This window comes from Rhodococcus sp. PAE-6 (assembly GCF_025290685.1).
Classification (GTDB): Bacteria; Actinomycetota; Actinomycetes; order Mycobacteriales; family Mycobacteriaceae; genus Rhodococcus; species Rhodococcus pyridinivorans.
In genome coordinates this window covers 1-115,343 of sequence record NZ_JAOCLZ010000009.1, presented here as the reverse complement: position 1 = coordinate 115,343, position 115,343 = coordinate 1, and the positions used below count along the sequence as shown (strand labels likewise).

Below are 115,343 nucleotides of genomic sequence, written 5' to 3'. Positions count from 1 at the left end.
TCGCACCGCATCGAACCCTGGTCCATGCGGACGTCGGAGACGTCGAGTGCCTCGAGCAGGTCGCGCAGGGCGGTGACGTAGGCGCGGGCGACCTCGGGGGCGCGCTCGCCGGCACCGACGATCGGCTTGGTGACGATCTCGACGAGCGGCACACCGGCGCGGTTGTAGTCGAGCAGCGAGTGGCTCGCACCGTGGATGCGACCGGTGGCGCCACCGACGTGCAGCGACTTGCCGGTGTCCTCCTCCATGTGCGCGCGCTCGATGTCGACCCGCCAGGTGGTGCCGTCATCGAGTACGACATCGAGATATCCGTCGGTGGCGATCGGCTCGTCGTACTGCGAAATCTGGTAGTTCTTCGGCTGATCCGGGTAGAAGTAGTTCTTACGCGCGAAGCGACCCCACGGGGTGATCGAGCAGTTCAGCGCGAGGCCGATGCGGATCGCGGACTCGACCGCGGCCTGGTTGACGACGGGCAGCGCCCCCGGCAGACCGAGGCAGACCGGACACACCTGCGTGTTGGGCTCGGCGCCGAAGGCGGTCGGGCAGCCGCAGAACATCTTGGTGGCGGTGTGCAGCTCGACGTGCACCTCCATGCCCATCACGGGCTCGAACTTCGCGAGCACGTCGTCGTAGGCGAGCAGGTCAGCGGACACGGAGGCAGTCATGGTGTCGATTTTAGACGGCGCCGACAGTGCCGACGCGCCGCCTCACCCGAACAGGATCCGCATCTCCTGATAGCGCTCGTCGGGCACGTACTTCGGTTCGGCGAGCTCGTCGAAATCGACCCGAGCGATGTCGGTGCCGTGCAGCGCGACCATGCGCCCCCAATCCTCCTCGGCGACGAGATCGGTCACCGCCATGCCGAGTCGCGTGGCGAGCACCCGGTCGAATGCCGTGGGGACACCGCCCCGTTGGATGTGACCGAGCACCGTCGCGCGGGCCTCGACGCCGGTGTGCTTCTCGATGAGCGGCGCGAGCACCTCCGCGATACCGCCGAGACGCGGCCGGTCGAATCCGTCGAGCCCCTTGGTGGAGTACGCCTCCTCCATCTCGGGCAGTGTGAAGCCCTCAGCGACGACAACCATCGGCGAACGCCCGCGGTCGCGGACGCTGGTCACCCACTCGCAGATCTGTTCGAGGCTCTCGGGGTGTTCGGGGATGAGGATGGCGTGTGCACCACCGGCAGTACCCGCGTGCAGTGCGATCCATCCGGCGTGCCGGCCCATGACCTCGAGCACCATGCACCGCTTGTGGGAGTTGCCGGTGGTGCGGAGACGGTCGATCGCCACCGTCGCGATCTCGACGGCCGTGTCGAAACCGAAGGTGTAGTCGGTGTGGCTGAGGTCGTTGTCGATCGTCTTCGGCACACCGACGATGCGGATCCCTTCACCGAACAGTCGCTTCGAGGCGGCAGCGGTGCCCTCTCCGCCGATGGCGATCACCGCGTCGATCCCGAGGCGGCCGAGGGTCTTCTGGATGTTCTGTGCCCCACCGTCGGGTCCCTGGTACGGACCGAACCGGCTCGTGCCGAGGATCGTGCCACCCTGCTGGGCGAGACCGCGAACACGGCTGCGGTCCAACGGGATCACATCGCCCTCGACGAGACCGCGCCAGCCGTCGAGGAATCCGACGAACTCCTGTCCGTGGACCTCGGTGCCCTTGAGCACCGCACCGCGGATGACCGCGTTGAGCCCGGGGCAGTCCCCGCCACTGGTGAGAATTCCGATCCTCGTCACGCACTACCTCCCGTCGCATGGTTCCGTACCGCACGGACCGATACCGCCCGGACCGCTGCTGCATTGCCATCCTGCCCGTTCACCGGCGCGACGGCAGCCCGATTCAGCCGGGTGTGACGAGACCGGACTCGTAGGCGAGCACCACGGCCTGTGCCCGGTCGCGCAGGTTCAGTTTCGCGAGAACCTTGCCGACGTGGGTCTTCACGGTCTGCTCGGCGACGAACAATCGTTCTGCGATCTCGGTGTTCGACAGGCCGTGTGCGATCAGTTCCAGCACCTCGAGTTCGCGCGGGGTCAGCGGATCGAGGACGCGGTCGCGCCCTCTCGCCGGCCGGCGCCGGCTGGTGACGTCGGCGATGAGGCGACGGGTGACGGTCGGCGCGAGCAGTGCCTGACCATCGGCGACCACCCTCACGGCCCGCACGAGTTCGTCGGCGGGGGCGTCCTTGAGCAGAAACCCGCTTGCTCCCATCCCGAGCGACTCGTAGACGTAGTCGTCGAGGTCGAAGGTGGTGAGCATGAGCACCTTCGACCGCGGCTCACGGGTGTCGGCAAGGATGTGCCGCGCCGCGTCGAGACCGTTCATCTCGGGCATGCGCACGTCCATGAGGACGACGTCGGGCCGCAGTCGCGCGACCTCCGAGACAGCCGCTCGACCGTCGGGGGCATCGCCGACGACGCTGATGTCGGGCTGGGCTCCGAGCAGTGCTCCGAAGCCCTGCCGGACCATTGCCTGGTCGTCGGCGATGAACACGGTGATGGGAGGGTGCGGTTCGGTCATCGGCACCCACCTTAGGCCCCGGTCAGCACCGGGAGAACCGCTCGGACCTCGAAACCGCCGCCGGGACGGGGATGGGCGACGAGTTGCCCGCCCACGACGGACGCACGTTCGACCATGCCGAGGATTCCGTTGCCGCCGCTGCGGTCCGACTGCCGAACGGTGGTGTCGACCTGACCGGGCGAGGCCGGCCCGTTGGCCACCTCCACCGTGACGGTCGCCGGCTCCCACTGCAGTCGTGCGGACACGCGGGCGCCGGGTGCGTGCCGGGCCGCGTTCGCCAGAGACTCTTGCAGGATCCGGTAGACGGTGAGTCCGACACCGTCGGAGACGGGTGCGGGGACGCCGACCGTCTCCGTCTCGAGCGCCATCCCGGCTCGGCGGGAGGACTCGAACAGCTCACCGATGCGGTCGATGTCGGGCTGCGGTTCGTGTTCGGGGAGCTGCCCGTCGCTGCGGAGTACTCCGAGCAGGGTGCGGACCTCGTTCAGCGCCTCCCGTGCGGTCGCACCGAGGGCGTCGAATTCGGCGCGTACGTCGTCGTTCACGTCCGGGAGCCGGTAGGGCGCGCTCTGCGCCTGCACGACGATCATCGACATGTGATGGGCAACGATGTCGTGGAGGTCGCGTGCGATGTGGGCCTTCTCCTCGAGGATGGCGCGCCGTGCACGTTCGAGCTCGCTGGCTTCCTCCTGCTGGGCGAGTTGCCGTCGGGAGATCACCAGCCAGCGCACCAACAGCCCGAACACCACCAGCGCGCTGATCCCGATCCCCCAGCCCCAGCCGTCGCTGCCGGGGACGAAGGCCGCGAAGAGCAGAACCGTCGAGACCCAGACGACGAGGACGATCCGGATCTCCTCGCGGATCGCCACGGCGAACACCAGCGCGAGCATCACCATGATGTGCACGACCTGCCACGGATAGTCGTAGCCGGGGACCAGGTCGAACGTTATCGGGATGACGAGTCCCGCCGCCGCGGCCACCGCCCACCCGAGCGCCGGCCGGACGAGCACAAGGAGGAACGGGAACACCGCCATCCCCGAGATCAGCGGCAACAGGGGTGGGGAGACGTCGTGGGTCAGGGGCAGCGTCGGCCACGCGATCGCATAGAGGATCAACGTCACGGTGACCACGGTGATGACGCTCCACCGTCCCCGGCCCAGGCGTCCCGCGGTTCTCACGCCGGACTTCGCAAGCTCTTTCACCTCACCCACGCTAGGAGCCGGGGTCTCGACTGTCCTCATACCTGGGGGTGAGATCCGCATAGCTCTGCGGGTGGTGTCGGCCTCCTCGAGATCGCTCCGGCGCGGGGTCCGGTGCAGGGCTGCGCGTTCCTAGCGTCACCGGCATGACAGTGAGATCCGCAGCGGTCCGAGTCGCGTCGGTCGCCTTCCTCGCCACCGCAGCATATGCCGCCGCGCCGGGGGCGCTCGCCCACTCCGCCGCGCCCCCGACGGAGGACGCCGCGGCCGCAGCGACGGTGACGGCGCTCGTCGCCGACGACGCGGACGGAGCACTGTCGTCCCTGCCGGCCGATTTCACCGCCGTGATGGGGTATGCGCCGATCGTCGAACAGTGGGCGGACGGGACGACGGTGCTCGCCGACCCCGAAGGTGACTGCTCCGCCCCGGTGCCGCTGCCGGCGGCGTTCGAATCGGCATGCCGGGTGCACGATCTCGGGTACGACCTCCTGCGGTACGCCCACACCACCGGTGGCGAGCTGGGCACCGGTGCCCGCCGCGACCTCGACGGTCTGTTCGCACGGCATCTCGACACCGTCTGCCGTTCCGAACCCGGCATCCCCTCCTGCACGCCGATCGCAGGGATTTCTTCTGCAGCAGTGGAATTCAACTCGTGGCGACAGGGTCACCGGACACCTGTCGCGGAATCGCCGTGGGCCCTGGCCGTCGCTGCGGGCTCGGTCGCTCTGGGCTTCACGGCACGAAAGGTACGGCGATGACGATCCTCACGGTGGTTCTCGCGACGGTGATCTCCCTCGCCCCTCCCCTGCTGCCGCGACAGTCGGTCGTGCAGGGCGTCGTCACAGGGGTGTTCGTCCTGGTCGCGCTGGCCGTTCTCCGTCTCGTCGTGACCGCGAGGCGGCGGACCGGTCGGGCTCCGCGGCCGGCGAGACCGGAACTGCGTGTGCCCGTCGCGCTCGTCGGCGGATCCGTCGTGCTGGTCACGGCCGCCGGTGCGCATCGGTGGCAGAACGGTCTGCGGGAGGCGATGGCGGTCCCGGCGCTGGATGTGCGCTGGTGGCTGGAGGCACTGGCAGTCGCGATCGTGGTCGTCGCGGCGCTGCTCGCCCTTCCGCGCCTCGTGCACCTCCTGTCGCGACGCGGGGTGGCGGTGGCCGTCGCCGCGACGCTGGGAATCGGCGCCACGGTTGGGATCGGCACCACGGCGGCCTTCTCACCCGGAGGGGCGGTCGACACGGTCGCCTCCCCCACCGCGCTCTCGGCGGGATTGTCGGGTGGCGTGGGATCGGCGGTGTTGTGGAACCGGTTGGGTCGAGAGGGGCAGAAGTTCGTGTCCCTGCCCTCCGAGGGGTCACCGCTCCGGATCTACATACCGTTGTCGGCCGCGCCGGATCCGTCTGCGCGCGCCGAGTTCGCGGTGGACGAACTCCGCCGGGCGAGAGCCTTCGACCGACCGCATCTCGTGGTGGCCGTGCCGACCGGCTCGGGCTGGGTCGATGCCGCTGCGGTTCGCGGCTTCGAGGACCGGTGGGGCGACGATGTCGCCATCGTCGCCCAGCAGTACTCGGACATGCCGAGCTGGGCGACCTTCGTCCTCGATCGCGGTGCTGCGGAGGAGGAGGCCCGCGCGCTCGTCACCGCCTTGCGGGCGCACCTGTCCACGCTGCCCGACGAGCGACGCCCCGCCCTGCACGTCTACGGGCAGTCTCTGGGAGCGTCCGGCGCGAGCGCCGTCTTCGACGACGAACCGGAGCCGTGTGCACTGTTCCTCGCGGGGCCACCCGCGGGGGTCCGCACCGCCGGTGCGAGTGTCCGGGCGAACACCTCCGACCCGGTGGTGTGGTGGCGGCCGTCGCTGCTGTGGTCGCCGCCCGATCTGTCGCATGCGCGCGCCGATGCCCCGACCCCGCCGTGGCTGCCGGTGGTGTCGTTCGTGAACACGACGGTGGACCTGCTCACCTCGCTCGAGGCGGCACCCGGTCACGGTCATCGCTACGGCGACGATCAGGCGCGGTGCACCTCCGCCGACGGGTAGATCGCGCCCACACGGATCGGCGTCCGGATACACCGCGACCCGCCGGCCGACGAACGGCACGACGGGTCGTGGTGTGGGAAAGGATCAGGCGACGATGGGTCCTCGTGCCGCCTCGAAGGCCGCACCCACGCGGTACAGGCGCTCGTCGGCCAGGGCCGGGGCCATGATCTGCAGACCGACGGGGAGACCGTCGTCCGCCGAGAGGCCGGACGGCACCGACATCGCGCAGTGCCCCGCGAGGTTGGTCGGGAGCGTGCACAGGTCGGACAGGTACATCGCCAGCGGATCGTCGACCTTCTCGCCGAGCTTCCACGGCGTGAACGGGCTCGTGGGCGAGACCAGCACGTCGACCTGCTCGTAGGCCTTGTCGAAGTCCTGCGCGATGAGGCTCCGGACTTTGAGTGCCTGACCATAGTAGGCCTCGTAGTAGCCGGAGGACAGCGCGTAGGTGCCGATCATGATGCGGCGCTTGACCTCCTTGCCGAAACCGGCGGCGCGGGTCGCGGCCATGACCTGCTCGGCACTCATCGTGCCGTCGTCGACGCGCATGCCGTACCGCATCGCGTCGAAGCGGGCCAGGTTGGAGGAGACCTCCGACGGCAGGATCAGGTAGTACGAGGCGAGCGCGTACTCGAAGTGCGGGCACGAGACCTCGACGACCTCCGCGCCGAGCTTCGTGAGCGTCTCGACCGCCGCATCGAACGACGAGAGCACGCCGGGCTGGTAGCTGTCGGAGTGCAGCTCCTTGACCACGCCGACCTTCAGGCCCTTCAGGTCGCCGGCCGCACCCTGGCGCGCCGCCTCCACGACGGGACGCACGGGGGCGTTCACCGACGTCGAGTCGCGCGGGTCGTGCCCGGCGATGACCTCGTGCAGCAGCGCCGTGTCGAGGACGGTGCGGCCGCAGGGACCACCCTGGTCGAGCGACGACGCACAGGCGACGAGGCCGTACCGAGAGACCGTGCCGTAGGTGGGCTTGGTGCCGACGGTGGCGGTGACAGCGGCGGGCTGGCGGATCGAGCCACCGGTGTCGGTGCCGATCGCGAGGGGTGCTTGATACGACGCGAGCGCCGCAGCGGAACCGCCACCCGAGCCACCCGGGATACGGCTGGTGTCCCACGGGTTGCGGGTGGGGCCGTAGGCCGAGTTCTCGGTGGACGAACCCATCGCGAACTCGTCCATGTTGGTCTTGCCGAGGATGGGGATCCCGGCCTCGCGCAGCTTCGTGGTGAGCGTCGCGTCGTAGGGCGAGACCCAGCCCTCGAGGATCTTCGAACCGCACGTGGTGGGCATGTCCGTGGTGGTGAACACGTCCTTGAGCGCGAGCGGCACACCGGCGAGCGCCGAGGCCGGTTTCTCGCCCGCGGCGACGGCACGGTCGACCTCGTCCGCGGCGGCGAGCGCCTGCTCGGAGGCGACGTGCAGGAAGGCGTTGTACTCGCCGTCGACCTCGGCGATGCGATCGAGGTGGGCCTGGGTGACCTCCACCGACGACAGTTCGCCGGCATGGATCTTCGACGCCAGGGTCGCGGCGTCGAGGCGTGTCGTATCCGTGCTCATTCGCCCTCTCCCAGGATCTGCGGGACCGAGAAGCGATCCTCCTCGACGGCCGGCGCACCGGAGAGCGCCTGCTCGGGTGTGAGACCGGGGACGACGACGTCGGGTCGCGTCACGTTGGTGACGGCGTTCGGGTTCGCCATGGGAGCCACATCGTCCGCGGCCACCTCCGACACCGCCTTGACGTGGTTGAGGATCGAATCCAACTGACCGGCGAACTCGTCGAGTTCGGCATCGGTCAGCGCAAGCCGGGACAACCGGGCGAGATGCGCGACCTCGTCACGGGAGATGGCAGGCACCGTGAATGGCCCCTTTCCGATGGAGAGTGAACGTCCTGTCCAGGGTAATGCGTCCTGGAAGCGACGGCGCACGCGGTTCGGCGACATCACTCGTCGCCCGGTCGGCGTCGCGTCCCGTCCGCCGATGTTGCAAGCTTCGCAACGCTGTGTTGCGTTCGTGTGACATGCACCGTCGCGACCGGGGATTATCGATGGGGTCGGCATAATTTCGGATCGGCGCCGTCCCGGACGCCGGCGCCGAGGTGCAAGGATGTGGTCTGCCAGAGGTCGACACGGGCCCCTGGGCCGGCACTCGGATGCCGGCGCACCATGTGCCGTCGATGTGGCGTTCGTCGACGGCAGGAAACCGACTGGGGAAAGGACTCACGTGTCGTACCTCTTGCGTGTCAGGCTCCCCGATCGTCCCGGTAGCCTCGGCTCGCTCGCCCTGGCGCTCGGTTCGGTCGGCGCCGACATCTTGTCGCTCGACGTCGTCGAACGCGGCACGGACTTCGCGATCGACGATCTCGTCGTCGACGTCGAGCCGGGCAAGCTCCCCGACACGCTCCTCACCGCGGCCGAGGCCCTGCCCGGTGTGACGGTCGACTCGATCCGTCCCTACGCCGGAATCCTCGACACCCATCGCGAACTCGAATTGATCGATCACGTCGCCGCCGCCCGCGACGACCGCATCCAGATCCTCGTCGACGGCGCTCCCCGGGTGCTCCGCGTGGGTTGGGCGACCGTGCTCGGAGTCGGCCCGAACGGCATCTTCCGCCTCGCGGGGAGCCCGGGTTCGCCGGAGACCCACCTCGACGGCGTCCCCTGGATGCCGCTCGCCGAGGCCACCCTGCTCGACCACGACGGTGAGTGGGTGCCGCAGCTCTGGCGCGACATGGACACGATGCTCGCGGCCGCTCCCCTCGGCTCGCCCGAACGTGTCCTCGTCCTCGGCCGCCCCGGCGGACCGGAGTTCCGTCCGTCCGAGATCGCACGCATCGGTTACTTCGCGGGCATCGTCGGCACCGTCCTCCGATAGTCCCCCGGGTTCCGGTCCCAGCTTCGGGAAAGGGTCTCAGCCGACGACGAGCCTGTGCGCCTGCGCGATCGCTTCCTCACGCGAATGCACGCCCAGTTTCCGGTAGAGGGAACGCAATTGGGTCTTGACGGTGTTGAGGGTGACGAACTGTTCCTTGGCGATCGTGCTCGTCGTGCCGCCGGCGAGCAATGCGTCGAGGACCGCGCGCTCGCGTGGGGTCAGCCGTACGACGACACGGATCTCGCGGAAGATGCCGTACTCGGCCATCGCCGGGTCGAGATCGATCGGCAGGTCGACCCCGAGCGACAGGATGTCGCGCACGGCCGAGGGCGGGACTCCGACGAACGGCCGTGTCACCCCGGCATGTTCCGCCAGCACCACGGCCCGCTGGAGATGCCGTCGCGCATCGGTGCGGCGACCGAGTCTCAGAGACGCCACCGATCCGATCAGGGCGAGTTCCGCACCGACGGCCGGACAGTGCTCACGGGCGGCATCCCCACGATGCACGATCACCTCCGCGCCTCCGGGATCGCCGCCGAGCAGACGCAATCGCGCACGGGCCGGAGCCGTGAGGGGGTGCGTCGAGCTGTCGACCAGCTCGCGCGCCGCGCGGGCCTCGCCGAGCGCGAGGTGCAGGTCGGCACGCGCGGCATCGACCAACACCGCGGAGATACCGGTGAGGCGATGGGAGAAGTGCTGAAGTTCCGAATCGATGTACAGCAGGCCGTCGGCGGGCACACCGCTCAGCAGCGCCAGTCGCCCCCGCGCGTACATGACGGCCGCCCACAACTCTTCCGTGTGGCGGGGAGTGCCGAGTTCGGAGAGCGCGCGGAAGGCCGTGCCGGTGTCGAGCCTGTCGAGGGCCACGAGCGCGGTGGCGACCAGGCCCGCCGTACGGATGAGGGCCTCGGCCTCTCCCATGATCGGCGGATGCCGGAGCTCCTCCTCGATCCACCGGGTCGCCTCGTGGGTCCGGCCCCGGAGGGCTTCGAGGAGCGCGAGTTTGCCCGCGGCCTCTCGCTCGACGAACACACCGCGACCCGCCGTGTGGGCACGGCGCAGCATCGTTCCGGCATCGGTGGTGCGTCCGCCGAGGAGGTAGACGGTGCCGAAGTTGAGGTATTTCAGTCCGTGGGCGTGCCGGGTCGTGTCGTCCAGCGTCTCGAAATTCGGCACGGGTTCGGTGGCCAGGCCGTCGCACACTTCCATCGCCTCGTCGTAGGCACCCTGCATCCGGAGACTTCCGAGGCGAAGGATCGTTTCGAAGGATCGCGGGAAGGCCCACTGTTGCGGCTCTCCCGCCTGGTTCCGGGCACGGGTGATCGTCCGCAGCGACGCGACGGTGCGATCGTTGGTCGTCATGTCGTCGGGGAGCAGCTCGAGCAGCACGATCCCCAGGGAGCGGAGCGATCCGCTTCCGTACAGTGCCACCCAGTTCTTCTCGACGATGTCGATCGCGCATCGCCAGTCGCGCCGCTCCACGGCATGTTCGAGGGCGATGTCCGGACGCGAGCGCTGCAACCAGTAGTCGATGAGAGCCGACCGCGCATCCCACAGCTCCTTCGGGTATTCGGCGCTGCCCACCCGCAGGAGTGATCTGTGGACGACCTCGGGATAGCGCCAGGCGGTCTCGTCGTCCGTGGAGTCCTCGTCCGTCGAGCAGGCCTCGATCAGTCCCGACTCGGTCAGCGCGGTGAGGAAGGCGTCGCTGTCGTCGATGTGCGGTAGAGCCGAAATCGACGACTCCGTCACCGTGTTGGGTGCGGCGGAGACGAGGACCGAGCGGGAGGACAGTGCCAGTGAGGGATCCGCGGCCACGACATGCATGACGACGAGATCGACGGTCGAGTCGACCAGGACGTCGAGGGCGTCGGTGCCGTAGACCCGATCCGGCTTCTCGGCACGCAGCGTCGCACACACCGCCGCGACGAATGCGGCGAATCCTTCGGTGCGGCGGGTGATCCACTCGATGGTGCGTTGGTCCCGCGCAAGTCCGAAGAGCCGGCACAGTGCAGCGGTATCGTCCACGGTGAACGCCAGGTCGTCGTCGCCGACGATCGTCCTGTGCGGGTGTCCGTCGACAAGTTCGGCCCACGAGCCTGCGGCCCTGCTGGTGACCACCATCCGCACCTGCGGCCCGAGCCGCAGCAACTGCCCGACCCGGTCTTCGATCGCTTCGACCGACCGGACACCGTCGAGCACGAACATCACGGGCCGGGGGTGCCGGACCAGTATCGAACACAACGAGTCGAAGGAGCCTTCCGCCGCAACGGGTTCGTCGACTCCGAGGGAGGTGCACAGCGACGATGCCACCGTCGCCCAGTAGGTCTCGGGTGTGACGTCGTGCGCGGGTTCGGGAATCACCACCGGCGCCCACTCGGGACACGGGTCGATCGCCAGCCACGTGTCGACGAGGGTCGTCTTGCCGGAGAAGGGGCCACCGAGGATCACGGCGAGTTCGGAATGCGCGGACAGAACGGAGAACAATCGGCGACGGGACAAAGGCAGTGTTCTCGGCACGTCCACTATCCCTTTCGCATCCGGGCAGCATCGCCCTCGAAACGGACTCACAAGTATGTGCAAATATTAGCAGCCGGCGGGGGAAATGACGGATTTCGCCGGGATTCCGATCGCGCGCCAGGAATCACATCGAAGTAGTCCCGTACCTCCATTCACACGGTCCACGAACGGATCTCACGTCGGCGGGGGAGAAACTCGGTGAGCTTCTCCCCCGCTGCGACTTCGTTCAGTGTGCGAATGCCTGGTCGGTGTGGCCGCGACCGACACCCTCGCGGAGATATCCGACTACATCGGCGATGTCTTCACCGAGCTTGTGGGCGATGTCCCGGCTGAAGCCCTCGCGAAGCACGATTCGCAGGACCGCGACGTCCTCCGCGTCGGCCGGCATCGTGTAGGCCGGAACCTGGAATCCGCGGGCCCGCAATTCGTGGGAGATGTCGAACACCGTGAAGCCGGGGTCGCCCGTCACCTCGAAGGAGATGACCGGGATGGCGGAGCCGTCCGTGATGATCGCCATGTTCTCGATCTCGGAGATCTGCTTCGACAGCATGAGCGCGGTGTCGCGCAGGGTCTCCATGATCTGCGTGTACCCGGCGACACCGAGCCGGATGAAGTTGTAGTACTGGCCGATGACCTGGTTACCAGGACGCGAGAAGTTGAGCGTGAACGTCGGCATGTCGCCACCGAGGTAGTTGACCCGGAAGACCAGGTCCTCGGGCAGATGTTCCTTCGAGCGCCAGACGACGAAACCGATACCCGGATAGGTCATGCCGTACTTGTGACCACTGACGTTGATGGACACGACCCGCGGCACACGGAAGTCCCATTCGAGGTCCGGATGGAGGAAGGGCACCACGAAGCCACCGGAGGCGGCGTCGACGTGCAACGGGACGTCGGGACCGCCGGAGGCCGCGAGCTCGTCGAGCGCGGCGGCGATCTCCGCCACCGGCTCGAGTTCACCGGTGAAGGTGGTGCCGAGGATCGCGACGACGCCGATGGTGTTCTCGTCGACCGCTTCGCGGACCTGCTCGGGGGTGATGACGTAACGGCCGGGCTCCATCGGCAGGTATTTCGGCTCGACGTCGAAGTAGCGGCAGAACTTCTCCCACACCACCTGCACGTTGCTGCCGAGCACCAGGTTCGGCTTCGACGCGTCCTTGCCGGCGGCCCTACGGGCCTCACGCCAGCGCCACTTGAGCGCGAGACCGCCGAGCATGACGGCCTCGGACGAACCGATCGTCGAGACGCCGGTGGCCGACGACGGATCGGCCGGATCGAGGTTCTCGGCGTGGAACAAGGCCGCGACCATGTTGACGCAACGGGTCTCGATCTCCGCCGTGGCCGGATACTCGTCCTTGTCGATCATGTTCTTGTCGAACGTCTCGGCCATGAGACGACCCGCCTGCGGATCCATCCACGTGGTGACGAAGGTCGCCAGGTTGAGCCGCGAGCTGCCGTCGAGCATCAGCTCGTCGTGTATGAACTGGTACGTCGCCTCCGGATCGGTCTCCGACTTGGGAAGTCGCAGAGCAGGAATCGGGTCGGTACCGAGTCTGCCGGTGAAGGCAGGTGCGAGTGTCTCGGCTGGAGCATTGGACTCTGACATGGTTTCCTCCATTTCCCGCATCGAACACTCGTCGATCCGGTGACATCAGGACATCCGGGGCGGCTCTCACACCTCGATCGGCGGGTACAGCCTCTCCATCGTGTAGCGGCGGTTGCGCCGAACCGACAGGGCACTCAGCGTCAACGATACGAGCAGGATTCCGGCCAGGACAGCGATTGCGATCCACAATCGCGAATCGATGTTCTCGGCGACGGTGAGCTGCCGCAGACCGTTGACGGTGTAGGTCATCGGGTCGAACGGGTGGATGTACTGGAACGGCTTCGCCGTGGTCGGCACGGGGTAGATACCGCCGGCCGAGACCAGTTGCAGCATCAGGAAGGCCAAGGTCACCACCCGACCGACGGCGACGCCGAAGATCGCATTGAACGCTTGGATCATGGCCAGATACGTTGCGGAGATCAAGATCAGGAACAGGATCGTCCCCACCACGTGCTTCACGTCCAGTCCGACGCCGAAATGGACGACCGTGTACATCACGACCACCTGCAGGATGCCTACCAGCAGAGCCGGCCAGTACGACGCGAGGACCGTGCGGTAGGCACCGAGTCCCGCGACGGTGGGCCGCGACTGCAACGGGGTGAGCAGCATCCAGGTGATGATGCCGCCGACGAACAGGGCGAGCGACAGGAAGAACGGGGCGAAACCGGTACCGAAGGTGGGTGCCTCGTTCGTGTAGTTCTGTTGCAGAGCAACCGGAGTCGACAACGTCTCGGCGGTGGCGGTGCGTTGTTCGTCCGTCCAGTTCGGCACCTGGGTGGCACCCTGGCTCAGGGCCTGCGCGAGTTCCTGCGAACCCGACTGCAACTCGACCATGCCCGAGGACAGCTCTCCTGCTCCGTCGGCCAACTGGACACTGCCGTCGGTGAGTTGGACGAGACCGGAGTTCAGCGTGGCGGCACCGGAGCTCAGTTCGTCGACACCGCTGCGGAGTCGGTTCACGTCCGCCGCCAGTCCCCCGTTCGACAACGTCGCCAGGGCTCCCTGTAGCGGACTGTTCGGGTTGCCGAGTTGATACTCGAGTTGTTCGGCGTCTGCCTGCAGACGCATGATCTCAGCGCGTAGGGCGTCGGCATCGGAGGCCGCCTGTTGCGCCGTCAGCGGTGTCAACGCGGTGATCGCCTGCTGCACGACCGGATCGGAGCTCCGGTTCAGGATGTCGACGACCTGCTGTACGGCCTGGTTCACCGTCGACTGCGTGGTCTGCGGTACCCGCGATTCGAGGGCGTCGAGCGAGGCCCGCAGCTCCGCTGCCTGCCCGGCGACACCCGAGAGGGCACCGCTGTCGAGCGCGCTGAGCAGCGGACCCGTCACGCCGTCGACCGCGGTGGCGAGTTCGTTCGCGCCGGTAGCGAGCTGCGCCGACCCGTCTCGCGCCGTGACCATGTTCGTCGCGAGCTCCTGCGATCCCGAAGCGAGCTGGTCCGCGCCGCTCTTGGCCGTGTCGATGCCGTCGGCGAGTTGCCCGGCACCGTCGGCGGCCTGCTTCAGACCCGAGCCGGCGCTCTCGAGACCGGTGAGCACGGTCCCGACACCTTGGGCACCGATCGTGGAGTTCACCTGTCCGATCACCTGTTCGGACGCGTCCTGCCCGATGATCGTCGCGAGATAGTTGTTCGCGTCGTTGAAAGTGAAGACCAAATTCGCCTTCTCCGGGTTGTCGCCGTTGGGGGATTCGACCGCTTCGGTGAAATTCTCCGGAATCGTGATGGTGTAGTAGTACTTTCCGTCGGCCAGACCCGCGACGGCGTCCTCTTCCGACACCTCCGCCAGATCGAGCTGACCGGATGCGATGAGAGACTTCACGACCTGATCGCCGGCGTCGACCTGTTCCCCCGTCGACGAACGACCGGTGTCGTTGTTGACGATCGCCGCGGGAATCTTGTTCACCGCACCGAACGGATTCCAGAAGGCCCACAGGTACATGGCCCCGTACAGCAACGGCATGAGAATGATCGTCGCGATCGCGATGCGCGGCATCGTGCCGCGGAAGTATCGCTTCGAGTCGCTACCGAGAGAGACGCCTGCGAGCACTCGTCACTTCCTCTTCGTCAGGACGCCGATGTCACCGGGTCCGAGCAGATCGTGCATGTCCACCACGGCCCGTACCCCGCTATCGGGGTCGACGGGGTTCACGTCGCCGATGATCACCGCCTGGTTCTCACCGAGCGCGACGAGCCGGCCGAGCAGGGTGGCACGTTCGACGTCGTCGGCGATCCGATCGATCCGGCCCACCACCAGCAGTGGCGGACGCCGGGTGTTCGCCACCGAGATCCGCAGGAGCAGTTGCTGGAGTTCGGAGAGGTCGTCGACGAACGCCTCGAGCGGTGGCAGCGGTACGTCGCCGAAGATCTCCTCGCACATCTCGGCGATACCGTCCTCACGGACCCGCGGAACGAACTTGTACCACGGGGAATCCCACCGCTTCTGCTCGGTGACGAGATCGCGCACGGTGACCGACGGGCGTACCTCGTCGAGCTCGTTCATGCACGCAATCGCCGACCGCGCGATGATCTTCTGCGGTCTGTCCTCGCCGAGAACCGTCAGCGATCCCCGGGTCAGTCGCATGCGACCGCACAGAGCCATGAGCAACGCGGTACGCGCAGCACCGGCCTGCGCGGCCAGAACCGTCACTCCCCCGGCGTCGAGGTCCAGGTCGAGGGGGCCGAAGACATGGCCCCAGGGTCCGTGGAGTTCGATCCCGCGCGCCGACACGAGTGTGCCCGGCGTCTGTCGGGCGGTTGCCCGCTGCACGACCGGAGCGCCGTACGGCGGAGTCCCGACATCATCCGGTTCGGCTGTGCCCACCGGCGTTCCGCCGTAGTTTCCGTCCACGACGAAGGGATCCTCGAGCTGCTCGTCCGACAACTCGTCCCAGGCCTCTGCGTCGCTGTGCTGCCCGTAGTGAGTCACCGACTGTCCTTGCGCCGAGCGAGTGGGGTGTGGTGCCGTGTCCGATGCGCTGCCACGGTCACAGGCTGTTCTTGACGACGTGGCCGTTCTTCACGATGACCGACAGGTTCTTTGCCGGATCGGCGATCAGACTCAGATCCTCGAGCGGGTTGCCGTCGACGAGAAGCACGTCCGCCCAGGCGCCCTTGTCGATCACACCCCATCGGGCCTGACGGTAGGGATCGCGTTCGCCTGCGAGCCGGAACAGTTCGGCGTTTCCGGAGGTGAGCATCCGCAGCGCGTCGAGGTTGCTGTAGTGGTCGCCGAGCCGCGCGGCCATCTCGCTCTGGCGCGGCGCGATCTGCGGCTCGAGCAGCAGGTCGGTTCCCCAGGCCGTCTTCACGCCGTGCTTCTGCGCCCACTCGTAGACGTGGTCGGTGCCGGTGCAGATCTGCTTGTCCTTCTCCGCGCGATCCGGGTCGGGATAGTGGTGGTCGCCGAGCGCGAAGGGCTGCATCGACAACCACACCTCCTTCTCCGCGAGCAGTGCGACGGTCTCCTCGTCGGCGAGGTGGCCGTGCTCGATCGACTTCACCCCGGCCGCGACCGCGCGGCGGATCCCGGTGACGTTGTAGACGTGGGTGGCCACGTACGTGCCGTAGTCGGATGCGGCCTGGACGGCGGCACGCAGTTCTCTGTCGATGAACTGGACGGTGTACAGCGGGTCGTACATGGACGCCGCTCCGCCGCCGACCATCAGCTTGATCTGCGATGCACCTTTCTTGAGTTGCTCGCGCACGGCTGCGAGGACCCGGTCCTCACCATCGGCGACCCGCATGAAGCCGATCTGTTCGGCGCGGGCCTGATCCCCACCGAGGGCTGTGGGGCATTCGTAGACGAAGCCGAAGTCGCCGTGCCCGGACGTCTGCGAGATCGCGGCCTGGGACGGGTAGATGCGGGGACCGTCGAACAATCCCCGGTCGATCACCGATTTGATGCTGCCGGTGTCGCCGGCCATGTCGCGGACGGCGGTGAAGCCGCGCAGCAGCATGTTGCGGGCCTCGGCGAGGCCGTTGAGCGCGATGTGCGCTTCACTGCCCATCACCATGTCGATGTAGGAGTTCGCGTTACCGACGAGGTGGACGTGCGCGTCGGACATGCCGGGCATGAGGACCCGCCCGCCGCCGTCGATCACGTCGGTCTCGCGGCCGGGTTCGTCGCCGATCGGCGATTCGGATACGGCGACGATGCGGTCTCCGTCGATCAGTACGTCGCCGGTGACGAGCTCTCCGGAAACTCCGTCGAAAACTCGCACATTACGAAAAAGAAGGCGCTGAGTGGACTTACCGGTTTCCGTCATGGCTGGGACGCTAACGCGCATCGAACACGACTTCCGACCAACCGAAAGGATCCCGAACCAATTCACCCCAACCGTTCACCCTTTTCGAAAGTTCGTTCTGAACTGCACCTATTCGATCGGATAGTTTCTTTTGAAAACACACAAATTTCCGATCTTCGACTTACACTGCGCCAATGCTGATTCACCCGACATTGCGCATGCAGTCCTGGGGATTCGTCATCGGCGCCGCCCTGTTCGCATTGGGTTCGGCGCCCGGAATTGCGACGCTTCTCGGCACCGCCGGTGCAAATACTTCGTTCTTCGTGGGTTCCTGGTTCTTCACGGGTGCAGCATTCGTCCAATTGATGCTCAGTGGGCCGGCCACCGTCACGGACAAGGGCAGCCCGGCGATCCGCGCCGACTGGCTCGCGTCGCTGATCCAGTTCATCGGTACGCTGCTGTTCAACGTCAGCACGGGAGCCGCACTGCACGCCCACACCGTCAAGGGTGAGGAGCACCTGGTGTGGAACCCCAATCTCGAAGGTTCCCTGTGCTTTCTGGTGTCGAGCGCGATCGCGTGTGCAGTCCTCTGGCGAGCGGGCTCGCATTGGGCGCCGCGCTCGAAGGACTGGATCAGCGGGTGGCTGAACATGCTCGGGTCGATCGCTTTCGGGGTCTCCGCCGTCGGTTCGTTCGTCCTCGACGACGGAAACACTCTCGACCCGAGCCTTGCCAACACCGGCACGTTCGTCGGGGCGATCTGCTTCCTGCTCGCCGCGGCGGTATTCCTCGGGAGGCGCAGCGCCGAGGAACCGGAATCCGCAACGGCCTCCTGAGAATCCGCCGGCAGGGCACCTGCCGGCGGAGAGCGTCTCAGTTCTCCCCTTCGCGCCCTTCGAGATAGGCGCGAGCGGCGTCGGGCCCCTCGTCGAGCAGGATCCGGAAACCGTCCTCGTCGAGCACGGGTACTCCGAGATCGGCGGCCTTGTCGGCCTTCGAACCCGGATTGTCGCCGATGACGACGAAAGCCGTCTTCTTCGACACCGATCCGGCGGCCTTGCCTCCGCGCGCGAGGACGGCCTCCTTGGCCTGGTCGCGGGAGAATCCCGCGAGCGTGCCCGTAACCACGATCGACAGTCCTTCGAGGGTTCGCGGGATCGATTCGTCGCGTTCGTCGGCCATCCGCACACCCGCTGCCGCCCACTTGTCGACGATCGCGACGTGCCAATCGACGGTGAACCAGTCGGTCACCGCCGCGGCGATCGTCGGTCCGACGCCCTCGACGGCCGCGAGCTCGTCGACGGACGCGGCCCGGATCCGGTCGAGGCTGCCGAACTCGGTGGCCAGCGCACGCGCAGCGGTCGGTCCGACGTGCCGGATGGACAGGGCGACCAGCACGCGCCAGAGCGGCTGTTCCTTCGCCTTGTCGAGGTTCTGCAGCAGACGTTCGCCGTTCTTCGACAGCACGCCCTTGGTGGTGCGGAAAAACGGGATGCGTTCGAGGTCTTCCTTCGTGAGCGAGAACAGGTCGCCCTCGTCGGCGATGATCTTCCCCTCGAGCAGCGCCGTGGCCGCCTCGTAGCCGAGGGCTTCGATGTCGAACGCTCCCCTGCCCGAGACGTGGAAGACCCGCTCGCGCAATTGCGCCGGGCACGACCGCGAGTTGGGGCAGCGCAGGTCGACGTCGCCCTCCTTCGCCGGGGCGAGGGTGGTACCGCATTCGGGGCACTGCGTGGGCATCTCGAAGGCGTACTCGGAACCGTCGCGCAGGTCGACGACCGGGCCGAGGACCTCCGGGATCACGTCGCCGGCCTTGCGGATGACCACGGTGTCGCCGATGAGCACGCCTTTGCGCTCCACCTCGGACGCGTTGTGCAGCGTCGCCAGCGAGACGGTGGACCCGGCGACGGTGACCGGCTCCATGTAGGCGAAGGGGGTCACGCGTCCGGTGCGCCCGACACTGACGCGGATGTCGAGGAGCTTGGTGGTGACCTCCTCCGGCGGGTACTTGTAGGCGATCGCCCACCGTGGGGCGCGGGACGTGGCACCGAGGCGTCGGTGCAGCCCCATGTCGTCGATCTTGACCACCAGGCCGTCGATCTCATGTTCGATGTCGTGGCGGTGTTCGCCCCAGTAGCGCATCCGCTCGACGACCGCCTCGGCGCCCTGCACGCGAACAGTGTGCGGTGAGACGGGCAGGCCCCAGGCCGCGAAGGCCGCGTAGGCGTCGGATTGCGAGCGGGGTTCGAAGCCCTCCATGCGGCCGTAGCCGTGGCAGTACATGCGCAGACGCCGGCGCGCGGTGACGGCCGGGTTCTTCTGCCGCAGGGAACCGGCGGCGGAATTGCGGGGATTCGCGAAGGGCGGCTTGCCTTCGGCCACCAGCCCGGCGTTGAGGGTCTGGAAGTCCTCGAGCCGGAAGAACACCTCGCCGCGCACTTCGAGCAACGTCGGGATCGGGTATTCGGCGGTGCCGGTGAGCTTTTCGGGAACGTCGTCGATCGTGCGGGCGTTGAGGGTGACGTCCTCCCCGGTGCGTCCGTCGCCGCGGGTGGCCGCGCGGACGAGTTTGCCGTTCTCGTAGACGAGGCTGAGCGCCACGCCGTCGATCTTCACCTCGCACAGATAATCGGGGTGAGTGCCGGTCTCGACCTCGGCGCGCGAGAGCCACGCGCGCAGTTCGTCCTCGTCGAAGACGTTGTCGAGGCTGAGCATCCGTTCGAGATGCTCGACGGCACCGAATTCGGTGGCGAAGCCGCCGCCGACCAGCTGGGTGGGCGAATCCGGCGTGCGGAGTTCGGTGTACTGATCCTCGAGTGCCTGCAGTTCGCCGAGGAGCGCGTCGAACTGACCGTCGGAGATGATGGGGGCGTCGCGCACGTAATAACGGAACTGATGCTCGCGCACCTGTTCGGCGAGATCCTGCCAGCGCTCACGCGCCTCCGGAGGAGCGGTGATGGGTGCGTCCGTCGGTTCACTCACAGCCTGCAAGCCTAGTCGAGGGGACCGACCGGAATACTCAGAGCGTGTCGGCTTCCTCAGCGAAGGCCGACGCGACGTCGCGCAACGAACGCAGAGCGGCCCGTGCCCCCTCCGTGGAGGCCGAGGCCAGCCCGCAGACCGGGCTCACCGCCACCGATTGCAGCACCTTCCTCGGGAACCCGAGCCGGTCGATCAGCTCGACGGCCGGTGCCGCGTACTCGCGCCAGCCCGTCGAGGCCGGTGCGGTGGCGGGCACGAGTCCGAGTATCGGGACCGTGCCCGAGTCGAACAGTTCCCCGAGTCCGTCGAGGTCGGAGCGTCGCACGCATCCGACGTCGAAGGCCACAGCGTCGGCAGCGCTGCGCCGCAGGAAGTCGGCCGGGAAGGTGCCCGCGCAGCAGTGCACCGCGACGGAGAGCCCAGTGCCCCGAATCGTCGTGTCGAGCACGTCCAGCGCTTCCGGGTCCGGCACGGCAGGGACGGTCTCGAGGACGGTCCGGCCCTTCAGCGTTCCGGCGAGCACATCCGGCAGCGACGGTTCGTCGAGTTGCGCGACCACCTGAACCCCGAGCCGGTGGGTGATCTCGGCGGCGTGTCGGGCCAGGCCCTCCGCGAGCGATTCGGCCAGGTCGCGAACGGCGCCGCGGTCGGTGAGCACCCGGCGTCCCGTGGCGAGTTCGACGTGGGCGGCGAGGGTGAGCGGCCCGGCAGCCTGCACCTTCACGGGGCGGCCGGCATCCAGCCCGGCGCGTTCCCAGGCCTCCTCGAGCGCATCGAGGTCCTGGGCGAGCAGGTCGCGCGCCCGGGCGGCCACACCGCCGCGTCGCGACACGAGGCGGTAGCCAGTGGTCGAGGTGTCGAGGTACATGTCGACGAGCAGGGCGCTGACCCGCCCGATCATGTCGGCACCGAGGCCGCGTGCCGGCAGTTCGACGAGGTGGGGCAGATCCGTGAGTTCGCCGACGACGACCGCCGCGGCCTCGCGCGGGTCCGTCCCGGGCCACGAACCGATGCCTGTCGCGAGACCGGACCACACCTCGCGGCCGGTGGCAGGTGCCGTCACCGGTCCCCTGCCGCGATGGTTCCGCTGCCGAGGACGATGTCGCCCGCAGCGTCGGACCGGTACAGCACGGCGGCCTGACCGGCGGCGACACCGGTGAGCGGTTCGCGCAGCGAGATCTCGATGCCCGGACCCACCGCTTCGGCGACGGCCGGGGCCAGGCCACCGTGAGCGCGGACCTGGACGACGCACTCCATCGGTCCGACAGGAGCGGTGCCGGAGGTCCACACGGCGCGTTCGGCCCGGATCGACTCGACCTTCAGCTGTTCGGCGCTGCCGACCCGGACGGTGCCGCTCTCCGGTTCGATCGCGGTGACGTAGCGGGGGCGTCCGTCCGGTCCGGGCCCGGCGATACCGAGTCCCTTGCGCTGGCCGATGGTGAAACCGTGCACGCCCTCGTGCTGCGCGAGCACCTCACCCGAACGGTCGTCCACGACGGCGCCGGGACGCACACCGATGCGGGCACCGAGGAAGGCGCGGGTGTCGCCCGACGGGATGAAGCAGATGTCGTGGCTGTCGGGCTTGTTCGCCACCGCGAGTCCGCGCTCGGCGGCCTCCTCGCGGATCCGGCTCTTGGGGGTGTCGCCAACGGGGAACACCGCGCGCGACAACTGCTGCGCCGTGAGCACGGCGAGTACGTACGACTGGTCCTTGTCGGCGTCGACGGCGCGACGCAGCACCCCGTCGTTCAACTGCGCGTAGTGACCGGTGGCGACGGCGTCGAAGCCGAGCGCGACGGCACGGTCGGCCAGCGCCGAGAACTTGATCTTCTCGTTGCAACGCAGGCACGGGTTCGGGGTCTCACCGGCGGCATAGGACGCGACGAAGTCGTCGATCACGTCCTCCTTGAAGCGGTCTGCGAAATCCCAGACGTAGAAGGGAATTCCGAGCACGTCGGCGGCGCGGCGAGCATCGCCGGCGTCCTCCTTCGAGCAGCATCCGCGCGAGCCGGTGCGCAGTGTGCCCGGCGCGGCCGACAACGCGAGATGCACTCCCACGACGTCGTGTCCGGCCTCGACCATGCGGGCGGCGGCGACCGCCGAGTCCACACCGCCGCTCATTGCCGCAAGAATCCTCATCTCCGGTCACCTCCTCGTCCACCGGCGCTCGCCAGTCCGGCGGCGCGAGCCCTGTCCACCACGGAAGGGAGAGTTTCGATCAGTTTGTCGATGTCACTGCGGGTTGTGGTGTGCCCCAACGAGAATCGGAGCGAACCGCGTGCCGTGATCGGGTCCGCCCCCATCGCGACGAGTACGTGACTCGCGCGCGCGACCCCGGCGGTGCACGCCGAACCGGTCGAGCATTCGATACCGGCCGCGTCGAGCAACATCAGCAGCGAGTCGCCTTCGCATCCGGGGAACGTGAAGTGCGCGTTGTTGGGCAGTCGTCCGACCTCGCGAGGACCGTTGAGGATCGCGTCGGGGATCGCCGCCTCGACACCCGCGACAAGAAGATCGCGCAGGTGCGCGAGTTCGGCGGTGCGGCCGGGCAGATCCGAGGTGACCTCGCGCAACGCCGCGGCCATCGCCACGATGGACGCGGTGTCCTGCGTCCCGGACCGCACGTCGCGTTCGTGGCCCCCACCGTGGGCGAGCGGCACGCACGGTACCTGCCTGCCGAGCAGCAGCGCTCCCACTCCCTGCGGACCACCGAACTTGTGAGCGGCCAGGGTCAGCGCCGACAGTCCGCTCGCGGTGAAATCGACTGGGAGATGCGCGACCGCCTGCACGGCGTCGCTGTGCATCGGGACGTCGAACTCGGCGGCGACCGCAGCGAGTTCGGTGATCGGCATGACGGTGCCGACCTCGTTGTTCGCCCACATCACGGACACGAGGGCGACCTCGTCGGCGTGGCGCGAGAGTTCCTCGCGGAGCGTGGTGGGATCGACGCGGCCGGAGCCGTCCACCGGCAGCCACGTCACCTGGGCATCCTCGTGCTCGACGAGCCATTCGACGGCGTCGAGCACGGCGTGGTGTTCGACCGCGCTCGCGAGGATCCGGCGACGCCGGGGGTCCTGGGCGTGGCGACCCCAATAGATGCCCTTGACGGCCAGATTGTCGCCCTCGGTGCCACCGGAGACGAAGATCACCTCGGAGGGCCGGGCGCCGAGGGCGGCCGCAATCGACTCCCGCGACTCCTCGACGCGCCGGCGCGCTGCGCGCCCCGATCCGTGCAGGGAGGACGCGTTTCCGACGGTGGCGAGGACCGACGTCATCGCCTCGACGGCCGCAGGAAGCATCGGCGACGTCGCGGCGTGATCGAGGTAGACGGTCGTGGAGGTACCGGAGGGACCGGCGGCGGGCGAGGTCATGACCGATCCAGGATAGCGGGTCGGCGCAGGTGCCCGCCGCGCTCAGGGGGTCGCCCGTCAGGCGGCGTCCACCGTCCGTGCCGTTCCACCGGCCGGTGAGCCGCCGACCGGCAGGAACGTCACGGCCTCGACCGGGCGCTCGGCACGGACCGCGCGGGCGCATCGGGCTGCGAGATCGTGCCGGTCCCGACCCGGATGTTCGAGCGGAGCGAGCACGACTTCGACGACGACACCGCGGTTCCGGATCATCCGCCGGATCGAGGAACCGATCGTCTCGTCACCGACGAAGGCCGGCGCGGCGGTGAGGTCTCCCCCGCGCTCGCCGTATCGCAGGCCGACGGGCTGGACGGGGCACTGCGCGTCCACGGCCGCCTGGAGCAGTGCGGGGCGGAAACCGCCGTGGGACCGTCCGCATCGCGTCGTGCCCTCGGGGAAGACGGCGACGCACCCGCCCTCCAGCAAGCGGGTGCGTACTCGCTCGATCACGGCGGGCAGCAGTCGCAGTCGTTCCCGTTCGATGGGGATGACACGCATCCGGCGTGCGAGCGCGCCCAGCAGGCCCCAGTCGAGCAGGTCCGCTCGTGCGACGAACTCCGCGGGAGCGACTGCGGTGAGGACGAGGACATCCGTCCACGAGATGTGCGGTGCAACGACGAGCACGCCCCCTGCGCGCGCCCGTCGGTCACGCCGATCGTCGATCGTCGGACGGATGCCTACGCACCACAACAACAGGCGCGCACTGCGCCGCACCGTGCTCTCCCGACGCGCCGCGGGAATCATCCGTCCTGCCAGCAGGAGCGGCACCACCGTCAGCACGACCGCGACCGTCGCGATGCGCAACCACACCGTCGGCAGACCCACACGATCCGTCCCGTCCGGCAGGCACCGGATCCCGCACGGACTCGACGGCATCCACGCGTGCACCCGTGTCGTACCGACCCGAGTCACCGCGACCCCCGCTCGGCACGCTCGGCGGCCGCGCGCAGGCGGGCGAGATAGCGGGTGTCCGCCCGGTCCACGGCTAATATCGCGACGAAGTCGGCGACCCCGAAGTCCGGATCGTGGGCCGGTTCACCACAGATCCGGGCACCGAGCCGCAGGTATCCGCGCAGGAGCGGCGGGACCACGGGACGCGGCAACGGAGCGATCTCGTCGAGCGGGTGGCCTTCGACCATCACGGGATTCAGCGGTCGGACCCGCGCTGCGGGTTCGACGGCGTGTCGTTCGAGCAGCAGGTCGCGCACGGCCCGGACGTTCGACGCCTCGGGTTCGTCGGGCGTCGTGCGCATGGGCACCGAGACGCATCCGACGACCTCGTTGTGTCCGGTCGCCTCGAGATAGTGCAGGATGCCGGCCCACATCAGGGTGAGGACCGATCCGGAACGGTGGGCTGGATCGACGCAGGCCCTGCCCATCTCCACCAGGCCGCGCCCGTGTGGGTCGAGTGCGGAGAGATCGAATTCGGTGGCGGTGTAGTACCCACCGGCCTCGCGGGCGGCTTCGGGCGGCAGCATCCGGTAACAGCCGACGACGTCGTCGGTGACCCGATCGCGCACCAGCACGTGGTCGCAGAACTCGTCGAACCGGTCGGCGTCGGATCCGCCCCCCGCATCGGGGATCCGGAAGCCGGGTTCACCGGAGAAAACCCGGTACCGAAGGCGTTGCGCAGCCAGGCGATCCGACGCTTCCGTCGACACGACGAGGGAGTAGCGGGGGCCGGACAGGACGGGAGCGGTGAACCCACTCGGGCGGTACAGCACCGGCGATGTGGTCATGCCCCAAGGTGTAACGACCGTGGGAGGCGCGCCGGCGGCGACGGGGTGTCGCGGCGATGCATCGCCGATGAACACTCCCGCAGAATGCACGCGGCCCCGCTCTTTTCGAAGGAGCGGGGCCGCGCAGGGATCGATCTGCCGGAGCGGATCAGCCCTTGTGCTTCTTGACCTCTTCGGTCAGCTGCGGAGCGACGTTGAACAGGTCGCCGACGACGCCGTAGTCCGCGATCTCGAAAATCGGGGCCTCTTCGTCCTTGTTGACGGCGACGATGGTCTTCGACGTCTGCATGCCGGCGCGGTGCTGGATGGCGCCGGAGATGCCGAGCGCGACGTACAGCTGCGGGGAGACCGTCTTACCGGTCTGACCGACCTGGAACTGGCCCGGGTAGTAGCCCGAGTCGACGGCGGCGCGGGAAGCACCGACGGCGGCACCGAGCGAGTCGGCGAGCTCCTCGACGACGGAGAACTTGTCGGCCGAACCGACACCGCGGCCACCGGAGACGACGATCGACGCCTCGGTCAGCTCCGGACGGTCGCCGCCGACGATCGGATCGCGCGAGACGATCTTCACGGCGTTCTCTTCCTGGGCCGGAACCTCGACGGCCACACGCTCGGCCGCGGCAGCCTCGGGCTTGGCCTCGATGGCGCCCGGGCGGATGGAGATCACGGGGACCTCACCGTTGGCCTTGGCGTCGACGGTGAACGCGCCACCGAAGATCGAGTGCACGGCGGAGCCGTCGGCCTTGACGTCGACGACATCGACGAGCAGACCGGAGCCGATGCGGGCGGCGAGGCGGCCCGACACCTCCTTGCCCTCGACGGACGCGGCGGTGATGACGGCGGCGGGGCTGGTGGACTCGACGAGCGACGCGAGGACGTCGACCTTCGGGGTCACCAGGTAGTTGTCGACGTCTTCGGACTCGGCGGCGTAGACCTTGACCGCACCGGCGGCGGCGAGGGCGTCCTGCAGCGCGTCGGCGGTGCCGGGGGCACCTGCGACGACGGCGGAGGGCTCGCCGAGCACACGCGCGGCGGTGATGAGTTCGGTGCTGACCTTCTTGAGCGCGCCCTCGGCATGCTCGACGAGCACGAGTACTTCTGCCATTACTACTTCTCTCCTAGATATGTCAGATGTTGTCGCGGGGCGCGATCAGATGATCTTCTGGCCGACCAGGTACTGAGCGATCTTGCTGCCGCCGTCGCCCTCGTCGGTGACGCGCTCACCCGCGGTGCGCGGGGGCTTCGGAGTCACACCGGTGACGGTGGACGCAGCGTTCGCAACACCGAAGATCTCGGGATCGAGACCGATGTCGGCGAGGGTGAGGGTCTGAACTTCCTTCTTCTTCGCGGCCATGATGCCCTTGAAGGAGGGGAAGCGGGGCTCGTTGATCTTCTCGGTGACCGAGACGATGGCGGGGAGCGGAGCCTCGATGCCGAAGACGCCCTCGTCGGTCTCGCGCTCGCCGGAGGCCTTGCCGTCCGCGATCGTGAGCTTGCGCAGGTGCGTCAGGTGGGGCAGGCCCAGGTACTCGGCGATGATCGCGGGCACGGCGCCCACGCGACCGTCGGTGGCCTCGTTACCGGCGATGACCAGCTCGACACCCTCGATCTGGCCGAGCGCAGCGGCGATCGCGTACGCGGTCTGGATCGAGTCGGAGCCGTGCATGGCGGGATCGTTGAGGTGGATCGCCTTGTCGGCGCCCATGGACAGCGCCTTGCGGATGGCGTCGGTGGCGCGGTCCGGGCCGGCGGTCAGAACGGTGACCTCACCGCCGTCGCGCTCCTTGATGAGCAGAGCTTCCTCGACGGCGCGCTCGTTGATCTCGTCGAGCACGGCGTCGGCGGCCTCACGGTCGAGCGTGTAGTCGCCGTCGCTGAGCTTGCGCTCGGACCACGTGTCGGGGACCTGCTTGATCAAAACGACGATGTTCGTCATGGGTCTGCGTCGACCTCCTGTGTGTAGCTGCCTTTGGTCGGCAAGGCGCTGCCTGAACCGAGCACTCGTGTCTTTCGCACGGCGTGTGCGATAGATTATCAGCCGCTAAGTTACCAGTCAGTAACTTGACGGGATTCCCGGTTCACCATAGCCGTACGGAAGGACGACGAAACCTGTGATCTGGAACACCGGAGACCACCCCTCCGGGGAGAGGTCTAATGTCGTGGCGGTGAGCGACACCCCCGCCCGCGCCGATGACGCGCACGCCCTCCCCCTCACCGGCGAACGGACGGTCCCCGGCATCGCCGAGGAGAACTATTGGTTCCGACGTCACGAGGTCGTCTACCAGAACTTTCTCCCCCGTTGCGTGAACCGGGCCGTGCTCGAGGCCGGCGCCGGCGAAGGCTACGGGGCCGACATGATCGCCGATGTGGCGACGCGCGTGATCGGCCTCGACTACGACGAGAGCGCCGTCGCACACATCCGCGCGCGCTACCCCCGCGTGGACATCCGGCACGGAAACCTCGCCGAACTTCCCCTCGAGGACGAATCGGTCGATACGGTCGTGAACTTCCAGGTGATCGAGCATTTGTGGGATCAGACACAGTTCCTACGCGAATGTCACCGCGTTCTCACCCCCGGCGGCGAATTGCTCATCAGCACTCCCAACCGGATCACGTTCTCCCCCGGCCGCGACACCCCGCTCAACCCCTTCCACACCCGTGAGCTGAACGCCGCCGAACTGACCGAACTGCTCGAGGACGCCGGCTTCCGCGTCGAACTCATGACCGGAGTGCACCACGGCCCCACGCTGCGCGCACTCGATGCCAAGCACGGCGGATCGTTCATCGACGCCCAGATCGAGCGCGCCCTCGCCGGGCAGCCGTGGCCGGACGATCTCACCGCCGACGTCGCGATGGTCTCCACCGACGACTTCGCCATCGTCCCCGAGAACATCGATGCGAGCCTCGATCTGGTCGCGATCGCCGTGAAGGACCCCGCAGCGAAGGACACCGCTCCGTGAGTGCCGCATCGTCCCGCGAACCCGGGATGTTCGCGCTCGTCCTCCACTCCCACCTCCCGTGGCTCGCCCACCACGGCCGGTGGCCCGTCGGCGAGGAATGGCTCTACCAGTCGTGGGCAGCGACCTATCTGCCCGTCACCGACGTGCTGCGGCGGCTCGCCGCCGAAGGCCGAACCCGGATGCTCACACTCGGCATCACCCCGGTACTGGCCGCGCAACTCGACGACCCGCACTGCCTCGCCGGGATGCACCACTGGCTCGGCAACTGGCAACTGCGCGCGCACGAGGCGGCCGGCATGCGGGAGGAGTCCTACCGCGCACTCGGCGCCCGCGAGCACCGCGCCGCCACCGCGGCACTGGAGGACTTCGAAACCCAATGGCGCCACGGCGGATCCCCCGTCGTGCGGCAGCTGATCGACGCCGACGCGATCGAACTGCTCGGTGGGCCTCTCGCCCATCCGTTCCAGCCCCTCCTCGACCCGCGACTGCGCACCTTCTCGTTGTCCGAAGGTCTCGCCGACGCGCACGCCCGCTGGAACCATCGCCCCCGCGGCATCTGGGGCCCGGAATGCGGTTACACGCCGGGCATGGAGAACGATTACGCCGCAGCGGGAGTCGAGCACTTCATGGTCGACGGTCCTGCGCTGCGCGGCGACACCTCGCTCGGCCGCACGGTCCGCGACTCGGACGTCGTGTGTTTCGGCCGCGACCTGCAGGTCTCGTACCGGGTGTGGTCGCCGAAGTCCGGCTATCCCGGCCACTCCGCCTACCGCGACTTCCACACCTACTGCCACGACACCGGACTCAAACCGTCCCGCGTCACGGGCCGCACGGTGCCCTCGCACGAGAAGGCGCCCTACGATCCCGAACTCGCGTCGCACGCCGTCGACCGGCACGTCGCCGACTTCGTCGAGACCGTCCGGCAGCGATTGCGCAGCGAATCCGGCCGCATCGGCCGGGACGCACTCGTCGTCGCGGCCTTCGACACGGAACTGTTCGGCCACTGGTGGTTCGAAGGTCCGATCTTCCTCGAACGACTGCTCCGCGCGCTTCCCGAGGCCGGCATCGAGGTGGGAACTCTCGCCGATGCCCGCGACCGCGGATACGTCGGCGCCTCCGTCGATCTCGAGAATTCGTCGTGGGGTTCGGGCAAGGACTGGCGGGTCTGGGCCGGCGACCAGGTCGCCGATCTCGTGCGTCTCAACGACGAGGTGGTGCGCACGACCCTCGACAGCATCGACAAGTCCCGCGAGCAGAGTACGTCGTCGGTCGCGCTCCGCAACCGCGTGCACGACCAGATGGTGCGCGAAGCGCTGCTGACGGTCTCCAGCGACTGGGCGTTCATGGTCAGCAAGGACACCGCCGCCGCCTATGCCCGCGACCGCGCGCACAAACACGCCCACGCCCTTCGTGAGATCGCCGAGGCGGTCGACTCCGGACGCACCGAGACGGCACGGCGTCTGGCCGACGGATGGAACCGCGCCGACAATCTCTTCCCAGGACTCGACGCCCGACGACTGCCCGGACGCCACGGAGGCCCGCGATGAAGATTCTGCTCGTCTCATGGGAGTACCCACCCGTCGTCGTTGGCGGCCTGGGCAGACACGTCCATCATCTCGCCACCGAACTCGCCGCGGCGGGCAACGAGGTGGTGGTGCTGTCACGTCGCCCGACCGGCACCGATGCGTCGACCCACCCCACGATCAGCCACATCGCCGACGGCGTGCTCGTGGTGGCGGTCGCGGAGGACGCACCCCACTTCGACTTCGGCGAGGACATGATCGCCTGGACGCTGGCGATGGGCCACGCGATGGTCCGCGCCGGGATCGGGCTGACCCGCGGCGGCATCGGCGAAGGTTGGTATCCGGACGTCGTCCACGCCCACGACTGGCTCGTCGCCCACCCCGCGATCGCGCTGGCCGAGTACTTCGACGTGCCGCTCGTGTCGACCCTGCACGCGACCGAGGCCGGTCGCCACAGCGGTTGGCTGTCGGGCCGGATCAACCGCCAGGTGCATTCCGTCGAGTGGTGGCTCGCCAACGAATCCGACCGTCTCATCACGTGTTCGGCGTCGATGCACGACGAGGTCACCGAGTTGTACGGTCCGGACCTGCCGGAGATCTCCGTGATCCGCAACGGCATCGACATCACCACCTGGTCGTACCGCGACCGCGAACCGCGTCCCGGGCCGGCACGACTGCTGTACGTCGGCCGCCTCGAATACGAGAAGGGTGTGCAGGACGCGATCGCCGCGCTCCCCCGCATCCGCCGCTCGCATCCCGGCACGACCCTCGTGGTCGCCGGTGAGGGCACCCAGTTCGAGTGGCTGCGCGAGCAGGCACGCGTACACCGCGTCGCACGCTCGGTGAGTTTCCTCGGCAACCTCGACCACACCGAACTGCTCGGCTGGCTGCACGGCGCCGACGCGATCGTGCTGCCGAGCCGCTACGAGCCGTTCGGCATCATCGCCCTCGAGGCCGCCGCAGCGGGTACCCCGCTCATCGCGTCCACCGCCGGCGGCCTGGGCGAAGCCGTGGTCGACGGCGTGACCGGACTGTCGTTCCGGCCCGGCGACGTGGCCGGACTCGTCTCGGCCGTCCGGGAAACCCTCGACGATCCCGAGGCCGCCCGAGTGCGCGCGCGGGCGGCCCGGGCACGACTGACCGACGACTTCGACTGGCGCCGCGTCGCCGAGGAAACCGCGCAGGTCTACTCGTCGGCGAAGCGGCGGGTGCGTCACCCGCTCGCACGCCCCACGGTCCCCCAACGTCCCCTCCCGGACCGCGGATGAACGAGCAGCACACGCTCCAAATCGAGCGCCTGGCACCGCACGAATCCGATATCGTCGCCGTCACCGCACTGCTCAACGCGGTCTACGCGGTGGCCGAGGACGGCATGTGGGTACCGGGCACCACACGGACCGACACGGACGAGATCACCCGATATGCGCGGGAGGGCAGCATTCGCATCGCCCGCTCGCACGGCCGGGTGGTCGGCTGTATCCGCGTGACCCCGGTCGACGCGACGACGGCCGAGTTCGGGATGCTCGCCTCCGACCCGAAGGTCCGCGGCACGGGCGTCGGCCGCGTCCTGATCGACACCGTCGAGACGGAGTTCGCCGAGCGAGGTTTCGAGGCAATGCAACTCGAGGTGATCCGTCCGCGCGACACCTCACACGAGTCGAAGGTGTTCCTCGACCGGCTCTACACCCGGCTCGGGTACGTGCCGGAGGAGCCCGCGCCGCTCGATACGCGCCATCCGGAACTCGTTCCGGCTCTTGCGGTCCTATGTGAAACGGTCGTCTACCGGAAGCCACTGGGCCGACCCTGAGTCGACCTTCGACTCACGAGGTAGCGGACAACTCGGCCGGAGCGAGCGGCGGCTGCCGATCGAACCACGGCCGGGCCTGTTCGAGTTCGCCTGCGAGGGCGAGGAGCACACGCTCCCCACCGAGTGGGCCGACGAACTGCACCCCGAGCGGCAGACCGGACACCGTCCAGTGCAACGGCACCGAGATCGCCGGGCGCCCGGTGATATTGGCCAGCTGCGTGTAGGGGGTGCGCCCCAGATTGTCGTCCACCACCCGGTCGATGAAACCGGCCCGGGTCGCGATCCACGCGGTGCGGGTACGCAGGAGCGCCTCGCCGGCACGCCGCATCCAGCGGGGCGTGTCGAGTTCGCCGATGCGCGACGGCGGGAAGGCGAGTGTCGGCGTGAGCAGCAGATCGTAGCGTTCGTGGAACTGCGCGAGACCGCTCGCGTACTCGGCCCAGCGGGCATGGGCCGCAATGTAGTCCGACGCCGAGGTCGCCTTGCCCACGGCGGCGATGATGCGGGTGTCGAACTCGAAGTCCTCGGGTCGTGCTCCGGTGAGGCGGCAGGCCTCGGCGACCTCCGCGGCAGCCGTGGCGAACCACATGATGAGGAAGTCCTCTGCGAGACGCCGTTCGTCGATACCCGTCGAGGCGGGTTCGACGTGATGGCCGAGTTCCTCGAGCACCGCGACGGCAGCGTCCACCGCGGCCTTCGCCTCCGGATCGACCGGCGTCCCGATCGGTGACGCGGTCTCGTATCCGATCCGCAACCGCTTCGGCGCCGAGCGCGCGGCCTCCGCGTACGACCGGGCACGCTCGACGAGATACGGCCCACCCGCGTACGGGCCCGCCATGACGTCGAGGAAGGCAGCGGCGTCGCGCACCGTCCGGCAGATCACCCCGTTGGTAGCCGCGCCGTGCAGCGGTTCCCCGCCGCGCATACCGGTGGGCACGAGTCCGCGTCCGGGCTTGAGCCCGAGGAGCCCGCAGCAGGCGGCGGGAATGCGGATGGAGCCGCCGCCGTCGCTCGCTCCCGCCGCGGGAACGACGCCGGCCGCGACCGCCGCGGCGGAACCACCCGATGACCCGCCCGGCGTCACCGACGGATCCCACGGGTTTCGGGTGGCCCCGAACGCCTCGGGCTCGGTGATGCCCTTCGCCCCGAACTCGGGGGTGTTGGTCTTGGCGAACGGGACCAGGCCGGCTCCGAGCCACCGGTCGACGATCACCGAGTTCTCGTCCATCGGCAGGTCCGCGAGGACACGGGACCCGCACGAGGTCGGCTCACCGGCCAGATCCTGCCCCAGATCCTTGAGAAGGAACGGCACCCCGGCGAATGGACCGTCGAGCGGTTCGCGTGCCAGGACACGGGCCTTGTCGTCGAGCCTGCGGACGACGGTGTTCAGTGTCGGTTCGACCGTGTCGAGCCGCGCGATCGCGGTCTCGAGCAACTCGCTCGCCGATACCTGCCCCGTCGCGACGAGTTCGGCCAGGCCGGTCGCGTCGTGACTCCGATACTCCGAGTAGTCCATCTGCTGTCCCCCGACAGTGTCCCGGCCCGCGTCGCTACTGGTGGACGCCCGCGGGCGTGTCTACCGACTTCTTCCGTGCGATATCTGCGAGCGCCGCTTCCCGGGCGGCACGCTCGGCAGCGGCGCTCTCCCACGCCACCTTACGGTTCTTCACGACCTTGGCGGGCGAACCCACCGCGATACTGAAATCGGGGATGTCTCCCTTGACGACCGCGTGCGCTCCGAGCACCGAACCGCGGCCGACCCGGGTGCCGCGGAGCACGGTGACCTTCGCGGCGATCCAGGTGTCCGGACCGATCCGGACGGGGCTCTTGACGATGCCCTGGTCCTTGATCGGGTAGGTGATGTCCTCGGTGCGGTGGTCGAAGTCGCAGATGTAGCACCAGTCTGCGACCAGCGTCGACGCGCCGATCTCGATGTCGAGATAGGTGTTGACGACGTTGTCCTTGCCGAAGACGACCTTGTCGCCGATCCGGAGCGAACCTTCGTGGCAGCGGATGGCGTTGCCGTCGCCGATGTGGACCCAGCGGCCGATCTCGAGGCGCGACAGTTCGGGCGTCGCGTGGATCTCGACGTTCTTGCCCAGGAAGACCATGCCGCGCAGCACCACGTGCGGATTGGCCAGCCGGAACTTCGCCAGGCGGTAGTACCGGACCAGGTACCAGGGCGTGTACGCCTTGTTGTCCAGCACCCATTTCAGAGAGGACAGCGTCAGGAATCGTACCTGTTCGGGATCCCTCCGACGGGACCCGCGCCACCTCGCCGTCAGAGGTGCACCCCACATGCTCGTCATAGGGGCAGCCTACGGTCCGCCTCGTTCGCGGCTCACGACCCCCGGCCCGATACGCTGACACGTCGAATCGTTCGCCTGTGGAGGAGTTGAGTGATGCGGGGTGTCCTGCGGACCGCGGTCCCGGCGCTGACGGTGGTCTTCGCGCTGAGCGCGTGCGGCGGTGGGGCCGGCACCGACGACGTGTTGTCGAGTGGTGGCTGGCCGGGACGGCACTCCGATGCCCGCAACAGCAACACCGCGACCGCCGAGAGCGTCGACGACCTCGCGCCCGGCTGGACGCGTCCGCTGGGCGGCCCGGTCGGCTCCCCCGCCGGGATCGCGGCCAACGGCCAGGTCTCGGTGGCGGCCGCGACGGAGGCCGGATGCAATCTGTTCTCCTTCCAGATGGACACGGGCCGCAAGCGCTGGTGCACGCGTCTCGCCCCGGCCGTCACGACGATCACCCCCGTCTCCGACGGCGTCGCGAACATCTACGTCGGTGAGGACGGCGGACTGCTGTCGTTCAACGAGCACGGCCAGCGTCGCTGGCGCATTCCCGTGAGCGGCAGCCCCCGCAGCGCACAGTTCACCTCCGACGGAAGCCTGTTGGTGGTCACGCATTTCGGTCAGGTCAACGTCGTCGACCCGCAGACGGGACAACTCGAGGCACCGCTGTTCGATCTGGTGCCGGTGCCGACCCTCGAGGACGGGCAGAACCTGCCGCGACTCGCGAGCGATCACGGCCTCCCCGCCTGCTTCGGGGGCTCGGAGGACTGCCCGGTCGCCACCACCCCGGCCGTCGACACCGCCACCGACCGTGTCTTCGTCACCGTGTGGCGTCCGGGTTCGGACAGGTCGGCGCTCGTGGCGCTGCGCTACACGGCCGGTGATGACGCCGTGGTCATCGAGGAGTGGTCGGTACCCGACCTCCCCGGAGGTGCGGTGACGAGTCCGGTTCTGTCTGCTGACGGTTCGACCGTCTACGTCCACGACGGGGAGGGTGCCCTGTGGGCGCTCGACGCCGAGACAGGCGAAGCGCGATGGACCCACGAGACCGGCCGTCCCACGGCGCTCGGTCCCGCCGTCACCGAGGACGGACTGCTGCTCCTCGCGTCGGCCGACGGCAGCGCCCCGCTGACGGCCCTGCGCGACGGCGGCGACAGCGTCGAAGTCGAGTGGGAGCGGGCGGACGTGACTCCGTACGGTGCGCCGGCGGTGACCGCCGACGGCCGGGCCTATGTGGTCGTCTACGGCGATCGGGGTCTCGCAGCGGCGGTGCTCGATCTCGCGGACGGAGCGACGATGGAGGAGGAACCCCTCGATCCCGCCACCGGACTGCCGGTCGGCACCGGCGTCGGCCCGGGCGGGGAGTTCGTGATCACGACCCTCGACGGGGACGTGGTGGTGCTGCGCGAACCGCAGTCCGTGTGAGGACGGCCGCCCGTGTGAGGGCGGTCAGCGCGACGGCGTGCAGACGAAGGCTTCCGGCGTCCGGCCGATGCGGGTGAGCACCACGCTGAGCGAGGCCGACCCGCGCAGTTTCAGGCGCGGACGCAATACCGCCGGGTCGACGTCGACGCCGCGCACGAGGATCTCGACCGCGCCGCAGTCGTGGCGGGCGAGCGCCTGACGGAGTGTCTTCTCGCTGTACTTGAGACGCTCGACGATCCGGAAACCCCGTACTCCGTCGGGCAGGCTGTCGCCGGTGAGATAGGCGATCCGCGGGTCGAGTTGCCACAGTCCGTGGGCTGCCGCGTAGTGGCGGACGAGACCGGCGCGCACGATCGCGCCGTCGGGGTCGACGATCCACTCCCCCGGCTCCCGTTCCGGAATGTCGTCGTCCGCGGCGTCGGTGATCTCGAAACCGGTTCCGTCCGAACGCAGTACTGCAGCCCGTCGGCGCACGCCGGGAGTGCTCAATCCCGGCGAGTACAGGCACGCTTCGCGGACTCCACCGTCGAGCGAGACGACCTCGACCTCACCGGCCCAGTCGAACGAGTCGAAATCCAGTCCCGGTGCGCACTTCACGGCGAGATCGCGGCCCGCGTAGGCGTCGAGGAGATCGGGCAGCGGTGGTTGCAGCGCGGCCGGATCGTGGGTCCGTCGCCCGCCCGAACGGCGTGCGGGATCGGCGATGACGGTGGTGCCTCGCGTGACCGGACGCAGGGCGTCGGCGCGCAGGAGGTACGCCCCGGGGACGTTGTGCGCGGCCATCGCCAGCCGCACGTCGTCGAGATCGCTGCCGATCACGGTCTCGGCGACCCCGACGAGTTCAGTGAGCTCGGCGCCGATCGAACACGTCACGTCGTGCACTGTGCGCCCTCGCAACCGCTTCGCGCGGTGGGCCGCGACGCGCGTGGGCGTGGACTGCTGCAGAGCGTCGTCGGTGAGCACCCACTCGCCGCCGCCGGCGATCTTCGCCTCCGTCTTGCGCCGCAGGATGACGGTTTCGACCAGCATTCCGGCACGATCGCCGAAACGCGTACGCGCCCAGCCGATGTCGGCGAGGCGCGTACGCGTCGACAGCTCCCGGTCGGCGACGCTCGCGAGAGCGTCGCGGCCGTCGTCCGACGTCAGGTACTCGACGTCGGGGAGGGTGAAGTCGTAACCCAACTACTTGCCGGGCTTCACACCAGTGATCATGACGTTGTAGAAGAAGCTACGGGGCACGACGTGCTCGAGGATGTTCTCGTCGACCCAGCTCAGCGCCTTCCAGCCACCGAAGGCGAACTTCGCCCAGTTCCAGCCCAGCTTCTCCTGCGGGACGGCGGCCTCGAAGGTGCGCACCGGCCAGCCGAGCAGGGCCGCGGCGAACTCCTCGCTCGACGCCTTGACCTCGACGGCTCCGGCCGAGGAGGCCAGCTTCTCGAGATCGGAAGGATCGAAGGTGTGCAGATCGACGACGGCCTCGAGGGCGGCCGCCCGGGAGGACTCGTCGAGCTCGGTCTGCGGACGACGCCAGTCGCGCAGGAAAGGCAACTTGGTGATGTTGGTGGTGGCCTCCCACGTGACCCGGCCGAGCATGCGGGCGTAGAAGTTGCCGATCGTGCTGGGCTCACCGGCGAAGACGAAACGGCCGCCGGGCTTGAGCACGCGCAGCACCTCGCGCAGCGACTGCTCGACGTCCGGGATGTGGTGCAGCACGGCATGGCCGACCACGAGGTCGAAGGTGTCGTCGTCGTACGGAATGGTCTCGGCGTCGGCAACGCGGCCGTCGACGTCGAGGCCGAGATTCTCGGCGTTGCGGAGCGCGACCTTCACCATGCCGGGCGACAGGTCGGTCACCGAACCGGTCTTCGCGACCCCACCCTGCATGAGGTTGAGGAGGAAGAAGCCCGTGCCGCAGCCGAGTTCGAGTGCGCGCTCGTAGGGCAGCGGCTGATCGCCGGCCGCGGCGACGAACCGCCCCTTGGCGTAGTCGATGCACCGCTCGTCGTACGAGATGGACCATTTCTCGTCGTACGTCTCGGCTTCCCAGTCGTGGTAGAGCACCTGGGCTAGCTTGGTGTCCTCGAGCGCGGCTGCGACCTCTTCGGCAGTGGCGTGCGGATTCGGCGCGGGGTCGACCCCGTCGGTCCTGCTGGCAGTCATGCGGTGATCCTACTCATCGGTAAGCTATGGACAAGTGCAGGTGCCGGTCGGCATCACTCGCCGACGAACTTCGCCTTGCCCGGCCCGTTCTCGATGAACGATTCGAGGCCGATGGTGCGGTCCTTCGTGGCGAACAGCGCGGCGAAGACGTGCTGTTCGATCTTCAGACCCGTATCCAGATCGGTGTCGAGGCCCTGGTCGATCGCGGCCTTCGCAGCGGCGAGCGCGCGCGAGGCGGCGCCGGTGAACTGCCCGGCCCAGCGACGCGCAGCCTCGTAGACGTCGTCGGGGGCGACGACCTCGTCGACCAGACCGATCGACAGGGCTTCGTCGGCGCCGACGAAACGACCGGTGAAGACGAGATCCTTCGCCTTCGCCGGGCCGACGAGCCGAGCCAGTCGCTGGGTGCCGCCGCCACCGGGGATGATGCCCAGCAGGATCTCGGGCGTGCCGAGCTTGACGTTGTCGCCGACGATGCGCCGGTCGGCGCCGAGGGCGAGTTCGAGGCCACCACCGAGGGCGTAGCCGGTGATCGCGGCGACGGTGGGCTTGGGGATGTCGGCGATCGACCCGAGGGCCGACTGCAGGTCGCCGACGATCTCGCTCATCTGCACGTAGCTCAGGTCGGCCATCTCCTTGATGTCGGCGCCGGCCGCGAACACCTTCTCGCCGCCGTAGACGATCACCGACTTCACGTCGGACCGGACGGTCGCCTCGCGCGCAGCGGCCCGGATCTCCTCCTGGAGCTGCCGGTTCAACGCGTTCATCGGAGGGCGGTCGAGACGGATGGTGCCGATGCCGTCGGAGACGTCGAGGGTCACGAATTCAGCCATGGTCCTCAGCCTAGATGTCGGAGCGCTGGGCCCACGGATGAGTACCGACCTCGTAGTAGGCCTCGTCCCCGTCGAACGCGATGTGGACCGCCCCGTCGCGACGGCTGATGATCGGCAGGATCGGCTCGATGACCGGATCCGCCGCCATGAGGTCGGCGACCGTGGCGAAGCCCGACAGGATCGACAGCTGACTCCACGTGGGCGGGAGCAGGATGCACCGGCCCGACCGCCAGTCGGCGAGGGCCTCCTCCGCGGTCTGCCACTGCACCAGATCGGTCTCGCTGGTGTTGCCGTCGGCCCGCTGTCCTTCCGGTACCGCGGCGACGAAGAAACGCGTATCGTAGCGGCGCCGCTCCCCCAGCGGGGTGATCCAGTTCGCGTGGGGACGCAGCAGGTCGGCGCGCAGCACCAACTGTTCCTTCTCCAGGAAGTCGCCGAAGGACAACTCGCGCGCTTCCAGCAGACGACGCGCCTCCGCGTAGTCACCGGTGTCGGCCACCACCGAATCCTCGGTGGGTCCGGCGAGCAGCACGCCGCACTCCTCGAAGGTCTCGCGCACGGCCGCGAGCACCAGCGCACGGGCCTGCGCCTCGCCGATACCGAACCGCTCGGCCCACCAGGTCACGTCCGGTCCGGTCCACCGCACCTCGGCGTCGGTGTCGGAAGTGTCGACACCGCCGCCGGGGAAGACGGTCATGCCGCCGGCGAAGTCCATGCCGACGACACGACGCTGCAGGAACACCTCGACGCCGCGCGCAGAGTCCCGCACGAGCATCACGGTGGACGCGTCGCGGATGGGTACCGCGGTGGGATCGAAGGTGGATGCCGAGCGATTGTTGGCCATGGCCTCAACCTAACCGATCGGTCCCGGCACCACCCGACCCGGAGTCACCGGCGGTGCCGTCCCGCCTGGCGGGTGCGGCGGGCGAAGAACCGGTCGTCGACCTTGTCGAGCGAGATGGACTGACTGAACGCCGCGCTGAGGTTCTCGGCGGTGATCACGTCGTCGAGCAGGCCCTGGGCGACCACACCGCCCTCCTTCAGGAGCAGCGCGTGCGTGAAGCCCGGCGGGATCTCCTCCACGTGATGGGTGACGAGCACGATCGCAGGGGCATCCGGGTCGGCCGCGAGCGTCCCGAGCCGGGCCACGAGTTCCTCGCGACCGCCGAGGTCCAGACCGGCCGCGGGCTCGTCGAGCAGCAGCAGTTCGGGGTCGGTCATGAGCGCCCGGGCGATGAGCGCACGCTTGCGTTCGCCCTCCGACAGCGTCCCGTACAGACGGTCGGCGAGATGTTCCGCGCCGAGGCTCTCGAGCATCTCCACCGCGCGGCTCGTGTCGATGTCGTCGTACTGCTCGCGCCACCGGCCCAGCACGCCGTAGCCCGCGGAGAGCACGAGATCGGTGACCTTCTCGTCGTTCGGCACCCGGTTGGCCAGGGCCGCGGAGGACAATCCGATCCGGGGTCGTAGTTCGGACAGATCCGTCTTTCCGAACGTCTCCGCGAGGACGTGCGCGGTGCCGGAGGTGGGGAACGTCTCGGCCGCCGCGACCCGCAGCAGCGAGGTCTTTCCTGCCCCGTTGGGTCCGAGAACCACCCAACGTTCGTCGAGTTCCACCTTCCAGGTCACGGGACCGACGAGGACGTTCCCGCCGCGTCGGACCACTACGTCGTCGAATTCGATGAGCAAATCGGGATCAGGTTGTGCCACGCGGACCATCTTCTCTTACGCCCGAGCCCGAAACGCGGCAGGATCGGTTCCCGTGTCGTCCTCCGCATCCGAATCTGCTGTCGTGTCCGGCTCGGTCGCGCTCCCCGACCGGGCCGCCTTCCCGCTCGGCCCCACCCCGGTCGACGGTGGGACACGCTTCGCCGTCCACGCCCCGCACAGCGACCGCGTCCAGGTCTGCCTCGTCGACGACGACGGGAACGAACACCGCGTGGACCTGCCCGACCGCACCTACGGGGTCTGGCACGGAGTGGTCCCCGGCGTCGGCGCCGGGCAACGGTACGGCTACCGCGCCTACGGGCCGTGGCAACCGCAGTGGGGGTTGCGTACCAATCCGCACAAGATCCTGCTCGACCCGTGGGCCCGCCGGATCGTCGGCGACGTCGGTGATCCGGACCGGCTGATCCCTCACCAGGGTGACCCGTTCGGTGCGATGTCGAGCACCGACTCGCTCGGCCACACACCTCTGTCGGTGGTGACCCCCGTCCTGACGCCCATGCACGACAAACCCCGCGTGCCGTGGGAGAACACCGTCGTCTACGAACTGCACGTCGGTTCGTACACGGCCCGTCACCCGCTCGTGCCGCCGGAACTGCGCGGCACCTATCTCGGACTCGCCCACCGGTCGGTGATCGACCACCTGGTGGGGCTGGGAGTGACGACGGTCGAACTGCTCCCCGTGCAGGCCTTCGTGACCGAGCCGTCGGTGCGTGCGCGGGGGATGCGCAACCACTGGGGCTATTCGACCGCCTCGTACTTCGCGCCGCATCCCGCCTACGCCGTCACGCCCGGCAACGAGATCGCCGAGTTCCGAACGATGGTCGACGCCTTCCACAGCGCCGGGCTCGAGGTGCTGCTCGACGTCGTCTACAACCACACGTGCGAAGCATCGGTCGACGGTCCGAGTCTGTCCTGGCGCGGTCTCGACGCGCCCGGCTACTACCTGCTCGACGCGCACGGACGGGACATCGACCTGACGGGGTGCGGCAACACCCTCGACGCGTCCTCACCGATCGTCGTGCGGATGGTGTGCGACAGCCTCCGGTACTGGGCGGACGTGATGGGGGTGGACGGCTTCCGCTTCGACCTCGCCAGTGCGCTGGCCCGTCCCCGCGGTGGGGCCTTCGATCCGCGAGCGGCACTGCTCACCGCGATCGTCACCGATCCCGTCCTCTGCGACGTCAAGCTCGTCGCCGAACCGTGGGACGCCACCGCACACGGTTACCAGCTCGGGAACTTCGGCGCGCAATGGGCCGAATGGAACGACCGCTACCGCGACACGGTCCGCCGCTACTGGGCGGGACGTTCCGGGATCCGCGAGATGGCGTCGCGGCTCACCGGTTCGGAGGACCTCTACGACAGGAACATCCGGCAGCCGTGGATGTCGGTCAACTTCGTCACCGCCCACGACGGTTTCACCCTCGCCGATGCGGTCTCGTACGAGCGCAAGCACAACGACGAGAACGGTGAGGAGGGCCGGGACGGGTCGAACAACAACGAGTCGGTGAACCACGGGGTCGAAGGGCCGACCGACGATCCGGAGATCCTCGCCGCCCGCGACCGGCACATCCGGGCGATGCTCGCGACGCTGCTGTTGTCGACGGGCACACCGATGCTGCTCGCCGGCGACGAGTTCGGGCACACGCAGAACGGCAACAACAACGCCTACTGCGTCCCCGAGGACGTCCCCGTCCGCGACGCCTGGCCGCTGGACTGGGAGCACGCCGACCGTGCGCGAACGGATTACGTGCGCGAACTGCTCCGCCTGCGCACGCGCGTCCCGGTGCTGCGGCAGCGACGCTTCTTCGAGGGCCGCGCCCGGTCCGTGGGTTATCCCGATCTCGTGTGGTTCGGCATCGAGGGGATCGAACTCGACGAGGATGCGTGGCAGGACGACAGTCGCCGCACGCTGCAGGGCTGGGTCGACGGCTCGCAACTCGGCACCGTGACCCGCACCGGCGTCACTCTCGAGGACAGCAGCGGGCTGTTCGTTCTGCATTCGGGCGACGCCGCCACGGTGACCCTCGCCGGACCCGAGTGGTATCGCGGCAACATCGTGTGCGTCTTCGATTCGAGTGCCCCCGACGGCAGGCCCGCGGACACCTCCCCGATGCGGGTGGGAAGTTCGTACCCGGTCGACGGTCCGACGGTGCTGATCTTCTGGATCGCGGACGACGGACCCATCGAGCAAGGATGATCCACGGCGGCACGACGCCGGTGGAGGTCAGGCTCGTTCGTCGACCGTGCCGGGCACCGCGATCACGGTGATCGAACCCGGGGCCACCTCGGTGAAGCCCGCGTCGCGGACCGCGACGGCCGTGCCGGCTTCCACGCGGGCGAGCAGCTCGCGCCAGGTGGCCTCGTCCGCATCGCGGACGGCACACGGGAATCCGTCGGAAGCCCAAGCGCGTGCGGTGTCGACGTCCAATGCTCCGGCGAACAGCATCGCGGCGTGACCGACCTGCGCGGCCGCCTTGCCGACGGTCATCTCGAGGTCCTTCTGCACCCAGAGGACCGGAACGCCGTCCGCCGGTGGGGGCGGATCGTCGTGGGGCAGGTCGGTGCCACCGATCTGCAGGCGGGAGATGCGCGGGTCCAGTTCCCCCACCGGGCCGGGCACGAACGCCCGGGCCTGGGCACCGGCGTGGTCGACGGTGACTCCGTCGACGTCCTGCGCGGCACGCCAGTGCGCTCCGCGGGCGCGGCGGGCGACCTTCCGTATCCGCGCGTCGTTCCATGCGAGGAAGGGTTCCTGCCACGGACCGGGTTCGCCGTCCGGGCCGGGACCGACCCGCGGGTCGAAACACAGTGCCACGGTGGCCATCGCGGCGGCTTCGAGCACCGCACTGCGGGCGGGTGGATCGACCTTGGGGATGTGCAGCACAATCGGCATCGCCTGCACCTTCGCCGGATCCTCCGGGTCGGGCCGGTGCCCGTAACCGCGGGTGAGTACGCCGTGGCGCTCGGCGAAACCCGGATCCGAGGCCGGGTCGAAGACCCGATCGGGTGCGGCCTCGAAGACCGGCTCGGGCGCCGTGTCCGCGAAGTCGGGGTCCAGCTCAGACACTGCCGTCGATCGGGACGCGGCGCAGGGTTCCGTCGACGCGGTCGGCCGCCTCGATCTCCTCGCGGGTGACGCCGAGGACGAAGAGCACCGCATCGAGGTAGGGATACGACAGTGCGGTGTCGGCGACCTCGCGCAAGGCCGGCTTGGCATTGAACGCCACGCCCAGGCCCGCGGCCGAGAGCATGTCGATGTCGTTGGCGCCGTCGCCGACCGCGACGGTCTGCTCGACCGGCACGCCCGCCTCGTCGGCGAACTCGCGGAGGGCGCGTGCCTTGGCGGCGCGGTCGACGATGTCGCCGACCACTCGCCCGGTGAGCTTGCCGTCGACGATCTCGAGCGTGTTGGCGCGGACGAAGTCGAGTTCGAGTTCGTGTGCGAGCGGGTCGATCACCTGGCGGAAGCCGCCCGAGACGACGCCGCAGCGGAAGCCGAGCCGACGCAACGTCCGGATCGTGGTGCGGGCACCGGGAGTGAGTTCGAGCTGCTCGGCGACCTCGTCGATGACGGTCGCCGGCAGACCCGCGAGGGTCGCGACGCGTTGTTCGAGGGACTGCGCGAAGTCGATCTCACCGCGCATCGCAGCCTCGGTGACCTCGCGGACCTTGTCCTCGACACCGGCGTGCGCGGCGAGCATCTCGATGACCTCGCCCTGGATGAGCGTGGAGTCGACGTCGAAGACGATCAGGCGCTTGGAACGACGGGCGAGACCGCCGCGCTCCACCGCGATGTCGACGTCGAGGCCCGCGGCGAGTTCGACGAGGGCGTGCCGCAGCGCGGCGTCGGCCTCGACGCTGGTGTCGGGCGCGGTGATCATCAGCTCGAGGCCGGTGAGCGGGTAGTCGGCGATGCCGCGGATCGAATCGATGTTCGCGCCCTGGGCCGCGAGGGTGCGGCCCACCGATCGCAGCGCCTTGGCACTGACCGGGCTGCCCAGCACGACGACGGCGTGGGTCGAGACGGTGCGGGCGCCGCGCTCGGCCCCGATCTGGACGTCGGCGTGCATGCCGATGGTGGCCATCGCGGACTCGACCTCGTCCTGCATCGCTTCGACATCGGTCGGGCAGACGAGGAGGACACCGAGGGTGAGCCGGCCACGGATCACGACCTGTTCCACATCGAGGAGGTCGACGTCGTGCCGCGTCAGCGCTGCGAAGAGCACCGAGGTCACGCCGGGATGGTCAGGTCCGGTCACGGTCACCAGCACCGTGCTGTCAGACGCCACTACGTCTCCGATCGCTTGTCTGTCGAGGTACACACGGACGCACGCGCGTACCGGCTCGCTCGTTCATTGTTGCAGGGCGAACCGCCGCTCCCGTTCGCGGGTCCGGACCCACGGAAAGGCCGAAGCCCCACCCGGTGAACGGGTGGGGCTTCGGTCGATCGTCGATCTGCGCTCAGGCGCGCGGATGGTCGCCGGGGGTACGGTCGGCACCCTCGAGGACGTTGACGTTGTGCTTGTCGCTGCCCGGGCCGACGTGCGCTTCGGCGCGCATCTTCTCGACCATGTGCGGGTAGTGCAGCTCGAAGGCGGGACGCTCCGAACGGATCCGCGGCAGCTCGGTGAAGTTGTGCCGCGGGGGCGGGCAGCTGGTGGCCCACTCGAGCGAGTTGCCGTAGCCCCACGGATCGTCGACCGTGACGACCTGGCCGTAGCGGTAGCTCTTGAAGACGTTCCACAGGAACGGCAGCGTCGAGGCACCGAGCACGAACGCACCGATGGTGGAGATCGTGTTCAGGGTGGTGAACCCGTCGGACGGCAGGTAGTCGGCGTAGCGACGCGGCATGCCCTCGTTACCGAGCCAGTGCTGCACCAGGAAGGTGGTGTGGAAGCCGATGAAGGTCAGCCAGAAGTGCCAGCGGCCGAGCTGCTCGTCGAGCATGCGTCCGGTCATCTTCGGGAACCAGAAGTAGATGCCGGCGTAGGTCGCGAACACGATGGTGCCGAAGAGCACGTAGTGGAAGTGCGCCACCACGAAGTACGAGTCGTGCAGGTGGAAGTCCAGCGGCGGGCTCGCGAGGATGACACCGGTCAGGCCACCGAAAAGGAAGGTCACGATGAAGCCGACCGAGAACAGCATCGGCGATTCGAACGTGATCTGACCCTTCCACAGCGTGCCGATCCAGTTGAAGAACTTCACACCGGTCGGGACGGCGATCAGGAAGGTCATGAACGAGAAGTACGGCAGCAGCACGGCGCCGGTGGCGTACATGTGGTGCGCCCACACGGCGATGGACAGCGCCGCGATGGCCATCGTGGCGTAGACCAGACCGGTGTAACCGAAGATCGGCTTGCGGGAGAAGACCGGGAAGATCTCCGAGACGATGCCGAAGAACGGCAGCGCGATGACGTACACCTCGGGGTGACCGAAGAACCAGAACAGGTGCTGCCACAGGAGCACACCGCCGGTGGCGGGGTCGTAGATGTGGCCACCGAGGTGACGGTCGACGAACAGGCCCATGAAGGCGGCGGTCAGCAGCGGGAACACGAGCAGGATCAGCAGGCTGGTGATCAGGATGTTCCAGGTGAAGATCGGCATCCGGAACATGGTCATGCCCGGTGCACGCATGCACACCACGGTGGTGATGAAGTTGACGCCACCGAGGATGGTGCCCAGACCCATCACGCCGAGGCCGAGGATCCAGAAGTCGGCACCGACACCCGGGGAGTGGATCTCACTGGTGAGCGGCGTGTACGCCGTCCAACCGAAGTCCGCGGCACCGCCGGGGGTGACGAAGCCGAGCATGACGATCGTCGCGCCGAACAGGTACAGCCAGTAGCTGAAGGCGTTCAGGCGCGGGAAGGCGACGTCGGGGGCGCCGATCTGCAGCGGCAGGATGTAGTTCGCGAAGGCGAACACGACCGGCGTCGCGTACATCAGCAGCATGATCGTGCCGTGCATGGTGAACAGCTGGTTGAACTGCTCGTTCGACAGGAACTGCAGGCCGGGGACCGCGAGCTCGGTGCGCATCAGCAGGGCCATCAGGCCGCCGATGAGGAAGAAGGCGAACGAGGTGACCATGTACATGATCCCCAACATCTTGGGATCTGTGGTCGTGATCATCTTGTAGATGAACGAACCCTTGGGTCCCTGCCGCGGCGGGTACGGCCTTGCTGCAGCTATCTCTGGGACTGGCTGGGGCGCTACGGCAGTCACTAATCCTCCTGAATGCGCGCTCGACCTCGGGCTGGAGGCGAACGGTCTCTGGCTTGCGCTCATCGAATCGTAGACCCTGCCCGAAACGGTCGCCCTCCGGGTCCTACTCACTGTCGTACTCGACTCGCGAGGCTACCTGGAGCGGAGCCGACAACCACAATCCGAGGCTGTGCTGCACCTCACATGCAAGGGCGAGACCAGGTGACCCCACCACGCGCGAACAGCACGGGTTAGGGTGCACTTCCCCCCGCAATCACAGAAGGACGACCCGTGCCTGTTCTCTCCTCCCGACCAGCCCGGTTCGCGGCAGCACTGCTGACCGCCGGACTCCTCGTCGCCGGCTGCAGTTCGGCCGACACCTCCGACGACGCGACCACCGACACCGCGTCCGACTCGGCCGCCGGCTTCCCCCGGACCGTCGAACACTTCCGCGGTTCCACCACGATCGAGAGCGAGCCGACCCGCATCGTCGCGCTCGACACGAGCTATTCCGACGCCGTGCTTCTCCTCGAGGCACCTCTCGTCGGGTACGTCGACTACCGCACCGACGAATTCCCCGACTATCTCGGCGACTCGCAGCAGTACGCGACCGACGCCGTGTCCGTCGGCAAGACCGCGGACGTGAGCCTCGAACAGGTGGCCGCGCTCGAACCCGACCTCATCCTCTCGGCGGAGGTGCGCGACGGAGAGAACTACGAGGAACTGTCCGCCATCGCCCCGACCGTCTTCTCCCAGTCGACCGGACCGACGTGGAAGGACAACATCCGCCTCGTCGCGCAGGCCATCGGCAAGGAGGACCTCGCCGAGCAGAAGATCTCCGAGTACGAGGAGCGCGCCGCGGCCATCGGTGCGGACATCAACGCCAAGGCCGGCAACCCGACGATCTCGATCGTCCGCTTCGCCGGTGAACCGACGGCCCGGCTGTACCGCACCACCTCGTTCAGCGGCATCGTGCTCGAGGACGCCGGTCTCGCCCGCCCCGCGAGCCAGGGTCCCGATCCGTCGGATCCGTCGAGCATCATGAACGCCATCAGCCCCGAACTGATCACCGAGGCCGAGGCGGACGTCATCTTCGTCACCACCTACGACCTCGGCGACGGCAAGGCGCAGGCGGCGGCCGAACCCTTCGTCACCAATCCGCTGTGGGAGAACCTGCAGGGACGGAAGGTCGAGGTCGACGACAGCGTGTGGATGATGCCGGTGAGCATCCAGGGTGCGCACCGCATCCTCGACGACCTCGCGGACACCTTCGGCGTCGACCGTCACACGACCGGATAGCCTGAGCCGTCCGATCCGAGCAGCGTCCTACAGGAGTTGGTCCGACGTGTTTTCCGTGCACCGGTCACGAGCAGTGCTCGTCGCAGCCGTCGCTGCGGTGACGACAGCCCTGGCCGGATGCTCCACACCTCCCGACGACGACGCATCGGAGATCGTGCGCACCACGACCCGCATCGCCGGTGCGTCGGTCGTGGGCATCGACCGGGACACGTCGACCGCGTGCGCACTCCCCTCCCCGCTCGATCCGGGACAGCCCACCACCGGCACCCGGCCGGTCCTGCACACCGCAGGCCGGTCGGATGTGCCCGCCGACCCGCAGCGGATCGTCGTCCTCGACCCCGCGGCGCTCGACGCGGTGTGCGCCCTGGGGCTGTGGGAGCGCGTCGTGGGAGCGAGCGCCGAGCTCACCGGCCGGCCGGAATATCTCGGCTACGGGATCGGAGAACTCCCGCCCGTGGGTGCCGCGGGCAACCCGGACGTCGCGGCGATCGAGCGCGCACAGCCGGATGTGATCCTCGGCTCCTCCACCGCCCCGGACGTCTACGCCTCCCTCAGCGGCATCGCACCCACCGTGCTGGTCGGGTCCGATCCGGTCTTCTGGAGGGAACAGTTCGTGCGGGTCGGTGAGGCGCTCGGGCGCACGGAGGCCGCACGTCGCGTGCTCGACGACTACGCGACGGCCGCGCGCGATCTGGGCCGCGAGCTCGTGTCGTCCCAGACGCAGGCGTCGATCGTCCGGTTCACGGCCGACGGCCCGACCGTGGAGGGCACCGCGTCGTTCGCGGGGCAGGTGCTCGGCGACGTCGGCGCTGCCCGGCCCCCGGCCCAGCGGTTCGCGGTCGTCGACGGACAACCGTGGCAGGCCGTCGACACGGAGGACCCGGCCCCGGCGGACGGCGATGTGATCTTCGTACGCTTCGCCGGTGAGGACGGACTCGAGGCCGGCAAGGACTACATGCAGACCGACGAGTGGCTCGACCTCGGGGCCGTGCGCGACAACCGTCTGTTCTCCGTGACCGACGACGTGTGGTCGACCCCCGGACCGGTCGCCGCGCGGGCGATCCTCACCGACCTGACGTACACCCTCAACGGATATTCGAACTGATCGCCGGCTCGACCGGCGGCAGCACGCCTGCCGGTATAGAAACGAGGGCGTGCCGATACCCGATTTCGTCGTCCAGCTCCGCTCACACGTAGGAACCGCTCCCCTGTGGCTGCCGGGGGTGAGCGCGATCGTCACGGACGGCGACGACCGCGTCCTGCTCACCCGCCGCGCCGACAACGGCATGTGGGCCGTGGTGTCCGGCATCCTCGAACCCGGCGAGGAACCGGCTGTCGCCGCAGTCCGGGAGGTGCTCGAGGAGACGGGTGTCGCCGCCGAGATCGTGCGGCTGACGAGCGTCGACGTCACCGCACCCATCACCTATCCCAACGGCGACGTCGCGCAGTACCTCGACGTGTGCTTCCTGCTCCGCGCGACCGGCGGGGACGCACGCGTCGCCGACGACGAGAACCTCGAGGTGGCGTGGTTCGTGCCGGACGACCTCCCCGAGCCACTCACCGAGACGTCGCGTCTGCGGCTCGGGAAGGCCCTCGCCGGGCGTGCGGAGGCCTGGTTCCGTCAGTAGGCAGTGTTGATCGGACCCGGGCTCCACAGACCGCTGCGCGTGACCGTGGCGGTGTCGAGTTCCGCGGTCTCCGTCGACGGATCGATCGGTGTGTACTGCTCGATCGCTCCCCAGTCGCGGTCCCAGTCGTGATCGAGATACGACGGGATCGTGCGGGCCCGCAACAGCTGGTCGGTCCAGCCGAGAGGACCGCCACCGTTGTGGTCCTGCCACAGATCCGTGGAGATAGCACCGATCCGGTCCGGCAGGATCCGGTACTCGGGGATCTCGGCGATGCCGTTGCGGTGCACCATCTGCCGCTGGCACGGGAAATTGAGACCGACAGCCCAGTCCAGCAGGACCGGTGTGTCGCTCCCGACGACCTGCTGCAAAGTCTGCGTCTGCGGCACGCGCGGCGGGGTGAACGCCAGCCACTGTTCGGGCGCGAGATCGTTGTCGGAGGCGACGATCCGCACCGCGTCGACCTCGGCCGGCAGCGTGTCCATCGGGACACGCAGATTCCTCCACGAGGGCGACGGACCGATGTCGATCGGCAGCGCCCGTCCCAGCGCGGTCACGCTGCCGTCGGCAGCGGTGGTTCCGTATTCGAGTTCGAGTCGCTGACCGTAGGTTTCGGTGCCGTCGGCGTCGACGGAGAAGATCCGGCCGGCCGCGGCGATCGTGACGAGATCCCCACGCGATCCGGTCGCGTCGGGCTCGGGCAGCCGGAACCAGGCGCTCGTGACGTCGCCGAGGGACGATCCGTGGCTGCCCAGCACCGGCGTGGTCACCGGATCGAGGCCGAACGGCAATGCGACGGTGCTGCCGTTGATTCCGACTCTGCCGGTACCGCCGCCGGTGCCACCGGTACCGCCGGTCGAGCTCTGGTCGTCGTTCGTGTCGACGGTGTTGGCGGTGCCGGCCGAGGCCGAGTCGTCGTCCGGGGTCAGATCGAGCGCGACACCACCCGGCGTGAACCCGTCCCCTCCCCCGGCATCGAGAGCGGAGGCCGCGTCGGCGCCGATGGGGGTGAGCACCGAGGCGTTCGGATCCGTTTCGAGCAGCACGTCGTTCGCGAGCGCACACGAGTTGCCGGTGAGCGTGTCGACGTTGGACCGTGCCACCGAATAGCCCGGGTACTGCGAGATCGCGCCCTTGGCCAGTGACAGCACCTCGAACAGCACCATCGCCGCGGCGGCGACGGTCAACGGCGGCACCGCCCACAACCGCGACGGGGTGTCGGTGCGGGTGGAGGCGACGGGGTGGATGTGCCACCACGCGGCCAGCAGCAACGCGACGACCGTCACGGCGAAGAAGACGGTGGAGAAACCGAATCCGGCGACCGACGGCGGCTTGTCCCACCACGGGACCCCGTAGCTCGAGACGTACCACCAGCCGTTGGGGCCGATGAACGACATGGTCACCACGAACGACACCGCCGCGGCGAACAGGGCGCGGTTGCGTCGCGAACGCAACACCGCGGGTCCGGTGGCCACGGCGGCGAGCATCGCCACCGCGGCGGCCAGACCGGCGTAGATACCGAAGTGGTGGGTCCACTTGGTGGGCGCGAACATCATCAGCACCAGCGCGCCGAGGGTGATGCCGACGATGCGGCGGGACGGTCCCTGCGCGGTGCCGGGGATGTGCCCACCGCGGCGCAGCATCGCCACGATCGCCACCGCCAGGCACAACACCAGGGTGAAGACCGCGAACCTGCGGGCCAGCGAGCCGTCCACGGTGATCTGCAGCAGGTACTGGTAGCGCAGATACTCCTGGAACCACGGCACGTTCGGACCGACGCCGTGCACGTGCTGCATCTCCAGCACCGCCGCGAGGGTCTGGTCGGCGAAGACCGGCACCAAGATCACCAGTCCGGCCGCGAGCATCGGCGTAAGTACCGGCAGCCATCCCAGGGTCTGCGCACGCCGATGGAGGATGCGGGCGATCGGGCGGGCACCGGCGATCAGCGCAGCGAAACAGATGATGCCCGACGGTCCCGCGGTCACGGTGAGCGCGGCGACGAGGATCGCGGCCGCCGCGGGCAGCAGACGCCGGGTGGCGATCGCGCGTTCGACCGAGCACCAGGTGAGCACGACGCCCGTCGCGACGATCGGTTCCGGGCGCAGTCCGTTGTTGAGCGGCAGCCAGAACGCCAGGAACACCAGCGCCCCGGTCCACAGCGGCAGCCGGTTGCGGCGTAGCGCGACGCCGAGACGCGGAGCGACCTCGCGGCTGAGCACCCACCAGCACAGGATTCCGGCGGTCAGTGCCGGTAGCCGCATCCAGACGCTCGCCGTCGAGACCTGGGTCATCAGGGCCAGAACGTCGTAGAAGGGGGTGCCGAAAGGTGCCTCGGGCACACCGAACCACCGGAAGTAGTTCGCCGTGTACCCGGCCTCGCCCGCCGCGCGGGCCATTCCGAGCTGGTAACCGTCGTCGGCGGTGTTCGCCCCGATGACGTGCCAGACGAGCAACGTTCCGACGACCAACGCGTCGATACGGGTGAACGACCACCACGACGCCGGCAACAGGCGGCGGTGGCGACGACCGTCGGCACGGTCGAGCCGGGCCAGCGTCCACAACGCCAGTGCCGTGGCGACCACCGCGACGATCATCGCGACGATCTTCAGCACCGTCGGAGACGTCGTGAAGCGGGTGTCGACGGTCGCGGTGACCGAGACACCGTCGAGTGCGGGACCGGGCAGGTCGGTGAAGATGCCGACGAGCTGGGGCCGCAGGTCTCGGTCGAAGGTCCGCTCCCCTGACGCCGCGGCCGAGCCGGTGATCGTGGCGACGGTACGTTCCGAGTTCGAGGACAGGGTGACCGAGCAGTCCCCGGCCAGGTCGTCCACCGGCGCGGAGGCGAGCAGTGTGTTGCGGGAGATCACCTCGAACACCGCCGGCCCGTCGTCACCGGCCGGCCGGACACGGGCGATCAGCCCGTAGCGTTCACGGTCGGGAGCTCCTGCGGGAAGTGTGGAGAAGACGGTGCCGCCGTCCGGCAGCGCGTCGCGCACGGACCGGCACTCGATCGTGGCGTCGAGATCGACCGGTGCGTAGGACACCAACGGCGCCGAGATGCCTGCGTTGCTCTCGCTCTGCGGCCAGTCGATGGTCGCAGTGGTCTGCGTCACGGGCAGGAACGGCATCGCGATGGATGCGACGATCCCCACGACGGCGGCGAGCACCGCCCACAGACGGGTCCGCTGCTCGACTGCCCGCCCGCCCGACGGCACGCGTTCGATTGTCACCGCCCGAGGCGAGCCCGACGCTTCTCTTGTCTCGGTCACGAGGAGCGATGCTATCGGGGACGGGCCGGGCCGCGAAAAGCACGCGATCCCGCACACGGGCGCTGCTGCGCCGGTGTACGGGATCGATGCGTTCGGGCCGGTGACAGAGAACGTCTACGTCAGAAGTCCCAGTCGTCGTCTTCCGTGACGACGGCCTTGCCGATCACGTAGGAGCTGCCGGAGCCCGAGAAGAAGTCGTGGTTCTCGTCGGCGTTCGGCGACAACGCCGACAGGATGGCCGGGTTGACGTCCGTCTCGTCCTTCGGGAACAGCGCCTCGTAACCGAGGTTCATCAGCGCCTTGTTCGCGTTGTAGCGCAGGAACTTCTTGACGTCCTCGGTGAGCCCGACTTGGTCGTAGAGGTCGGCCGTGTAGTGGGTCTCGTTGTCGTACAGCTCGAAGAGCAGTTCGAAGACCCAGTCCTTGAGCTCGTCGCGCTCGGCCTGCGTGATCGTCTCGAGCCCGCGCTGGTACTTGTAGCCGATGTAGTAGCCGTGGACGGCCTCGTCGCGAATGATCAGGCGGATCATGTCGGCGGTGTTGGTGAGCTTGGCCCGCGACGACCAGTACATCGGCAGGTAGAAGCCCGAGTAGAACAGGAACGACTCGAGCAGCGTCGAGGCGGCCTTGCGCTTGAGCGGGTCGTCGCCCTTGTAGTAGTCGAGGATGATCTGCGCCTTGCGCTGCAGGTGCTCGTTCTCCTCCGACCAGCGGAAGGCGTCGTCGATCTGGCGGCTCGAGCACAGCGTCGAGAAGATCTGCGAGTAGCTCTTCGCATGCACCGACTCCATGAACGCGATGTTCGTCAGCACCGCTTCCTCGTGCGGGGTCACCGCATCGGGGATGAGCGAGACCGCGCCGACCGTGCCCTGGATGGTGTCGAGCAGCGTCAGGCCCGTGAAGACCCGCATCGTCAGTTCCTGCTCGTACTCGGTGAGCGTGCCCCACGACTGGATGTCGTTGGAGACCGGCACCTTCTCCGGGAGCCAGAAGTTGCCGGTGAGGCGATCCCAGACCTCGGCGTCCTTGTCGTCGGGGACGCGGTTCCAGTTGATCGCGGAGACGCGATCGATGAGTTTGACGCGCACGCCGTCGGCCGGCGAGTGTGCTGCTGCAGTCATCGGTTACCTACCTGAATTGTGTGCTGATGCAAAGACTGTCGTGGAGCAGGGTCACAACATGCAGGAGACGCAACCCTCCACCTCGGTGCCCTCGAGCGCCATCTGCCGCAGGCGGATGTAGTACAGGGTCTTGATTCCCTTGCGCCACGCGTAGATCTGCGCCTTGTTCACGTCGCGGGTGGTGACGGTGTCCTTGAAGAACAGCGTCAGCGACAGCCCCTGGTCGACGTGCTGCGTCGCAGCAGCGTAGGTGTCGATGATCTTCTCGTAGCCGATCTCGTAGGCATCCTGGAAGTACTCGAGATTCTCGTTCGTCATGTAGGGCGCCGGGTAGTAGACACGCCCGATCTTGCCCTCCTTGCGGATCTCGATCTTCGACGCGACCGGGTGGATCGAGCTCGTCGAGTGGTTGATGTACGAGATCGAACCGGTGGGCGGAACCGCCTGCAGGTTCTGGTTGTAGATGCCGTGCTTCTGCACGGACTCCTTCAGCTCGCGCCAGTCCTGCTGCGTGGGGATCGCGATGTCCGACTCGGCGAACAGCTGACGGACCCGCTCGGTGGCCGGCTCCCACACCTGATCGGTGTACTTGTCGAAGAACTCACCCGAAGCGTACTTCGACTCCGGGAAGCCCTTGAAGTACGAGCCGCGCTCGATCGCGATCTTGTTCGACGCACGCAGGGCGTGGAACAGCACGGTGTAGAAGTAGATGTTCGTGAAGTCGACGCCTTCTTCGGACCCGTAGAAGATGTGCTCGCGGGCGAGGAAGCCGTGCAGGTTCATCTGGCCGAGGCCGATGGCGTGGGATTCGTTGTTGCCCCGCTCGATCGACGGCACCGACGAGATAGTCGTCTGGTCGGAGACGGCCGTCAGGCCGCGGATGGCGACCTCGATGGTCTGCGCGAAGTCGGGCGAGTCCATCGTCTTCGCGATGTTCAGCGAGCCGAGGTTGCACGAGATGTCCTTGCCCACATGACTGTAGGACAGGTCGTCGTTGAACTCCGAGGGAGTCGAGACCTGCAGGATCTCCGAGCACAGGTTCGAGTGCGTGATCTTGCCGGCGATCGGGTTGGCCCGGTTCACCGTGTCCTCGAACATGACGTAGGGGTAGCCCGACTCGAACTGCAGCTCGGCGACGGTCTGGAAGAACTCGCGCGCCTTGACCTTCGACTTGCGGATGCGCTTGTCGTCGACCATCTCGTAGTACTTCTCGGTGACGTCGATGTCGGCGAAGGGCTTGCCGTAGACGCGCTCGACGTCGTACGGCGAGAACAGGTACATGTCCTCGTTCTTCTTCGCCAGTTCGAAGGTGATGTCGGGGATGACGACGCCCAGCGAGAGGGTCTTGATGCGGATCTTCTCGTCGGCGTTTTCGCGCTTGGTGTCGAGGAAGCGGTAGATGTCGGGGTGGTGCGCGTGCAGGTAGACCGCACCGGCGCCCTGACGGGCACCGAGCTGGTTGGCGTAGGAGAAGGAGTCCTCGAGCAGCTTCATGATCGGGATGACGCCGGAGGACTGGTTCTCGATCTTCTTGATCGGAGCGCCGTGCTCACGAATGTTGCTGAGCAGCAAGGCGACACCGCCACCGCGCTTGGACAGCTGCAGTGCGGAGTTGATGGAGCGGCCGATCGACTCCATGTTGTCCTCGATGCGAAGGAGGAAGCACGAAACGGGCTCGCCGCGCTGCTTCTTGCCCGAGTTGAGGAAGGTCGGGGTGGCCGGCTGGAAACGACCCGAGATGATCTCGTCGACGAGGTGCCGGGCGAGGATCTCGTCGCCGTCGGCGAGCGTCAGCGCGACCATGCACACACGGTCCTCGAAACGCTCGAGGTAGCGCTTGCCGTCGAACGTCTTGAGCGTGTACGAGGTGTAGTACTTGAACGCACCGAGGAAGGTCGGGAACCGGAACTTCTTCGAATATGCGTGCTCGAACAGCGATTTGACGAATGCGCGCGAATACTTCTCGAGCACCTCGGGCTCGTAGTAGTTCTCCTCGACGAGGTAGTCGAGCTTCTCGTCGAGGTTGTGGAAAAAGACCGTGTTCTGGTTGACGTGCTGCAGGAAGTACTGACGGGCGGCGGCCACATCCTTGTCGAACTGGATCTCGCCGTTGGGGCCGTACAGATTCAACATCGCGTTGAGCGCGTGGTAGTCGAGACCCTTGAGCGAATCGTCGAGGTGTGCGCTCGTGGCGGGAGCGGGATCGGTAATGGTCACAGTGCTGTCCCCACTTGTCGGAGTTAGGAAACGGCCGCGCAGTCACGTCCGCGACGCGCGTCGAATACGGATACGGATGTGGCTCAGGCGTTCTGGAGAACGGACTCCCAGAATCGGGCGAGACCGTCGCGGACACGCTCGACGTCGTCGGTCGTACCCATCAACTCGAACCGGTACAGATACGGCACCTTGCACTTGCGCGAGACGATGTCTCCCGCGAAACAGTACGAGTCGCCGAAGTTGGTGTTACCCGCCGCGATGACACCGCGGATCAGGCCCCGATTGTGCTCGTTGTTGAGGAATCGGATGACCTGCCTGGGAACGTAGCGGGTATCACGGCCCGTGGCGGTCGTCCCGCCACCGTAGGTCGGCACGATCAGCACGTACGGATCGTGGACCTCGAAATTCCCCTCACGATCGTGCAATGGGATACGGCTGGCCGGAATCCCGAGTTTCTGCACGAATCGGTGGGTGTTCTCGGATGTACTCGAGAAGTACACCAGCGATGTCCCCGGGATCGACCCCAGCGAAGCCATCGGTAGTCACCACTCTTCATTCGATTGCGAAGACCGGCCCGGGCGGACACGGAAGAACACGTCCGCCCGGAGACGACGACGATCGGGCCGCGGCGAACGCGGCCCAGGCTCAGGCAGCGACGGTAAGCGCCTTGATGCGATCGGGGCGGAAGCCCGACCAGTGGTCATCGCCGGCGACGACGACAGGCGCCTGGAGGTATCCCAGCGCCATGACGTAGTCGCGGGCCTCGGGGTTCTCACTGATGTCGACGACGTCGTACTCGATGCCGGCCTTGTCGAGGGCGCGGTAGGTGGCGGTGCACTGGACGCAGGCAGGCTTGGTATAGACGGTGATGTTCATGAATGCCCCTTTTCCGACGGCCGTGGGCGGCCTGACGACTGACTGCTGTGCGTTACCCGGAAGCCCACTCATCCGTCCGATCCCGCTTCCCCGAGAGATCGTCGGCACTTGTGGCCCTCCAGCGGTCTAGACACTACACCTTGTGTCCGTCGGATACACAGAACCCAGGATGTTGTGACTTACAAAGGTGATATTCCCAGGTCGCGCCCCTCCCTCCACGGCGTTTCGGGCGTGTCTCGGCGTGTCGCCGCAGCGCGTCCGAGAGAGACCTCGAGCACAGTGTGGCGGGCACCACCGACAACTTCGCGAGGTCACCGCGAGAACACCCTCCGAAGGGCCTGCGCGGGGAGCTCCGGGCGGGAAGAATGACTCCTCGTGCACCCGGTTCGCGCGATGCTCGCCGCACTGCTGGCACTGTCCCTGTGCGCCGCCTGCGACTCGCGCCGTGAGTGCGAACCGATCTCCGCCCCGCTCGACGAGACGAGCACCGCGTGTCCCCGCTTCGGCATCAGCACCCCGGGCGGCCCGGTGGCCGTCGACGAGTACCGCGCGGTCACCGAGGCGGTCGGCACCGCACCCGGCGCGGTGCTGTGGTTCGTCGACTTCCTCTCCCCACCACCCGTCGGGGCCCTCGACATCGTGCGCGCCTCGGGAGCCGACCCGATCGTCACGTGGGAACCGTGGCTGCAGCGTGGCGACGGGACGTACGACCGGACGTCGATCACGATGGCCGACATCGCCGCCGGGATCCACGACGACCATCTCTACCGGTGGGCGGACGAACTCACCGCCTGGGGCGGGACGGTGTACCTGCGCTTCGCACACGAGCCGAACGGGGACTGGTATCCCTGGGGTCCCGCCGGCGGCACCCCACCGGAGACCTACGTCGCGGCGTGGCGACACGTGCACGAACTGTTCGCTTCCAAGGGGGCCGACAACGTGCGCTGGATCTGGACGGTCAACGTCCCGCACGCGGGCAGCAGTCCCATCGCACCCCTGTATCCCGGTGACGACCACGTCGACGTCGTCGGGGTCGACGGTTACAACTGGGGCACCACCCGGCCGTGGAGTCGCTGGCAGTCCCCCGAAGATCTGTTCGGACCGACCTTCGACGAGCTCGGCCGGATCGCCCCGGGTCGTCCCGTCGCGGTCACCGAGGTCGCGAGCGCGGAGGCCGGTGGGTCGAAGCCGGACTGGATCCGGGATCTGGTGGGTTACTTGGACAGTCACCCCGCGGTGACGACGTTCGTGTGGTTCCATCACAACAAGGAAACCGACTGGCGCCTGACCAGCACGGCCGAGTGCGCGGCGGCCCTGGACGACGCTCTGCACAGGAGACACACCGTACGATGACATCCGAGGCGTCGCTGCTCCCCGACCATCTCGAGGACGAGCGCATGCGCGACGTCGAGCGACTCGAGCTGCTCGACACCCCTCACGAGGAGCGCTTCGACAAGATCACCCGCATGGCGTGCCGCGTGTTCGGCGTCCCCATGGCGTCGGTGTCGCTGATGGACCACGACCGGCAGTGGTTCAAGTCGATCCTCGGACTCGAACTCTCCGAAGTTCCTCGCGAGAGGACGGTGTGCCGCACCACCATCGCGCGCGCGTACGAGCGGCCGGACGACCCCGCACTCGTCCTTCCCGACGCCTCAACCGATCCCGCCTTCATGGACATCCCCGGTATCGGTGGTGAGGGTGGGATCCGGTTCTACGCGGGTTACCCCCTGTTCGGTCCGGCCGGTCATCCCGTGGGCACCTTCTGCATCTACGACACCGAGGAGAGGAACCTCGACCCGGATCAGCTCGACACCTTCGCGGAGCTGGCCGAATGGACCCAGCGCGAACTCGACCGGTCCGACGAATTCGACCGCGCCGCCGAGATCCAGAAGCAGCTCCTCCCCCGGCCGCTATCCGACCTTCCGGGCTACGAGATCGCCACCGTCTGCCTGCCCGCCTTCGTGGTGGGTGGCGACTTCTACGACCACTACCGGCTCCGTGAGGGCGTCGTGATCTCCGTCGCCGACGTGATGGGAAAGGGCCTCGGCGCGGCGATCCTGGCGTCGGGCGTGCGTTCCTCGTTGCGCGGTGCCGGCCGGGTGCTCGAGCGCTTCGGACGTCGTCCGGTCGGCGTCCTCGACACCGGGATGGCGCTGACCCTCGGCGCCGAGCACCTCGCCGACGACTTCGAGCACACGGGAACGTTCGCCACCTCCTTCGTCGCTGCGATCGAGTTCTCCACGGGAGACGTCGACCACGCCGATGCGGGGCACGGACTCGCGGCGATCCGTCGCGCGGACGGCGGGGTCGAACCCCTCGAGGGCGACGGTCCCCCGCTCGGAGTGTTCCCCGCCACCACATGGACATCGGAGACCGCGCACCTCGCTCCCGGCGACATGCTGGTGGTCTGCTCGGACGGACTGCTCGACCTGCTCGACGAGAACAGCGACCCGGCGGCACTGTGCCGTTTCGTCGCCGGCCATCCGACCCCGGAGGCGCTGGTGGCCGCAGCACGTGCCCTGACGGTGAACGAACCTCCGCTCGACGACGTCACGGTCGTCGCGATACGACGGAACGAAATGTCGTGAAGGCCGTCACGAAGGAGGGCTACCCGTCTCCGTTCCTGCGTGTCCTCATCGTCCTCACGGTCGTCGTCGGCCTGAACTACATCGTCTGGCGCTGGCTGTTCTCGGTGAACTGGGATGCCTGGTGGATCGCGGTTCCGCTGGTGCTGGCCGAGACGTACAGCCTGATCGACTCGCTGCTCTTCGCATTGACGATGTGGCGGCTGAGGAGACGGCCCGAACCACCCGCAGCGCCGGAGGAGATGACGGTCGACGTCTTCATCACCACCTACAACGAACCCGTCGACCTGGTGCTGCGCACCGCCGCGGCAGCGAAGCGGATCCGCTATCCGCACCGGACGTGGATTCTCGACGACGGATCCCGGCCCGAACTCGCCGCAGCCGCCGCCGAACTCGGCGTCGACTACATGACGCGGGCGGCGAGCTGGACGAACAAGCCGCGCCATGCCAAGGCGGGCAACCTGATCAACGCGCTGCTGCATTCGGACGGCGAGTTCCTGCTCATCCTCGATGCCGACCAGGTGCCCGAACCCGAGATCCTCGATCGCACACTCGGATACTTCACCGACGACCGCACCGCCCTGGTCCAGACACCGCAGTACTTCACCAACGTTCCCGAGTCCGACCCGCTCGGCAGCCAGGCCCCCTTGTTCTACGGCCCGATCCAGCAGGGCAAGGACGGCTGGAACGCAGCGTTCTTCTGCGGGTCCAACGCGATCCTCCGACGCGAAGCGCTCATGCAACTCGGCATCTCCGGCTATGTCCGGGCCATCGAGGACGGTGTGGAACGCACCCTGCGCACCGCGGGCAAGGTGGTCGACCGCGCACGCCGGAAGGTTCCCGCCGATCAGCCCGACGTGGCCGCGGCACTGGATTCGGTGCGACAGGCCGTTCGCACGGCTCGGGGCGAATTGCGGGCCGGAACGGCGCTCGCCGACGTCACCTTCCGCTTCCAGCAGGCGGTCGACGCCGCCGCGCGCAGCATCGTCGATGCCGACTTCGGTGGTATCCGAGCCGATCTCGAGGAGATCGCCGCGCTCGACGCGCACGGAACCGATGCGCTCATCATCGACGAGACCGTGCTCGACCGCCTCGCCGACCGCGAATGGTCGCCGCTCGGCGCGCTCGAATCGATCCGCGCGATGATTCGGGCCGTCGACGTCGACCGTGCCGAGGAGGCCGAGCCGATGCTCGCGTTGGCCACGATCTCCGTGACCGAGGACATGGCCACCTCCATGCGTCTGCACGGCGCGGGCTGGAAGTCCGTCTACCACCACGAGATCCTCGCCTACGGACTGGCTCCGGAGGATCCGAAGACGATGGTCACGCAGCGGCTCCGGTGGGCGCAGGGCACGATCCAGGTGATGCTGCGGGAGAACCCACTCGTCCAGAAGGGCATGACCCTCGCGCAGCGCCTCATGTACTGGGCGACGATGTGGAGCTATCTCTCGGGTTTCGCGGCCCTCGCCTATTTCGCGGCGCCGATGATCTACCTCGTCTTCGGGATCCTGCCGGTGGAGGCCTACAGTCTCGACTTCTTCGCGCGGCTCGTCCCGTTCCTGGTCCTCAGTCAGCTGCTGTTCTTCGTCGTCGGCCGCGGCACACCGACCTGGCGCGGCCAGCAGTACAGCCTCGCGCTGTTCCCGGTGTGGATCAGGGCGTGCTGGACGGCCTTCCTCAACGTGTACTTCGACAAGCCGCTGGATTTCGCGGTCACCCCGAAGACGCGCCAGGGTGGCGAGGGTGTCCCCTGGTATCTGTTCCGTCAGCAACTGCTCGTCATGGCACTGCTGGTCGTGGCGGCGGTCGTCGGCGCGGTGCGGTTGTTCCTCGGCGACATCTCGGTTCTCGGCGTGACCGCGAACCTCGTCTGGGTCGTGTTCGACCTGTTGATTCTGTCGGTGGTGATCGGCGCGGCTCGCTACCGTGGACCCGAGAACGAAGGAGTTCGATGAGCCATTACGAAACCCGCACGGTCGGAACGAGTACCGTCGTGCAACCCATCGGTCGTCTGAACATGGTTGCGGCGCCACGTCTTCGCGAGCAGTTGCGCGATCTCGTCGAGAACGGATCCCATCGGCTCGTCGTCGACCTCAGCACGACCGAGTTCATCGACTCGTCCGGGCTCGGCGCACTCGTGTCCGGATTGAAGGCGGCGCGGCAGGCCGGCGGCGACCTGCGGATCGCCTCGCCCACGGCGCAGGTGCAGAGCGTGCTCGCGCTGACCCGCCTCGATCGGGTCCTGGCGACCCACGACTCCGCGGACGCGGCCTTCGATGGCGACTGACGCCCCGTCCGACGCGCAGCCGTCCGACGGGGCGCCCTGCCGGTGGGAGTTGTCCGCCCCGACGAGCGAGGGCACCCTCGACCGGATCATGGATCTGGTCGCGGAGATGTTCGCCGCCGAGGAACTCGACGAGTCCGACCGCGTGCAGTTCGAGATCGCGGTCGCGGAGATCGCCGCGAACATCATCGAGCACGCCGGCCGGGGACAAGCTGTCTCGGTGACCCTGACGCTGGAGCTCCACCCGGATCGTCTCGAAGCAGTATTCATCGACGACGGGGCCCCGGCACGTGTGGATCTGCGTTCGGTCGAACTCCCGGATGCCCTCGCCGAGCGCGGTCGAGGACTCGCCATTGCCCTCGCCGCGCTCGACGAGCTGCGGTACCGGCGACAGGCCGGCACCAATCGCTGGCTGCTGGTCTGTCACCGGTCCGACGCGTCAGGGCAGTCCGGGCAGTAGGTCGTCGAGGCGGGCCGGTAGGTTCCGGACCCGCACTCCGGTCGCGTGCCACAGGGCGTTGACGACCGCCGCGGCGCTGCCGACGATCCCGATCTCACCGATCCCCCGCGACCCCATGGGTGTCGCATGCAGGTCCTCGTCATCGAGCCAATCCGCTTCGACCCGGCGGATGTCGGCGTGTGTCGGCACGTGGTATTCGGACAGATCGTGGTTGACGACGTGCCCGAAACGCGCGTCGCGGATGCTCTCCTCGAAGAGCGCCATCGAGATCCCGAAGGACATCCCGCCGATGACCTGCGAACGCGCGGTTCGCGGATTGATCACCCGTCCCACGGAGAACAGACCGAACATCCGGGGCACCCGGATCTCGCCGGTGTCGGCGTCGACGTGCACCTCGGCGAAGTGCACACCGAAGGACTGCGCGGTGTAGTGCTCGAGTTCGCGGTTCTCGGCTGCCGACGCGGACAGTTCGGCACCCACCGGCGGGTCGTCGCCGAAACGTTTGCCGAATTGCTCTGCGGCCGTGACGATCGCGGTTCCCCAGGACGAGGTGCCCGACGACCCGCCGGCCACCGTGCCGTTGGGCAGTGCGCTGTCGCCGATCTCGAGGTCCACGTCCTCCGGTCGGCATCCGAGTGCGTCGGCGGCGATGAGGGTCAGGGTCGTCCACGCACCCGTACCGAGGTCGGTGGCTCCGATGCGGACGGAGTAGCGCCCCTCCCCGAGGTGCCGGATCTGGGCTTCCGAGCCGGGATTGACCATGTGGGGATAGGTCGCGACCGCCATGCCGGTACCGATCAGGGTGTTGCCCTGCCGCCGGCGGCCGGGTTCGCGGTCGGACGGATCCCATCCGAATCGCTGCGCTCCTTCGCGGAGGCATTCGACGAGTCGGCGCGACGACCACGGCTTTCCCGTCTCCGGATCCGACTCGGGTTCGTTGCGGATGCGCAGTTCGATCGGGTCGATCCCGAGTTCGGCGGCGAGCTCGTCCATCGCGACCTCGCCGGCGAACATGCCCGGCGCTTCACCTGGCGCGCGCATCCAGAACGGCGCCGGCACGTCGAGGGTGATCGCGCGATGCGACGTACGGGCGTTGGCGACGTCGTAGAGATTGCGCAGCGGCACCCCCGCCTGTTCGACGAATTCGGTGACCCGGGACGACTGGGCGAACGCCTCGTGCACGAGACCGGTGAGCTTGCCGTCACTGTCGGCCGCGAGCCGGATGTGCGAGGCGGTCGGAGCGCGGTACCCGACGTAACCGAACATGTCTGGTCGGGAGACCGCGAACTTGATCGCTTTCCCGGCCAGGGCCCGCGCCGCGAGTCCGCCGAGGACGTCGTGCGCGTGAGGACCGCCCTTGGAACCGAATCCCCCACCGATGTACGGACAGACCACCCGCATCCGGGCCGCGTCGAGACCGAAGACCGGCGCGAGGGTCTCGACGACACCGTGCGGATGTTGCGTCGAGGTGTACAGCGTCAGAGTGTATCCGTCGGTCTCACTGTTCGACGGCACGACGTCGTTCCGCCAGATCGCGACCACGGTGTGCGGTTCGAGTGGATTGTTGTGTTCCTCAGGGGTGGAGTACCACTGATCGATCACCGTCTCGGCGCGGGCGAACGCCGCGTCGACGTCGCCTCGCTCGGTGTCGGGTTCGTAGCCGCCGTTGACGGTCTCGGGTGTGTACGCGTCGGGATGGTCGGCGCGGAAGAGCGCGTCGTGCGGTTCCTCGCTGTACTCGACCTTCAGGAGCGAGCATGCCTCCCGGGCGATCTCGAAGCTCTCCGCGACGACCGCGCCGATGATCTGACCCCGGTACAGCACGTCGGGTGTCTGCAGGACGGAGTACTCGCCCTCGGCCTCTTCGGTGAGACGTGGGGCGTTCCAGGGAGTGAGGACCTTCAGCACCCCGGGCACCGCTTCTGCGGCGGCGGTGTCGATGCGGTCGACGCGTCCACGGGCGATGGTGGAGGTGAGCGGTACGAGGTAGGCGGGATCGTCGACCGGGTGCTCGTAGGCGTACGGTGCCGTCCCGGCGACCTTCGCCGGTCCGTCGATGCGCGCGGTGGAGCGTCCACCTGCTCGGATCGGCTCGGGGCTCATGCGGATCCACCTCGTTCCCGTCGTTCGTCGAGTTCGCGCAGGGTCGCCACCACGGTTCGCCGCAGCAGCGGAATCTTGTAGGCGTTGCCGTCGAGGGGACTCGCGTCGGCGAGTTCGGCCTCGGCCGCCGCAGCGAAGACCTCGTCGGAGGGTTGTTGCCCGAGGAGTGCTTCCTCCGCGCGGTGTGCCCGCCAGGGCCGGTGTGCGACCCCACCGAATGCGATGCGGCACCCGGTGATCGTCCCGTCCGCAACGGTCATCTCGGCCGCTACGGAGACCAACGCGAAGGCGTAGGACGCCCGGTCGCGCACCTTGCGATAGGTGGACAGCGAACTCTGCGCCGCGGGGATCTGCACGCCGACGATGAGGTCGTCGCGTTCGAGCACGGTGTCGCGCTCGGGTGTGTCGCCGGGGAGTCGGTAGAAGTCCTCTACCGCGATGGCGCGCTCGCCGTCCGGGCCGAGGACCAGGACTTCGGCGTCGAGCGCGAGCAGGGCGACCGCCATGTCGGACGGATGGGTGGCCACGCAGTGCTCCGAGGCGCCGAGGATCGCGTGGTAGCGGGTGTATCCGCCGATGGCGGAGCAGCCGCTGCCGGGTTCGCGCTTGTTGCAGGGGGTGCTCACGTCCCGGAAGTACGAGCACCGCGTGCGCTGGAGCAGGTTGCCGCCGGTGGTCGCGGTGTTCCGGAGCTGGGGTGAGGCACCGGCGAGCAGTGCGCGCGACAGCACCGGGTAGTTGCGCCGCACGAAGGGATGCGCCGCGAGGTCGCTGTTGCGGACGTTGGCGCCCACCCGGATTCCCCCGTCGGCCGTCTCCTCCACGGCGTCGAGCGGAAGATGCGAGACGTCGACGAGGAGATCGGGGGTCGCGACGCCGAGTTTGAGGTGGTCGACCAGATTCGTGCCGCCCGCGAGGAAGACCGCACCCGGTGTCTCGTGCACGACGGCGACGGCGGCGGCGGGATCTGCCGGTCGCTCGTAGCGGAGGGGGCTCATCGCGTCTCCTCCGTATCGAGGCGGCTGTCGCCGACACCGATTCGGCTGTCACCGGCGGCGACGGTTCGGATCGCCGAGACGATGTTGGGATAGGCGGCGCAGCGGCACAGATTGCCGCTCATGCGTTCCCGGATCTCGTCGTCGTCGAGTTCGGGTGCCTGTTCGAGATCGGCCGTTACGTGACTCGGCGCCCCGTCGGCGAACTCGTCGAGCATGCCGACGGCCGAACAGATCTGGCCGGGGGTGCAGTAGCCGCACTGGAAGGCGTCGTCCTCGATGAACTGCGCCTGGAGCGGATGCATCTCCCCGTCGCCGAGTCCGGCGGCGGTGACGATCTCGGCGCCGTCGTGCGAGGCGGCGAGGGCCAGGCACGAGAGGGTGCGCCGGCCGTCGATCAGCACGGTGCACGCTCCGCACTGACCGAGATCGCATCCCTTCTTCGGGGACGTGATCCCGAGGCGGTCGCGCAGTGCGTCGAGCACGGTGGTGCGGACGTCGATCGGGACGCGACGCTCCACCCCGTCGACGTGGAGAACTATGTCGAGATCGGGTCGGTGGCCGGTATCGGTCCTCGTGTCCCCGCTTGTCATGGGCAAACCTCCGAACAGTGGGCTGTGTTCGGGGCATTCCCGCTGCAGGCGTCATCGAACCGTCGAGATGCGACGAGCGACGAGCGGAGCGTCCGCGGCTCGGCCGGACCCTGCGGATACGCGGTGCCGGAGACCTCGCGGGTCTCCGGCACCGGGGGTGTCGGTCGGTCCGCCGGCCGCTCTCGGTGCCGGCGGTACCGGCAGGGACGACGGACGTCTCGATCAGGCGTCGGCGAGCACCTTGGTGGCGTCGGCCAGTGCGGCGACGACCGTTGCGACCTGCTGCGCGGTCTCGGCGTGCTCCTTGGCGTGCTCGCCGCCGAACTTGCCGAAGGTTTCGCCGACCGACAGCGAGCCGCCGTCGACGACCTTGCCGCCGGCGATTCCGACGACCTTGACCGCGTCCTCGAGCGCCCACTTCGCAGCGTTCTGGCTGGGCGACTGGCTGACGATGGCGACGGGCTTGTCGCTCAGTGCGCCGGCACCGTAGGGGCGCGACAGCCAGTCGACGGCGTTCTTGAGCACCGCGGAGACGGTGCCGTTGTACTCGGGCGTGACGATCAGCACGGCATCGACCTCGGCAGCGGCGTCGCGCAGAGCCACGGCAGCAGCGGGGGCAGCCTCGCCGTCGAGATCCTCGTTGTAGAAGGGAACGTCGGCGAGGCCCTCGTAGAGGGTCACCTCGACGTTCTCGGCAGCAACCGCCGCGGCGGTCTCGGCGAGCTGGCGGGAGACGGAGCCGTCACGCAGGCTGCCGACGAGGGCGAGAACTCGGGTCATGGGAACATCCTCGGGTCGAAGTGGTTGACTACGCAATTTTAAACGGACCACGGTCCGCTTTATTCCCTGCCCCGCTAGAGTGTGACCTTGTGAACACTCGCCCCCTCCCGCACGCGGACGGTCGGGCGCTGTCTGCGGCGAACAGCCGGGCTCTCCCCCTGGCGGACGAACGACTCTCCGAACGGGGCGACGCAGCGCGCAATCGTTCCCGTCTGCTCGACGCCGCCGCCCTGCTCGTCGCCGAGCGCGGCGTCGATGCCGTGACGATGGACGCCGTCGCGGCGCGGGCCGGGGTCGGCAAGGGCACCGTCTTCCGCAGGTTCGGCTCCCGCGCCGGGCTCGTCCGGGCACTGCTCGACCACAGCGAGCGCGAGTTCCAGCAGGGCTTCCTGTTCGGCCCGCCACCGCTCGGCCCCGACGCCGAGGCCCTGGACCGGCTCATCGCCTTCGGTCGTGCACGCATCGAACTCGTCGAGGTGCAGGGCGAACTGCTCCGCGCGGCCGAATCCGCCACCGACTCCCACTACACCGCTCCCGCCCACCTGGTCTCGCTCGCCCACGTCGACGCACTGCTGCGTGCCGCCGGAGTCACCGGCGACACCCGATTGCTGGCGACCTCGCTGGTCGCGTCGCTCGAGGCCACCCTCGTGCTCCACCAGTGGCGCGAGCTGGGACATCCGCTCCGCCGACTCGCCGACAACTGGGCCGAACTCGCACACCGTGTCGTGACCGGTCGAGGTAGCCGCAAATCCGGGTCGAGCGCCGTACCGTAACGGCATGATTCGCACATTCCGGGTGCTCGCACTGGTCTCCCTGGCAGCGGTGGCCGCCGCGTGCAGCACCGATTCGGATTCGGCCGACGGCAACTCCGCGGAGGACCTCACCGGCCGCACCTTCGTCTCGACGAGCGTGAGCGGCACGCAGATTCCGGGCGCCGGACCCATGGTCGTCGAGTTCCCGGAGGACGGACGCATCTCGGCGACTGCCGGCTGCAACCGCTTCGTCGGCGGCGTCGACCTCTCCGAGGGCAGAGTGAAGGCGTCGGACCTGGCGAGCACGATGATGGCCTGCCTGCCGGAACGCGAGGGAGCCGATGCCTGGCTCACCACGCTGTTCGACGCCGAGCCGCGCTGGTCGCTCGACGGGAACACCTTCACGCTCACCGGCGACGACATCACGGTCTCGCTCCAGGACGAGAAGGTGGTCGACCCCGACCTGCCGATCACCGGGACCGAGTGGGTGGTGACCTCGCTGCGCACCGCCGACGCCGTCGTCAGGTCGGTTGCGCTGGAGAACGCCGCGCCGACACTCACCCTGTCCGACGACGGCACCCTCACCGGGAACACGGGGTGCAACGAGTTCGGCGGCAGCGCCGAGGTCGGCGACGATGTCATCCTGTTCGAACCGCTCACCATGACCCGCGCGGCCTGCGCTGATCCCGAGCTCGCCGACATCGAGACGCACGTCCTGAACGTGCTCGCAGGTGAGACCACCTACATCGTCCAGGGCTCGTCGATGACCCTCACCGCGGCGAACGGCACCGACGGACTGGAGTTCACGGCCCGCTGATTCCTCCTCGGTACCGTGAGACCCATGCCGGGAGCAGTCCGCGTGGTCGTCGTCCTCGCACTGGGTGCGCTGCTGTCCGGGTGCGGAGTGTTCGGGTCGTCGCCGTCCGACCCGATCGGTCGCCGTTACGTCTCGACCGAGGTCGAGGGGCGGCCGATCCCCGGCGGCGGTCCGCTCCAGTTGTCGTTCCCCGCTCGGGAGCGGGTCGCGGCGTCCGCCGGGTGCAACCGGTTCACCGGCACCGCCGACCTGTCCGGGGGCAGGATCCGCGCCGGGACGCTCGCGTCCACGAGGATGGCGTGTCCTCCCCCGCGCGACGGCGCCGACGACTGGGTACGGACGCTGTTCGCGGGCACACCCCGGTGGGCTCTCGACGGGGAGGTGCTCACCCTGACCACCGGCGCGGTGACCGTCACCCTCACCGAACGTACGGACGGGCGCTGAGATCGTTCGACAGCGAATCGTTCAGTAACGCTCGACGAGCCAGCGGGCGAGTTCCTGTGCGCTGCGGTCGACCTGCTTCGGCCAGTCGAGCGCCGAATCGTCGGCCCGGTCGCTCACGTGCTTGACGAGTCGGCACGGCGCGCCCATGCGGCGGGCGGCGTAGGCAACTGCGAAACCCTCCATGTCGACAAGATCGGCGCGCGCGGACAGCGCGTCGCGGATCTCGGCGTCCGAGACGAACGAATCGCCGGTGGCGAGCACGCTGCCGTCGCCGTCGTCGATCTGCACGACGTCCTGCACGGGGTGACCGAGGCTCTTCAGGATCTCGCTGCTGATGTCGTGGTTGATCGCGGCGGACGGCAGGAACAGTCCCGAGTGGTGGGTGTGCAATGCGCCGGCGGTGCCGATGTTCACGACGAGCGGTCGCGCGTCGGCCGGATACGCCGCGAGCGTCGCGGTGACGGCCACCGCTGCGTCGACCTTCCCGATCCCGGTGATCACCGTCTCGTATCGTTCCGGGACGTGCGCCGCCTCGGCGCGGGTTGCGGATACGACGAGGATCCCGTTCACGTACTGCCTCCGAGTTCGAGGGTCGCGAGTGCCGCCCGGTGCAGCTCCCGCCCGTACCCGGCACCGTATCCCGCGGCGTGCACCGCCAGTGGATGCAGCTGGTGCACGGGCACCCGATGCTCCCACCCGACGCGTAGCGGATGCGCCGACTCGTAGCCCTCGACGACCCGGCCCAGGTGCGGGCAACCGAAGAGCGCGAGCATCGCCAGATCCGTTTCGCGGTGGCCGCCGTGCGCGGCCGGGTCGATGAGGACGACACCGCGCGGCGACCACAGCACGTTGCCGTTCCACAGGTCTCCGTGCAGACGCGCGGGCGGATCTTCGTCGTCGAAGGCTCCCGCGGCGACGAGATCGCAGGAGGCCTCGATGTCGTGGCACTGACGGTCGGTGACGCTGCCCGCCTCGACCGCGATGCGCAGGAAGGGCAGCACCCGCTCTGCGACGTAGAACGATCCCCAGGTGTCGTGCACGGTGCGGCTCATGGGGCGGCGGCCGATGAACAGCTGCCCGTCGTAATCGTCGGGTGCCGCACCGAAACCGGCGGCGCCCACGTCGTGCATCCGGGCGAGTGCGGCACCGAACTCCCGTGCGGACTCGACGGACGGGGATGCCTCGGCGATCCGCTCGAGTTCGATGTGGTGCTCGCTCACCGACCGCACCGCCGCCACCGGCATACCGGCCTCGGCGAGCCAGGCCAGACCGGCCGCCTCGGCCCGGAAGAAATCCGGATGCGCGTGCGGGTCGTGTTTGCGGAAGACGTCTCCGGTGCTCACCCCGAAGAGTCTGCCCGACCGCACTCTTCGCCCCACCCTCTTCGCCCCGCCCTCTTCGCCGTTGTATCGCAGCAGTAACACGGGAACGCTAGGGTCGTGAAGATGACGAACCTTCGCGATCGGATCATCGAAGAACTCGGGGTGAAACCCTCCATCGACCCGCGCGCCGAGATCGACGCTCGGGTGCAGTTTCTCGCCGACTACCTGCGCAGCACTCCCGCGAAGGGATTCGTGCTCGGCATCAGCGGCGGGCAGGACAGCACACTCGCCGGCAAGCTCGCCCAGCTCGCCGCGGAGAAGCTCCGCGCCGAGGGCCACACGGCGGAGTTCGTCGCGGTCCGCCTGCCCTACGGCAAGCAGGCCGACGAGCACGACGCCCTCGTCGCACTGGAATTCATCGGAGCCGACCGCACTCTCGGTGTGGATGTGAAGCCCGGCGCCGACGCGACCGCCTCGGAAGCAGCTCGCGCGCTGTACGGCACCGAGACGCGTCTGCGCGACTTCGTGCGCGGCAACATCAAGGCCCGCGAACGCATGATGATCCAGTACGCGATCGCCGGAGAACTCGGCTACCTCGTGGTCGGCACCGACCACGCCGCCGAAGCGGTGACCGGCTTCTACACCAAGTACGGCGACGGCGGCGTCGACATCACTCCCCTGGCCGGTCTGACGAAGCGGCAGGGTGCGGCGCTGCTGCGCGAACTCGACGCACCCGAGAGCACCTGGATCAAGATCCCCACCGCCGATCTCGAGGACGACCGTCCCGCGCTGCCCGACGAGGAAGCGCTCGGCATGACCTACAGCGAGATCGACGACTATCTCGAGGGCAAGGACGTCACGGACGACCTCGCCAAGCGCCTCGAGACCAAGTTCCTCGACACGCGACACAAGCGCGTGATGCCCGTGGCGCCCTTCGACACCTGGTGGCGCGAGGATTAACCACCCGCGAAGGGCGGCAGGACGTCCACTCGGGACCCGGCCGGTCGGCCGAGGTCCCGGGTGAGTTCGCCCGTGCCGCCGTCACCGGGTTCGAGCAGGAAGGCCGCCACCGACAGGACCCGCTCCATGCCGGCCCCGTAACGATCGACGAGCACGGCACGCAGCGCGCCGAGATCGGCGCCCTCCGGCAGGTCGATCGTGTCCTTCTCGCGTCCGGCCGCATCCGCTGCGGCCGCGAAGTACCGCACCTCGATCCCGGTCGTCACCTCAGCCACCGATAGCTCCCATGCTCCGCTGCGGCGGCGCGAAGTCCGCCGCGTCCATGCCGTGTCCGGCCCACTTGTTCCACATCGCCCCGCGCCACAGCGCGGCGAGTTCGTCGTCGGTGGCGCCACCCCGCAGGGCAGCACGCAAATCGGTCTCCCGGTCGCTGAACAGGCAGGACCGGACCGTTCCCTCGGCCGTCAACCGCGTGCGGTCGCAGTCGCTGCAGAACGACCGCGTCACCGACGCGATGATCCCGACGGTCGCCGGTCCGCCGTCGACGAGCCAGCGTTCGGCCGGCGCGGACGGGTCCTCGCGTTCGGTCTCCGTGAGCGAGAACCGCTGCCCGAGCACGTCGAGCAACTGCTGGGCCGGCACCATCTGCGAGCGCGCCCAGTTCTGATCGGCGTCGAGAGGCATCTGCTCGATGAACCGCAGTTCCACGCCCTCGTCGAGGCACCACGCGAGCAGGTCGGCCGCGCCCTCGAGGGTCTCCGGCATCAGGACGGCGTTGACCTTGACCCGTCCCAGTCCGGCGGCCACCGCGGCGCGGATGCCGTCGAGCACCGACTCGAGCCGGTCGCGGCGCGTGAGCCGCGCGAAGTGCTCGCGGTCGATGGTGTCGAGGGAGATGTTCACGCGGGTCAGTCCGGCGTCCGCCAGCGCCCGCGCACGGTGCCGGAGACCGACCGCATTGGTGGTCAGCGCGATCGGCAGCCCCGGGGTCTGCTGCGCGCATCCGGCGACGATCTCCTCGAGATCGCGGCGCATGAGCGGTTCCCCACCGGTGAAGCGCACCTCGTGGACACCGAGCCGAGCGGTCGCGATGCCCACCAGACGGACGATCTCAGCGCTCGCGAGCAGCTGGTCGCGCGGAATCTCGGGAAGTCCCTCGGCCGGCATGCAGTAGGTGCAGCGCAACGAGCACTTCTCGGTGAGGGACACGCGCAGGTCGCGGGCGATGCGACCGAAGCGATCGAGAAGCTCGGGCACGTCGGGCCGATCGGACACGTCGTCTGCGCGATCGCGCACGACCGGGATGCCCATGTCCACCGCTGTCATACGACCATCGCTTTCATACAGCCCAGTATGCCCACAACCGCCGATCGTGACATCGCATCCGGACAGACGGGGCACACGCGGCGCGTCGTGGGCGGCGGGGCACGGCCCTCGTGTGCCTAGGATGGCGGCATGACGAGCGGCAGGCGGTCCGTGGAGGAACACGAACAGCACGTGGCGGCGTTGCTCGACCCGTTGCGGAAGAAGAGCCCGTTGCGTGTGCCGCTCGCGCACGCGCTGCACCGCACCCTCACGGAGGACGTCGAGTCGCCGCTGGACCTGCCACCCTTCCGCAACTCCCAGATGGACGGCTACGCCGTCCGCGCCGGCGATCTCGCGTCGACCCCCGCCGACCTGCCCGTCCAAGGCGTGCTGGCCGCGGGCGACACCGTCGCGGCACTCGAACCGGGGCACGCGCTGAAGATCATGACGGGCGCTCCCGTCCCGGACGGCGCCGACGCCGTCGTCCCGGTCGAGGACACCCGTGCGACCACCCCCGACTCGGACGGCGCCGGCAGCGTGACCGTCGAGCGCAGCGTCACGCCCGGAACCTATGTGCGTGAGGCGGGAACCGACGTCCGCAAGGGCGATCTGCTGCTTCCCGCGGGCACGGTCCTCGCCGCCCGACACATCGCCGCGCTCGCCGCCGTCGGCCTCACCTCGATCCCCGTCCGTGCACGGCCGCGGGTCGCGATCATCTCGACCGGCAGCGAACTCGTCACGGCCGGGAGCGAACTCGGGCCGGGCCAGATCTTCAACTCGAACGGACCGGCGCTGGCCGCGAGCGCGTCGGCCAACGGTGCCGACGTCGTGACCATCGACCACTGCCACGACGATCCGGAGGAGTTCGTGACGATGCTCGAACATGCCGTGGGCGTCGCCGACGTCGTGTTCACCTCCGGCGGAGTGTCGAAGGGCGACTTCGAGGTCGTGAAGGACACGCTCGCGCCGCGGGGCGGGCAGTTCGTCTCGGTGGCGATGCAGCCGGGCGGCCCTCAGGGCACCGCCGTGGTCGACGGCGTGCCGATCCTGACCTTCCCCGGCAATCCTGTCAGCGCGCTCGTCTCGTTCGAGGTGTTCGCGCGACCCGCACTGCGGGCCGCCGCCGGCTATCCGCCCGTCGTGTGCGAGAGCTTGCCGCTCACCGAGGATCTCACGTCGATCCCGGGACGCCGGCAGTTCCTGCGCGGGCGACTCGACGAGAAGGGGGTGACCCCCTTCCGCGGGCACGGGTCGCATCTCGTCGCCGGACTCGCCGCCGCCGACGTGCTCCTCGACATCCCCGCCGACACCACTTCCCTCGAAGCCGGAGACCTCGTGAAAGTACGGATCCTGTGACCGACCTCAGCCACCTGGACGACCAGGGACGCGCCCGCATGGTGGACGTCTCCTCGAAGACCGACACCACACGGATCGCCGTGGCGGCAGGCGAACTCGTCACCACTCCCGAGGTGGTCGCGCTCGTCCGCGCCGACGACATGCCCAAGGCCGACGTCCTGGCCACGGCCCGCATCGCCGGCATCGCGGCGGCGAAACGCACCTGGGAGCTCATCCCCCTGTGCCACCAGCTGGCGCTGTCGTCGGTGAAGGTGATGTTCGACTTCACCGACACCTCGATCACGATCGAGGCCACCGCGAAGACCAAGGGCCCGACCGGAGTCGAGATGGAGGCGCTCACCGCGGTCGCCGTCGCCGGCCTGACCCTGCACGACATGGTCAAGGCCGTGGATCCGGCCGCCGTTCTCGACGGCGTGCGGCTGATCTCCAAGGAGGGCGGCAAGCGCGGCCACTGGACCCGTGACGACGCACCCGGCCGGGACGGGACCCCCGGGGCCGGCGAACAGCCCGTGGAGAAGACCGGACGCTCCGCCGCCGTGGTCGTCGCGTCGACCGGTGTCGCCGCGGGCACCCGCGAGGACCGCACCGGACCGCTCATCCGGTCGTGGCTCGAGGACAAGGGATTCGCGGTCCGCGGTCCCCTCGTCCACGCGGACGCCGACATCGCAGCCGGTCTCGCCGACGCGGTCCGTCCGGGCCCTGCCCTGGTCGTGACGACCGGCGGAACCGGGGCGTCGCCGACAGACGCGACCCCCGAAGCGACTCTCGCCCTGCTCGATCGTGAACTGCCCGGCATCGCGGAGTCGATCCGGCAGCGCGGACTCGAGGCCACCCCGCACGCCGTGCTCTCGCGCGGCGTCGCCGGTCTCGTCGGCCACACGGTCGTCGTGAACCTGCCCGGCTCGCCCGGCGGGGTGAAGGACGGTCTCGCCGCCCTCGACCCGATCCTCGACCATCTGTTGGCACAAGTCGCAGGAGGCGGCGCTCATGAGTGAACTACTGGCCCGGATCTCCTCGGAACCGCTCGATCCCGCAACGGTGGACGCCGCGGTGGCAGGCGCCGAACACGGTGCGGTGGTGCTCTTCACCGGTGTCGTCCGCAATCACGACGGTGGACAGTCGGTGACCGCGCTGCAGTACCAGGCACATCCGGATGCCGAAACGTTCCTGCGGCGGTGCTGCGAGGACGTCGCGGCGAAGTCCGGGCTCCCGGTCGCGGCGGTGCACCGAGTGGGCGATCTCACCATCGGCGATCTCGCGCTGGTCGCGGCGGTCGCCGCCCCACACCGCGCAGAAGCCTTCGCCACCTGCGCCGAACTGGTCGAACGCATCAAGGCCGAAGTGCCGATCTGGAAGCGTCAGCACTTCACCGAGGGTGCCTCGGAGTGGGTGGGTCTGTAGTCACATCAGGGACTGACGCACCCCGTGCGGTAGGGTGAGATGGTTCGGGCGTCACGACGACGCCCACCGTCGTGGGATACCGGCGGCCCGGGATCGTGCCCGGCCCGCATGCACAGATGCAGTACGCACAGATGCACCGGCCTTCCTTGCGGCGATCGCACAGCACCACGGGCACACGGTCCGTCGAGTGCACACACGCCGCATCGAAAGGCAGCGCTGTTCCATGACCACATCTTTCTCCGATCTCGGGGTGCCCCGCCCGCTCGTCGCCACGCTGAACGACGCCGGGATCACCAGCCCCTTCCCCATCCAGGTGGACACCCTCCCCGACACCCTCGCCGGTCGTGACGTGCTCGGACGCGGACGCACGGGTAGCGGTAAGACCCTGGCCTTCTCGATCCCGCTCGCCGCTCGCCTCGCAGGCAGGAGCACCAGGGCGGCAGGCCGTCCGCGTGGCCTGATCCTGGCTCCCACCCGCGAACTGGCGACCCAGATCGCCGCGGCCATCGAACCGCTCGCGCATTCGTCGGGTCTGAAGGTCACCACGATCTTCGGCGGCGTGTCGCAGAAGCGCCAGGTCGAGGCCCTCCGCCGCGGCGTCGACATCGTCATCGCCTGCCCGGGCCGCCTCGAGGACCTCATGCGCCAGAAGTTCGTGGTGCTCGACGACATCGAGGTCACAGTGCTCGACGAGGCCGATCACATGGCAGACCTCGGCTTCCTGCCCGGCGTCACCCGCATCCTGACGGCGACACCGAAAGACGGTCAGCGCCTGCTGTTCTCGGCCACCCTGGACAACGGCGTCGACAAGCTCGTCAAGCGGTTCCTGAAGAACCCGGTCATGCACTCGGTCGACGAGGCCACCTCCCCCGTCGCCGCGATGACCCACCACGTCTTCGACGTCGCGGGCATGGATGCGAAGAAGGACCTCGTCCGCACCCTCGCATCGGGAACCGGTCGCCGAATCCTGTTCATGCGCACCAAGCATCAGGCCCGCAAGCTCGCCAAGCAGCTCACCGACTCCGGCATCCCGGCGGTGGACCTGCACGGCAACCTCTCCCAGAACGCCCGCGACCGCAATCTCGCCGCGTTCTCGTCGGGTGAGGCGCGGGTGCTCGTGGCGACGGACGTCGCCGCACGTGGTGTCCACGTCGACGACGTCGAACTCGTCGTGCACGTCGATCCCCCGGCCGAGCACAAGGCGTACCTGCACCGCTCCGGTCGCACGGCCCGCGCCGGCAGCACCGGCGACGTCGTCACCGTCGTCCTGCCCGACCAGCGCAGGGATCTCGCGGCCATCATGCGCAAGGCCGCCATCGACGTCACCCCCATCAAGGTGACGGCGGATTCCGAGCACGTGCTGAAGCTCGTCGGCGAGATCGCGCCGTACGTCGCGCCGGCCCCGAAGCAGGCTGCCGCGCCGTCGCGTCCGCAGCGCAACGGTGGCAGCCGCCGTTCGTCGGCTCCCCGCCAGGGCTCCGGTTCGGGTCAGCGTTCCTCGTCGAGCGGACAGCGTTCCGCCGGTGGTCAGCGCTCCTCGGGTGGGCAGCGCGCGGCCGGCGGTCAGCGTTCGGCCGGTCAGGGCGCCGCAGCTGCCACCGGTGGCCGTCGTCGTCCCCAGCGCCGTACCTCCGCCGCTCGCTGAGCCGAAGGACCGGACCTCCCGCGTCAACGGAGTGTGAACCGACCTCCCGCGTCAGCGGGGCGTGAAGCGGTGTATCGCGTACATCGCGTCCGCGGACACCGGTTCGGTCGGCACACAGCGGCGTAGGCGCTCGCGTACGTCGTCGGAGTCGAGATCGGCCCCGATGACGACGAGCTGCGTCCCGTCGGGCACGTCGTCGCCGCGACCCGCCGGTTCGAACCGGATGTGGTCGCCGACGGTGTGCAACAGATAGGTGCCGGTATCCAACCCGGCAGCGACTCGCACGTATCCCTTGATACGGAACACCCCTGCGGGCTGGTTCTCGAGGAAATCGACCAGCACGCGGGGGTGCAGTGCATCTGCGGACTCGAAGGTGATCGCGTCGTAGCCGTCGTGCAGATGGGTGTGCTCGTGGTCGTCCTGCTCGTAGAGCAACCGGTCGAGGGTGAGCTGCTCCCCCAGCTGCGGACCGGGCCGCTCCGGGATGTCGAACAGCAACCCCGGGTCGATGCGACCGTGGTCGGTCGAGACGACGGCGGCGCGGGAGTTGAGCCGGCACAGGCGGGTCAGCAGATCGTCGTGGGTGTCGCCGTCGATCCGGTCGGTCTTGTTGATCAGCACCAGATCGGCGAGCGCGACGTGCTGTTCGAGTTCGGGATGCTGCGCCGCGGTCGCGTCGAACTCCACCGCGTCGACGACCAGCACGAGGCCACCGTAGGAGACGTATTCGTTCTCCGAACCGGCGACGAGCCGGATCATGTTGCGGGGCTCGGCGAGTCCGCTCGCCTCGACGACGATCACGTCGAGATCGGACGAGCGGTGGGCGAGCTTGTCGAGCATCGCGTCCATGTCGCTGACATCGACTGCGCAGCACAGACATCCGTTGCTCAGCGAGACCATCGAGTCGACCTGCCCCGCGACCATCATCGAATCGATGTTGACGGAACCGAAGTCGTTGACGATCACGCCGATCCGCGCACCGCGGGTGTTGCGCAGCAGGTGGTTGAGCAGCGTCGTCTTCCCCGCGCCGAGAAATCCGGCCACCACGATCACCGGGATCTGCTTCTTCGCCATGATGGTGAGACTAGCGGGGCGCTCGTGCGCGGTTCCGGCGGCGACCGCCACCGGAACCGCGCACCGGCAGTATCAGCTGCCGCGCTTGATCCATTCCTCGAGATGCGGCGACTCGGTGCCGATCGTGGTGCCGTCGCCGTGACCGGTGTGCACCTTCGTCTCTGCGGGCAGGACGAACAGCTTGTCGCGGATCGACCCGATGATGGTCGGGAAGTCCGAGAACGAGCGTCCCGTCGCGCCCGGTCCGCCGGAGAACAGGGTGTCGCCGGTGAACAGCTCACCCGCTTCCGGCAGGTACAGGCAGGTCGAGCCCGGCGAGTGACCCGGCGTGGCGATCGCCTGGATGTCGGTGCCGGCGACGCTGATCCGCTCCCCGTCCTCGAGTGTGCCGTGCGCGACACCCGGGTGGGTCATCTCCCACAGCACGTCGTCGGCCGGGTTGAGCAGGATCGGCGCGTCGAGCTTCTCGGACAGCTCCGGCGCCACAGTGATGTGGTCGTTGTGTGCGTGCGTGCACACGATCGCCACGACCTTCCGTCCACCGACGGCGTCGATGATCGGCTGCGCGGTGTGCGCGGCGTCGATCACCACGACCTCGGAGTCGTCGCCGACGAGCCAGATGTTGTTGTCGACCTCCCATTCGCCGCCGTCGAGCGCGAAGGTGCCCGACGTGACGACCCGGTCGACGCGGATCGGCGAGGTGCTCACAAGACCACCACCGAACGGAGGACCTCACCGCGGTGCATCGTCTCGAACGCCTTCTCGACGACGTCGATGCCGATGCGCTCGGTGACGAACTTCTCGAGCGGCAGGCGTCCCTGCTGGTACAGGTCGACGTAGGTCGGGAAGTCGCGCTCGGGCAAGCAGTCGCCGTACCACGAGCTCTTGAGCGAGCCGCCGTGCGAGAAGAAATCGATCAGCGGCATCTCGAGCGTCATGTCCGGGGTGGGCACGCCCACGAGGACGACGGTGCCGGCGAGGTCGCGCGCGTAGAAGGCCTGCTTGTAGGTCTCCGGCCTGCCCACCGCGTCGATGACGACGTCGGCACCGAAACCACCCGTCAGCTCCTTGATCGCCTCGACCGCGTCGGTCGAGGTCGAGTTGACGGTGTGGGTGGCACCGAGGTCGGTGGCCCACTCGAGCTTCTTGTCGTCGCGGTCGACGGCGATGATCGTGCCGGCACCCGCCAGGCGCGCTCCCATGATCGCGGCATCGCCGACACCGCCGCAGCCGATGACGGCGACGGACTGGCCGCGGGTGACCCCGCCGGTGTTCACGGCGGCACCGAGACCGGCCATGACACCGCAGCCGAGCAGGCCGACGACGGCCGGATCGGCGCTCGGGTCGACCTTGGTGCACTGGCCGGCGTGGACGAGGGTCTTGTCGGCGAACGCGCCGATGCCCAGCGCCGGGGAGAGTTCGGTGCCGTCCTCGAGCGTCATCTTCTGCGTGGCATTGAAGGTGTCGAAGCAGTACTGCGGCTGCCCGCGCTTGCAGGCGCGACACTGGCCGCACACCGCGCGCCAGTTCAGGACGACGAAGTCGCCGACGGCGACCGAGTCGACGCCCTCACCGACGGACTCGACGACACCGGCGGCCTCGTGGCCGAGCAGGAACGGGAACTCGTCGTTGATGCCGCCCTCGCGGTAGTGCAGATCGGTGTGGCACACGCCGCACGCGGCGATCGCGACGACGACCTCACCGGGTCCGGGATCGGGGATCACGATGGGCACGACCTCGACGGGCGCTCCCTTCGAGCGAGCGACGACTCCGCGGACTGTTTGCGACATGCTGTCTCCGTTTCGTGATGCGACCGGCAGTGTCCGGTGTTTCCGACTTCCGGTGATTCCGACCCTAGCCACTCCCGCGGCGCTCTGCTCCTGATCGTTCGGCGGGCCCGACCCGGCCGAACGGCCAGTCGCTGAGCGGCGAACTCGAATTGTCCGATTAGAGTATTTCCCTTGGATCTTGCGGCTCGCCGTGCGGGCCGGCATTTCTCCGTCGCCACCTCGGTAAACCCGTGTCGGTGTAACGCTGCGAGCGACCTTCACGAAATCCGTTACGACCCGCCGCACTTCGGCGGGCCGGCAATTCCTCGGTCAGAAACGGATTGGTAGAGGCCCATGGCACTTCGAAAGTCGCTGTCGCGTCGGCGGATTCTCGCCGGCGTCTTCGCCCCCACCGCGCTCGGAGTCGTGGCAGCGGCCGCGATCGTGCTTCCGCAACAGGACACCCCCACCGTGGCCGACCCGTATCTCGCCGGCCTGGCGAAGACCACCGAATGTCACGACATGGTCAGCCTGGGCATCGGCGGTCGCGGCGACATCCCTCGCGACGAGTCGAAGATGCTCGTCGACGAGAACGGCAATCGCCTTCCCGCTGCCCAGCAGGGTGCCTACGGCAGCATGTGGGTGGATCCGGTGATCAATGCCCCCATGTCGGAGCATGCGCCGGGCGAAGGCTACGCGGCGATCTATATCGAGTACCCCGCCGACCTCGCGAGTTACGAGAACGCGGTGAACAAAGGCGCCGAGAACACCATCGAGGTGATGAAGGCCATCAGGCGGTCCTGCCCCGACACCCAGTTCGCCATTGTCGGCTTCAGCGAGGGCGCCGACGTCGCGCGCCGCGCCGCGATGCAGATCGGCACCCAGAAGCCGGGCGAGGACGGTGAATGGGACATCATCGATCCCGACGCCGTCAGCGGCGTGGTCATCCTCTCCGACGCCGGCCGCAGGGAAGGCGAAGGTTTCTTCCCGGGTTCGAAGAACGGCACGAACCCCGACGGCTTCGACCGTCCGTACCAGCCGGGTGCGGATCCTGTTCCCGGCCGCGGAGTGCTTCCCGACACCAGCGGTGACTTCGGCGAGCTCGCCGGCAAGGTCGCGTCGTTCTGCTCCGAAGGTGACTTCACCTGTTCGGCACCCGAGAACATCGCGCTGATCGAACTGCTCGCGAACGTGGGCCGCCAAGTGAACGGTGATGCACTCGAACGCGAGGGTCTCACCCCCGCGACCGGCGCAGATCTCGCCCAGGTCATCGGTAGGGTCGCTCTGCTCGCCCTCGCCGACATCTCGGCGAATCCGGACTGGATGCGGTCGGACGAGACCTTCCTCGAGGTGCTCATCAAGGTTTCCGATCCGAGCTACGACCCCGCCACCGCACGCCCCACCACGCCGGTGGCCGCCGACGCCGACGAGGATGCCACCGGTGAGGACGCTGCCGAGACCCCTATCCCCGCGAAGCGTCTGTCCAACCTCGCGTACCTGCCGGAGAAGATCGTCAAGGAGGTCGTCGGGTTCATCCGGAGCAACGAGAACACCCTCGCGGTGGTGCTGGCCGACCCGTACGACCAGACCTTCGGCTACAACGAAGAGACTCGGGACCACTACGGTCACCACTTCGACTACTGGGACGACATCGACGGCAAGGGCACATCGACCGCCGCGTACGCCGCCGCCTGGCTCGAGCACCTGGCCCGCGAGGCCAAGGAGGGCAACAAGATCGATCCGAACAAGGTCGACAAGGCCACGGTGCTCATGATCGTCGAGGAGACGGCGAAGGCTGAGACCGCCGAGGCGTCCACCACGCCGGAGACCTCGCCGTCCTCGACCGTCACCGACGATGCGACGGTCGCCGACAGCAGCATGCCCTCCCCCGTCGACGGTGTCCCGGCTCCCGCAGGCGACCCCGCTGCACCGGTGGCCCCGCCGGCACTCGAAGCGGGCGTGACGGCAGCCACGCCCACCCCGGTGACCACCACGGCTCCGGTCCCCACCCCGTCGGAGACCACGACTCCGGCCACGGGCGAGACCACCACGGGCGCCGGGTCGACCACCTCCTCCGGAACGCCCACGACGACCGTCGCCCCGACGACGACCACGTCGCCGGAACCGGCTGCCTGACCGTCCTCGACGGGCCACCCGACGACCGAGAACTCGGCGTCAGCCCGCGGCGCGGACCCCGGCCTCTGCACCGAGAGCCGCGGCCTCACCGCGAGTGCTGACGCCGAGTTTTCGTAGTACGCCGGCCACGTGGAACTTCACCGTCGACTCGCTCACGCCGAGGCGCTCGGCGATGACGCGGTTGCGCCGTCCGGCCACGAGATGTTCGAGGACCTCGATCTCCCGGGGCGCGAGCGCGGCGAGCGCATCGAGAGCGGGGCCGTCCGTCGCGGCGATCGGCAGGTCGAGCGGGAAGCTCACCGCGACCCGTGTCCCCCAACCGGGCGTCGACTCGGATTCGATTCCACCGCCGAGGGTTTCGACGCGGTCGCGGAGCTGGCGCTCGAGTTCGACGACGTCGATCTCGCCGTGGCCGTCGTCGCGCACGTCCACCAACAGGGTCGAGTCGTCGCAGGTCCACGCGACACGCACCCGCGTCACGTCGGCCTGACCGGACATCGCCAGCACCGCACCCCGCGCGATCGCGCGGGCCGCGTGCGCGACCTCGCCGGGCAGTCCCCGTCCACCTACCGGCGGAGCGACCATCTGCAGGTCGAGCGGACGGTGCCGCACCAGATCGCGCAGCTCGCCGTGGAGTCGGGCGAACGCGGTGGTCAGCGCCTCCTCCGCGAGTTCGCGGTGCAGGTCCACCGCCGATCGCAGGCCGATCAGGGCCTCGGTTGCAGTCTCCCGCGCCGTGGTCCGGGCACGGGTGTCGTCGAGATCCTTCGACCGCAGTGTGGCGAGGATCGTCTCGAGGGTCACGGCGTGGGATTCGGTGAGTTCGGCGACGGTGCGGGCCCGCTCCGCCGAGGCGGCCCGCGATTCCGCGAGATAGGCCGGGCTGGCGGTGTGCACCTGCAACCGGATGCCGGTGGCGACCACGCCGAACGCCGCCCGCACGAGATCGAGGGCCGCGGAGGTGGCCCGGGCCCCGCGCGGCACGAGCACCAGGAGCGTGTCGGTGCTGTCGAGGATCGCGCACACCTCACGATCGCGACCGGCGAGACGGAAGCTGCCGCGGCGGATCTCCCCCGCGGCGAGGTCGTTCCGCACCCGATCCAGCTCGGCGATGGTCACCCGGTCGACGATCGACGGGTCGCCGGCCACCTTCCGTGGCCGGCCGGTGCATTCCCTCGTGAAGATCACCAGGGCACTGTGCGGAGCGAGGTCGTCGACGTAGGTGGAGAATCGCTGCGCGATCTCCGCGAGCGGACCGGTGAGGACGTCGCGCAGCTCGGCGATCAGGACCTCGGGACGACGGGCAGCGGGACTCACATGCCCACGATATCGGCGTCCACCGGCGCCTTCCCGGAGGAGCCCCGGCCCCTGCCGACGCGTGCATCGCGTACTGCGCCACTTCGGCCCCTCGGACCCCGGCCGGCGGTAACATTCCGATCACTGGGGCGACATCGATTCCTCGTCCGTGGGAGGTGCTGCGAACAGTGGCGGACCCCCGCGCGACGACGGGCACCGCGACCGCGATCGACGGTCGCGACGGGTTCCCCGCGACCGTGCCGGGTCTGCTGCTCGACCGGGTGTCCCGCTCCCCCGACTCCGTCGCCTACCTGTGCCCGGACGGTGAACGGTGGCGTCCTTCGACGTGGACGGACGTACGCCGCGAGGTCTTCGACCTCGCGGCGGGACTGATCGGTCGGGGTGTGGGAGCTGGATCGCGGGTCGCGATCTGCGCGACGACCTGTTATCGGACCGTCGTCGCCGACCTCGCGATCGCGTGCGCGGGCGGCGTCACCGTCCCGATCTACCCGGCGACCCGCGACGACGAGGTGCGGTCGCAGATCCGGCGTGCGCACACCGTCCTCACCGTCGCCGACCGGCCGGTCGCCGCCACCGACGTCCTGGGCATCGACGGACTCGACAAGCTCGCCGACGAAGGGCGCCGTCTGCTGCGCACCGACCCCGACGTCGTGGAGCAACGGATCGCGGCGTTGTCCCCGGACGACGAGGCCGCGCTGATATACACGGCGTGCGAGGACGGCCGCACCAAGGGCGCGTGCCTGACCCACCGGAGCACGACCTACGGCGCCCGTGCCGTCGCGCAGACCGGGATGATCTCGTCGTCCGACCGTCAGTTGCTGTGGTTGCCGCTCGCGCACGTCTTCGGCCGGTCGTTGCTGCTCATGGCCATGCACGCAGGTGTGAGCACCGCCGTCGACGGTCGCGCCGACCGCGTCACCGCGAATCTGCGCACGGTCCGGCCGACCTTCCTGGGATCGGTCCCGCACGTGCTCGAGAAGATCGCCCGGCTGGAACGGGACGAGCTCGGGGGTCGGCTCCGCTTCGTCGTCTCCGGATCGGCGCGATTGTCCGAAGACGTCGCCCGGCGGTTCGAGCAGCTCGGTGTACCGGTGCTCGAGTGTTACGGGATCACGGAGACCTCCGGACCGTCGTGCGCGAACCTGCTCGGCGCGCACCGCCCCGGCACGGTCGGCCGACCACTGCGCGGCACGGAGGTCCGGATCGCCGACACCGGCGAACTCCTCATTCGGAGTCCCGGAGTGATGACCGGTTACCACGACGATCCCGCGGAGAGTGCCGCCGCGCTCGACGCCGACGGCTGGTTCCACACGGGCGATCTCGCCGAGATCGACGCCGACGGATTCGTCGTCGTGACAGGGCACCGCAAGGACACCTTCAAGACCAGCACCGGAAAGTACGTCGGCCCCACCGCGCTCGCCGACCGCTGGCGCCGGATGTGTCCGGGCAGCGAACTCGTCGTGGCCGGGGAGCTGCGCCCGTACTGCGTCGGTCTCGTGTTCACCACCGCGCCGGAACCGGTCGTCGCGGCCGCGCTGGAACAGCTCGACGCCCGATCGGATCCGTGGGAACGCATCCGCCGTTTCGTCACGGTGAGCGAGCCGCTGGAGACCGACGATCTCGACCCGGCCGGGCGTCCGATCCGGGATCGCGTGCTCGCCCGGTACGCCAGTCTCGTCGACGAGATGTACGCGAACGGTCGTCGCGCGGGCCAGGACGGGTCGCGGCAGACGAATGCCCTCTGAAGTAAGGTTCGCCTAAACGCAGGTCACCGCGCGGGCGGAGAGACCGGTCGTTCCGCCGTCCACGATCCCCTGCCGAGGAGAACGCACCCATGGCCCGTAGTCTTCGCCCCCTCGAGGTCTTCCCGATCACCACGCGGTACCTGAAGGTGCTCCGCGTGACGGACGTGAGCCCCGGGATGCGGCGGGTGACCCTCGGGGGCGAACAGTTGCGGGCGCACGTCGCGCCGAACGGATTCCCGGTGGAGGCGTTCCGGTCCGACGGTGTGGACGACGAGTTCAAGCTGATGTTCAAGCATCCCGAACTCGACGAGGCCCTCGGCCCCACCCAGGCCGACGGCGTGGTGAACTGGCCGCGCGATCCGAAGCTGCTCATGCGCACCTACACCGTCCGGCGCTGGGATCCGGTCGCCGGCGAGATCGACGTGGACTTCGTGCGCCACGGCGTGGGTCCCGCGTCGAGCTGGTCGTACCGCGCGGAACCCGGTGAGACCATCCAGATCGCCGGACCGAAGTCGTCGGCCGGACACCCGCAGGGCGTGGACTGGACGCTCGTGGCAGGCGACGAGACGGCGCTGCCGGCCATCGGGCGCTGGCTCGAGAACTGGCCGGAGGGTGCACGCGGCCGGATCTTCGTCGAGATCGCCGACGACTCGAATCGGCAGGATCTTCCCGTTCCCGCCGGTGTGGAGCTGACCTGGCTGAGCCGCGACGGCGCCGAGCCGGGCACGACCACCCTGTTGTTCGATGCCCTCCGGGCCGCCGAGTGGTGGGACGGCACGGTCTTCGCGTGGGTGGCCGGTGAAGCCCTCACGCTCACCCCGATCCGGCGGTGGCTGCGCAATGAGAAGGGCCTGCCGAAGGAACAGGTGGAGGTCACCGGCTACTGGCGTCGTCAGGAAGTCGCGGTGTCGGAGGCCGACGCCTCCCTGCCCGATTTCGAGACGACCGAGGACGAACGCGACCGTTTCGACGAATTGGCCGAGATCGCACCGGGTTTCGCGCTGCGGGTCGCAGCGACCATCGGACTGGCGACGGCCTTCGACGCGTCGCCGCGCACCCTCGACGAACTCGTGGCCAAGACAGGGACCGACCGCACCGGTCTGGGCAAACTTCTCCGTTATCTCGTCGCCGTGGGGGTGGCCGAGGATCTGGGCGAGGGCCGGTTCCGGCTCACCGGCGTCGGCCGTGAACTCGAGGACGACCACCACCTCGAGGAACTGCGACTCGACGGTGTGCACGCGCAGCGGGAACTGGCGGGCATGCTCGCACTGCTCGCTGCCGTCCGCACGGGTCGCGGGGACGACGCACATCGGTTCGGCAAGAGCTTCGCGCAGCGCGTCACAGACGACACCGCTCTCCTGACGGATCGGTACGAGCAGGAAGCCGAAATGGCCGTCTACTTCGCCAGTGCCCTCGCGGCGAAGGTGCCCTCCGATGTCTCGACGATCGCGGTCTCCGGTGAGGCCGCCGGTTCCTACGCCCACGCCCTCGTCACGGCGAATCCGTCGGTACGGGCGACCGTGGTGGCCGCGCCGTCGGAGATCGAGGTCCTGCGTCGCGTCCACGGCGAGCACGAGCGCGTCGCCTATACGCCGGGCAGCATGCTCGAAACCCGCCCCGAACCGGTCGACGCGGTGCTGCTGACCGGGCGGTTGAACGAACTGCCCGATGCCGACGCCGTGCACGTGCTGCAGCAGGCGGCGGCGGGACTGAATCCGGACGGCCGGGTCCTCGTTTTCGGCACTGTGCTCGACGACATCGCCGGTGAGCACGACTACGAGGACGATCTCGTCGACTTCGCGCTCAGCGGCGGCGGTGGTCGTACGCACGAGGACCACCTGGCACTGTTCGAGGCGGCCGGCCTCGCGGAACCCGAGCGCACGACGGTGGGTTGGGGCATGACGCTGTACACGTCCACCAGCTCGGCGGGCTGAGATCGTGAGAATGCAGCGGCCTCGCGACGCGCGGGGCCGCTGCAGAACGGCGAGAAGAGCTGCTGCGAGGAAGTCTCCCGCGAGGAATGTCTTCCGAACGGTGGACCTAGCGGGAGGCTTGTCGAAACTTGCTCCAGCGCTGGCACGGATGGTCGCGAGCCACAGGGCTATTCGGAAGCGTGCGTGTCCACCAGGCGCACCGAGGCGGAGCCTTCCTCAGCTGTCTCGACCGGATGAGGTTCGTCAGGTTCCGGAAGTTCAGGGCCGAGCCGCGGAGGCGCTCCAGGCACCCGTTGACGGTCCCGGTCGGGCCGTTGCACGTGCCGGTCCGGTCGAAGAACGCGAGGATGTCTCGTGGGCGAGACGCCGCGTGTCCGTCCCGCGCGAGAGCGCCCGGCTACCGCATCCCCGGCACCACGGGTCCGGCTCGGCGACGCGGCACTCGATCACCGCGCGATCCGGCTCGAGCAGCTGACCGACGGCCACAAGACCGAGCTCGTCGAGGTGGCAGAAGACGGTCAGGTCAGGGGTCGCGAAGGTAGCGTGGTGCACGTCGAGGTCTTCCGGCGGATGGTCAGTGTGAGAACTTCCATCATCGGAAGGCCTCGACTTTCATCCGGCGACCGACGCGCTCAGCCACCCACCCTCTCAACTGCGAAGAGCCACAACACCGGCCACGCCTGTCGCCGATCGTGTGCGTACGCCCTTTGCGGTCCGCAAGAAAATGAGTACGCTCATTAATGTGAGCGAGGTGCAGCAGCTTTCAGAGCGCGGACGGCGCCCGGGCGTTCGGGAGATAGAGTCCCGCCGCGAGCAGAGCATGCGGCTCAAGCGGGAGCGAATCTTTCGCGCCGCGTCCGACCTGTTGCGTGCGCGCGGGTTCTCCGCAGTGACGACGCAGGAGGTGTCCGCCGCGGCCGGGGTCGCAGCGGGGACCTTGTTCCGGTACGCAGCGACCAAGAGCGAGTTGCTGCTCATGGTCTACAACGAGGCACTCCGGGCCTCGATAGATGAGGGCGCCGCGCGTGCGGCGTTGACGCCGGATCCTGCCGCCGCGGTCTTCGCCCGCCTGCACCCGCTCGTCGTCGCTGCCGCACGTGAGCCGGAGAACAGTGCTGCGTACCAGCGGGAGCTGCTGTTCGGCCCTCACGACGCGAAGTTCCGGGCCGAGGGCATGGCGTTGATCTTCGAGCTCGAGGCGTCCCTCTCCGACACGCTACGACGCGCCGCTCCGACCCTCAGCGACGGGGAGGCACGCGTCGCAGGATCCTCGCTGTTCGCCGTCACTCATCTCGCGATCGCTCGGATGACGGCCTCGGACATCCCCGAGGCTGACGCGATCGACGACCTCAGACGTCAGATCACGCTCATCGTGACCGGCGTGCTGCACACACCCCGGCGGCCGGATCCGCCGCCCGAGAAGGAATGAAGGAAACAGAACAATGAGCAACATCACACACGTGACCGTCCTGGGAACCGGAGTCCTCGGCACCCAGATCGCCTTCCAGACCGCCTACAGCGGCTTCCAGGTCACCGCATATGACATCAGCAGCGACGCCATCGAGGCAGCCAAGAAGCGGTTCGACGCTCTCGTCACCACCTACAAGGACGACGGAGTCGCGGGGGCAGCCGAGGGGAAGGCGGACGAGGCGCTCACCCGCGTCCGGTTCTCCTCCGACCTCGCCGACGCGGTCGCGGACGCGGATCTGGTCATCGAGGCGATCCCCGAGGTACTGTCCATCAAGCAGGACACCTACCGAAGGCTCGGCGAGCTCGCACCGGAGAAGACGATCTTCGCAACGAACTCGTCGACACTTCTGCCCAGCGACCTCAAGGACTCCACCGGACGCCCCGCCAAGTTCCTCGCGCTGCACTTCGCGAACCGGGTCTGGAAGTTCAACACCGCCGAGGTGATGGGCACCGCCGACACCGATCCGGCCGTGTTCGACGAGGTCGTCGCCTTCGCCGGCAACATCGGGATGGTTCCGATCCCCGTGTACAAGGAGAAGTCCGGCTACGTCCTCAACTCGCTACTGGTGCCGTTCCTCAACGCCGGGTACGCACTCGCCGCCGGCGGATACGCCGAGCCGAAGGACATCGACAACGTGTGGCGGATCGGCACGGGAGCGCCGATGGGCCCCTTCCAGATCACCGATGTCATCGGCCTGGCCACCCCGTACAACATCCTCGCCCACGGCGGGGAGGAGGACCAGGCGCTCGCGGCCTGGCTGAAGAGCGAGTACATCGACCACGGCAAGCTGGGCGTCGCCACCGGCGAGGGCTTCTACACCTACAACTGACCCACGACCGCGGCAGAACAGTCCACGAGAGGACGTGCAAGCCAGATGTACTACAGCAGTGGAAACTACGAAGCCTTCGCCCGCCCCCGCAAGCCCGAGGGAGTCGAGAACAAGACCGCCTGGTTCGTCGGCGCCGGGCTCACCTCGATGGCCTCAGCGGTGTTCATGATCCGCGACGGGCAACTCTCCGGCGACAAGATCACAATCCTCGAGCGCCTGGACCTGCCCGGCGGCGCGCTGGACGGTATCAAGAAGCCGGACAAAGGGTTTGTCATCCGCGGCGGGCGCGAGATGGAAGACCACATGGAGTGCCTCTGGGATCTGTTCCGCACCATCCCGTCGCTCGAGGTCGACGGATCCGTCCTCGACGAGTTCTACTGGCTCAACAAAGACGACCCCAACTACTCACTCAACCGGGTCACACACCGGCAGGGCGAGGAGTTCGTCACCAACAATGAGTTCGGCCTGAGCGAGAAAGCTCAGAAGGAGTTGGTCAAGGTCTTTCTCGCCTCGCGTGAGGAGATGGAAGACAAGCGCATCGACGAGATCTTCGGTGAAGAGTTCCTGAGCAGCAACTTCTGGCTCTACTGGCGGACGATGTTCGCGTTCGAGAACTGGCACTCCGCACTCGAGCTGAAGCTCTACCTGCACCGGTTCGTGCACCACATCGGCGGGCTCCCCGACCTTTCGGCGCTGAAGTTCACGAAGTACAACCAGTACGAATCGCTCGTGCTGCCCATGTACCGCTGGCTCCTGGACCAGGGCGTGAGATTCGAGTTCTCCACCGAGGTCACCGACATCGACTTCGTTTTCGACGGCGACCGTAAACAGGCCACCCGCATCCACTGGACAAAGGGCGGCGTGCCCGGCGGCGTCGACCTCGGTCCCGACGACCTCGTGCTCGCCACGATCGGTTCGCTCACAGAGAACTCCGACGACGGCACCCACCACAATGCGGCCAGACTCGACGAAGGTCCCGCGCCGGCGTGGGACCTGTGGCGGCGCATCGCGGCCAAGCACCCCTCTTTCGGACGCCCCGAGGTGTTCTGCGGCGACATCTCGAAGACGAAGTGGGAGTCAGCGACGGTCACCACCATCGGCCCTGAGATCCCGAGGTACATCAAGAAGATCGCCAAGCGCGACCCGTTCTCCGGCAACATCGTCACCGGCGGCATCGTCACCGCGAAAGACTCGTCCTGGCTGCTCAGCTGGACAGTCAACCGCCAGCCGCACTTCAAAGCGCAAGCACCCGACGAGATCGTCGTGTGGGTCTACGGCCTGTTCGTCGACGTGCCCGGCGACTTCACCGGCAAGACAATGCAGGAGTCGACCGGCGAAGAGATCACCCAAGAATGGCTCTATCACTTGGGTGTGCCCGTCGAGGACATCCCGGAGCTCGCGGCAAACGGCGCGAAGACCGTGCCCGTGATGATGCCCTACGTCACCTCGTTCTTCATGCCCCGCACCGCCGGTGACCGCCCCGACGTGGTGCCCGAGGGCGCGGTGAACTTCGCGTTCATCGGCCAGTTCGCCGAAACCACGCGCGACACGATCTTCACCACCGAGTACTCGGTGCGTACTGCGATGGAGGCCGCCTACCAGCTGCTGGGCATCGATCGCGGCGTGCCGGAGGTGTTCAACTCCACCTATGATCTCAGGTTCCTGCTCGAGGCCACCGCGCGCTTGCGCGACGGCGAGGAGGTAGAGCTCCCCGGCCCGAAGTTCGTCGGCAACCGCATCATCAAGCACCTCGACCACACTCAGATCGGACAACTCCTCACCGACTTCGGACTCATCCCCGAGCTCGACGGCACGACGAAACGAGTCCGTGCCGATGACGCCGGAGCCTGACCCGCAGACGCTGACTCCGTCCACCGAGCGAGGATCACCCCGCGCCGATCTCTGGCCTGAGTTCCACAACTTTTAGTGACCCGCGTTTATCGCATCGATGAGTTTGCGGGCGTCGTCGTTGATGCTCGGCTCGACGATCATCTCGTGGTCGCCGATGGCGACCACGATCGTGCGCAGGGGTTCGAGGGCGCCGACGAGCTTCTTGATCGATACGCCGGTGATGTTCTGCAGGTATCGGGCAACCGCCAGCGCGGCGAACACCACGGTCAAGTGCGCCTCGATGGAATCCCTGGTCCGGTGGAAGACCGGTCTGGCCTTGAGGTCGGACTTGGCCATCCGGAACGACTGCTCGACCTTCCACAGGTCGTGGTACGACGCCACCACGGCGTGGCCATCCATGATCGTCGAGTCGATATTGGTGACGTACCCCTTGTATCCGGCCGCTTGGCGAGCCCGTTCGATCGAGGCCTCGTCCAAAGTGACGTTCTGTCCGATGAGCTTGACGAACCGCTGCTTCTTCAAGGGCTCGGCCCGGTGGGCCACCCGCTGAGCACGGTCGATCTGCGCGCTGAGCGTGCGGCGATCCCGCTGGGCGCGCTCCCACTTGTAATGCCACACCACTCGGCGGTCGCGCCTGTCGCGGCCTTGCCCCATCGGGCGGGTCAGCTCCACGATCTCGCCGTCGTCGATGGCGTTGCCGGGGCGACCGAAGTGCTCTTCGAGCTCCTTGGGCGCTTTGGAGGTGCGGGAGCCGACGATGAACGATAGACCTGCGTCTTCGAGGCGTTGAGGTTGGCCGCTGAAAGCATCCCGGCGTCCGCCACGACGACCATGTCCGCGATTGCGTGCCGCTCCTGGAAGGCGGTAATCACTGGGATCAAGGTCTTGGTTTCGGCCTTGTTGCCCTCGAAAACGTGCACGTCCAGCGGGAATCCGTCCCGGGCGACCAGCAGGGCGACGCCGGGGCCGCCGGCGGCCGTGACGTGGCGCCAACAAGCGGCCGCGATGAGAGTGCGGTAGTCGCGAGCGATTACCCGACCCAGACAGTTGTAAAGCGTGTTGACGTGCGGGGGATCTAGGCCAAGGCGCCCAAGCACCCGTACCGAATCTAGTTTGCTCGTCGGCTCGACCAGACGGGCCAGTACCAGGTCGCGGAATACCGAATCCGCCACCACGCCCAACCCCAGGCGCTCGTAGCTGCCAGCCAAGCCCTGCCACAAAATTCGTGGCGACGAGCGTTTGACTACGGCTACCGTGCTGGCGGGCAGATCGATCACCGCCGAGGCTCGATCCTCCAGCCCGAGATCGAGTTCGTGCTGGTTAGCGTTGATTCGTTGCTTAGCAATCTCGATCAATGATTAGGTCGTCGGTTCGATTCCGACAGGCGGCTCCGGCGAAACAGCCCCCTGCCCTGCGCAAACGCAGGGCAGGGGCGGTTCGGTTCTGGTGGTCGCGCGATGCGCTGGCCTCACGGCTCTGCCCGACACCGACGTCGCTCTCCTCTGCGACGGACCCCTCGCCGGCTGAGCGCTCGCGGCCGGCATCCTGCCCGTGTGCCGATAGGCCTCGCTCCGCTCGGCAACGCCGATAGGCCTCGCTCCGCTCGGCAACGCAGCGTGGCGTTGTGTCGCGACCTGGACGTGCGAGGTGTCAACGGTGCGTCGGCGCAGCGATCGTTGTGTGCGCAGCGAGATGCTCCATGCCGCGCGCGCGGCGCGCACGAACGCAACGCCCCGGAACGCCAACGACCCGTCATCGCTGCGACGCGCAACGCGTCTCCCGTCACGGCAACGGATCGCAACCACGACCCGCCCACGGCGCCTCGCGGGACGGAGGGCAAGTTGACACAGTTGCGCTGCCATGGAACCGCGCTGGCTCTCTCGATGACCACCGGTGAAACAGTGCCGCTCCAGGCTTGCGCCTGGTGTTGCCTGGCCTCCTCGTGATCGGCCCGTCGGGGATCGTCAACGTGGTGCGGGTGTCGAGGCGGTCGGGTCCGACGGCTCGGCGGGGCGCGATCGTCTCGTGCGTTGGCGGACTACGGGAGCTTGGACGCGAGGACGTCGGCCGCCAGGATCTCGGGTGCTGCGCCGAGGAGGTGCTGGTTGGCCATCAGGGCTGCGACGATGGCGCCGTTGGCGTGGGCGTCGCGAGCGGCCTCGTCGGGGAATGCATCGAAGATCCAGAAGGTGTCAGCGTGGGTCCTAGCCGCGAACCAGACAATCGTTCCTACTTCTTCGTTGGCGAGTGCGACAGCGCCGGCGAGCAGATCGGCGAGCGCGTCGTGCTGTCCATCGGCCGCGACGATCTTGGCGACGAATGCATACGGAAGTGATGCTGGTGTGGACATGAAGGGTTCTCCTTGAAGTCGGGGTTCTTCGTGGGGCGAGTTCAGCGTATGACGAGCGAGGGCCGGTGGGGAGTGGCGTATACGACAGTATTGCTATTGTTCGCGCCATGCGTATCGGACTGATCGCGATCGACGGCTGCTTCGGTTCGGCTGTCGCGTCGGTCATCGACATCGTGCGGGTGGCCGACGGAGCCCGCGGCGATGTCGACCCGCGGATCGACCCGATCGAACTCGCCATCCTCGGACCGAAACGGCGAGTGACCACGACGGCATCGATGACCCTGTCGGTAGACCACCCGCTGTCGGAGTCCGGAGAGTTCGACGTGGTCATCGTCCCTGCGCTTGGAACCCTCACGGCCGCCGCTACCAACGACGCCCTCCAGAGCCGAGATGCACGTTCGGTCATCGCCTCACTCGGGCGCCTCGACGACGCGACCACCCGGATCGCCGCGGCGTGCACCGGCGTGTTCGCCGTCGCCGAGACCGGACGGATGAATCATCGGCGGGCGACGACCAGCTGGTTCCTGGGGCCGGAGTTCCTGAAGCGCTATCCGACCGTCGCCCTCGATCTCGACACCATGGTCGTGGTCGACGGGAACCTCGTCACCGCCGGCGCCGCGTTCGCCCACATCGACCTCGCGCTCTCACTCGTGCGATCGATCAGCCCCGACCTGGCCCAACATGTCGCCAAGCTCCTCATCATCGACGAGCGTCCGTCGCAGGCGGCCTTCGTCGCCTACGAACATCTCCGGCACGAGGACCCGATCGTCGTCGAGTTCGAACGCTTCGTGCGCGCCCGCCTGGACGAACCGTTCAACGTCGCCTTCGTCGCGCAGTCGCTCGGCACCAGCCGGCGCACCCTCGAACGACGAGTCCGTGCGGCGCTCAACCTCACTCCGCTCGGCTTCGTCCAACGGCTTCGCATCGAACGAGCTCGGCACCTCTCAGCAACCACGGACCTCACCTCCGCCGAGATCGCGCTACGGGTCGGCTACGCGAACGCCGAGACTCTGCGCTCCCTCTTGCGCAGGGAGCGACGCCGTTCCTGACCTATCGCCATGCCTGTAGCCGGTGTCCTAGCGCTCGGTTGGAACCACCTCTCAGCACGTCGCGTCGACGCTCCTGCGTCGCCCCTGGACGACCCACTCGACACGCCCGCAGCACCGGCCATGTGACGTCCCCCGGCTTCCCGGACGGTCGGGGTCGGGTGGCTGTGATGTCGCTGCGTTCTCGTCGAGGGGGTCAGCAGACCCGATCAGGGTCGATTGGGATGAGCCGCGAAGGCGGTCAGCGCGGCCGAAGCCGGCCGGCGGGGTAGCGTCGGACACGTCGAGGTCTTTCGGATGGATGGCGTAGGAACCTCCATCGTCGGGAGACCTCGACGTCTATCTGCGGACCGACGCGCCCGGCCGACCTACACCGTCATCTGGGAAGAGCCTGTAATGGTCGCACGGAATGCTCAGGCTGGGGAGAAGCGGTAGAAGTATTTGGTGACGTAGAGTTCGTCGACGATGGTGGTGACCATCAGGATGAGGTCGGGGCCGTCGGTGAACAGGTTGCTGTTCATGTCGAGGTCGCTGTCGGAGTACTTGCTCACCCAGGTGCCGTCCACGAGTCGCTCCACGCGGAGGTATGGCGCCACGCTGCTGACGATGCGTCCGTCCTGGTCCTCGATCGAGTCGGTCAGGACGCCCTGCTCCTTCTCGGCGGAGGTCCAGGGGACCTTGGCGCCGCCTCGCATCGAGAAGTGGACCTCGCCGTCGGAGTCGGTGATCTCGAGCGTTTCGCCTCCGGCGGGGGAGATGGTTTCCGGGGTGTAGAGTGAACGGTCGCGGAAGATGATCGCGTAGCTGCCCGAGCGGTGTCCGGCGTCCTGTTCGGAGAAGCCGGTCAATTCCCACCGGCCGAGCAGCGCTGTCGGGTCAGTCGTCTGGGGAGCGGGCATTGCCAAGTCCTCTCAGTGGGGGTCGGGTCAGGGGGCCAGCGCGGCTCGAAGCTCCATGGAGTTGTCATCGTTGAAGCGCCAGGCCTCGGCTTCGTTGCCGAGGTGGTAGGTCACGGTTGCGGACTTCGCCTCGAGGTCGCACTGGATCACCCCTGCGACAGGTTCGCCGGGTTGGTCTTCCCGGTTGTCGAGCCAAGTGTTGTTGACTACCGCTTTTAGAATCCCAAACGTCTTGGGGTGGACGTCGCCGACGTTATCCTCACGCTGAGGCCCATAAGCGGCGGCAAGGAGTTTTATTGTGTTTGACTCGTAAAAGAGGATAAAGGCAGCGTGGTCTGCGGGATATTCGGCGAGAAAATAGCGGTCGTTGGCGAGTTTCTCGACGAGAGCTTCGACTGTTTCGTTATCAACTGTCAATGTGGTTGGCATTGCTGTATCACTTTATCTTTGATCGGCTAAACGTCTGGCCTGCCTCGTTTTTGAATCTCTCGGTTATGGTTTCGGGGGGCCAAGTGAACTGTATCCAACGGTAACTTCTGATGCCCGAGAGCCATCCGGTGGGTGGCTCAAAACTATCTCACCTCGGACCACCGCCGAGGCTCGATCCTCCAGCCCGAGATCGAGTTCGTGCTGGTTAGCGTTGATTCGTTGCTTAGCAATCTCGATCGATGCCGCAAGCTCGCCGGGCGTGTGAGCCGAGCCGATGTGCGCGATCATCTGGCGCCGACCGCGGATCTTCTCCCAGATCTGCACGCCGATGGCCCCGGAGGCGGTCTTGGACTGCACCACGCACAGATCCACCACCTCCAAACTCCGCTCGATTAGTGACCCGCGCGCCACATGCTCGAACTCGTGACCTGCAGCGATCCTAACGAATTGGCTAGAAACGACGTCAACTTGTGGAACTCAGGTCTGACACGGGGTGATCCTCGCTGATGCCCTGCACCCGTTTGACGAATTCGTCGCCGGGCTGAACCTCGACCGCGTCGACACTCTCGTCGGCTCGTTCCTCAGCGTCGAGTGCGGTTTCGAGCACGGTCTTCGTCAACTGCCCGAGCAGTCCGTTCGGGCCCATCAGTTAGACGCCTTGTTCCTCGGCCTGGGCCAGTAGTTGCTGCGCCAACTCCAGCTGGTTCATCTCGTCCGCCATGGGCTCCAGTGTTTCCGTCATGGTCGATCCTTCCGCCAAGCTCGCTGCTCGGCGTGTCAGGCCGACCCGGATCACGTCAACACCGACATCCCCGAGCCGGTGACCGCAGAAACGAGCCTGCCCCGCACTCAGGCGGGGCGGGTTTCGATTTTCTCAACTTACGTGGAGCTAAGGGGACTCGAACCCCTGACCCCCACACTGCCAGTGTGGTGCGCTACCAGCTGCGCCATAGCCCCTTGCACGGCCCTGACGGGGACCGCCACCGAAGACTACAGGCGAGAGCGTGAACTCTCGCCTGTAGCGATCTTGTGGAGCTAAGGGGACTCGAACCCCTGACCCCCACACTGCCAGTGTGGTGCGCTACCAGCTGCGCCATAGCCCCGTATTCGGTTGTACCGTTGCGCTCCGGTTGACCCCTTCGCGCTGAAAGAAAACTACACCATCGCGCTCGACGCCAACAAATCGGCTGGTAGACAGCGTGACTGTGGCGGGAGCACGCACCGTGCGCAGCTCCCGCCACCGCTCCGTCTATCCGACGAGTTCGGTCACCCAGTTCTCGTCGCCGAGGGCGTCGATAACGGTCCCCTCGTACACGACAGCCGGCGTGCCGGCCGCTCCGGTCGTCGCGAGCAGACGGCGTCCCGCCTCCGCGTCGGCCGAGGCCTGATCGATCCGGGCGCCGTCGGTGATGCACTGCGCGACGTCCTCGGAAGCACCCGCGTCGCGCGCCATCTGCGCGAGACCCGCGTTGTCGATGTCACCGTCGCCACCCTCGGCCGGTTGGTTGTCGGGCGACAGCAGGGCGTCGTGGAATGCGGAGAACGCGCGGGCATCGCCGCTCTCGGCGACGCACTGCGCGGCCGCCACCGCGCGGGTCGAGTAGTCGCCGCTGCTCGACGCCCGGTCGAGGAAAGCGAGCATCCGGTACCGGATCGCCAATTGGCCGTCGTCGATCGCCTGGGCGAGCTCCTGCGAGTGCTTGTGTTCGAGTTCGGCGCAGTAGGGGCACAGCGGGTCCTCGAACAGGTCGACGGTCCGTGGGGCGTCGGGGCGGCCCAGCAGGATTGCGCCGTCGTCCTCGATCGACACTTCCACCGCGCCGTTCTGCACGGAGCCGTAACCGTCGTTGCGGGGATCGCCGCTGCCCGACGACCACAGGACACCACCGATGACGAGCGCACCGATCACCAGGATCGCGATGCCGCCGAGAATGTAGGTGACCCTGTTCGACGTCGGCTGCGGTGTGTACTTGCCGGATGAGACCTTCTTCGCGCTCACGGATGCTGCCCTCTACTGCTCGTCGGTGGGGAAGGACGATCTCACTCTGCCATCGACGGCTGAGGGGCCGCTGAGAGGGAAGCACATGAACCCGGACCGAGCGCGAACCAGGTGCGCGGCCGGACGACCAGCCATATCGACATCGCCAGGAAGCCGACGTCGCGGGCGATCTCGATCGCGTAGTCGCGGCCGTCGACGCCCTCGACCACACCTCCTCCCCCGAAGCAGCCGCAATCGATCGACAGGCCGCGCGCCCACGCCGAGGCGATCGCGGCGACGAGCGCGACCAGCCCCAAGGCGCTGACGAGCGCTGCGAAGCGCGTCGCGAGACCGACGAGCAGGACCAGGCCCAGGGCCAGTTCGAGAACGGGGAAGGCGGCGGCGAACGGCCGCACCCAGCCGGTGGGCAAAATCTGGTACGCCCGTACCGCCACGACGGTCTGCGTCGGATCCGAGAACTTCACCCAACCGGAGACGAGCCACACCGCCGCCAGACCGTATCGGGCGAGCGTGGAGACGAGACCGACCCACATGCCGGCGACAATACCGGGCGGTCGTCTCACCGCGCCGTGTCGTCGGTCACCTGTGTCGCCTGCTCGACGACCCGGGGGCGTCCGACGACGAACCACGGCAGCGTCGCCGCTAGCATGATCACACCCGTGACCGCGAAGGCCGTCGAGTAGGACAACCGGTCCGCGAGGAAGCCTGCGGCGACCGGACCGATCACCGCGCCGACATCGGCGACCATCTGGAAGGTCGCGAGCACCGGCCCGCCCCGGGCCTTGCTGCCCACGACGTCGGCGACGGCGGCCTGCTGCGAGGGATTCGACAGCCCGGACCCCATACCCGCCACGAACGAGGTGATGAGGAACCAGACGACGCTCTCGGTGAATCCCATGGCGATCGTGCTGACCCCGCACACCACCAGACCGGCCAGGACGAAGGGTCGCCGCCCGAACCGGTCGGACAGCTTGCCCGACTTGATGAGGACGAGTGCGTTGCCCACCGCGAAGGCGGTCAGCGCGACACCCGCGAACGCCTCACCCTCGTCGAGCGCCTCGACGACGAACAGAGGCACCATCGCCACGCGGACCCCGAACACCACCCAGCCGTTGGCGAAGTTCGATCCCAGCGCCGCGCGGTAGACCGGCGAGCGCAGCGCGTCGCGCAGGCGCATGACGGGCACGCCGTCCCCACTGTCGGGACGGGCGAGTTCCGACGAGCGCAGGCTGATCCCCACGACCGAGGCCGCGACGAGCAGCGCCACGGCGTAGATGAGAAAGGGTGCGCGCAGCCCCAGTCCGATAAGGGCACCGCCGAAGAGCGGGCCGAGGATGTTGCCCATGAGGAAGCTGGTCGCGTACAGGCCGGACACACGACCGCGGGCGTCCGGGGGCGCGATCCGCACGAGCAGACCGAGCGCCGACACCGTGAACATCGTCGACCCGATGCCGCCGAGGGCCCGGAAGACGAGCAGCTGCCAGTAGCTCGCCGCGAATGCGCACGCGCCCGTCGACAGGGCGACGATGAGCAGGCCCGTGATGTAGACGGGCCGCTCCCCCAACTTCTGCACCAGCGACCCGCTCGCGGGTGCGAAGAGCAGTCGCATCGCCGCGAACGACGACACGACGACCGTCGCCGCCGTCACACCGACCTCGAAGCTTCGCGCGAATTGGGGCAGCGCGGGAGCGACGAGACCGAAGCCGAGCGCGATCACGAAACTCGCGACGACCAGAACCCAGATTTCCCGCGGCAAAGCCGCATCACGTGTCCGCATGATGCCCACGATGTTAGCGAGGCGCACGACCTCGCCCGGTCGCGCGGTGGGCGAGCGGGCTCAGGACAGGACGGACGAGACGAGTTCGCGTGCCGCCTGCTGGACCTCGGCGAGATGGTCGGGGCCGCGGAACGATTCGGCGTAGATCTTGTAGACGTCCTCGGTGCCGGACGGGCGGGCGGCGAACCACGCGTTCTCGGTGGTGACCTTCAGGCCACCGATCGCGGCACCGTTGCCGGGTGCCGCAGTGAGCGTCGCGGTGATCGGTTCGCCGGCGAGCTCGGTGGCGCCGACCTGCTCGGACGACAGTTTCGACAGCACCGCCTTCTGCTCGCGCGTCGCCGGGGCGTCCACGCGCGCGTAAGCGGGGTCGCCGTACCGATCGACGAGTTCGGCATAGTAGCGGGACGGGCTCTTCTCCGTCACCGCGGTGATCTCCGCCGCGAGCAGGGCGAGGACGATGCCGTCCTTGTCGGTGGTCCACACCGAGCCGTCGCGCCGGAGGAAGGACGCACCGGCGCTCTCCTCCCCGCCGAAGCCCAGCGAACCGTCGCTCAGCCCGGGAACGAACCATTTGAAGCCCACCGGCACCTCGAGCAGGTCGCGGCCGAGGCCGGCGGCGACCCGGTCGATCATCGACGAACTCACGAGCGTCTTGCCCACCTTGCTCGACTCCGCCCAACCGGGGCGATTGCGGAACAGGTAGTCGATCGCGACGGCGAGATAGTGGTTCGGATTGAGCAGACCGGCGTCGGGGGTGACGATGCCGTGCCGGTCGGCGTCGGCGTCGTTGCCGGTCGCGAGGTCGTAGGCCTCGCGGTTGCCGATCAGCGATGCCATGGCGTTCGGCGACGAGCAGTCCATGCGGATCTTCCCGTCGGTGTCGAGCGTCATGAACCGCCAGGTGGCGTCGACGAGCGGATTGACGACGGTGAGGTCAAGGGCGTGCCGTTCGGCGATCTCGCCCCAGTAGTCGACGCTCGCACCGCCCATCGGGTCGGCGCCGATCCGTACCCCGGCAGCACGGACGACGTCGAGATCGACGATGTTCGGCAGATCGTCGATGTAGGCGGCGAGGAAGTCGTGTCGTCCGGCGGACGCGAGCGCCGACGAGAGCGGCACCCGCTTCACCCCATCGAGTCCGGCGGCGAGCAGTTCGTTGGCGCGAGCGGCGATGACCGACGTCGCGTCGCTGTCGGCCGGACCACCCGACGGGGGGTTGTACTTGAAGCCACCGTCGCGCGGAGGATTGTGCGAGGGGGTGACGACGATCCCGTCGGCGCGGGCACCGGAGCCGGAATTGTGCTGCAGGATCGCGTGACTGACGGCCGGAGTCGGGGTGTAGCGGTCGCGGGAGTCGACGACCACTTCGACGCCGTTCGCGACGAGCACTTCGAGCGCGCTCGCCCAGGCCGGTTCGGACAGGGCGTGCGTGTCGCGGCCGAAGAACAGCGGGCCCGAAGTGCCCTGCTGGGCGCGGTATTCGACGATGGCCTGGGTGGTCGCGAGGATGTGGGCTTCGTTGAACGCACCGTCGAGGCTCGAGCCGCGATGACCGGACGTGCCGAAAGCCACCTGCTGCGAGGCGTTCTCGGGATCCGGTTGCACGGTGTAGTAGGCGGTGACAAGGTGTGCGAGATCTTCGAGATCCGCCGCGGTGGCCGGCTGTCCCGCTCGTTCGTGCGCCATATGCTCTCCTCGTCGATGGTGGTGTTCTCATCTTGCCGCCGATCCGCGGCACGCGCGGGATGAGTACCCCGATCCGCGCGTCGGTACGGATACTGACGAAAAAGTCATCACGGCCATGGGACCAAAGTTTCTGACCCGAAAGTAGTATTGGCGTTCACAATTAGGTGGGCTAACTTCAGTGAACGAAATGAAGACGATGCCGGGGAGGACATTTCTTCGTTTCGCTCTCGCTGTTTCGGCGCCGTCTCCGACGTCTCCGGGACCGACAGCGACCGTGCCCGTCGTCGAGAACACTCACACTCTGAGTCTCGACGGCGGGCACTGCCGTTTCCCGAGACTGCCGATCAGGCTCACCCGGACAACAAGAAACCCGGGTAGGTGATCGATGGTCGATCACCTACCCGGGTCGATGGTGGAGCTGCCGGGAATCGAACCCGGGTCCTCCGCCGCCTCGCGAGGGCTTCTCCGTGTGCAGTTCGCTATGTCTCTACTCGGATCTCCCGTTCTCGCGAACAAGACGAGATGACGATCCCAGTCGCTGTTTGTTGTCCCGCACGTCTCCGCGACCGAGCCGTACGGTAGAGCTCTCTAGTCGATGCCAGGATCCGGGTCGAGAGCAAACCCGGGCTGACAGAGACGCGCTCGCTTAGGCAGCGAGGGCGTACTCGCGCTGAGTGGACTCGGCGCTTAATTGGTTGCAGCGACGCTTACGGTGGTCTCTTGCCTGCACCGACACGCTTCCCCTTGCTCAACGTACGCAGTCGAAACCGTTCAGCCCCGTACGCGCCTGCGACCTTCGCAGGACTACCTACTGTAACGACCCGAAGGCCCGATGTCATTCCCATTTTCGAAAACGATTCGTTGCCGGGTCATGAGCCTACTCACACCGCCGCTCACCGGCAACGGAACCGGGTCGGGGTGACCCGAGCCCGGCGTCGCCGGGTGTCACCCGTAGCGCTCCGTCCGGTGACGCGCTTTCCACGATGCCGGGTCCAGCGCCTCCAGGATTCGTGTTCTTCCCACCCCACCCCGGATCAGCCGGGCAGGCTGACGAGTGCGACGGCCAGTCCGGCTGCGAGCAGGCCGAGCAGTTTCACCCGGCTCACGCGCTCTCCGAGCACGATGACGGCGAGTAGCACCGTCACCGCCGGATACAGCGCCGCGATCACGCTCACCAGCGACAGCAGGCCGTGCTGGTAGGCGAACAGCAGTGCACCGTTCGCGATCACGTCGATCACGCCGATCCCGATCAGGATCGGCAGGAGCGACCGGATCGGCCACACCACGGTGCGCCACGAGAAGGCGATCACCAGCCAGACCACGAGGGTGGCGGTCGCGCGGGAGGCGGCGAGCGGCCACAGGCCGGTGCCGGTGCCGACCTGACCGAGGCCGATGAACGACAACGCGAAGGCGATGCCCGATCCGACCGTCCACCACGCGATCCTCGACGTGAAGCGCGGGTGTCCGACACCGGTGACGGTCTCGTCGGATTCGCGGCTGACCAGCCCCACCGCGATCACCGCGACGACGATGCCGAGATAGGCGAGCAGACCTGGCCGGTCCCCCGTCGCGATCCCGAACAGCACGGGGATTCCGGCCACGACGACAGCGGTGACCGGTGAGACGACCGACATCGGCCCGTTCGCCAGTGCGAGGTAGAACCACCAGACGGCGATGCCGCCGGCCACGCCCGCTGCGGCACCCCACGCGAGGGACGCCGCGGTGAGGTCGCCGCCGACGATCGACGCGGCGATCAGGGACACGACGAGCGAAGCCGGGTAGGTGACGGCGACGACGCCGAGTGCGCTCGCGCGACGGGAGGCGGCACCCCCGGCGAAATCGCTGAGGCCGTACCCGACCGCCGCGAGGAGCGCGAGCGCGACCGCGATCAGCGGCTCATGCCCTTCACTCGCCGGCCGAGCTCGCGGGTCACCTCACGTTCGGCGGTCCGGCGGGCGAGATCCTGACGCTTGTCGTAGTCCTGCTTGCCCTTGGCGAGCGCGAGCTCGACCTTGACCTTGCCGTCGGAGAAGTACATCGACAGCGGCACGAGGGTCTGGTTGCCCTCCCGGGTCTTGCCGACGAGCGCGTCGATCTCGCGACGGTGCAGCAGCAGCTTGCGGGTGCGGCGCGGAGCGTGGTTGGTCCACGTGCCGTGCCCGTATTCCGGAATGTGCAGACCCCGCAACCACACCTCGCCGTCGTCGACGGTCGCGAATGCGTCCACCAGGGAGGCCTTTCCCTCCCGCAGGCTCTTGACCTCGGTACCGACGAGGGCGATGCCCGCCTCGTAGGTGTCGAGGATGGTGTAGTTGTGGCGCGCCTTCCGGTTGGTCGCGATGACCTTCCGGCCCTTTTCCTTCACGTGCAGGCCTTTCCGGTCCACGATCGATCGAACAGAACACCGTCCAGCATAGGAACCTCGCACGACACCTTATTCACGCACGTACAGACGCAAGGTCACATACGAGGTGAGAGCGGCCATTCCCACGCCCACGAGGACCAGGAACGGCGAGACCAGAAGGATGTCGCTGTCGGTGATGCGGGCGACGATGTTCGCGTCGTAGACCTCGGTGAGCATGTCGTCGACGAACATGCTCTTGGCGACGAAGAGCCCGCCGATGGCGAGTGCGGCACCCACGATCGCGGCGATCACCGCTTCGAGGAGGAAGGGTAGCTGCGTGTACCAGCGGGTCGCGCCGACCAGCCGCATGATGCCGACCTCGGTGCGGCGGGTGAAGGCCGCGATCTGCACCATGTTCGCGATCAGAAGCACGGCCGCGATCGCCTGGATCGTGGCGATGGCGAACGCGCCGTTGCGGATGCCGCCGAGCACGCCGAACAGACGCTCGACGAGATCCTGCTGGTTGAGCACGCTGTCGACGCCGGGCCGGGTACCGAAATCGTCCTGGATCGCCGCGAATCGATCCGGATCGGACATCTTGATCTTGAAGGAGGCAGGGAAGCTGTCGGCACTCACGAGTTCGGCGAGTTCGGGCTGATCGGCGAAGACACGATCGGTGGCGTCGAGGACGGCGTCGTCGCGGCTCAGGTACTGGACCGACACCACGTCGTCGGTGCTCTCGAGGTCGCTGCGCAGGGTGGAGCAGAGATCCTGCTCGCACTCCGGATCGAGCGAGGAGATGTCCTCGGTCAGGAACACCTGCACCTCGACCCGGTCGAGGAAGATCCGTTCCGTCTTGCCCGCCATCTGGACCACGAGCAGCCCCGCACCGAACAGCGCGAGGGAGATCGCCGTGGTGAGGATCATCGCGATGGTCATGGTGAGGTTGCGGCGCAGGCCGGTGGTGACCTCGCTGAACAGGAAGCTGGCACGCATCGGGTGGGATTCCTTCGGTTGCCTGGTGGGGATGCTCGGGTGACGGGATCTAGCGGCCGACGCCGTAGACGCCGCGTGCCTCGTCGCGCACGACGCGTCCGAGATCGAGTTCGACGACCCGTCGCCGCATCGAGTCGACGATGTGGTGGTCGTGGGTCGCCATGAGCACCGTCGTGCCCGTGCGGTTGATGCGTTCGAGCAGCAGCATGATGTCCTGGCTGGTCTCGGGGTCGAGGTTGCCGGTCGGTTCGTCGGCCATCAGCACGAGCGGCCGGTTGACGAACGCACGCGCGATCGCGACACGCTGCTGTTCGCCGCCGGACAGTTCGGCGGGCAACCGGTCGGCTTTGCCGGACAGTCCCACCAGGTCGAGAACCTCCGGCACCGTCCGTTCGATCACTCCGCGCGGCTTACCGATCACCTCGAGAGCGAACGAGATGTTCTCGGCGACCGTCTTGCGCTGGAGCAACCGGAAGTCCTGGAAGACGCATCCGAGATTCTGACGCAGCTTCGGTACGCGACGCGCCGGCAGCCGGTTGACGTGGAAATCGGCCACGTGGATGTCGCCGGTGGTGGGCTTCTCCTCTCGCAGGAGCAACCGGAGGAAGGTCGACTTCCCGGATCCGGAGGGACCGATGAGAAAGACGAACTCGCCCTTCTCGACGTGCACCGAGACCCCTTCGAGCGCGGGACGCGTGGACGTCTTGTAGGACTTGGACACATTCTCCAGCCGGATCACGTGGACATGCTAACCGTTACCGGACGGTGACCTACGGCACCGGCTCGTCGGTGCTCTACGACGACGGAGCGTCGGTGTCCTCGGTCACCGTCGGATCCTGCTGGTCGTTCGGTCCGGGGATCGTGGGCAGGTCGAACGGGAACTGCCTGTTCGTCGTGGTGGGGGGCGCTGTCGTCGTGGCATCCTGCGGCGGCGTCCCGCCCTGTTCCCTGCCCGGCACGCCGGTCGCCGTCGTCGGCGGGAAGGTCGACGAGGTCGTCGGCGGATAGGGCGTGTCGGTGGTCTCCGGCACGGACTTCTCCTGCGGGGCGGTGGTCGCCGGCGGCACGTACGGCACGTAGGGCGTCTCGGAGATGATCACGGCGGTCGACGGCGCATCGGGGGTGTCCTCGGGCTGGTTGAGGAACAGGTAGGTCACCCACAGCGCAAGCCACAGGGTGCACAACGCGAAGGTCGTGGTCCTGATCCGCCCACCGAGGAGGTGCGACGGGATGCGCCTGCGGTGCTTCTCCTCCGGCTCGGTGGCCGCGCCCCCACCCGACGTCCCTCCACCCGGTGTCACTGTGCCTCCACTCGATCGACCACGCTGGCGGTGTCGAGCTGGGGCGTGACGGTGATGCCCTGTTCACGCAGTGCTCGCGCGATCCGCGCACGCAGCAGACGGCCCACCTGGAACTGCTTGCCGGGCAGCGTGCGCGCGACCATGCGGACGCTGAGCTGATCCACCTCGAGGCTCTCGACACCCATCACACTCGGTTCGTCGAGCAACAGCTCCCGCAGGCGGGGTTCCTTGTATGCGGCGACACCCAGTTCGCGCAGCATCTCGGTGACGTCGGCGATGTCGGCGGTCACCGGGATCGGCACGTCCACCACGGCGCGCGCCCAGTCCTTCGACAGGTTGACGGCCTTGTTGATCTGCCCGTTGGGGACGGTGATGACCTCACCCGCCGTGCTACGCACCCGGGTGACGCGCAACGTGACGTCCTCGACGGTGCCGATCGCGTCCTCGGACGCACCGGTCACGGAGATCTGCACGGTGTCGCCGAAGCCGTACTGCCGTTCGGTGATGATGAAGAACCCCGCGAGGATGTCCTGCACGATGCGCTGGGCACCGAAGCCGAGCGCCGCGCCGAGCACGGTCGCCGGCGCGACCAGGCTGCCGATGGGCAGCTGCAGATAGTCGAACACCTTCAGGGTCGCAACGATGTACACGAACGAGATCGCCATCCACGTGACCACCTGGGCGACCGAATGGCGATGCTTCGTCGCCTCGGACCGCACGAGGTCGTCGGACTGCGTGTAGCGCTCGTCGATGCGCCGCGTGATGCGGCTGCCGATCCAGGAGACGAACCGGGCGATCAGAACCGCACCCAGAATCGTGAGTGCGATCAGCAGCCCGCTCGTCGACAACCAGTCGAGCAGTCTAGCTCCGGGAAGAAACGGCACAGGCCCCTCTCCTGTTTCCGATCACGATTTCTGCTCTTCTCGCATACGCCAGCGGATGCCCGATTCGAGGAATCCGTCGATGTCGCCGTCGAGCACCGCCGAGGGGTTGTTGACCTCGTACTCGGTGCGCAGGTCCTTGACCATCTGGTAGGGATGCAGCACGTACGAGCGCATCTGGTTGCCCCACGAACTGCCGCCGTCGCCCTTGAGCGCATCCATCTCGGCGCGCTCCTCCTGGCGCTTGCGCTCGAGGAGCTTGGCCTGCAGGACACGCATGGCCGCGACCTTGTTCTGCAACTGCGACTTCTCGTTCTGACAGGTGACGACGATGCCGGTCGGGATATGCGTCAGGCGCACGGCGGAGTCGGTGGTGTTGACCGACTGGCCTCCCGGGCCGGACGAGCGGTAGACGTCGACGCGGACGTCGTTCTCGTCGATGTCGATGTGGTCGGTGGTCTCGACGACGGGCAGCACCTCGACCTCGGCGAAGGAGGTCTGGCGGCGGCCCTGGTTGTCGAAGGGGCTGATGCGGACGAGACGGTGCGTGCCCATCTCGACCGACAGGGTCCCGTAGGTGTAGGGCGCCTTGACGGCGAAGGTGGCGGACTTGATGCCGGCCTCTTCCGCGTAGGAGGTGTCGTAGACCTCGACGCCGTAGCCGTGCTTGTCGGCCCAGCGGATATACATACGCATGAGCATCTCGGCCCAGTCGGCGGCGTCGACGCCACCGGCGCCCGCGCGGATGTTGACGAGCGCGTCGCGCTGGTCGTACTCGCCGGACAGCAGCGTGCGCACCTCCATCGCCTCGATGTCGGCGCGCAGGCTCTCGCGTTCGGCCTCGGCGTCGGCCAGGGCGGCGGTGCGGGCCTCACCCTCCTCGCCCTCGGCGAGCTCGTACAGAACCGGGAGATCCTCGAGCCGCTGGCGCAGGCCCTCGACCCGGCGCAGCTCACCCTGTGCGTGCGACAGTTCGCTGGTGACCTTCTGGGCGTGGTCCTGGTCGTTCCACAGCTCGGGGTCGGCGGCCTGGTGTTCGAGTTCGTCGATGCGCCGTCGCAGCTCCTCGACGTCGAGGACCGACTCCACGGTACAGAGGGTCGTGTCGAGCTCGGTCAGGGCTGCGGAAACATCGGGATGCACGATTCAACAGGTTACCGGAGCGACGAACCGGCCCGCCGTGGGCAGCGATCGACACGGCAGGGCCCGGTCGGGTCGAGCACCGCGCCGACCCCGGAGTGGACGGCAAGCTGCTCGGCCCCGGACGACGGCGGCTAGCGTTTCCGCCATGACCACCGACTACACCGCCGACCTGGACCTCGCACTCCGACTCGCCGACGCGTCCGACGCCATCACCCGCGACCGCTTCGGTGCGCTGGACCTGAAGGTGGACGACAAGCCGGACCTGAGTCCGGTTTCCGACGCCGACCTCGCCGTCGAGCGCGCCATCCGCGAGATGCTCGGCGAGCAGCGACCGGACGACGCGGTGCTCGGCGAGGAGTTCGGTGGCGACGCGGTCTTCCGCGGGCGGCAGTGGGTCGTCGATCCGATCGACGGCACGAAGAACTTCGTGCGTGGCGTACCGGTCTGGGCGAGCCTGATCTCGCTCCTCGAGGACGGTGTGCCCGTCGTGGGCGTGGTCAGCGCCCCGGCACTGAACCGTCGGTGGTGGGCGGCCGCGGACGGCGGCGCCTGGGTGTCGCACGACGGTGCCGAGCCCCGGCGCATCTCGGTGTCGGAGGTGACCGACCTCGCGTCGGCGTCGTTGAGCTTCTCGAGCCTGAGCGGCTGGCACGAGCGCGGCATCCGTGATCGTTTCGTCGCCCTGACCGACGACGTGTGGCGGGTGCGCGCCTACGGCGACTTCTTCTCCTACTGCCTGCTCGCCGAGGGCGCCCTCGAGATCGCGCTCGAACCCGAGGTTTCGCTGTGGGATCTGGCCGCGCTCGACGTGCTGGTGCGCGAGGCAGGTGGACGGTTCACGAACCTCGAGGGTGCGGACGGTCCGCACGGCGGCAGTGCGATCGCGACCAACGGCACGCTGCACGACGAGGTGCTCGGTCGACTGAAGTGAGTGGCCGGCCCCACGCACGGATGGTCACGCGTGGGGCCGGGTTCGTCAGCGGACCGGGAGATGCACAGCGGTCTCGAGGTCGGCTTCGTTCGTGACGCCCGGATCATCGAGATAGACGTTGAAGTGGTGGGTGGCCACGTCGTCGTCGACCCGGGGCCGCGGACAGGCCGTGTTCGGTCAGGAATTCGGCGATCGCCTCGTGGGCACGCGGGATCGATTCGGCGTACGGCCCGGTCACGGTGGCGACGACCGCCCGGCGTGAGGGGAACTCGTGGACCGTCAGCGGCTCGCGGGCCGTGGTTCCCGGCGCCACCGGCAGGAACACCGATTCGTCGACGTCCGACTCACGGAACTCGCCGTCGTGTTCGATGCATCCGCCGGGTCCGGTCGGGACGATGCCCTGCTCCTGCAGGGCGGGCATGAAGCGTTGCCACAGTTCACCTTCCGGCGAGTAGTCGGCGACGGTGCCGCGGAGGCAGACGTACGTCTGCGGCGGAATCTCGCGCGGCATCGGCGGTCTGCTCGGGGAGGTATCGGCGGTAACCGCTGACCTCGTCGACCACGGCGGGGATCAGCACTCCTGCGAGTCGTAGTGCCGCAGCATCCGCACGCTGATCCGGGTCAGGGACGAGAACTCTCCGATGGACATCAACCTGGTGGTGTCGGCCATGGCGCCGAGTCTGCGACCTCACACGGTGTGAGAGTCAACTCGTGCTCGCGACACAGCGGACGATGCTGGGCGACACGCGTCCACCGCGGAACTTACTGCGCGGTAGACAGTGACCTTACTCAGAAGTAAGATCGGGAGTGTCCGCTGCCGCATCGAGAGACTTCTGGTGATCATGAGCAAGCAAGACAGCGTGGGCCGCCACACGCCTCGCGACACGTCCGCCGTCGGCCTCAATCCGATCAAACGCGACGCCATGGGTGCTGCCATGCGCGTGCTCACCCGGATCACGGGTTCCGAACTGGCCGACCGGTACAAGATCCGCGAGACGATCGACCGGATCACGTACCAGTCCACGAAGACCGGCTTCAAGACCCTCGGCGCCGCCACGCGCACCTTCAAGAAGATGTCCGGCGGCGCGAGCGGCCCGCAGCGTCTCACCACCGCGAAGAACGCCGACTTCTTCGATCTCACCCCGACCGACGATCAGCAGATGATCACGGAGACGGTGCGTGAGTTCGCCGCCGAGATCCTGCGCCCCGCCGCGCACGACGCCGACGAGGCCGCCGCGGCCCCGGCCGATCTGCTCGCGCGCGCAGCCGAACTCGGCATCACCATGGTCAACGTACCCGAGGCGTTCGACGGCGCCGCCGACGAGCGCGGCGTGGTCACCAACGTGCTGGTCGCCGAGGCCCTCGCGCACGGCGACATGGGCCTGGCCCTGCCGATCCTCGCGCCGAGCGGTGTGGCCGTGGCGCTCACACAGTGGGGCACCGAGGACCAACAGAAGACCTACCTGCCGGCCTTCGCCGGCGACGATGTCCCCCAGGCGTCGGTCGTCGTCGCCGAGCCGCGCGCCCTGTTCGATCCCTTCGCGTTGCAGACCAAGGCGGTGCGCTCCCCCAGCGGCTACCGGCTCAACGGCGTGAAGTCGTTCGTCCCGGCGGCGGGCAGCGCCGAACTGTTCGTCGTGGCAGCCGAACTCGACGGTAAGCCGTCCCTCTTCCTCGTCGAGGCGAAGAGCAAGGGCGTCGTGATCGAGGCCGATCCGGGTATGGGCCTGCGCGCCGCCGGACTGGGCCGCCTTCTGCTCGAGGACGTCGCGGTGCCGGAATCGGCACGTCTCGGCGACGACGACGCCGACGTCCGCGCCGAGCAGTACGCCGACGCCGTGCGCCTGTCGCGCCTGGGCTGGGCAGCTCTGGCGATGGGCACCGGTCAGGCCGTGCTCGACTACGTGGTCCCCTACGTCAACGAGCGCGAGGCGTTCGGCGAGCCCATCAGCCACCGGCAGGCGGTGGCGTTCATGGTGGCCAACATCAAGATCGAGCTCGACGGTCTACGTCTGGTCACCCTGCGCGGTGCGTCGCGGGCCGAGCAGGGCCTGTCGTTCGCTCGCGAGGCGGCCCTGGCCCGCAAGCTCGCCACCGACAAGGGCATGCAGTTCGGCCTCGACGGCGTCCAGCTGCTCGGCGGCCACGGCTACACCAAGGAACACCCCGTCGAACGTTGGTACCGCGACCTGCGAGCAATCGGAGTCGCCGAGGGCGTCGTCCTCGTCTGATCGGCCCGACCCGAACAAGGAACCTGTGATGATCAATCTCGAACTTCCCCGGAAGCTCAAGGCTTCCGCGAACCAGGCCCATCAGGTCGCCGCGCAGATTTTCCGGCCGATCTCCCGCAAGTACGACCTCGCCGAGCACGAGTACCCCATCGAACTCGACACCATGGCCGCGATGGTCGAAGGGCTCAACGACTCCGGCCAGGGCGCGGCGGGTGCCGCGCTCGGCCGCGACAGCAAGGCCAAGCAGGACGGCCCCGCCGGAAATGCCAACGGCGGCAACATGGCCGGACTCCTCAATGTCATCGAGACGTGCTGGGGCGACGTCGGCCTGACCCTGTCGATCCCCTACCAGGGCCTGGGCAATTCCGCGATCGCCGCGGTGGCCACCGACGAGCAGCTCGAACGCTTCGGCAAGGTGTGGGCCTCCATGGCAATCACCGAGCCCGGTTTCGGATCCGATTCGGCGGCCGTGACGACCACGGCCGTGCTCGACGGCGACGAGTGGGTCCTCAACGGCGAGAAGATCTTCGTCACCGCCGGTGAGCGTTCCACGCACATCGTCGTGTGGGCGTCCGTCGACAGGTCGAAGGGCCGCGCCGCGATCAAGTCGTTCGTCGTGCCGCGCGAGGCTCCCGGACTCTCGGTCGCGCGTCTCGAGAAGAAGCTCGGCATCAAGGCATCCGACACCGCGGTGCTCGTGCTCGACAACTGCCGCATCCCGAAGGACAACATCCTCGGCTCCCCGGAGGTGAACACCGAGAAGGGGTTCGCCGGGGTCATGCAGACCTTCGACAACACGCGTCCGATCGTGGCCGGCATGGCCGTGGGTCTCGGTCGTGCGGTACTCGAGGAACTGCGCACGATCCTGAAGGAGGCGGGCGTCGAGGTCTCCTACGACATCCCCGCGAACAACCAGCATGCCGCGGCCGCCGAGTTCCTCGCGCTCGAGGCCGACTGGGAGGCTGCCTACCTGCTCGCGCTGCGCGCGACGTGGATGGCCGACAACAAGAAGCCCAACTCCCTCGAGGCGTCGGTGTCGAAGGCGAAGGCCGGCCGCACCGGCACCGCGGTCTCGCTCAAGGCCGTCGAACTCGCCGGAACCTACGGGTATTCGCAGCGGCCGCTGCTCGAGAAGTGGGCACGCGATTCCAAGATTCTCGACATCTTCGAGGGCACCCAGCAGATCCAGCAGCTCATCGTCGCTCGGCGGGTGCTCGGAAAGTCGTCCTCCGAACTGAAATAACGCTCGGGGCATGGGGTCCGTCCGCGGGCGCCGGAAGGATGGGACCGGTGTCTGCGCACGGTACCGGACGTGTCGGAGGATCCATCGGGGTAGAGCCCTCGCCGCAGGTACGGCGAGGGCTCTACCCGTTCCAGGAAGATCATCCGTGGAAGATTGCCTGGAATGTGAGCTACGTCACGGCTACTGTGTGTGCTGACGCCGACACACAGCTAGGGGGACGGATGCTCGGTCAGGACATTCTCGGCAGGATCACGAGTGGGCGGATCACGCTCGACGACACGATCGGCCAGGTCAAGGACACCATCGGATCACTCGCGGTACTCCATCGCGCAGGTCTGCTGCACTTTCCGCGCGTGGACCACAGCATCGGGACGATCATGGCGGCCAACAAGTACGGCCCCTTCGCCGGCGCCGTGCACGCACAGGCCGAACGCGGTCTCGACGCCGTCGCCCTGATCGACGAGGCCGGCGATGTCACCTACAAGGAACTCGAGGCCCGCTCCAATGCCCTCGTGCGTGCGTGGCAACGCGCCGGGGTGGAGCCGGGATCGGTCATGGGCATCATGGCCCGGAATCACCGCGGTCTCGTGTTGACGATGCTCGCCACCGCCAAGCTCGGTGTGCGACTGGTGATGATGAACACCGGTTTCGCGCCGCGGCAACTCGTCGATGTCGCAGCGCGCGAACAGGTCTCGACGTTCGTCTTCGACAGCGAATTCGCTGAGGTCGCAGCCGCGCTCCCCGACGACGTGCGCCGGTACGTCTCCTGGGCGGACGACGAGGTCCCCGGCATCCCGACGCTGGAGCAGTCGATCGAAGGGCTGGACGGCTCGTCCCTGCCCGCGCCGGAGGTCTTCGGTGGATTCGTATTGCTCACCAGCGGCACCACCGGCACCCCGAAGGGCGCGCCGCGCGGCCGCACGTCACCGTTCGCGTCGGTCCAGTTCCTCGATCGGGTTCCGCTGCGCCCCGGGCAGACGATGCTCATGGCCGCCCCAGCCTTCCACGGCACCGGCGTCTCGCAGTTCGCGCTCGCCCTCGCACTGGGTCAGACCGTGGTGATGATGCGGCGCTTCTCCCCCGTCGACACCTTGGGCCTCGTCGAGCAGCACGGAGCGATCGTGCTGGTGGTGGTCCCGACGATGCTGCAGCGGATCCTCGACCTCGGACCGGAGAAGATCGCCGAGTACGACACCTCGAGCCTGAAGATCGTCTTCTCCGCGGGTTCGTCGCTCTCGCCCGACGTGTGTCGCCGGACGACGGAGGCGTTCGGACACGTGCTCTACAACCTGTACGGCTCCACCGAATGCGCCGTCGCGACGGTCGCGACCCCCGACGACATCCGGCAGGCCCCCGGCACGGCCGGTCGCCCTCCCGTGACGTGTCGGGTGGTGCTGTTCGACGACGACGGCAACCGCATCACCGAGCCGCACGTCCCCGGCCGCATCTTCGTCTCGAGCGGCCTGTCCTTCGCCGGTTACACCGACGGTCGCGACAAGGAACGCATCGACGGGTTGCTGTCGATCGGCGACATCGGGCACTGGGACGAGAACGGCCTGCTCTTCGTCAACGGTCGCGACGACGACATGGTCGTCTCCGGCGGCGAGAACGTCTATCCGCTCGAGGTCGAGAACCTGCTCGCCGAGCGGGAGGACATACTCGACGCCGCCGTGGTGGGTGTCCCCGATCCCGAGTTCGGGCAGCGGCTGCGAGCCTTCGTGGTTCCCTCCCCCGACTCCTCCCGCAACGCCGAGGACATCAAGGCGTTCGTGAAGTCGAATCTCGCCCGGTACAAGGTTCCGCGCGAGGTGGTTTTCCTCGACGAGCTGCCGCGCAACGCCACCGGGAAGCTGCTGCGCCGGGTGCTGGTGGAGATGGATCTGCCCGAGGATCCCGAGAAGGGGTACACCACCGCTCGGGGGTGACCCCCTCGAACGAACGAAGGCCGGTCGTCCGAGACGACCGGCCTTCGTGGTGGTAGCGGGGACAGGATTTGAACCTGCGACCTCTGGGTTATGAGCCCAGCGAGCTACCGAGCTGCTCCACCCCGCGTTGCATGAACGAACCTACACGAGCACGGAAACGGAATGCAAATCGCCTCGTCGGACGCGGATGGGCCTCGACGACAACCGAAATCGCAACCCCGAGGTGTCTCGGTTCACATTTCCACCATGACTATCGCCACATAACGGCGGTGTAACGATCTTGCATCGACCCCCGTTATCACCTTCCTGAGCTGCGAAGACTCAATCGTCCCATCCCATCAGGTGGACAAACACCTCTCCCGGCGGGGGATGACGCGCCGCGGAGCGCTTTGTACTGTCGGTCCCGGCTCGAAACAGCCGAGCCACCACCGGCCCGTCGCCGCCAGTCTGCCCCGCGGGATCCGGTGCCTACGAAGACCCGAGGGGCAGGGACGCAACCGACGTGGTCCCCGATCCGGACGGAGACATTTCTCCGTCGACCGAGATCGACGAGGGCCGTCGCGCTCCGCGAGCGCGGGAAGGACTCCACAGAATGACCAACTTCAGCACGCGTGCATTCCGCACTGCCGTCGTCACCGGTGCACTCGCCGCGGTTCCGTTCGCGCTCGCCACCGGCACCGCGTCCGCCGCCCAGCACAACTGGGACGGCGTCGCCCAGTGCGAGAGCGGTGGCAACTGGGCCATCAACACCGGCAACGGCTACTACGGCGGCCTGCAGTTCTCGCAGAGCACCTGGGAGGCCAACGGCGGCAGCGGCCGCGCGGACCAAGCCTCGAAGGCGGAGCAGATCCGTGTCGCCGAGAACGTCCTGCAGACGCAGGGCCCCGGCGCGTGGCCCGTCTGCGGTCAGTACCTGACAACCGAATCCGCGCCGGCTCCCGCCGCACCCGAGGCGCCCGCACCGGCACCCGAGGCTCCGGCACCCGCGGCTCCGGCCGCCCCCGAGTTGCCGGCCGAGGTCACCCAGGCCGTCGACACCGCGAACCAGCTCGCCCAGCAGTACGGCTTCGGCGCCGAGTTCGCGCAGATCGTCGATATCACGCTGGCCGGTCGCTGACGCAGACCGTCTCTGCGAACACGACGAAGGCCCGCGGTGCGAACCGCGGGCCTTCGTCGTGTCGGTTTCCGTTACCGGATCAGCCGCCGGTGGATTCAGCCGCCAGTGGATTCGTAGGCATCGACGGCTTGCTGCACCCGCCGCAGCGCCCGTCCGTAGGCTTCGAAATCGCCGCTGGTCTGCGCGTTGGCCAGCTCCGCGAGTGCCGAATCGAGCTCCGCGACCGCGGCATCGCGATTCGCGGGAGTCGTCGGCGCCGGCGAGGCGGGCTGCTGTTGCTGCTGATCGGAAGGCTGGTTCTCGTCCGTGGTGCCCTCGATCACCTCGCCCCGCGTCTCGTCCTCCACCTCGGCGGTGGGCAGCGCCTCGCCACCGGGAGCGGTGGCCGCGTCGCCGACGCCGGGACCGAACACCTGGTCGAGCGCACCGGCGAGAGTCGGTGCGTAACCGATCCGGACGCCACCGCTGGCACCCGGCTCCCGGTAGCTGACGAGCACGCGCGACAGCTGCGGGAAGGTCGACGTGCTACCCGCCGTCGCGTTGCGCTCGGTGTACATCGGCTGGACGTACAGGATGCCGCCGTCCGCGATGGGCAGGGTGAGCAGGTTGCCGTATTGGATCCGGTTGGACCGTTCGAGCAGGGTC

The 115,343-nt window shown here is 68.1% G+C and carries 103 protein-coding genes, 3 tRNA genes, 1 other RNA gene and 3 pseudogenes (1 of these 110 running past the window's edge); 38 read left to right on the top strand and 72 right to left on the bottom strand.

The window, feature by feature from the left end; all coding sequences use genetic code 11:
* From gatB to NVV99_RS17990, 4 genes are all read right to left on the bottom strand, one after another.
* Nucleotides 1–665, bottom strand: the beginning of a protein-coding gene (gatB, locus tag NVV99_RS18005) for an Asp-tRNA(Asn)/Glu-tRNA(Gln) amidotransferase subunit GatB (RefSeq protein ID WP_024101389.1). It extends 844 nt beyond the left edge of the window; 665 of the gene's 1,509 nt are visible here — the first part of the coding sequence; its start codon is at nt 663–665; its stop codon lies off the left edge, out of view.
* A 42-nt stretch (nt 666–707) separates the two neighbouring features.
* Nucleotides 708–1,736, bottom strand: a complete 1,029-nt coding sequence (locus tag NVV99_RS18000; RefSeq protein WP_024101390.1) for a 6-phosphofructokinase — start codon at nt 1,734–1,736, stop codon at nt 708–710.
* A gap of 103 nt (nt 1,737–1,839) precedes the next feature.
* Nucleotides 1,840–2,517 (bottom strand): response regulator transcription factor, encoded by a 678-nt coding sequence (locus NVV99_RS17995; protein ID WP_024101391.1) that lies wholly within the window; start codon nt 2,515–2,517, stop codon nt 1,840–1,842.
* 11 nt (nt 2,518–2,528) lie between these two features.
* Entirely contained in the window at nt 2,529–3,728 is a 1,200-nt protein-coding gene (locus NVV99_RS17990; RefSeq protein ID WP_144376943.1) for a sensor histidine kinase, read from the bottom strand.
* A gap of 134 nt (nt 3,729–3,862) precedes the next feature.
* On the opposite strand from NVV99_RS17990, the gene NVV99_RS17985 reads away from it, so the two are divergent.
* Complete coding sequence (locus NVV99_RS17985; protein ID WP_024101393.1) at nt 3,863–4,474, top strand: hypothetical protein; 612 nt, start codon at nt 3,863–3,865, stop codon at nt 4,472–4,474.
* Nucleotides 4,471–5,751 carry an alpha/beta-hydrolase family protein gene (locus NVV99_RS17980; protein WP_080678469.1) on the top strand — a complete coding sequence of 427 codons (1,281 nt, stop codon included), beginning with the start codon at nt 4,471–4,473 and terminating at the stop codon, nt 5,749–5,751. The genes NVV99_RS17985 and NVV99_RS17980 overlap by 4 nt, the downstream gene beginning before the upstream one ends.
* 84 nt (nt 5,752–5,835) lie before the next feature.
* Here NVV99_RS17980 and gatA read toward each other — a convergent pair whose 3' ends face one another.
* Nucleotides 5,836–7,311, bottom strand: coding sequence for an Asp-tRNA(Asn)/Glu-tRNA(Gln) amidotransferase subunit GatA (gene gatA / locus NVV99_RS17975; RefSeq protein WP_006554548.1), 1,476 nt, complete (start codon nt 7,309–7,311; stop codon nt 5,836–5,838).
* The gene (gatC, locus tag NVV99_RS17970) at nt 7,308–7,607 is read right to left on the bottom strand and encodes an Asp-tRNA(Asn)/Glu-tRNA(Gln) amidotransferase subunit GatC (RefSeq protein WP_006554549.1); all 300 of its coding nucleotides are present in this window, start codon (nt 7,605–7,607) and stop codon (nt 7,308–7,310) included. Before gatC ends, gatA begins: the two co-directional genes overlap by 4 nt.
* Nucleotides 7,608–7,974: 367 nt before the next feature.
* Between gatC and NVV99_RS17965 the strand changes: the two genes are divergently transcribed.
* Entirely contained in the window at nt 7,975–8,625 is a 651-nt protein-coding gene (locus tag NVV99_RS17965; protein ID WP_006554550.1) for an amino acid-binding protein, read from the top strand.
* Between the two features lie 36 nt (nt 8,626–8,661).
* Here the strand turns inward: NVV99_RS17965 and NVV99_RS17960 are convergent, their stop codons facing one another.
* The 5 genes from NVV99_RS17960 to NVV99_RS17940 all read right to left on the bottom strand — a co-directional run bounded on the left by NVV99_RS17960 (nt 8,662) and on the right by NVV99_RS17940 (nt 17,021).
* Nucleotides 8,662–11,145, bottom strand: a complete 2,484-nt coding sequence (locus tag NVV99_RS17960; RefSeq protein WP_242411732.1) for a LuxR C-terminal-related transcriptional regulator — start codon at nt 11,143–11,145, stop codon at nt 8,662–8,664.
* A gap of 226 nt (nt 11,146–11,371) precedes the next feature.
* Nucleotides 11,372–12,751: a glutamate decarboxylase gene (locus NVV99_RS17955; protein WP_024101396.1), complete on the bottom strand. Its 1,380-nt coding sequence runs from the start codon at nt 12,749–12,751 to the stop codon at nt 11,372–11,374.
* A 66-nt stretch (nt 12,752–12,817) separates the two neighbouring features.
* Entirely contained in the window at nt 12,818–14,803 is a 1,986-nt protein-coding gene (locus NVV99_RS17950; RefSeq protein ID WP_024101397.1) for a YhgE/Pip domain-containing protein, read from the bottom strand.
* 3 nt (nt 14,804–14,806) lie between these two features.
* Complete coding sequence (locus tag NVV99_RS17945; RefSeq protein ID WP_041803400.1) at nt 14,807–15,682, bottom strand: ATP-binding cassette domain-containing protein; 876 nt, start codon at nt 15,680–15,682, stop codon at nt 14,807–14,809.
* Between the two features lie 58 nt (nt 15,683–15,740).
* Nucleotides 15,741–17,021, bottom strand: coding sequence for an amidohydrolase family protein (locus NVV99_RS17940; RefSeq protein ID WP_024101399.1), 1,281 nt, complete (start codon nt 17,019–17,021; stop codon nt 15,741–15,743).
* A 173-nt stretch (nt 17,022–17,194) separates the two neighbouring features.
* On the opposite strand from NVV99_RS17940, the gene NVV99_RS17935 reads away from it, so the two are divergent.
* The gene (locus NVV99_RS17935) at nt 17,195–17,836 is read left to right on the top strand and encodes a hypothetical protein (RefSeq protein WP_024101400.1); all 642 of its coding nucleotides are present in this window, start codon (nt 17,195–17,197) and stop codon (nt 17,834–17,836) included.
* Between the two features lie 37 nt (nt 17,837–17,873).
* Here the strand turns inward: NVV99_RS17935 and ligA are convergent, their stop codons facing one another.
* The 8 genes from ligA to NVV99_RS17895 form a co-directional block, all read right to left on the bottom strand.
* Nucleotides 17,874–19,982 carry an NAD-dependent DNA ligase LigA gene (gene ligA / locus NVV99_RS17930; RefSeq protein ID WP_006554557.1) on the bottom strand — a complete coding sequence of 703 codons (2,109 nt, stop codon included), beginning with the start codon at nt 19,980–19,982 and terminating at the stop codon, nt 17,874–17,876.
* A gap of 37 nt (nt 19,983–20,019) precedes the next feature.
* Complete coding sequence (locus NVV99_RS17925; RefSeq protein WP_024101401.1) at nt 20,020–21,045, bottom strand: methionine synthase; 1,026 nt, start codon at nt 21,043–21,045, stop codon at nt 20,020–20,022.
* On the bottom strand, nt 21,042–22,121 hold the full coding sequence (gene mnmA / locus NVV99_RS17920; protein WP_024101402.1) for a tRNA 2-thiouridine(34) synthase MnmA: 1,080 nt from the start codon (nt 22,119–22,121) through the stop codon (nt 21,042–21,044). The genes NVV99_RS17925 and mnmA overlap by 4 nt, the downstream gene beginning before the upstream one ends.
* Nucleotides 22,118–23,353, bottom strand: coding sequence for a cysteine desulfurase family protein (locus tag NVV99_RS17915; RefSeq protein ID WP_024101403.1), 1,236 nt, complete (start codon nt 23,351–23,353; stop codon nt 22,118–22,120). The genes mnmA and NVV99_RS17915 overlap by 4 nt, the downstream gene beginning before the upstream one ends.
* 57 nt (nt 23,354–23,410) lie before the next feature.
* Nucleotides 23,411–24,214, bottom strand: a complete 804-nt coding sequence (locus NVV99_RS17910; RefSeq protein WP_006554561.1) for a 1-acyl-sn-glycerol-3-phosphate acyltransferase — start codon at nt 24,212–24,214, stop codon at nt 23,411–23,413.
* Nucleotides 24,215–24,297: 83 nt separating this feature from the next.
* Nucleotides 24,298–25,128 carry a GNAT family N-acetyltransferase gene (locus tag NVV99_RS17905; protein WP_006554562.1) on the bottom strand — a complete coding sequence of 277 codons (831 nt, stop codon included), beginning with the start codon at nt 25,126–25,128 and terminating at the stop codon, nt 24,298–24,300.
* 148 nt (nt 25,129–25,276) lie between these two features.
* Nucleotides 25,277–26,233 carry an electron transfer flavoprotein subunit alpha/FixB family protein gene (locus tag NVV99_RS17900; RefSeq protein WP_006554564.1) on the bottom strand — a complete coding sequence of 319 codons (957 nt, stop codon included), beginning with the start codon at nt 26,231–26,233 and terminating at the stop codon, nt 25,277–25,279.
* A 45-nt stretch (nt 26,234–26,278) separates the two neighbouring features.
* Nucleotides 26,279–27,064 carry an electron transfer flavoprotein subunit beta/FixA family protein gene (locus NVV99_RS17895; RefSeq protein WP_019288406.1) on the bottom strand — a complete coding sequence of 262 codons (786 nt, stop codon included), beginning with the start codon at nt 27,062–27,064 and terminating at the stop codon, nt 26,279–26,281.
* 223 nt (nt 27,065–27,287) lie between these two features.
* Between NVV99_RS17895 and NVV99_RS17890 the strand changes: the two genes are divergently transcribed.
* From NVV99_RS17890 to NVV99_RS17875, 4 genes are read left to right on the top strand one after another with little or no spacing between them, the layout of a single operon-like run.
* Nucleotides 27,288–28,088, top strand: coding sequence for a class I SAM-dependent methyltransferase (locus tag NVV99_RS17890; protein ID WP_006554566.1), 801 nt, complete (start codon nt 27,288–27,290; stop codon nt 28,086–28,088).
* Nucleotides 28,089–28,114: 26 nt separating this feature from the next.
* Nucleotides 28,115–29,635, top strand: coding sequence for a glycoside hydrolase family 57 protein (locus NVV99_RS17885; RefSeq protein ID WP_037216018.1), 1,521 nt, complete (start codon nt 28,115–28,117; stop codon nt 29,633–29,635).
* A complete protein-coding gene (locus NVV99_RS17880) occupies nt 29,632–30,879 on the top strand; it encodes a glycosyltransferase family 4 protein (protein ID WP_006554568.1) in 1,248 nt (415 codons plus the stop codon). The genes NVV99_RS17885 and NVV99_RS17880 overlap by 4 nt, the downstream gene beginning before the upstream one ends.
* Nucleotides 30,876–31,418 carry a GNAT family N-acetyltransferase gene (locus NVV99_RS17875; RefSeq protein WP_024101406.1) on the top strand — a complete coding sequence of 181 codons (543 nt, stop codon included), beginning with the start codon at nt 30,876–30,878 and terminating at the stop codon, nt 31,416–31,418. The genes NVV99_RS17880 and NVV99_RS17875 overlap by 4 nt, the downstream gene beginning before the upstream one ends.
* A gap of 13 nt (nt 31,419–31,431) precedes the next feature.
* Here NVV99_RS17875 and NVV99_RS17870 read toward each other — a convergent pair whose 3' ends face one another.
* Together NVV99_RS17870 and NVV99_RS17865 are read right to left on the bottom strand one after the other, a co-directional pair.
* Nucleotides 31,432–32,934: an amidase gene (locus NVV99_RS17870; protein ID WP_024101407.1), complete on the bottom strand. Its 1,503-nt coding sequence runs from the start codon at nt 32,932–32,934 to the stop codon at nt 31,432–31,434.
* Between the two features lie 34 nt (nt 32,935–32,968).
* Nucleotides 32,969–33,727 (bottom strand): acyltransferase, encoded by a 759-nt coding sequence (locus tag NVV99_RS17865; protein ID WP_006554571.1) that lies wholly within the window; start codon nt 33,725–33,727, stop codon nt 32,969–32,971.
* A 93-nt stretch (nt 33,728–33,820) separates the two neighbouring features.
* On the opposite strand from NVV99_RS17865, the gene NVV99_RS17860 reads away from it, so the two are divergent.
* Entirely contained in the window at nt 33,821–35,137 is a 1,317-nt protein-coding gene (locus NVV99_RS17860) for a PQQ-binding-like beta-propeller repeat protein (RefSeq protein ID WP_024101408.1), read from the top strand.
* A 24-nt stretch (nt 35,138–35,161) separates the two neighbouring features.
* Here the strand turns inward: NVV99_RS17860 and NVV99_RS17855 are convergent, their stop codons facing one another.
* The 5 genes from NVV99_RS17855 to NVV99_RS17835 are packed head-to-tail and all read right to left on the bottom strand — an operon-like array spanning nt 35,162 to nt 39,849.
* Nucleotides 35,162–36,319 (bottom strand): hypothetical protein, encoded by a 1,158-nt coding sequence (locus NVV99_RS17855; RefSeq protein WP_024101409.1) that lies wholly within the window; start codon nt 36,317–36,319, stop codon nt 35,162–35,164.
* Nucleotides 36,320–37,297 carry a class I SAM-dependent methyltransferase gene (locus tag NVV99_RS17850; protein WP_019288412.1) on the bottom strand — a complete coding sequence of 326 codons (978 nt, stop codon included), beginning with the start codon at nt 37,295–37,297 and terminating at the stop codon, nt 36,320–36,322.
* Nucleotides 37,298–37,350: 53 nt separating this feature from the next.
* A complete protein-coding gene (locus NVV99_RS17845) occupies nt 37,351–38,130 on the bottom strand; it encodes an enoyl-CoA hydratase-related protein (protein ID WP_019288413.1) in 780 nt (259 codons plus the stop codon).
* A 10-nt stretch (nt 38,131–38,140) separates the two neighbouring features.
* Complete coding sequence (locus NVV99_RS17840) at nt 38,141–38,974, bottom strand: NUDIX hydrolase (protein WP_006554576.1); 834 nt, start codon at nt 38,972–38,974, stop codon at nt 38,141–38,143.
* Between the two features lie 44 nt (nt 38,975–39,018).
* Nucleotides 39,019–39,849 (bottom strand): ABC transporter ATP-binding protein, encoded by an 831-nt coding sequence (locus tag NVV99_RS17835; RefSeq protein WP_006554577.1) that lies wholly within the window; start codon nt 39,847–39,849, stop codon nt 39,019–39,021.
* Nucleotides 39,850–39,892: 43 nt separating this feature from the next.
* Here NVV99_RS17835 and glgX point away from each other — a divergent pair, with 43 nt between their 5' ends.
* Nucleotides 39,893–42,055 (top strand): glycogen debranching protein GlgX, encoded by a 2,163-nt coding sequence (gene glgX / locus NVV99_RS17830; RefSeq protein ID WP_024101410.1) that lies wholly within the window; start codon nt 39,893–39,895, stop codon nt 42,053–42,055.
* 27 nt (nt 42,056–42,082) lie between these two features.
* Here the strand turns inward: glgX and NVV99_RS17825 are convergent, their stop codons facing one another.
* The 3 genes from NVV99_RS17825 to ctaD form a co-directional block, all read right to left on the bottom strand.
* Nucleotides 42,083–42,925: a peptidyl-tRNA hydrolase gene (locus NVV99_RS17825; RefSeq protein WP_006554579.1), complete on the bottom strand. Its 843-nt coding sequence runs from the start codon at nt 42,923–42,925 to the stop codon at nt 42,083–42,085.
* On the bottom strand, nt 42,918–44,147 hold the full coding sequence (serB, locus tag NVV99_RS17820) for a phosphoserine phosphatase SerB (protein WP_024101411.1): 1,230 nt from the start codon (nt 44,145–44,147) through the stop codon (nt 42,918–42,920). The genes NVV99_RS17825 and serB overlap by 8 nt, the downstream gene beginning before the upstream one ends.
* A 172-nt stretch (nt 44,148–44,319) precedes the next feature.
* Nucleotides 44,320–46,080 (bottom strand): cytochrome c oxidase subunit I, encoded by a 1,761-nt coding sequence (gene ctaD, locus NVV99_RS17815; protein ID WP_024101412.1) that lies wholly within the window; start codon nt 46,078–46,080, stop codon nt 44,320–44,322.
* 270 nt (nt 46,081–46,350) lie between these two features.
* Between ctaD and NVV99_RS17810 the strand changes: the two genes are divergently transcribed.
* Genes NVV99_RS17810 through NVV99_RS17800 form a run of 3 tightly spaced genes read left to right on the top strand, consistent with a single transcriptional unit; the run spans nt 46,351 to nt 48,986 of the window.
* Entirely contained in the window at nt 46,351–47,358 is a 1,008-nt protein-coding gene (locus NVV99_RS17810) for an ABC transporter substrate-binding protein (RefSeq protein ID WP_006550399.1), read from the top strand.
* Nucleotides 47,359–47,413: 55 nt separating this feature from the next.
* Nucleotides 47,414–48,463, top strand: a complete 1,050-nt coding sequence (locus NVV99_RS17805; protein WP_024101413.1) for an iron-siderophore ABC transporter substrate-binding protein — start codon at nt 47,414–47,416, stop codon at nt 48,461–48,463.
* 49 nt (nt 48,464–48,512) lie between these two features.
* Complete coding sequence (locus NVV99_RS17800) at nt 48,513–48,986, top strand: NUDIX domain-containing protein (protein ID WP_024101414.1); 474 nt, start codon at nt 48,513–48,515, stop codon at nt 48,984–48,986.
* Here the strand turns inward: NVV99_RS17800 and NVV99_RS17795 are convergent.
* The 5 genes from NVV99_RS17795 to NVV99_RS17775 form a co-directional block, all read right to left on the bottom strand.
* Nucleotides 48,980–52,216 carry an arabinosyltransferase domain-containing protein gene (locus NVV99_RS17795; RefSeq protein WP_080678470.1) on the bottom strand — a complete coding sequence of 1,079 codons (3,237 nt, stop codon included), beginning with the start codon at nt 52,214–52,216 and terminating at the stop codon, nt 48,980–48,982. The two genes, NVV99_RS17800 and NVV99_RS17795, sit on opposite strands and share 7 nt — an antisense overlap.
* Before the next feature lie 158 nt (nt 52,217–52,374).
* Nucleotides 52,375–53,376 carry a class 1b ribonucleoside-diphosphate reductase subunit beta gene (gene nrdF, locus NVV99_RS17790; RefSeq protein WP_006550395.1) on the bottom strand — a complete coding sequence of 334 codons (1,002 nt, stop codon included), beginning with the start codon at nt 53,374–53,376 and terminating at the stop codon, nt 52,375–52,377.
* Nucleotides 53,377–53,427: 51 nt separating this feature from the next.
* A complete protein-coding gene (gene nrdE, locus NVV99_RS17785) occupies nt 53,428–55,509 on the bottom strand; it encodes a class 1b ribonucleoside-diphosphate reductase subunit alpha (RefSeq protein WP_024101416.1) in 2,082 nt (693 codons plus the stop codon).
* A 167-nt stretch (nt 55,510–55,676) separates the two neighbouring features.
* On the bottom strand, nt 55,677–56,129 hold the full coding sequence (gene nrdI / locus NVV99_RS17780; protein ID WP_006550391.1) for a class Ib ribonucleoside-diphosphate reductase assembly flavoprotein NrdI: 453 nt from the start codon (nt 56,127–56,129) through the stop codon (nt 55,677–55,679).
* Between the two features lie 109 nt (nt 56,130–56,238).
* On the bottom strand, nt 56,239–56,469 hold the full coding sequence (locus tag NVV99_RS17775) for a redoxin NrdH (protein ID WP_006550390.1): 231 nt from the start codon (nt 56,467–56,469) through the stop codon (nt 56,239–56,241).
* Between the two features lie 393 nt (nt 56,470–56,862).
* Here NVV99_RS17775 and NVV99_RS17770 point away from each other — a divergent pair, with 393 nt between their 5' ends.
* Genes NVV99_RS17770 through NVV99_RS17750 form a run of 5 tightly spaced genes read left to right on the top strand, consistent with a single transcriptional unit; the run spans nt 56,863 to nt 61,798 of the window.
* Nucleotides 56,863–57,822, top strand: coding sequence for a glycoside hydrolase family 26 protein (locus NVV99_RS17770; RefSeq protein WP_024101418.1), 960 nt, complete (start codon nt 56,863–56,865; stop codon nt 57,820–57,822).
* Nucleotides 57,819–59,057, top strand: coding sequence for a PP2C family protein-serine/threonine phosphatase (locus tag NVV99_RS17765; RefSeq protein ID WP_024101419.1), 1,239 nt, complete (start codon nt 57,819–57,821; stop codon nt 59,055–59,057). The genes NVV99_RS17770 and NVV99_RS17765 overlap by 4 nt, the downstream gene beginning before the upstream one ends.
* The gene (locus NVV99_RS17760) at nt 59,054–61,009 is read left to right on the top strand and encodes a glycosyltransferase (RefSeq protein WP_041803403.1); all 1,956 of its coding nucleotides are present in this window, start codon (nt 59,054–59,056) and stop codon (nt 61,007–61,009) included. Before NVV99_RS17765 ends, NVV99_RS17760 begins: the two co-directional genes overlap by 4 nt.
* Nucleotides 61,006–61,341 (top strand): STAS domain-containing protein, encoded by a 336-nt coding sequence (locus NVV99_RS17755; protein WP_024101421.1) that lies wholly within the window; start codon nt 61,006–61,008, stop codon nt 61,339–61,341. Before NVV99_RS17760 ends, NVV99_RS17755 begins: the two co-directional genes overlap by 4 nt.
* The gene (locus NVV99_RS17750; protein WP_024101422.1) at nt 61,331–61,798 is read left to right on the top strand and encodes an ATP-binding protein; all 468 of its coding nucleotides are present in this window, start codon (nt 61,331–61,333) and stop codon (nt 61,796–61,798) included. Before NVV99_RS17755 ends, NVV99_RS17750 begins: the two co-directional genes overlap by 11 nt.
* On the opposite strand, the gene NVV99_RS17745 is transcribed toward NVV99_RS17750, so the two are convergent.
* From NVV99_RS17745 to NVV99_RS17730, 4 genes are all read right to left on the bottom strand, one after another.
* Nucleotides 61,778–63,901, bottom strand: a complete 2,124-nt coding sequence (locus tag NVV99_RS17745) for a xanthine dehydrogenase family protein molybdopterin-binding subunit (RefSeq protein WP_024101423.1) — start codon at nt 63,899–63,901, stop codon at nt 61,778–61,780. The genes NVV99_RS17750 and NVV99_RS17745 overlap by 21 nt on opposite strands.
* Entirely contained in the window at nt 63,898–64,899 is a 1,002-nt protein-coding gene (locus NVV99_RS17740) for a xanthine dehydrogenase family protein subunit M (protein ID WP_024101424.1), read from the bottom strand. The genes NVV99_RS17745 and NVV99_RS17740 overlap by 4 nt, the downstream gene beginning before the upstream one ends.
* Complete coding sequence (locus NVV99_RS17735) at nt 64,896–65,489, bottom strand: 2Fe-2S iron-sulfur cluster-binding protein (RefSeq protein ID WP_050993421.1); 594 nt, start codon at nt 65,487–65,489, stop codon at nt 64,896–64,898. Before NVV99_RS17735 ends, NVV99_RS17740 begins: the two co-directional genes overlap by 4 nt.
* Before the next feature lie 222 nt (nt 65,490–65,711).
* Nucleotides 65,712–66,269: an NAD(P)H-dependent oxidoreductase gene (locus tag NVV99_RS17730; RefSeq protein ID WP_024101426.1), complete on the bottom strand. Its 558-nt coding sequence runs from the start codon at nt 66,267–66,269 to the stop codon at nt 65,712–65,714.
* Between the two features lie 128 nt (nt 66,270–66,397).
* Here NVV99_RS17730 and NVV99_RS17725 point away from each other — a divergent pair, with 128 nt between their 5' ends.
* The 3 genes from NVV99_RS17725 to NVV99_RS17715 are packed head-to-tail and all read left to right on the top strand — an operon-like array spanning nt 66,398 to nt 68,282.
* Nucleotides 66,398–67,042 (top strand): TetR/AcrR family transcriptional regulator, encoded by a 645-nt coding sequence (locus NVV99_RS17725; protein WP_024101427.1) that lies wholly within the window; start codon nt 66,398–66,400, stop codon nt 67,040–67,042.
* Nucleotides 67,043–67,046: 4 nt separating this feature from the next.
* Nucleotides 67,047–67,838: an META domain-containing protein gene (locus NVV99_RS17720; protein ID WP_024101428.1), complete on the top strand. Its 792-nt coding sequence runs from the start codon at nt 67,047–67,049 to the stop codon at nt 67,836–67,838.
* Nucleotides 67,839–67,862: 24 nt separating this feature from the next.
* The gene (locus tag NVV99_RS17715; RefSeq protein ID WP_024101429.1) at nt 67,863–68,282 is read left to right on the top strand and encodes an META domain-containing protein; all 420 of its coding nucleotides are present in this window, start codon (nt 67,863–67,865) and stop codon (nt 68,280–68,282) included.
* A 21-nt stretch (nt 68,283–68,303) separates the two neighbouring features.
* Here NVV99_RS17715 and NVV99_RS17710 read toward each other — a convergent pair whose 3' ends face one another.
* Together NVV99_RS17710 and NVV99_RS17705 are read right to left on the bottom strand one after the other, a co-directional pair.
* Nucleotides 68,304–68,852 (bottom strand): nucleosidase, encoded by a 549-nt coding sequence (locus NVV99_RS17710; protein ID WP_024101430.1) that lies wholly within the window; start codon nt 68,850–68,852, stop codon nt 68,304–68,306.
* Entirely contained in the window at nt 68,849–69,625 is a 777-nt protein-coding gene (locus NVV99_RS17705) for a fructosamine kinase family protein (protein WP_242411733.1), read from the bottom strand. The genes NVV99_RS17710 and NVV99_RS17705 overlap by 4 nt, the downstream gene beginning before the upstream one ends.
* Before the next feature lie 102 nt (nt 69,626–69,727).
* On the opposite strand from NVV99_RS17705, the gene nadE reads away from it, so the two are divergent.
* A complete protein-coding gene (nadE, locus tag NVV99_RS17700) occupies nt 69,728–70,564 on the top strand; it encodes an ammonia-dependent NAD(+) synthetase (protein ID WP_024101432.1) in 837 nt (278 codons plus the stop codon).
* On the opposite strand, the gene NVV99_RS17695 is transcribed toward nadE, so the two are convergent.
* Nucleotides 70,561–70,839, bottom strand: a complete 279-nt coding sequence (locus tag NVV99_RS17695; protein WP_024101433.1) for a MoaD/ThiS family protein — start codon at nt 70,837–70,839, stop codon at nt 70,561–70,563. The genes nadE and NVV99_RS17695 overlap by 4 nt on opposite strands.
* Nucleotides 70,832–71,890, bottom strand: coding sequence for a GTP 3',8-cyclase MoaA (moaA, locus tag NVV99_RS17690; protein WP_024101434.1), 1,059 nt, complete (start codon nt 71,888–71,890; stop codon nt 70,832–70,834). The genes NVV99_RS17695 and moaA overlap by 8 nt, the downstream gene beginning before the upstream one ends.
* Before the next feature lie 129 nt (nt 71,891–72,019).
* Here moaA and glp point away from each other — a divergent pair, with 129 nt between their 5' ends.
* From glp to NVV99_RS17670, 4 genes are all read left to right on the top strand, one after another.
* On the top strand, nt 72,020–73,225 hold the full coding sequence (gene glp, locus NVV99_RS17685) for a gephyrin-like molybdotransferase Glp (protein ID WP_041803405.1): 1,206 nt from the start codon (nt 72,020–72,022) through the stop codon (nt 73,223–73,225).
* Complete coding sequence (gene moaCB / locus NVV99_RS17680; protein WP_024101436.1) at nt 73,222–74,220, top strand: bifunctional molybdenum cofactor biosynthesis protein MoaC/MoaB; 999 nt, start codon at nt 73,222–73,224, stop codon at nt 74,218–74,220. The genes glp and moaCB overlap by 4 nt, the downstream gene beginning before the upstream one ends.
* Nucleotides 74,213–74,626, top strand: a complete 414-nt coding sequence (locus tag NVV99_RS17675) for a molybdenum cofactor biosynthesis protein MoaE (protein ID WP_024101437.1) — start codon at nt 74,213–74,215, stop codon at nt 74,624–74,626. The genes moaCB and NVV99_RS17675 overlap by 8 nt, the downstream gene beginning before the upstream one ends.
* Nucleotides 74,627–74,849: 223 nt before the next feature.
* Complete coding sequence (locus NVV99_RS17670) at nt 74,850–76,271, top strand: DEAD/DEAH box helicase (RefSeq protein ID WP_024101438.1); 1,422 nt, start codon at nt 74,850–74,852, stop codon at nt 76,269–76,271.
* Between the two features lie 51 nt (nt 76,272–76,322).
* Here NVV99_RS17670 and NVV99_RS17665 read toward each other — a convergent pair whose 3' ends face one another.
* From NVV99_RS17665 to NVV99_RS17655, 3 genes are all read right to left on the bottom strand, one after another.
* Nucleotides 76,323–77,345 (bottom strand): GTP-binding protein, encoded by a 1,023-nt coding sequence (locus NVV99_RS17665; RefSeq protein WP_024101439.1) that lies wholly within the window; start codon nt 77,343–77,345, stop codon nt 76,323–76,325.
* Nucleotides 77,346–77,417: 72 nt separating this feature from the next.
* Nucleotides 77,418–78,053, bottom strand: coding sequence for an MBL fold metallo-hydrolase (locus NVV99_RS17660; protein ID WP_041803406.1), 636 nt, complete (start codon nt 78,051–78,053; stop codon nt 77,418–77,420).
* A complete protein-coding gene (locus NVV99_RS17655) occupies nt 78,050–79,135 on the bottom strand; it encodes an S-(hydroxymethyl)mycothiol dehydrogenase (RefSeq protein ID WP_260782959.1) in 1,086 nt (361 codons plus the stop codon). Before NVV99_RS17655 ends, NVV99_RS17660 begins: the two co-directional genes overlap by 4 nt.
* A 333-nt stretch (nt 79,136–79,468) precedes the next feature.
* Here NVV99_RS17655 and NVV99_RS17650 point away from each other — a divergent pair, with 333 nt between their 5' ends.
* Nucleotides 79,469–81,250, top strand: coding sequence for a cutinase family protein (locus tag NVV99_RS17650; protein WP_024101442.1), 1,782 nt, complete (start codon nt 79,469–79,471; stop codon nt 81,248–81,250).
* A gap of 39 nt (nt 81,251–81,289) precedes the next feature.
* On the opposite strand, the gene NVV99_RS17645 is transcribed toward NVV99_RS17650, so the two are convergent.
* Nucleotides 81,290–82,567, bottom strand: a complete 1,278-nt coding sequence (locus NVV99_RS17645; protein WP_024101443.1) for a LuxR C-terminal-related transcriptional regulator — start codon at nt 82,565–82,567, stop codon at nt 81,290–81,292.
* Nucleotides 82,568–82,734: 167 nt separating this feature from the next.
* Between NVV99_RS17645 and NVV99_RS17640 the strand changes: the two genes are divergently transcribed.
* Together NVV99_RS17640 and NVV99_RS17635 are read left to right on the top strand one after the other, a co-directional pair.
* Nucleotides 82,735–84,312 carry a long-chain fatty acid--CoA ligase gene (locus NVV99_RS17640; RefSeq protein ID WP_024101444.1) on the top strand — a complete coding sequence of 526 codons (1,578 nt, stop codon included), beginning with the start codon at nt 82,735–82,737 and terminating at the stop codon, nt 84,310–84,312.
* Between the two features lie 89 nt (nt 84,313–84,401).
* A complete protein-coding gene (locus tag NVV99_RS17635; protein ID WP_024101445.1) occupies nt 84,402–86,246 on the top strand; it encodes a siderophore-interacting protein in 1,845 nt (614 codons plus the stop codon).
* 351 nt (nt 86,247–86,597) lie between these two features.
* Here NVV99_RS17635 and NVV99_RS17630 read toward each other — a convergent pair.
* Nucleotides 86,598–86,798: pseudogene (locus NVV99_RS17630) on the bottom strand (ISL3 family transposase); the annotation flags it as partial.
* 190 nt (nt 86,799–86,988) lie between these two features.
* Here NVV99_RS17630 and NVV99_RS17625 point away from each other — a divergent pair.
* The 3 genes from NVV99_RS17625 to NVV99_RS17615 are packed head-to-tail and all read left to right on the top strand — an operon-like array spanning nt 86,989 to nt 90,397.
* Nucleotides 86,989–87,675 carry a TetR/AcrR family transcriptional regulator gene (locus tag NVV99_RS17625; RefSeq protein ID WP_242411734.1) on the top strand — a complete coding sequence of 229 codons (687 nt, stop codon included), beginning with the start codon at nt 86,989–86,991 and terminating at the stop codon, nt 87,673–87,675.
* Nucleotides 87,676–87,688: 13 nt separating this feature from the next.
* Nucleotides 87,689–88,546 carry a 3-hydroxyacyl-CoA dehydrogenase gene (locus NVV99_RS17620; protein WP_024101447.1) on the top strand — a complete coding sequence of 286 codons (858 nt, stop codon included), beginning with the start codon at nt 87,689–87,691 and terminating at the stop codon, nt 88,544–88,546.
* Between the two features lie 45 nt (nt 88,547–88,591).
* Nucleotides 88,592–90,397 (top strand): oleate hydratase, encoded by a 1,806-nt coding sequence (locus tag NVV99_RS17615; protein ID WP_024101448.1) that lies wholly within the window; start codon nt 88,592–88,594, stop codon nt 90,395–90,397.
* Between the two features lie 72 nt (nt 90,398–90,469).
* Here the strand turns inward: NVV99_RS17615 and NVV99_RS17610 are convergent, their stop codons facing one another.
* The 3 genes from NVV99_RS17610 to NVV99_RS17600 form a co-directional block, all read right to left on the bottom strand.
* Nucleotides 90,470–91,156 carry a transposase gene (locus NVV99_RS17610; protein WP_339325497.1) on the bottom strand — a complete coding sequence of 229 codons (687 nt, stop codon included), beginning with the start codon at nt 91,154–91,156 and terminating at the stop codon, nt 90,470–90,472.
* Nucleotides 91,060–91,752, bottom strand: a complete 693-nt coding sequence (locus NVV99_RS17605) for a transposase (protein WP_242411736.1) — start codon at nt 91,750–91,752, stop codon at nt 91,060–91,062. Before NVV99_RS17605 ends, NVV99_RS17610 begins: the two co-directional genes overlap by 97 nt.
* A gap of 683 nt (nt 91,753–92,435) precedes the next feature.
* A complete protein-coding gene (locus NVV99_RS17600; protein WP_006247389.1) occupies nt 92,436–92,747 on the bottom strand; it encodes a putative quinol monooxygenase in 312 nt (103 codons plus the stop codon).
* 107 nt (nt 92,748–92,854) lie between these two features.
* Between NVV99_RS17600 and NVV99_RS17595 the strand changes: the two genes are divergently transcribed.
* On the top strand, nt 92,855–93,796 hold the full coding sequence (locus tag NVV99_RS17595; RefSeq protein WP_024101449.1) for a GlxA family transcriptional regulator: 942 nt from the start codon (nt 92,855–92,857) through the stop codon (nt 93,794–93,796).
* 410 nt (nt 93,797–94,206) lie between these two features.
* On the opposite strand, the gene NVV99_RS17590 is transcribed toward NVV99_RS17595, so the two are convergent.
* The 18 genes and pseudogenes from NVV99_RS17590 to prfB form a co-directional block, all read right to left on the bottom strand.
* Nucleotides 94,207–94,692 carry a hypothetical protein gene (locus tag NVV99_RS17590; RefSeq protein ID WP_024101450.1) on the bottom strand — a complete coding sequence of 162 codons (486 nt, stop codon included), beginning with the start codon at nt 94,690–94,692 and terminating at the stop codon, nt 94,207–94,209.
* Nucleotides 94,693–94,719: 27 nt separating this feature from the next.
* Nucleotides 94,720–95,121 (bottom strand): hypothetical protein, encoded by a 402-nt coding sequence (locus tag NVV99_RS17585; protein WP_024101451.1) that lies wholly within the window; start codon nt 95,119–95,121, stop codon nt 94,720–94,722.
* 63 nt (nt 95,122–95,184) lie between these two features.
* Nucleotides 95,185–95,481 carry a hypothetical protein gene (locus NVV99_RS17580; RefSeq protein ID WP_144376944.1) on the bottom strand — a complete coding sequence of 99 codons (297 nt, stop codon included), beginning with the start codon at nt 95,479–95,481 and terminating at the stop codon, nt 95,185–95,187.
* Between the two features lie 220 nt (nt 95,482–95,701).
* Nucleotides 95,702–95,863 (bottom strand): annotated as a pseudogene (locus NVV99_RS17575) (IS256 family transposase); the annotation flags it as partial.
* Nucleotides 95,864–96,005: 142 nt separating this feature from the next.
* Nucleotides 96,006–96,078, bottom strand: a tRNA-Ala gene (locus NVV99_RS17570).
* A 73-nt stretch (nt 96,079–96,151) separates the two neighbouring features.
* A tRNA-Ala gene (locus NVV99_RS17565) sits at nt 96,152–96,224 on the bottom strand.
* Between the two features lie 146 nt (nt 96,225–96,370).
* The gene (locus tag NVV99_RS17560; protein ID WP_006550359.1) at nt 96,371–97,120 is read right to left on the bottom strand and encodes a DsbA family protein; all 750 of its coding nucleotides are present in this window, start codon (nt 97,118–97,120) and stop codon (nt 96,371–96,373) included.
* A gap of 41 nt (nt 97,121–97,161) precedes the next feature.
* A complete protein-coding gene (locus tag NVV99_RS17555; RefSeq protein WP_024101455.1) occupies nt 97,162–97,653 on the bottom strand; it encodes a MauE/DoxX family redox-associated membrane protein in 492 nt (163 codons plus the stop codon).
* 26 nt (nt 97,654–97,679) lie between these two features.
* On the bottom strand, nt 97,680–98,897 hold the full coding sequence (locus NVV99_RS17550; protein WP_024101456.1) for an MFS transporter: 1,218 nt from the start codon (nt 98,895–98,897) through the stop codon (nt 97,680–97,682).
* A gap of 60 nt (nt 98,898–98,957) precedes the next feature.
* Entirely contained in the window at nt 98,958–100,586 is a 1,629-nt protein-coding gene (gene pgm, locus NVV99_RS17545) for a phosphoglucomutase (alpha-D-glucose-1,6-bisphosphate-dependent) (RefSeq protein WP_024101457.1), read from the bottom strand.
* 410 nt (nt 100,587–100,996) lie between these two features.
* Nucleotides 100,997–101,365: a transfer-messenger RNA gene (gene ssrA, locus NVV99_RS17540) on the bottom strand.
* Nucleotides 101,366–101,620: 255 nt separating this feature from the next.
* On the bottom strand, nt 101,621–102,478 hold the full coding sequence (locus tag NVV99_RS17535) for a DMT family transporter (protein WP_051121498.1): 858 nt from the start codon (nt 102,476–102,478) through the stop codon (nt 101,621–101,623).
* A complete protein-coding gene (smpB, locus tag NVV99_RS17530; protein WP_024101458.1) occupies nt 102,475–102,951 on the bottom strand; it encodes an SsrA-binding protein SmpB in 477 nt (158 codons plus the stop codon). The genes NVV99_RS17535 and smpB overlap by 4 nt, the downstream gene beginning before the upstream one ends.
* Before the next feature lie 69 nt (nt 102,952–103,020).
* The gene (ftsX, locus tag NVV99_RS17525; protein ID WP_006550352.1) at nt 103,021–103,926 is read right to left on the bottom strand and encodes a permease-like cell division protein FtsX; all 906 of its coding nucleotides are present in this window, start codon (nt 103,924–103,926) and stop codon (nt 103,021–103,023) included.
* Nucleotides 103,927–103,975: 49 nt separating this feature from the next.
* On the bottom strand, nt 103,976–104,665 hold the full coding sequence (gene ftsE / locus NVV99_RS17520; RefSeq protein ID WP_006550350.1) for a cell division ATP-binding protein FtsE: 690 nt from the start codon (nt 104,663–104,665) through the stop codon (nt 103,976–103,978).
* Nucleotides 104,666–104,720: 55 nt separating this feature from the next.
* The gene (locus NVV99_RS17515; RefSeq protein WP_024101459.1) at nt 104,721–105,227 is read right to left on the bottom strand and encodes a hypothetical protein; all 507 of its coding nucleotides are present in this window, start codon (nt 105,225–105,227) and stop codon (nt 104,721–104,723) included.
* Nucleotides 105,224–106,111, bottom strand: coding sequence for a mechanosensitive ion channel family protein (locus tag NVV99_RS17510; protein ID WP_024101460.1), 888 nt, complete (start codon nt 106,109–106,111; stop codon nt 105,224–105,226). The genes NVV99_RS17515 and NVV99_RS17510 overlap by 4 nt, the downstream gene beginning before the upstream one ends.
* 21 nt (nt 106,112–106,132) lie before the next feature.
* On the bottom strand, nt 106,133–107,251 hold the full coding sequence (prfB, locus tag NVV99_RS17505) for a peptide chain release factor 2 (protein ID WP_260782957.1): 1,119 nt from the start codon (nt 107,249–107,251) through the stop codon (nt 106,133–106,135).
* A gap of 145 nt (nt 107,252–107,396) precedes the next feature.
* On the opposite strand from prfB, the gene hisN reads away from it, so the two are divergent.
* Nucleotides 107,397–108,182, top strand: coding sequence for a histidinol-phosphatase (hisN, locus tag NVV99_RS17500; protein WP_024101461.1), 786 nt, complete (start codon nt 107,397–107,399; stop codon nt 108,180–108,182).
* Nucleotides 108,183–108,285: 103 nt separating this feature from the next.
* Here hisN and NVV99_RS17495 read toward each other — a convergent pair whose 3' ends face one another.
* Nucleotides 108,286–108,693 carry a GyrI-like domain-containing protein gene (locus tag NVV99_RS17495; RefSeq protein WP_051424835.1) on the bottom strand — a complete coding sequence of 136 codons (408 nt, stop codon included), beginning with the start codon at nt 108,691–108,693 and terminating at the stop codon, nt 108,286–108,288.
* A 60-nt stretch (nt 108,694–108,753) separates the two neighbouring features.
* Complete coding sequence (locus tag NVV99_RS17490; RefSeq protein ID WP_242411737.1) at nt 108,754–108,852, bottom strand: MerR family DNA-binding transcriptional regulator; 99 nt, start codon at nt 108,850–108,852, stop codon at nt 108,754–108,756.
* 166 nt (nt 108,853–109,018) lie between these two features.
* Between NVV99_RS17490 and NVV99_RS17485 the strand changes: the two genes are divergently transcribed.
* The 3 genes from NVV99_RS17485 to NVV99_RS17475 all read left to right on the top strand — a co-directional run bounded on the left by NVV99_RS17485 (nt 109,019) and on the right by NVV99_RS17475 (nt 113,581).
* Nucleotides 109,019–110,413 (top strand): acyl-CoA dehydrogenase family protein, encoded by a 1,395-nt coding sequence (locus NVV99_RS17485; protein WP_024101462.1) that lies wholly within the window; start codon nt 109,019–109,021, stop codon nt 110,411–110,413.
* 28 nt (nt 110,414–110,441) lie between these two features.
* The gene (locus NVV99_RS17480) at nt 110,442–111,656 is read left to right on the top strand and encodes an acyl-CoA dehydrogenase family protein (RefSeq protein WP_019288456.1); all 1,215 of its coding nucleotides are present in this window, start codon (nt 110,442–110,444) and stop codon (nt 111,654–111,656) included.
* 221 nt (nt 111,657–111,877) lie between these two features.
* Nucleotides 111,878–113,581 (top strand): acyl-CoA synthetase, encoded by a 1,704-nt coding sequence (locus NVV99_RS17475; protein WP_024101463.1) that lies wholly within the window; start codon nt 111,878–111,880, stop codon nt 113,579–113,581.
* A 50-nt stretch (nt 113,582–113,631) separates the two neighbouring features.
* Here the strand turns inward: NVV99_RS17475 and NVV99_RS17470 are convergent.
* Nucleotides 113,632–113,708 (bottom strand) — tRNA-Met (locus NVV99_RS17470).
* A 465-nt stretch (nt 113,709–114,173) separates the two neighbouring features.
* On the opposite strand from NVV99_RS17470, the gene NVV99_RS17465 reads away from it, so the two are divergent.
* Nucleotides 114,174–114,698, top strand: coding sequence for a transglycosylase family protein (locus tag NVV99_RS17465; RefSeq protein ID WP_006550275.1), 525 nt, complete (start codon nt 114,174–114,176; stop codon nt 114,696–114,698).
* A 95-nt stretch (nt 114,699–114,793) separates the two neighbouring features.
* Here the strand turns inward: NVV99_RS17465 and NVV99_RS17460 are convergent.
* Nucleotides 114,794–115,343, bottom strand: a pseudogene (locus NVV99_RS17460) (membrane protein); the annotation flags it as partial.

Bases quoted from the DNA above. Each gene is read 5' to 3' on its own strand.
- NVV99_RS17995 (WP_024101391.1), bottom strand. From the start codon at position 2,517: ATGACCGAACCGCACCCTCCCATCACCGTGTTCATCGCCGACGACCAG.
- NVV99_RS17985 (WP_024101393.1), top strand. From the start codon at position 3,863: ATGACAGTGAGATCCGCAGCGGTCCGAGTCGCGTCGGTCGCCTTCCTC.
- NVV99_RS17980 (WP_080678469.1), top strand. From the start codon at position 4,471: ATGACGATCCTCACGGTGGTTCTCGCGACGGTGATCTCCCTCGCCCCT.
- gatA (WP_006554548.1), bottom strand. From the start codon at position 7,311: ATGAGCACGGATACGACACGCCTCGACGCCGCGACCCTGGCGTCGAAG.
- NVV99_RS17955 (WP_024101396.1), bottom strand. From the start codon at position 12,751: ATGTCAGAGTCCAATGCTCCAGCCGAGACACTCGCACCTGCCTTCACC.
- NVV99_RS17940 (WP_024101399.1), bottom strand. From the start codon at position 17,021: ATGACGGAAACCGGTAAGTCCACTCAGCGCCTTCTTTTTCGTAATGTG.
- NVV99_RS17935 (WP_024101400.1), top strand. From the start codon at position 17,195: ATGCTGATTCACCCGACATTGCGCATGCAGTCCTGGGGATTCGTCATC.
- mnmA (WP_024101402.1), bottom strand. From the start codon at position 22,121: ATGAGGATTCTTGCGGCAATGAGCGGCGGTGTGGACTCGGCGGTCGCC.
- NVV99_RS17915 (WP_024101403.1), bottom strand. From the start codon at position 23,353: ATGACCTCGCCCGCCGCCGGTCCCTCCGGTACCTCCACGACCGTCTAC.
- NVV99_RS17905 (WP_006554562.1), bottom strand. From the start codon at position 25,128: ATGACCACATCGCCGGTGCTGTACCGCCCGAGTGGGTTCACCGCTCCC.
- NVV99_RS17900 (WP_006554564.1), bottom strand. From the start codon at position 26,233: ATGGCAGAAGTACTCGTGCTCGTCGAGCATGCCGAGGGCGCGCTCAAG.
- NVV99_RS17895 (WP_019288406.1), bottom strand. From the start codon at position 27,064: ATGACGAACATCGTCGTTTTGATCAAGCAGGTCCCCGACACGTGGTCC.
- NVV99_RS17885 (WP_037216018.1), top strand. From the start codon at position 28,115: ATGTTCGCGCTCGTCCTCCACTCCCACCTCCCGTGGCTCGCCCACCAC.
- NVV99_RS17880 (WP_006554568.1), top strand. From the start codon at position 29,632: ATGAAGATTCTGCTCGTCTCATGGGAGTACCCACCCGTCGTCGTTGGC.
- NVV99_RS17875 (WP_024101406.1), top strand. From the start codon at position 30,876: ATGAACGAGCAGCACACGCTCCAAATCGAGCGCCTGGCACCGCACGAA.
- NVV99_RS17870 (WP_024101407.1), bottom strand. From the start codon at position 32,934: ATGGACTACTCGGAGTATCGGAGTCACGACGCGACCGGCCTGGCCGAA.
- NVV99_RS17865 (WP_006554571.1), bottom strand. From the start codon at position 33,727: ATGACGAGCATGTGGGGTGCACCTCTGACGGCGAGGTGGCGCGGGTCC.
- NVV99_RS17860 (WP_024101408.1), top strand. From the start codon at position 33,821: ATGCGGGGTGTCCTGCGGACCGCGGTCCCGGCGCTGACGGTGGTCTTC.
- NVV99_RS17850 (WP_019288412.1), bottom strand. From the start codon at position 37,297: ATGACTGCCAGCAGGACCGACGGGGTCGACCCCGCGCCGAATCCGCAC.
- NVV99_RS17845 (WP_019288413.1), bottom strand. From the start codon at position 38,130: ATGGCTGAATTCGTGACCCTCGACGTCTCCGACGGCATCGGCACCATC.
- NVV99_RS17840 (WP_006554576.1), bottom strand. From the start codon at position 38,974: ATGGCCAACAATCGCTCGGCATCCACCTTCGATCCCACCGCGGTACCC.
- NVV99_RS17835 (WP_006554577.1), bottom strand. From the start codon at position 39,849: ATGGTCCGCGTGGCACAACCTGATCCCGATTTGCTCATCGAATTCGAC.
- nrdF (WP_006550395.1), bottom strand. From the start codon at position 53,376: ATGACTGCAGCAGCACACTCGCCGGCCGACGGCGTGCGCGTCAAACTC.
- nrdE (WP_024101416.1), bottom strand. From the start codon at position 55,509: ATGTTGAATCTGTACGGCCCCAACGGCGAGATCCAGTTCGACAAGGAT.
- nrdI (WP_006550391.1), bottom strand. From the start codon at position 56,129: ATGGCTTCGCTGGGGTCGATCCCGGGGACATCGCTGGTGTACTTCTCG.
- NVV99_RS17775 (WP_006550390.1), bottom strand. From the start codon at position 56,469: ATGAACATCACCGTCTATACCAAGCCTGCCTGCGTCCAGTGCACCGCC.
- NVV99_RS17770 (WP_024101418.1), top strand. From the start codon at position 56,863: ATGCTCGCCGCACTGCTGGCACTGTCCCTGTGCGCCGCCTGCGACTCG.
- NVV99_RS17765 (WP_024101419.1), top strand. From the start codon at position 57,819: ATGACATCCGAGGCGTCGCTGCTCCCCGACCATCTCGAGGACGAGCGC.
- NVV99_RS17755 (WP_024101421.1), top strand. From the start codon at position 61,006: ATGAGCCATTACGAAACCCGCACGGTCGGAACGAGTACCGTCGTGCAA.
- NVV99_RS17750 (WP_024101422.1), top strand. From the start codon at position 61,331: ATGGCGACTGACGCCCCGTCCGACGCGCAGCCGTCCGACGGGGCGCCC.
- NVV99_RS17745 (WP_024101423.1), bottom strand. From the start codon at position 63,901: ATGAGCCCCGAGCCGATCCGAGCAGGTGGACGCTCCACCGCGCGCATC.
- NVV99_RS17740 (WP_024101424.1), bottom strand. From the start codon at position 64,899: ATGAGCCCCCTCCGCTACGAGCGACCGGCAGATCCCGCCGCCGCCGTC.
- NVV99_RS17735 (WP_050993421.1), bottom strand. From the start codon at position 65,489: ATGACAAGCGGGGACACGAGGACCGATACCGGCCACCGACCCGATCTC.
- NVV99_RS17730 (WP_024101426.1), bottom strand. From the start codon at position 66,269: ATGACCCGAGTTCTCGCCCTCGTCGGCAGCCTGCGTGACGGCTCCGTC.
- NVV99_RS17720 (WP_024101428.1), top strand. From the start codon at position 67,047: ATGATTCGCACATTCCGGGTGCTCGCACTGGTCTCCCTGGCAGCGGTG.
- NVV99_RS17715 (WP_024101429.1), top strand. From the start codon at position 67,863: ATGCCGGGAGCAGTCCGCGTGGTCGTCGTCCTCGCACTGGGTGCGCTG.
- nadE (WP_024101432.1), top strand. From the start codon at position 69,728: ATGACGAACCTTCGCGATCGGATCATCGAAGAACTCGGGGTGAAACCC.
- moaA (WP_024101434.1), bottom strand. From the start codon at position 71,890: ATGACAGCGGTGGACATGGGCATCCCGGTCGTGCGCGATCGCGCAGAC.
- glp (WP_041803405.1), top strand. From the start codon at position 72,020: ATGACGAGCGGCAGGCGGTCCGTGGAGGAACACGAACAGCACGTGGCG.
- NVV99_RS17675 (WP_024101437.1), top strand. From the start codon at position 74,213: ATGAGTGAACTACTGGCCCGGATCTCCTCGGAACCGCTCGATCCCGCA.
- NVV99_RS17670 (WP_024101438.1), top strand. From the start codon at position 74,850: ATGACCACATCTTTCTCCGATCTCGGGGTGCCCCGCCCGCTCGTCGCC.
- NVV99_RS17665 (WP_024101439.1), bottom strand. From the start codon at position 77,345: ATGGCGAAGAAGCAGATCCCGGTGATCGTGGTGGCCGGATTTCTCGGC.
- NVV99_RS17655 (WP_260782959.1), bottom strand. From the start codon at position 79,135: ATGTCGCAAACAGTCCGCGGAGTCGTCGCTCGCTCGAAGGGAGCGCCC.
- NVV99_RS17650 (WP_024101442.1), top strand. From the start codon at position 79,469: ATGGCACTTCGAAAGTCGCTGTCGCGTCGGCGGATTCTCGCCGGCGTC.
- NVV99_RS17635 (WP_024101445.1), top strand. From the start codon at position 84,402: ATGGCCCGTAGTCTTCGCCCCCTCGAGGTCTTCCCGATCACCACGCGG.
- NVV99_RS17620 (WP_024101447.1), top strand. From the start codon at position 87,689: ATGAGCAACATCACACACGTGACCGTCCTGGGAACCGGAGTCCTCGGC.
- NVV99_RS17615 (WP_024101448.1), top strand. From the start codon at position 88,592: ATGTACTACAGCAGTGGAAACTACGAAGCCTTCGCCCGCCCCCGCAAG.
- NVV99_RS17600 (WP_006247389.1), bottom strand. From the start codon at position 92,747: ATGTCCACACCAGCATCACTTCCGTATGCATTCGTCGCCAAGATCGTC.
- NVV99_RS17595 (WP_024101449.1), top strand. From the start codon at position 92,855: ATGCGTATCGGACTGATCGCGATCGACGGCTGCTTCGGTTCGGCTGTC.
- NVV99_RS17590 (WP_024101450.1), bottom strand. From the start codon at position 94,692: ATGCCCGCTCCCCAGACGACTGACCCGACAGCGCTGCTCGGCCGGTGG.
- NVV99_RS17585 (WP_024101451.1), bottom strand. From the start codon at position 95,121: ATGCCAACCACATTGACAGTTGATAACGAAACAGTCGAAGCTCTCGTC.
- NVV99_RS17555 (WP_024101455.1), bottom strand. From the start codon at position 97,653: ATGTGGGTCGGTCTCGTCTCCACGCTCGCCCGATACGGTCTGGCGGCG.
- NVV99_RS17550 (WP_024101456.1), bottom strand. From the start codon at position 98,897: ATGCGGACACGTGATGCGGCTTTGCCGCGGGAAATCTGGGTTCTGGTC.
- pgm (WP_024101457.1), bottom strand. From the start codon at position 100,586: ATGGCGCACGAACGAGCGGGACAGCCGGCCACCGCGGCGGATCTCGAA.
- ftsX (WP_006550352.1), bottom strand. From the start codon at position 103,926: ATGCGTGCCAGCTTCCTGTTCAGCGAGGTCACCACCGGCCTGCGCCGC.
- hisN (WP_024101461.1), top strand. From the start codon at position 107,397: ATGACCACCGACTACACCGCCGACCTGGACCTCGCACTCCGACTCGCC.
- NVV99_RS17495 (WP_051424835.1), bottom strand. From the start codon at position 108,693: ATGCCGCGCGAGATTCCGCCGCAGACGTACGTCTGCCTCCGCGGCACC.
- NVV99_RS17490 (WP_242411737.1), bottom strand. From the start codon at position 108,852: ATGGCCGACACCACCAGGTTGATGTCCATCGGAGAGTTCTCGTCCCTG.
- NVV99_RS17480 (WP_019288456.1), top strand. From the start codon at position 110,442: ATGATCAATCTCGAACTTCCCCGGAAGCTCAAGGCTTCCGCGAACCAG.
- NVV99_RS17475 (WP_024101463.1), top strand. From the start codon at position 111,878: ATGCTCGGTCAGGACATTCTCGGCAGGATCACGAGTGGGCGGATCACG.
- NVV99_RS17465 (WP_006550275.1), top strand. From the start codon at position 114,174: ATGACCAACTTCAGCACGCGTGCATTCCGCACTGCCGTCGTCACCGGT.